The sequence below is a fragment of the Natronobeatus ordinarius genome, assembly GCF_024362485.1.
Classification (GTDB): domain Archaea; phylum Halobacteriota; class Halobacteria; order Halobacteriales; family Natrialbaceae; genus Natronobeatus; species Natronobeatus ordinarius.
In genome coordinates this window covers 2,669,647-2,780,533 of sequence record NZ_CP101456.1, presented here as the reverse complement: position 1 = coordinate 2,780,533, position 110,887 = coordinate 2,669,647, and the positions used below count along the sequence as shown (strand labels likewise).

Below are 110,887 nucleotides of genomic sequence, written 5' to 3'. Positions count from 1 at the left end.
GTTCACCCGTGGGTCGGTGCACATCATCATCGGCGCACCGTACCGGCGGACGGACTGGCAGGCATTCGACTCCGAGGGTCATCCGACGACGCTTCCCGTCATCGACGTCGAGTTACCCGACACGGACGATTTCTTCGACTTCACACAGGCAGACATCGACGAGGAACTCCGACGGGACCGACGATGATTCGAGCACGCACGGTGAACTCCGCATGACCAGAGTAGTCGCACAGGGAACGTTCGACATCATCCACCCGGGCCACGTCCACTATCTGTCGGAAGCGGCTGCGATGGGTGACGAGTTGTACGTCATCGTCGCCCGAAAGCGAAACGTCGACCACAAAGCGCCACCGATCTGTTCGGCCCGGCAGCGCCGCGACGTCGTCGGCGCGCTCGAGGTCGTCGACGAGGCGATCCTCGGCCACGAAGCGGACATCTTCGTCCCGATCGAGGAACTCGAGCCGGACGTGATCGTCCTCGGGCACGACCAACACCACGACCGGGAGGCGATCGCGGCCGAACTCGAGCGTCGCGGCCTCGACTGTGAGATTCGCTCCGCCAGCGGTCGGGAACCCCGCTACGAAGACGAACTCCTCTCGACGCGGCTGATCGTCGATCGCATTCTCGAGCAACGAGGGTGACGAACGCGCCGACCCAGTGGGGGTCGTGTTCCTCGTCCGTGGCTCTCCCACGACTACAGCCGTGGCCTTTTCCAGTAGCTGTGGTGGCGTTCTCGCAGTAACTGTGTGCCGTTCGGTGAAGACAGGCAGTCGAGACGGTCGATTCCAGCGCGCCAGCCGTTCTCAGTCGGGCCGACGAACCCGAACCGAGCCGTCGCTCGTGACGCCGACGATGAGATCCTCGTCGACCTGCCGGCCGCTCACGGCGTCTCCGGCGGCGTCGCTGATGATCTTCATCAGATCCGGGGCAGTGTGATCGACTTTCACCCCTTCCTCGTCACAGGCGTCGTACACCTGCTGTGGGACGTCGTAGAGGTCCGTCTCCGCCGGGATCTGAATCCGAACCGGTGCACGAAGCGCCTCCGCGAACGCCACCGTCTCGCGCGCCTTCTCGAGATTGTCGCGAGCGCTGCCCTCGATCGAGGAGACGTTCGCCCGCGACGTGCCGAGGGCTTCGGCGATCGCCGCCTGCGAGACGCCCTGCTGTCGAAGTGCGAGCACCTGTGCCTGTCGACGGGTGAGGACGCTCGTGTCCGGATTGAACCCGATCTCATCGAGGGTTTCCTCGACGCCGTCGATCACGGCGACCGCCTCCACCGGCCTGCCAAACGCGAATCCATGGGTAGACGTACGTGACGGTAAACCCATAGCTTCCACGGTCTGTCCTGCGTCCGGGCTACAGTGGTGGAGACGAACAGGAGTCGCGTACGTTCCCTCGAGCAGAGGAGAGAGTGACTGATCGTCACGACCGGTCGAGTGCTCGCAGAATCCCACACGAACGGCGACCCGCGTTCTCAGCCTCGAGCGGGCTACTGATAGAAGTATCCGGCCGAAGCAATGACGTCGCTGCCGTCGTCGTTTTCGATCTTCTCGAGGGCGTCGACGAAGTCCGTCTGGCAGACGTGATCGCGGTCGTCGCGGATGGCGAACATCCCCGCCTCGGTGGTGAGGCTCTCGATCTCCGCCCCGCTGTAGCCGACGGTGTCGTCGGCTAGCGCGTCGAAGTCGACGTCGTCGTCGACGTTCATGCCCCGGGTATGGATCTGGAAGATCTTCTCGCGGCCCTCGCGGTCGGGTTCGGGAACCTCGATGAGCCGGTCGAACCGGCCGGGTCTGAGGATTGCCGAATCGAGCATGTCGAAACGGTTGGTCGCCGCGATGATGCGGATTTCGCCGCGCTCCTCGAAGCCGTCCATCTCGCTGAGCAGTTGCATCATCGTCCGCTGGACCTCGGCGTCGCCGGAGGTCTTCGACTCCGTCCGCCTCGAGGCGATGGCGTCGATCTCGTCGATGAAGATGATGGCGGGTTCGCGTTCGCGTGCCAGTTCGAAGAGGTCACGGACGAGCCGCGAGCCTTCGCCGATGAACTTGCGGACGAGCTCCGAGCCGGCCATCTTGATGAAGGTGGCGTCGGTCTGGTTGGCGACGGCCTTCGCGAGCATCGTCTTGCCCGTTCCCGGCGGCCCGTAGAGCAGGACGCCTGCCGGCGGCTCGATGCCGACCTCCTCGAACAGCTCGGGCTGGGCGAGCGGCTGTTCGACGGCCTCACGGACCTCGCGGATCTGTTCGTCGATGCCGCCGATATCTTCGTACCCGACGTCCGGACTCTCGTCGATCTCCATCGCCTGCGCACGGGCGTCCATCTCGGCGCTGAGGATCAGCTGTACGCCGAAGGAGTCGTTGACGGCGACGCGGTCGCCGGCCTCGAGTTCGTCCTCCAGCCGGGGTGGCAGTTCGGTCACCACCTCCTGGTTGTTCCCGTGCTGTTTGATGATCGCCTCGCCGTCGAAGCGGTCCTCGACGGTCGCGACGTACAATGAGGAGCTTTTCAGCGTCTCGTTCTCGCGTTCGATTCGGTCGGCTTTCTCTCGGAGCTTCTGTCGGCGCCGTTCGGCGTCATCGAGCTGGTTCGAGAGCGTCTCGTTGACGTCGACGAGGTCCTGTAAGTGGGCGCGAAGCACCTCGAGCCGCTCGTCGTCCGGCATATCCGGATCGATTTCGCGGCTGGGTCTATCTGGGAGAGACGGGCTTCGAGACATCCTGATGTACGCGGATAAGTCGTGGACGGTAAATGTGCCTTTGGGTCGCGGTGTGATTTCGTCGCACCGGTCACCGCGGCCAGACGCGCTGTTCGCGGTCGAGCCCGCTATCGCGCCCTCGACTCGCGCACTACTCGCCTCAGGTGACTCGATCTCAGGCCGGTGACGCCTGCTCCGACGTCGGCGTCGGCGTGACGGCGCGCTCGAGCACCGCGTGGCTGCGCAGCAGGAGCAGCCCGAAGCCGACCTTCGCGGTCAGGTCGAGGGCCATGAACGCCGCGGTTTCCCAGTACAGCGGGAGGATGCCGAAGGTACCTTCGGTCCCGAGGATCCAGACCACGGGGTACAGCAGCCACAGCGCGATGAGCAGGTTCCGGAGCCTGCCGAACAGCGACCGCACCTCCGGGGACTGGGTCTGCGCCCGCTCGGAGAGGGTCCCGACGAGGACGTACAGCAACGCGAGCAGGAAGCCGGTGCTGATGCCCCACCACGCGATGCGGGTGGCGGGGGTCGCCGCGAACGCCGCGATGGTGCCAGTTCCGATCATGAGCACGTCGAGGCCGATCAGGGTCCCGATCGTGTTTCGGTCGGCTCCGGCCAGTAGCGCGAGGTCGAGCAGCAACAGCGGCGTGGTGAAGATCCAGTCGGCGTAGCGCGCCCAGTAGATCGTGAGCGCTTCGTCGCCGACCGTGACTTCGGTGACGCCGAATCCCGTCGCCATCGCGAAGTACATCGTCGCCGCGATAGTGGTGATGAAGATCGTGATGATGTAGAACTGCTGCATCTTCGGATCGCGGATGCCGCGTCCGCGGCCGACGAAATACAGCGTACCGAGGGTCATCCCGATCGTGCCGATCCACAGCCAAAGCGACTCCGGTCCTACGAGTTCGGACATAGCTGGAGGTAGAAAGCGACTAATATATCACCACAAGCCCTAACGGAATAATACACCCGTTCGTGTATCTCTGGCATTCTGACAGCGAGTTGAAAACCGTAGCGTATATTGGGATGGTCCGTGTCCGGAAGCCTGAACCGACAGCCGGCTGTGCCGACTCGGCAGGCTGGCTGTACCCGGTCTCCGTCCCCCACTCGACTATGCCCTCGACTGACCCGGACGATCCGATCGCAGACGCCTTGCTCGGCGACTCAACCTACGAACGACTGCGAGTACAGCGCTACGCACTAATCAAGCGGCGGATCCCCGAGAAGCTTCGCTGGCAGAGCGGTTTACTGTTGGCGCTCGCACTCGTCGTTCCGATCACGGCTACCTATCCGGCGTCGGTTCAGGCGGCTTTCCCCGGCAACGATCCGCTGTGGTCGTCCCCGCTCGTGCTCTGGCTCGGCGTTTACGCCGGCGTGATCCAACTCGCGACCGCAACGACTCTCGCCGCGGTCGCCGTCGTCCGCCGTCGCGGCGAATTCACGTACTCGGAGTCGCAAATCCGGACCCTCCTGAACGTCGAGGACGTCGCCTCCATGTTCGGGCTGGTGACCGGCGGCTTCGCTATCGTCCTCACTGTGGTCTTCTTCCTGTTCGGTCACATGGGAACCGAAACCGTGGAGGGGATCGTCGCCGCTGCGCCGCAAAATCCGTACGAACAGACTGCCGTTTCCGTCCCCGTGATCGCCGTCGGCGGTGCGGCCGCGATCAGCGCCGGGCTGGTCTACCTGGCCGGTCGGGCGCTCGCCCTCGAGTCGCCCTGACCGGGTGCTCGTCGTTCTCACGTAGGGTCGCGTGCTGAGGGCTCTCCAGTCCGCTCTCGGGCGACTACCTGAGAGTCCAGGAGGCGTCCAGCTCGGGTGTCAGCGCCAGCCGGAACGTCTCGGGGTCAGCCGACGCCGGAACGCGGAAGTGAAACTCTCCACGCTCGCTGTCGCCGGGCTCGAGTTCGTCGGCGTCGTAGGCGTCGTCGCCCCCGTCGGTTTCGGGATCGAACGTCTGGCCCGCTGCCACCAGCGTCACGCCGCGGATCGTCGGGTCAAGCACTGTCGTCGAGCCGACGTTCTCGGCCCGGAACGCGACGAAGACGGACGTCTCGTCCCCGTCGTCTTCCTCCCGAACGGACTGGACTTCGACGGCGAACCGCACCTCGTCCGTGCCGATCGTCACGACCTCGCCCATCGGCAACTCCTCGAGATCGAACTCCAGCCGGCGCGCCTCGGCGAGATCCACGGCCCACTCGGCGGCCACCGGCTCCCTGGCGCCCCACTCGGCGGTCAGTCGCACCTCCGCGTCCGTGTCCGCCGTCGGTACTTCGAAGACGGCGTACTGGACCGTCGACTCGCCGGGCTCGAGTTCCCGGAACGGCTCGTACTCGTCGGTGAGCGCCGTCCGCACGTGGCTGTGGCTGCTCCCGCCGGCGTGGAGTTCGATCGTCGAGGGGACGTCGACGGCCGAGTCGCCGACGTTCTCGGCCTCGAGCGCGACGGTGACGTAGTCGGCGTCTTCCGACGGCGTCTCGGTCGCGAGGAGCCCCTGCTCGGGCCGGTCCGTGACGAGCAGCGGCCGAACGGCCGGATCGATCGGCCGAAAGGCGAGTTCCTGGCTGCCGTCCTCGGTGTAAAACAGCACTGCCTCCCCCAGCTCCAGCGTCTCCTGGTCCAGTTCCGCGGGGGGCTGTTCGTCGGCTGACTCGTCCGCGTGGTCCTCCGTATCGTCGCCGTCGTCGGCGTCACTGCCTGCGTCGTCGGCGTCGGTCGCCGTACAGCCGGCGAGTGCGCTCACTGTCCCGATACCTGTCGTTACGAGATACTGTCGTCGATGCACAGCAGTGGCTCGAAGTCAGTGGTTGATAACACTTTCTTCTGATCGTTTTACTCAGGGTCAAAAACACACTCGAGAGCGATCTGTATCGTTCGTCCGGCTGTCAGTAGCCGTCGGCTGGCGCCAGCCGTTCGAAGCGTGTGTGGCTTACTCGAGTAACGCCTCGAACTCCGCGAGTCGCTCGTCGTACGTCGCGAGCGCCCGTTCGACCGGCCCCGACGCGCTCATGTCGACGCCCGTGATCCGGAGCAGGTCCAGCGGGTACTCGCGGGAGCCCCGACGGAGGAACTCGAGGTAGTCCTCGGCGGCCGGCTCGCCGTCTTCCAGCACGTGGTCGACGATGGCGAGCGCGGCGGAGATGCCGGTGGCGTACTGGTAGACGTAGAAGGCCCGGTAGAAGTGGGGAATGCGCATCCACTCGCGGGCGATCCGGTCGTCGACGACGGCGGGTTCGTAGTAGCGGTCTTTCAGGTCGCGGTAGCACTCGTCGAGCCGGTCGGCCGTCAGCGGCTCGCCCGTCTCCTCGAGTTCGTGGGCGCGGTGTTCGAACTCGGCGAACAGCGTCTGTCGGTACAGCGTCGAGCGAACCCGCTCTAAGAACTCGTTGAGGACGTGCATTTTGAACTCGGGGTCCTCGACGGTCTCGAGGAGGTGGTTCGTCAGCAGCGCCTCGTTGACCGTGCTCGCGACCTCGGCGACGAAGATCTCGTAGCCCGAGTAGACGAACGGCTGTTCCTCCTTGGTGAACTCCGAGTGCAGTGAGTGGCCGAGCTCGTGTGCCAGCGTGTACATCGAGGAGATGTCGTCCTGGTAGTTCATCAGGATGAACGGCTGGGTGTCGTACGTCCCGCTCGAGTACGCGCCCGATCGCTTGCCGGCGTTCTCGTAGACGTCGACCCAGCGCGAGTCGAGCCCCTCGGCGACGCGGGTCTGGTAAGCCTCCCCGAGCGGGGCGACCGCGTCGACGATGTACTCACAGGCGTCGTCGTACTCGACGTCAGGTCCCTCGCCACCAGTCAGGGGCATGTAGAGGTCCCACATCTGCAGCTCGTCGACCGCGAGCGCCTCGCGCTTGAGTTCGGCGTGGCGGTGGAGTTTCTCGAGGTTGTCGTTCACCGTTTCGACGAGGGTGTCGTACACCTCGACCGGGACGTTCGGGCCGTCGAGGGCGGCCTGGCGGGCGGTGTCGTAGTCACGCGCCCGTGCCAGTTTGACGTCGGCTTTGACGCTGTTCTTGTAGGTCGTAGCCACGGTGTTGCGGACCGACTCCCACTCGTCGAAGTAGGCCTCGTAGACGCGCTGTCTGAACGCTCGGTCGGGGTCTTTGAGCAGGTTGACGAAGTTGCTCTGGGTGATCTCGACGCGCTCTCCCTCGGGATCTTCGACCGACGGGAACCCCATATCGGCGTTCGAGAGCATGTTGTACACCTCTCCCGTCGCGCCCGTCACCTCGCCCAGATCGGCGAGCAGCGCCTCGACCTCCGCGGATCGGGTGTGCGGTTTCATCCGCAACACGTCGTCGACGTAGTGGTCGTACGTCTCGAGGTCGGGTTCGGCCTCGACCAGCTGCTCGAACTCATCGCGGGTCAGCTCCTGGAGTTCGGGTTCGACGAACGACGCCGCAGACTGGGCGTCGGCGTAGAGCGACTGTGCGCGGGCGAACATCGCCTGGTACTCCTGGTTCGTCGTGTCCTCGTCGCTTCGCATCCGGGCGTAGGCGGCGACCGTCGAAACCTCCCGCATCACCGCGTCGCGGAGCTCGAGGATCTCGAGCAGCGTCTCGGCGTCTGCGGTTGTCTGGCCCTCGTAGGCCGACAGCTCCTCGACTCGTTCGGCGACGGCCTCGGAGGCGGCCTCCCAGTCCTCATCGGTTGCGTAGACGCTCTCGAGGTCCCACGTGTACTCCTCGTCGACCTCGGAACGGTCGGGTACGGAACTCATGGGACCTGTTTCGAATCGCAACTGCTAAAGGATGACGAAGAACGCCGCTTCGGACCGCTCGAGTCGTCCATCGACGGCTACAATCGGTACTCGCTACTGGTCTGGCTTCATCCAGACGTGCTCGGCCACCCGCTGTGAATCGCCCGCGTCACCCCGACGAACGGAACCAGTCCACGTACTCTTCGGGCGTCGTCTCGGGGACGACGTCTTCCGGCAGATGACGCCACTCGAGGTGGTCCGTACCCGGTTCGGCGTCGGTCTCGAACCCCGGTGCTGCCGGCTCCCGTCGGCGATCTTCGCGTGGTGGCGGACCGTGCGCGTAGACGCCGTCGGGATGGTCGACCGTCCACACGTGCATCATGCAGGGCGTCTCACACGGGAGCAACACGTTGCCCCGACGGTAATCACCCTCGTAGACCTGCCGGTAGTACCACCACGCGACCCGCCCCGGCAGCCCGACGTGGGCGTGCCACGGCGAACAGCGCTCTGCGTCCGGTTCGTCAGTGCCGTACACCGACGGCGGCACGTCCATGGGCTCGCCGAACTCGGTCGCGACGAACATCACGCCGATCGGCTGCCACCACTCGTTGTCGACGAGGACGGACTCGGGCCGCGCCGGATCGAGCGTCCCCTCGTCGTCGATGAACTCGGGGCTGAGCCAGTGGGAGTAGCCCTCGGCCTCCGGCGAGCGCAACACGTCGAAGTAGGGGAGAAAGCCCTGGTCGAGCAGCGCCCCGACGGTCGGATACTGCGTCTCGAGCGTCTCCCGGGCCGCCGCCTGGAGTCGTTCCGTCTCCGGGCGGTCGTCCGCACAGCCGTCCATGCTCGCGTCCGGACAGTGGACCATACTCGGCTCGAGCGTCGCGTCGGGACAGCGCCTGGGCAGCCACCGCTCGCGTTCGTGCTCGTCCGTGGTCGCGCGTGAACTTCCCACGAACGGCAGAGCGAGTGAGCCACCCGACGCTCGCAACAGGGTTCGACGGGTGAGCTTCGAACCCGAATTCGTACCACTCATGTCGTGACTGGGCACATCGAACGAGGTTGTAAACCATGTTGGCGATCTGGGCGACCATCACGTGTGCTGGTCCGTTAGGCAGCGCAAACCGACTGGAATATGTCGTAGAGCTGTCACTCTTACTCACGGCCCTCCACGGTTGGCCCCGGTTCCAGCGGTGCGTGTCAGATTAGATATCATGTCTTCGATCTGCCCACTCGAGCGTAGTCCAGTGGTGCCGGTACATGGTACGGCGATCCGGCTATCACTCTCAGTTCGTCCCCCATGAACGGTGACTTTCACTGGACGTGCATTCGCAGTCCTCCGTTACGATGAGCTACTAGGTCACGCCACCCCGAAGGTACGATCCGTTCATCAGTCCTATAATTGATCTCTCAATATTAGTTGAATAATGATAGACTATTGGTTGATGCTATCCAAGTATGTGGTATGTGTACCCGATTCCGGTGCGATCGATGGAGGCCCGTCGTCCAGACCGGGGCGGGGTGGAGCCGACCGGTGCACCGGCAGTCGAACGTACACGAGGTGTCGAGATCGGGTTTCACCACCTTGCGGGTTTCGAACGGGACGAAAGCGAGCAGTCAACGTCCAGTGATACAATGACGGTCATCGTAGAGATCACGGTGCCGTCGGACGCGTTCATGTTCGGAACGGTGTTCGACGACGTTCCCGACGCGGTGGTCGAACTCGAACCTGTCGTTCCAATTCAGAGCGAGCGCGAGCGAAAGATGCTGCTCGTGTGGGTTTCAGCTGGCGATCCCGGCGCGGTCGAAACCTCATTGCTCGAGGCCGCCGATACGGAGGCTGTCGACAGGCTCACGACGACCGATGGAAAGACGCTGTTCGAGGTACAGTGGAGCGACGACATCAACGGAATCGTTCAGCCGCTGTTCAGGACGGGGGGACGGCTCCTCAAGGCGACCGGCACGGCGGACGCGTGGGAGTTTCACCTCCTCTTTAGCTCCCACGAATCGCTCTCGGAGTTCAACATGGCCGTTACGGACAACGACATCCCTGTCACCTTACAGAAGTTACACAACTCGGGGTTCCAGCGGGACGACGTCCGACCGGTGGACGACGAAATCACGCTCTCTGACAACCATCGAGAGACGCTCCTCATGGCCTATCGGAACGGCTACTACGAAGTACCGCGGTCGCATCCGCTCGACCAACTGGCGGAGAAAGAAAACGTGAGCGATAGCGCGCTTTCGAAACGACTTCGCCGAGCGACAGCGAGTCTCATCGAACACACGTTACTCGCTGACGGGGTCGAACTCAGGGCCGAGTGATCCGAAGATAGTGAACGCCGTTCGACAGCAGCGTCAACGGTGATCGTCGTCGAATCGATGACGAGATCTATCGGACGAACATCGTATCTCTTCCGAATGGTCCTTTCGTTCAACCGCACTATCGACCGAGAACGACCCGAACGGGGGCCGGTGGCCACTTGTTCGTGCTCGATGATAGGTAGTCGTTCGTAGCTGTCCGTTCGTATTCGAACGTTCGAGGGGGAACATCTGCGGGCGCTCTGAGGAATCCCCGGGGTTCAGTATCGAAGCCCTGTGTGCGATATCCACGTTCACCATCGTCTATGGGGGATTACATCCAGTACTGCCGTTCGTTCTATCGGGCCCACGGAGGGGATGTTCACAAGAACAAAAATCGTGAAACGAACCGAGTGGGGATGGATTGCCGTCCACCACAGTGACCGCACTAATCGTCGATGACGTTGGTCCCTGACGACGACGTCGACTCGGGCACCGAGCGTCGACGCACACACGAACAACTACCGAACACACAACGATAATACATGACGAACGAAATGCACGAACCGATGGGCGACTCGCGACGAAACTTCATGAAGAAAGGAGCGCTCGCTGCGACAGCGCTCGCAGTCGGAGCCGGTGCGACGGCCACCACCGGGTCCGTAGCGGCCCAGGAGGAAGAGGAAGAAGGCGAGGTCGTGATTCACGGTGGCGATTACTACCCAGGCGAAGAGTTCCTCGTTCTCGCTGAACTCGAAACGGGGTCCAAAGACGATCTACTCGAACACCTCGACGAAGACGAAGAGGAGTTTGATGATCACGGCGACTGGGACGTGTACCCGATCCGCATCGAGGTCGGTGGACCTGGCGGCCGACTGGGCTACATCATGGTCGAGAACGACGAAGTCGAAGCCGAACCCGGTGATACGGGAACGATGGGTGAGACCGCTTCCTTCAGAAGCTCCGAACTGAACCTGATGGAACTGGACGTCACCCTCGAAGCTGTCGACGAAGAGGAAGACGACGAAGAGGTCGACGACGAAGAGGTCGATGACGAAGAGGTCGATGAGGAGGAGGAGGTCGAGGATGAGCCAGAGGACGAAGAGGAAGAGGAGAACGACGACGGTTTCTAACTGTCTGAGGAGATCCCTCTGATTTCTCTTCGTTGCCTCGAGCAGGTCGCTTGCTGACAACGGCGTTTATAGACAGTCGGTGCGGACCAGCGGGCGGTCGCTCGAGTACTCCCGACACCCGGTCTCGAGCCGGCTGCCCCGTGCTGTCTTACTCCTCGAGGGCTCCGCGTCGGATCCGTGCTTCGGCCGCCTCGAGCGCCGTCTCGGGGTCGAACGCCTCGACGATCGCCTCGAGTTCGGCTTCGTCGGCGTCGGCGAGGTCGCGGGCGTGGGCCGTGACGTTCGGTACCGCACGGACGATATTGTCGACGATCGGGACGTCCGCGACTCGCGGCGAGCGCGAGAGCGGGTTGAGGTCGATCACGATCTCGGTCTTCCCCATCGCCGCCAGTGCCTCAGCCCGGTCGCCGTCCTCGAGCGGGACCATGACGACGTCGGCCGCGTAGATGCCGTCTTCGTCGACCCTGGCACGGGCGTGCTCGAGGTTCGGGAGGCGGGCATCGGCTTCGATCCCTTTCACCTGTTCGGCACCGTGGGCGAAGAGGTGGTCGGCGATCGCCTCGATGCGCTCGGGCGTCCGATTGAACAGGTTCACCTCGAGGTCGGCGTCGACGACGTCGGCGAGTTCGACGATCTCTTCGGGGACGAGCGCGGCGACGTTGCCGTTGACCGAGCAGACGGGGTGGTCGGCGAGTAAGAACGTCGCGGCGGCGGCGCGTTCGGCCTCGTCGGCGCTCGGGATCGTCTCCTCGCCCAGCAGATAATCGAAGGCGCTCCCGCGACCCTCGGCGTGCATTCCCTGGAGATGGGTGATGCCCTTCTTCACGCCCTCCTCGATCCGGTGTCGGGTCACGAGGTCGGTGTAGCGGGGGTGATCCTCGGGAATTTCCTCTTCGTGGTCGACCTCCGGCGGGGCGCTGTCGTACTCGCTCACGGCCGAACCCTGGTGATCGGCGATAAAAAACGGACCGAATCGACTCCGCCCACGCCGCTCACTGCAGCGTCGCGCCGGCCGGGTGCGTCGCACACACCGACGGCTCGTAGCCTGCGTCGGTGAGACCGGTGCCGAGCGCGAAGACCGTGTCGCCGAGCATCGCCATCGACGCCTGGCCGCCGACAGCGGCCACGTCCTCGATCGCCTCGTGCGTCCGTGACGTCAACAACTCCGCTTCGCGGGCAAAGCGCCTCGAGGCGTAGACGAACGAGGGGAGCGTCGGCTCCGCGACGATTCGCGAGAGCGCTTCCCTCCCCGCCCGCGTGAGCTGGTCGGTGTCGCCCGAGAGCACGTCGGCGGTCGAGAGTCCGCCGAAAGAGACGTACTCGACGCGAGCACGCGCCGGAATCGAGTCCAGTTCGTTGTGTGCCGGCGCGCCGGGCTCGAGCCGGATCGGGATGCCGCCGTGGGCCTGGGCGACGACGTCACCCAGTCCGGTCCCCGCCTGGACCTCCGCCCCGTGGGCGATCGTCACCAGTTCGTTCGTCGAGAGCCGCCGGTCGAAGACGCGGTTCGCCGCGAGCGCCGTCCCCAGCGCCATCGCGCCGGAGACACCGAAACCCGCCCCCAGCGGGAGGTCCGACTCGGCCTCGACTCGAGCACCCACCTCGAGCGTCTCGAGCACCGTCGTCACGGGATCGACGTCGATCGGCTCGCCCTCGAGGCGGAGTTCACCTCGTTCGGCCGGCCGAACCGTCACGGTCACCCCGTCGGTGAGCGTGAGTCCGGCCCCCCGGGAGCCGGCTTTCGTCGGGTCGTCGTCCGGATGCGCGCTGAAAAAACCGGTGATGTGCCCGGGAACGAACGCCGTCGCCTCGTCAGCCATTACTGGGCGTCGTTTCGTCCCCGACGATATAACGTTGAAGATTCGCCTGCCAACCTCTTTTACCGGGGTCCTCCCTCACCCGCTGCGCTCGTTCGGTCGAACCCCGGCAAAACCCGCTGATACTATCAGAATTCGGTACGTTCTGACTGCGAATTAGAACCGCTCTGCGGTTCTAATGATGCGAAAGAGCCGCCGGAGCGGGCTGAAACCTCGAGACGGCGGTGACCCGTTCGCTTCTCTCACGGATGCTTGCACGTTGGGGAAAAGGAAGTTCGCAGATTTGCCTCCTGGCTCGAGTGGCGTCAGCCGACCATCTCCGACAAAAACGAATCCGCTTACCGGTACGACCCCCAACCTGCCTCGAGTTCTCCGCTCGCGGTGACCCACTCCGACTGCGGCCCCGTGGCCTCGACGGCCACGCGATCCTCGTACCAGTTCCCGTTCCAGCCGCCGGTCCACCAGCTGTTCTCGCCGCGGAACGTCACCGACGCCGAGACCGCCGTGGCCGGGTCGGCCTCGTACTCGAGGCCGGCCAGGCTCGCGTACTCGTAACACCGTTCTGCCCCGCTCTCGCACGTCGTCTCGGTCACGTCGTATCGCGGCTCGAGCAACGGCTCGGCCCCGACCGGGTCGCGCGTGTCGACCTCGGCGTCGCTCTCGAGCCAGAGGGTGAGTTCGACGGACTCGTGGTCGCGGACGAACATCTCGGGGTCGTCAGGATCGTACTCGTCGGCGTCGATCTCTTCCGTCCAGCCTACGTCGCCCTCCTCGACGAACCGATAGTACTCGGGTTCGACGACGAACTCCTCGACGGCCACCTCGAGCATCGGGCCGTGTTCAGTCTCGACGATCCGGCTCGAGACCTCCTCGGGCCGCAGGGCGTGTGCCCCGTCGTCGATCTCCACGGCGACGATCGACTCTCCCTCGAGGGCGGGGGCCGGAACCAGGATCGTCGCGTTCGTCAGCGTGCCGTTCGTCGTCACGCGGACGTCGTACTCGTACTCGCTCGCGTAGCTGTCCTGGGAGAAGTACTCCCCGAGGAGGAACAGGCCACCGGCTAAAACGGCGACGGCGAGCACGACGATCAGCAGCCCGACTCCAATAGTGCGTCTTCGTATCATGGTTGCTTCCGGCCTCTCGCGGCACCGACGGGGAACGCACCTCCGTCTCGCTGGCTCCCAGGGTTCCCGCCTACGGCGACAACCGCTGGCGATCTCTCGGGAAGAGAACAGCCTCGCGGATGTTCTCGAGCTCGAGGATCGTCATCACGAGCCGCTCGCCACCGAGGCCGAAGCCGGCGTGGGGCGGCATGCCGTACTTGAACATCTTCGTGTAGTACTCGAACTCCTCGGGGTCGAGCCCCTGCTGTTCGAAGCCTTCCTCGAGCTTCTCGTAGCGGTGTTCACGCTGCCCGCCCGAAACCAGTTCCATGCGCGGGTGCATCAGGTCGAAGCCGGTCGAGAGCTGCTCGTCGTCGTCGTGATCTTTGATGTAGAATGGCTTGATCTCGCTCGGCCAGTCGGTGATGAAGTAGTGGCTGCCGACGTCCTCGCCGAGGGCCTTCTCGCCCTCGGTCGGGAGGTCGTCGCCCCAGACGAGCTGTTCGTCGAGCTTGCCCGTGGCGTTGATGCGCTCGATGGCCTCCTCGTAGGTGAGCCGGGGGAAGTCGCCCTCGGGCACCTCGAAGTCGTCCGCGAGGCCCAGCGTCTCGAGCTGGTCGGCGCAGTTCTCGGCGACGCCCTCGTAGGCGGCCGTGACGACCGCCTCGGCGACGTCCATCGCGTCGGTCGCGTCGCAGTAGGTGCCCTCGAAGTCGATCGAGGTCGCCTCGTTCAGGTGGCGGGGCGTGTTGTGCTCTTCGGCGCGGAAGATCGGGCCGATCTCGAAGACTCGTTCGAGGTTGGAGCCGGCGATCAGCTGCTTGAACAGCTGCGGGCTCTGGTTCATGAACGCCTCGCGGCCGAAGTAGGTGATGGGGAACAGCTCGGTGCCGCCCTCGGTCCCCGTGGCGACGATCTTCGGGGTCGTGATCTCGGTGCACTCGAGCTCGCGGAACTGCTCGCGGGCGGCCCGGAGGATCTCGGCACGGATCTCGAAGATGGCCTGTACCTCCGGCTTACGCAGGTCGAGCGTGCGGTTGTCGAGCCGCGTCGAGATGTCGGCGTCGACCTTCCCGGAGGGGTCCAGCGGCAGTTCGGGGTCGGCGGGTGCGACGACCTCGACCGACTCGGGCGTGACCTCGACGCCCGTCGGCGCGCGGGGTTCCTCCTCGACTGCGCCGGTGACGCTGACGACGCTCTCGCGGGAGGCGCCGAGTCCCGTCTCGACGAGGTCGTCGTCCATCTCTTCTTTCTCGAACTTGACCTGGATCTGCCCGGTCGTGTCGCGGAGAATCAGGAACGCGATGCCACCGAGGTCACGGACCTCGTGGACCCAGCCGGCGACGGTTACCTCGTCGCCTGGCTCGGCGTCTGCCGTGTAGGTTCTATCCTGCATACCACCCGATTGTCGGAGCCGGGACTTAAGCGCAATCGTTCTGTGTCACTCCCTCGAGCGACCGGGATCGGCCTCACTCGTCGTCGGTCGCCTCGAGTCGCCCATCAACGTCGTCCCTGAACGCGACCGTTCGTCGTCGAAGCGCCCCGAGTTCGTCGTCGTCGACGAGCCCAACCAGCTCCCGGAGCGGATTTTCATCGTCCCCGGGGAGTAGCCGATCGATGACGTCGCTTACGTCCTCGTCCGCTCGCCGCTCGCGCTCGAGTCGACGGTACGTCTCCTCACTGACGCTGATCGTTTTCTTTCCCATCCGTTTCGACTCGTGCTTGAGCGGCCGTCCTCAAAAGCGAATCTGCCCAGTCACCTCACCGGTCGAATTTTATCGCCTCGAGCGCAAGCTGCGAGCATGGACGACCTCGAGCGACTCGCCGAGGAGATCAGGGAGGCCGACACGGTCGTCGCGCTGACCGGCGCGGGCATCTCCGCGCCCTCGGGGGTGCCTACCTTCCGCGGCGACGACGGCGTCTGGGACCGCTTCGAGGAGGGCCAGTTCACCTACGGCCGGTTCCAGCGCGACCCGGCCGGCTTCTGGACGGACCGGCTCGAGCTCTACGAGACGATGTTCGGCGACGGCTACGAGCCAAACGCCGCCCACGAGACGCTCGCCGAACTCGCCTGTGACGGCCACCTCGACGCCATCGCCACGCAGAACACCGACGGGCTGCACGCGCAGGCGTTCGAGACGGTTACCGACAGCGATGTCGACGACAAGGACGACTCGAGCGCCGATCTGCTCGAGCTGCACGGCAACGCCCACCGGGTACGCTGCGTGGACTGTGGTCGCCGACAGTCGAACGAGCCGATCCTCGAGCGTGTGCGCGAGGGGGAGCTCCCGCCGCGGTGTGCGTGTGGTGGCGTCTACAAACCCGACGTGGTGCTCTTCGGTGAACGGCTCTCGGCTGCGACGCTCCAGCGCTCACGGCAACTGGCCCGCGAGAGCGACGTCTTCCTCGCGATCGGTTCCTCGCTGGTCGTCGAGCCGGCCGCCTCGCTCCCCCGACAGGCGGCCCGGACGGGCGGCTCGCTCGCGATCGTCAACCTCGAGGCGACGCCGTGTGACGGGGACGCGACCGCGGTGTTTCGCGACGACGTGACGGAAGCCCTCCCTCGACTCCGGGACGCGGTGACGGCACGCGAGTGAGTGCAACGGGGCGATCACCACCGGTCGAACACACTCGAGAGCAAGCTTCGCTCGGAGTGGCGCTTCGCGATCACGACGGGTGGGGCGGCACGCCGACTGACCGTTTCAGCGACCGTGCCGACGACCTGGCGTCGGAACCGCCGCTCTCGCGTCGCACCGAGGACGACCAGGTCGTGGTCGTCGGCTGCAGTCACGATCGAGTCGGCGACGTCGTCGCTCTCTCGGACCGCGCCGTCGACGGGGACGTCCGGAAGCCGCTTCGAAGCCGACTCGACGTGGTCGCGGGCTGCCATCCGTTCGGTCTCGTCCCCATCAGGATCGACGTACGAGACCACCGTTGCCGTCGCGTCGTTCGCGGCTGCGACGGCCGCCACGAGCTCCGTCGCCGGTCGGACGTGGGGGCCACCGACGGTCGAGAGCAGGACCGAGTCCACGCCGTCCGCAGTGGTTCCGACGCGTTCGACGAAGACGTCACAGGGCGCCCGTCTGATGACCGGGTCGACCGTCGTTCCGAGGACGATGTCAGAGGGGCGGGGCCGTTCCTGCCAGCCGAGAAAGAGCTCGTCGGCCTCGACGTCCTCGACGGCCGTGAGGATCGCCCCCGCGACGTCGGTCCCGATCAGCAGCCGGTCCTCGACCGGTACCGACGCGTTCTCTGCCACCCGCACCGCCCGCTCGAGCACGTCGTGGTGTCCTCCGGCGAACTCCGCTTTGATGCGTTCGTCGTGAAAGAGTCGAAATGGCGAGGTCGCCGTCTTGTGGACGACGGTCACGACCAGCAGCGATCCGTCGTTCGCCCTCGCGAGGTCGATCGCCGTCCGCAGCAACTGCTCGACGCTCTCGAGGTCCGCGACTGCGACGACGAGCGTGTACTCCCGATTCGAACGTGAATCGGAACCGTCCCGTTGAGCGGCCGCCATTGGGTACGACTACCAGCCGTACCACCCTAAGAATAACTCACACACTCCGAACGGTTTGATCGGACACCCCTCAGAACGGTTCGATCGACCCCTCCAACTGGTGTCGGGAACGGGCGCTCGAGGCGCGATCCCGAACGGGTTGTCTCGATCAGGCGTCGTTGGCCGCCTCGACCGTCTCCCGGATCGCGTCGACGCCCTCGTCGTAGGCGAGGTTCCCGACGACGATCACGTCAGAACAGCTGGCCATCGTGTACGCCGAGTCGTAGTCGTGGATGCCACCGCCGTAAAACAGCGTCGCATCCTCGAGCGCGCCGCTCGCGGCCGAGACGAGTTCGGGATCGCCGAAGGTGCCCGAGTACTCGACGTACACGATATCCTGGCCGAACATCCGTTCGGCGACGACCGCATAGGAGGCGACGTCCTCGGCCGAGAGGTCACAGTCGGCCTGGGTGTACGTCGCGACGTCGGCTTCGCCGTTTAACACGATGTAGGCCTCGGTCGTCGTCCGCTCCCAGTCGAGTTCGCCCTCGATCCGGATCCATTCCTTGTGCGCGCCCGTGATCCAGAACGGCGAGCCGGCGTTGAACACCGTCGGAACGAGGTAGCCGTCGAGGGCGTCGTCGTCGACGACGACGTCCGGGCTCGAGGGTTCCTGATAGAGCGGCACGTCGTGGTCGGCACACGCTTCGATGACGGCGCTCATGTTCTCCTCGGTCATGCCGGTCGTCCCGCCGACTTCGATCGCGTCGGTGCCGGTCGCACAGAGGTCGTCGTAGGTGACCCCATCGGGGAGTTTCTTGTCGGGATCGAGTTTGAGGATGTGGTTCCAGTCGTCCCAGGGCCCAGTCATACCGCCCCGTTTCCCGGTCGCTATCAAAAACCCTGCGAAACGGCCCGTCGACCCGCCAGCGCGGACGCTCGGGCTCGAGCGTCCCGAGGGCGACGGGTGCCGGGCTCCGGAGGCTCGAGTTCACAGCATCCAACACTCGACCCGTGCATTGATTCCGCCGGACGACCAAGGGTGAGCTATGTCAGCGAAGGCCACGTTCGACTTCGAGGGAACCGTCGCGGTGATCACCGGCGCCAGCGGCGCACTCGGCAGCGCCGCAGTCGAAGTCTTCCGCGAGGCGGGTGCGACCGTCTGTGCCGTCGACGTGGTCGCCCCCGACGAGGACGACGCGTTGCTCGAGCCCGACGAGGCACACTTCTACGAGGCGGACCTGACCGACGAGGACGACGTCGAGGCGCTGTTCGACCGGCTCGTCGACGATCACGGCGGGGTCGATCACCTGCTCAACGTCGCGGGCAGCTGGCGCGGCGGCGACGACGTCGCCGAGACCGACCTCGAGGAGTTCGAGTTTCTCCTCGAGGTGAACCTGAAGACGGCGTTTCTCGCCTCGAAACACGCCCTGCCTCACCTGCGCGAGCGCGAGGGATCGATCGTGAGCGTGAGCGCGCGCTCGTCGCTCGAGGGCGGCGAGGGCGACGGTCCCTACCGGATCACGAAGGCTGGAATCCGACTCCTGACCGAGACGCTGGCGGCCGAGAACGAGGGGGTGGTGCGGGCGAACTGCGTGATGCCGAGCGTGATCGACACGCCGATGAATCGCGAGATGATGCCCGACGCCGACCACGACTCGTGGGTCGAGCCGCGAGAGATCGCCACCACGATGGCCGTCCTCTGTAGCGACGCCACGAGCGTCACGAGCGGTGCCGCGGTGCCGGTCTACGGTGAGGCGTGATAGGGAACGGTGTAACTCTTTACCGCCGATCGCCAGCGGTGGGTCGGCGATCGGCGGCACGTAACCCAATGGTCCTCTGAGGACCGGGGTTCGCTCGAGGTGTCTGGACGTCTCGGGCGTCGTGGCCTCTTACAGCAAATCCAGGTGCGTCCAACTGGCGGGCCTAGCCGTGACGGACGCGTATCGTGACAGAGTGTGGCACAATTTGAGTGGTGCGAAAGCCAATATTTTTATAGTACCTCGAACGTGATTTCATGACATGGTACCAATCAGCAGGAGAAGAGTACTCGCTGGTGTGGGTGTCGCAGGCGGAATGTCGCTTGCCGGCTGCCTCGGCGAGGACGATCCGGTCGCAGCGGGCGACGATGACGGCGACGACGACGACGACGACACCGCACCTGACGCACCAGGGACCGACCCTGACGAGCGAGACGTCATGCACGGTATCTTGCAGCCGGAGACCGGCGACCTGGGCGAACTGGGGACGCCGATCGCGGACGCTGCCGAGCTGCCGGCGATTCAGCTCGCGAACGAGGGGAGTTCGGTGACGGTCGACGTCATGCGTGAAGACACTCAGACCGAGTCCGAAGCAGGGATCTCCCGCGCGGAGGACCTCGTCGCTGCCGGCTACCCGTCGTTCACCGGCGCGGCGGCGTCCGACGTCACGATCCCGGTCGCAGAGAGCGTGGCGATCCCCAACCAGGTCCCGATGATTTCGCCGGCGAGCACCGCGCCGGGAATTACCGACCTCGACGGCGACTACGTGCTGCGGACCGCACCGAGTGACGCGCTCCAGGGCGCCGTGATGGCCGAACTCGCCTACGAGGACCAGGGGTTCGAGACGGCAGCGGCTCTCCACACCAACGACGCGTACGGACAGGCACTCGCTGCCGAGTTCAGCGCTGGATTCGAGGACCTCGGCGGCGAGATCCTCGAGGAGGTTCCATTCGAGCCCGAACAGGCGTCGTACACCTCGGAGCTCGAACAGGTGCTCGCTGACGATCCGGACCTGCTCATGATCGTCGCGTTCCCGGTCAGCGGCATCCAGATCTTCCGTGACTTCTACGGGGGCTTCGACGAGCTCCCGATCATGGTCACCGACGGCCTCATCGAAGACGGGCTCCCGGACGACGTCGACAACCCGATGGACAACGTGGTCGGGACGTCGCCGGCCGCCGGCGGTCCCGAAGCCGACGCCTTCGCCGAGCTGTACGAGGACGAGTACGGCACCAGCCCGGGCGTGTTCAACGCCCAGGCCTACGACGCCAGCGCCGTCCAGATCCTGGCGAACCTCCGTGGTGGCGAGAACGACGGGGAGACCGTCAGTGCGCACATTCGCGCGGTCACCGACCCCGGCGGCGATGTCGTCGGCCCGTCGAACTTCGCTGACGCCGTCGAGCTCGCTGCAGACGGCGAGGAGATCGAGTACCAGGGCGCCTCGAGTCCCGTCGTCTTCGACGAGAACGGCGACATGACCTCCGTCGCCTACGACATCCACGACTTCGGTGACTACGAGATCACGGTCACCGACACCCTCGAGTTCGGAGACTAACGCGAACCCGCGGCGGTCGGATCCCTTTCAGTATTTTTCGCCGATCAATAACTCCGCTACGGACTGCTGTCGTCAGTTTCGGCGCACTCGAGAACCGTCCCCGAGCGCGCCCTCGGTACCGCCAGCCGTCTGAAACGGGGTTCACATCGCTCACAGTGCGTCCAGAACTGGCACAGCGATCCAGAGTGGCTACGGCGGCGGAGGCGGCTCGCCTGTCTCGACGGTCACAGCCCGCTCACAAAAAGCAGAGCCACGCGTTTCAGCGTGCCGCGATTAGCCGCCGAGGAAGTCGCGTCTGACCTGCTCGTCGGCGAGTAGCGCCTGTCCGTCGTCCTCGTAGCGGTTTCGTCCCTGGACCAGCACGTAGCCACGGTCACAGCGACGGAGCGCCTCCTTGGCGTTCTGTTCGACCATCAGGATCGCGGTCCCACTCTCGTTGATCACGTCGACGCGGTCGAACATCTCGTCGACGAGGTCCGGGGCCAGCCCCGCCGAGGGCTCGTCGAGCAACAGCAGGTCGGGCTCGAGCATCAGTGCCCGGCCCATCGCGACCATCTGTTGCTGGCCGCCGCTCATGCTACCGGCTTTCTGGTCCTGGCGCTCTTCGAGGATCGGGAACTTGTCGAAGACCGCCTCGAGGGACTCCTGGGGAACCTCGTCGAGAATGTACGCGCCCATCTCGAGGTTCTCGCGGACGGTCAGCGAGCCGAAGACGTTGTCGTTCTGGGGGACGTAGCCGATGCCGTGGGTGATGATCTCCTCGGGGCGGAGCCCGCTGATCTCTGCGCCCTGGAACTCGACGCGACCGCCCATGTAGGTCGTCAGCCCGAAGACCGACTTCATCACGGTCGACTTGCCGGCGCCGTTCGGGCCGACGATGGTGACGTACTCGCCCTCATCGACGGTCAGATCGACGTCGTACAGCACCTGGAAGTCGCCGTAGCCGGCGTCGAGAGCGTCGACGGCTAACATCAGATCTCACCTCCGAGGTAGGCCTCGATGACGCGTTCGTCCGCCTGAATCTCTTCCGGCGTGCCCTCCGAGAGCACTGCCCCCTGGTGCATGACGATCACGTGTTCGCAGTGTTCCATGATGACGTCCATGTCGTGTTCGACCAGCAGGAAGGTGTAGCCCTCCTCGCGCAGGTCGTGAATTCGATCGATCAGTTTCTTCTCGAGCGACGGGTTCACGCCGGCCATCGGCTCGTCGAGCAACAGCATCTCCGGCTCGGTCAACAGCGCCCGGGCCATCTCGAGGAGTTTCCGCTGTCCACCCGAGAGCGTCCCGGCCTCCTCGTGAGCGAGGTGGTCGATCTCGAACAGCTCGAGGGTCTGCCAGACGCGCTCTAAGAGTTCGCGCTCCTCTTCGATGACGGCTTTGCGGGCGACGGGAGCCACCGACCGCCACAGCGATTCGCCCTGCTGGCCCTCGAACGCCAGCAACATGTTCTCGAGGACGGTCATCTCGCTGAGCTCGCGGGCGATCTGGAACGTCCGAACGAGGCCCCGGTTGGCGACCTTGTTCGGTTTCAGCCCCGTGATCTCCTCGCCTTCGAAGACGACGCGTCCCGAGTCCGGGGTGTGCACCCCGGTGATCAGGTTGAACGTCGTCGACTTGCCGGCGCCGTTCGGGCCGATCAGTCCCGTGATCGTTTCGCGTTCGACGGCGAAGCTCGCGCCGTCGACGGCGACGACGCCACCGAACGTCTTCTTCAGGTCGTCGATCCGAAGCGGGACGTCCGAAGCGGCGTCGGCGGACCGGTTGATGGCGCTCGAGTCGGCGTCACTCATCGGACTCACCTCCATCGGCGCGCCGGGGTGTCGTGACGCCGGCGTTCGGTGAGCGTTCCCGGCGCAGGTCGATCGGCGACGCCGGCTCGTTGCGGTGGCCCAGCAGTCCGTCGGGCCGGTAAATCATCAGGACGATCAGGATGATCCCGAACAGGATGAACCGGAGGTTCGGCAGTTCACCGACGATGTAGCCAAGTAACGGGAGCGGATCGAGACTGCCGAGACTCACGACGCCGTCGTACACCGTGTCGGCTCTGGGCAGGTCGACGTTCTGGCGGACGATCCGCTGGACGTACGGCGGTCCCTCCAAGAGGAGGCCGACGAAGACGATCGCGCCGATGACGCTGCCGGTGTTCGAGCCGGAGCCACCGATGATCAGCGCGATGAAGATGTAGAAGGTGACGATCGGCAAGAACGCGTTGGGGTCGACGTAGCCGTTGCGTCCCTGCCAGAAGATTCCCGCAAGCCCCATGATCGCACAGCCGAGGACGAACACCTTGATCTTCACCACGTCAGTGTCCTTTCCGAGCGACTTCGCGGCGAGTTCGTCCTCCCGGATCGCCTTGAGCAGTCGCCCGAACGGCGAGTTTCCGGTCCGTACCAGGAGCCAGAACACCAGGACGACCAACAGGAGCATCGTCAGGGTGTACAGCCAGTTTTCGACCATCGTTCGTTCGAGGCCGAGCGCGTTCGTGATCGTGAGCAGCTGGTAGCCAAAGAGGTTCGTTCCCTGCTCGATGTCCCCGCCCCGGTAGAGAATCCAGCTCGGAACGACGGTGTCGAGTCGCGCGAAGTTGATCCCGGCGCCGCCGCCAGTGCCGAGCTCGCGGCCGAGGACCGTGAACTCCCGGAGCGCTCCGGAGGTGATCAGCAGCCGGATCACCTCGGCGAACGCGAGCGTGACGATCGCGAAGTAGTCGGCACGGATCCGCAGGGCCGGCAACACGACGATCAGGCCGACCAGTCCGGCCGCGATCATCCCGAGGACGACGCCGACCGGGACGGGGAGCCCGAGTCCCGGCGTGCCGGTGACGCCCGGGTCGACGTCCGCGGTGGCGATCGCCATCGTATACGCGCCGACGGCCATGAAGCCTGCGACCCCGATGTTGAACAGCCCGGTGTACCCCCAGTGGAGGTTGAGTGCGAGGACCAGCAGCGCGTACGCTGCGGCGTAGAACGTGACGGTCCGAAGCGTTCTCGTAATGCCGCCGAAGTTCAGGCCGGTCACGAGGCCGAGCCCGCCGATCAGGGCGTACACGCCGAGCAACGCTGCGACGATGAGCAGCAGGTCGGACTGCCAGCGGGGGAGCGCTGCGAACCGATCGCCGAGCGTCCCGTCGACGCCCGAACCTCCGCCGTCGTTCTCCGGTGGATCGTCACTCATGCCGTTTCGACACCTCCGAACAAGCCGTTCGGCTTGAAGATGAGAATCATGATCATCAACAGGAACGCCGCCACGCGGGTGAGGTCGCCGCTGATCCAGACGAGCATCAGATTGTCCGCCAGCCCGATGATCAGCCCGCCGGTGATCGCGCCGTAGATCGAGCCGATGCCGCCGAGGATGACCGCGGCGAAGATCAAGAGCAGGAGGAACCAGCCGGTGTTGAAGTTCAGCGTCTCCTGCTCTAGGACGATCAGGTAGCCGGCCATGCCGGTCAGTCCGGCGCCGATCACCCAGGTCGCCAGGATGACCCGCTCGGTCGGAATGCCGGTGACCAGCGCCAGGTCACGGTTGTCGGCCATCGCGCGCATGGCCTTCCCGAGTTTCGTGCGCTGGAGGAGCAGGTGGAGTCCGACCATGAGACCGACCGCCGACAGCACCAGGACGAGCTGGTGGACGGCGATCGAGTCGGTCCAGAACAGAAGCGAGTGCTCGAGCGTCGGCGAACTCCGCACCACGCCCCGCGTTCGCTCGCCGTAGAAGAAGACGATGACGTAGCGCAACGCGAGCGCGACCCCGACGCTCGCGATCAACAGCGGAATGCCGCCGGCGGTTCGCATCCGCCGGTAGACGAGCCGGTCGATCGCCAGCGCCACGGCGATCGTCCCCACCGCCGCCACGATCAGCCCGCCGATGATCGCCAGCGGCTCGGCGTAAAAGTGCAGCCCGAGCTCCCGGGCCGAGGTGGCGCGGTCGGCGTTCAACAGGAGCTTCGAGCCCAGTCCGGCCGTACCGATGCCGCCGACGAGCCACGCGGCGGTCCAGCCGGTGAACGCGCCGGTCGTGACGAGATCGCCGTGTGAGAAGTTCGCGAACCGAAGGATGCTGTAGGTCATCGACAGGCCGACGGCAGCGAGGCCGATGACCAGCCCGTCGACCAGGCCTCGCCACAGGAACGTCGAGAACGTCGAGAACGCGAGGTCGCCGACGATCAGCCGCCTGATGAGGTCGAGGACCATCACCACGGCCCCAGCCACCAAGAGCAACCCGAATCGCTCTCCCCAGGTCAAATTCGATAGAGTTCCGCGTATGTTTTCGTGTACCATCCTGGTGAGGCATCCGTAGTTGAGCGTAAAATAGTTCACGCTATGTGTTAGAGCAGGCCAGGATACTGTGCTACACAGATGACCGTCGGTCGTGAACGGTCCAGCCGAGGTGCAAAAGCGGGGGCCGGCGCTGGTTGGACGGACGGTGTGGTCGGCCAGATTCGGCGGACTAAGTGGGCGCAGGCGGCTCGTTCGCGGTCACGGAGAGCTCGAGAAAGGTCTTTTGCCGTGGCTTGCGTTATCGCGAAGCATGGTTGACAGACGGCGATACGGGTTCGAGGGAACCGAACCGACGATCCACGAGGACGCACACGTCAGCCGCGAGGCGACGCTCGTCGGCGACGTGACGGTCGAGGCCGACGCGAGCGTCTGGCCGGGTTCCGTCCTGCGTGGCGACGTCGGCCCCGTCCGGATCGGGCGATCGGCCCACGTCGGGGACAACGCGACGTTGCACGTCTCGACGCTCGGCGAGCGCGTGATGTGCGGCCACGGGGCCGTCCTCAACGACGCGGTCGTCGGCGACGGGACGCTGATCGGGTTCAACGCGACGCTCAACGACGGCGCCTCCGTCGGCGAGCGATGTATCGTCGCCGCGGGGACGGTCCTTCCCGAGGGCTTCCAGGTAGCCCCGGAGTCGTTCGTCAGGGGCGTTCCCGCCGAAGCCGTCCCCCTCGAGGAGACGACCGTCGACCCCGAGGAGATCCTCGAGGAGTACTCCTCTGGTGAGTACACGAACCTGGCCGAGCGCCACGGCGAACTGTTCGACTGACGTCGGGAACGCAGCTTCAGCGTTCGATCTCGACCGGCTGTGTCAGCCGGAGTCACAAGGGTTGTGATGGTGGGCCACGAACGACCACCGATGACTGTGACGCGTACGGTCGAACTCGAGGGCCACATCATCGACTCGGGGACGATGGGTCGGTGTTTCGGAATCGTGATGGACCTCGGAGGCGAGTTCGAGGTCGAGGAGTTCGAAGTCGGCCGCCACAAACACGACGAGAGCTACTGCCGGATGCAAGTGCGCGCCGAGACCGAGGAGACGCTCCGGGAGATCGTTCACGAGCTGAACCAGAACGGCGCGACGGTGACCGATCCGCGCGACGCCACGCTCGAGCCCGCGCCGGACGACCAGGTCGTTCCCGTCGGCTTCTACTCGACGACGAATCACCCGACCGTCGTCCGTGTCGACGGCGAGTGGCTCGACGTCGAGGACGTCGAGATGGACTGTGCGCTCGTCGTCGATCGCTCGGGTGAGCGCCCGCGCGTGCACACGAAGGTGCTCAATGCGGTCGCGGAGGGCGATCTGGTCGTCACCGGTGACACCGGCATCCGGGTCGAGCCGCCCGAACGCCCGCGAAACGGCGGCGGGGCGTTCGGCTTCATGCAGGGTGGCGTCTCGAGCGAACGCCCGTCGGCGTCGCTGATCAAAGAAATCGCCGACGAGATGCACGACGTCCGTGAGAACGACGGGACCGTCCTCGTGGTCTGTGGCCCCGCGATCGTTCACGCCGGCGGGCGAAACTCCCTCGCCAGACTCGTCCGCGAGGGCTACGTCGACGCGATCAGCGCCGGCAACGGCTTCGCAGTTCACGACCTAGAACGAGACCTGTACGGCACCTCGCTGGGCGTCGACACGGAGACGCTCGAGCACCCGCGGAAGGGGCACAAACACCACATCTACACGATCAGCGAGATCGTCCGCGCCGGCGGTATCGAAGCCGCCGTCGAGGACGGCGTCGTCCGGGGTGGCGTGATGTACGAGTGTGTCGAGAACGACGTTCCGTACGTCCTCGCGGGCTCGATCCGCGACGACGGGCCGCTGCCCGATACGATCACGGACGCCATCGAGGCCCAGGACGCCATCCGTGAGCAGGCCCAGGAGGCCGACCTCGTGCTCATGCTCTCGACGTTGTTGCACTCGGTGGCCGTCGGCAACTGTCTCCCGTCGACGACGAAGACCGTCTGCGTCGACATCAACCCCGCGACCGTCACCCAGCTGCTCGACCGTGGCAGCGCCCAGGCCATCGGTATGGTCACCGATATCGGCGCGTTCCTCCCGATGCTCGCCGACGAATTACTCGAAAACGGTGCGCTCGAGGCCGAACGGGCCGACGGGGCGCACGGAACCGACTGACCACCCGATCGGCTCGGTACGCCGCCGATTTGACTGTTGTTACCCGACGTAATTTTCCGCTACCCAGACTGGTGAGGGCGTGCTATTTTATATCTATCTGTCTAACCATAGACATCGCGCCGACGTCAGGCGGGTCCGAACACATGAGTTTACAACAGGAACACATCGACGCCGGCAAGGAGATCCAGCGGCGGACCGGGAAGACGTTCTACCTCGCGACGCGGTTTCTCCCCCGCCGCGTCCGGCACGCGACCCACGTGCTGTACGCCTTCTTCCGGATCGCCGACGAGGTCGTCGACGACGCCGCCGGCGTCTCACCGGACGAGCAGGCCGCCCAGCTCGAGGCGCTCCGTGCCCAGGCGCTCGGCGAGGTCGAACCCGACGACCCCGTCCTGATCGCTTTCGGCGAACTCCGCGAACGCTACGACATCGCCGACGAGGAAGTCGAGAAGTTCATCGATGCGATGAAGACGGACATCCATACGAGCCGGTACGAAACCTACGCGGAACTCGAGAGCTACATGCGTGGCTCGGCTGCCGCCGTCGGTGTGATGATGACGGCGATCATGGAGCCCGACGATCCCGAGACGGCGCTGCCACACGCGATCAAACTCGGTGAGGCGTTCCAGCTGACGAACTTCCTCCGTGACGTCCGCGAGGACGTCCTCGAGCGCGACCGGATCTACCTCCCCCAGGAGACGCTGCGCGCTCACGCCGTCCCGGCCGAACAGGTCGAGGGCCTCGAGATGAGCGACTCGTTCGCGACGGCGATGGCCGAGGAGCTCAGGCGGACCGAAGCCCTCTACCGCGAGGGCGTCGCCGGCATCCGGTATCTCCCCGAGGACTGCCAGCTTCCGGTGTTGCTCGCGGCCGTCCTCTACGCCGAACACCACCGGCTGATCCGGGCCCAAGGGTACGACGTGCTCACCGAGGAACCGTCGCTGTCGACGGCCCGGAAGCTGTGGTGTGTCGCGCGCACCCGCTGGCACTGGCACTGGAACCGCGACCCCGAGGCGGTGTTCCAGCGGGTCTCGGCCGTCCCGACCGCCGAACCCGGACGGACGGGTCTCGAGCCGGGAGACCGCGTCCCGACGCGATAGGAGCTGTCGCCCCGAAGCGACCAGCGTCGGTCGTTCGGGCAACCGTACAGGTCCGTCTCCACGAGACTCACCCGAACGCAATCGGCACCAACACTTTTCATGCCGTTCGTGGTGGAGAGCGTCCACACGTGACCGACCAGAATCGCGAACCCAGGACCGTCGAACTCTGGATGCGCTCGTTCGCACCCACGACCGCAGGGCCGAACCACGAGCGCGCGCTCGAGTGGCTCGACGAGCTCGAGAGCCACGACTCGATCGTCTCGGTGTCGGTTCGCGTCTGGGGAGCAGCGTTCGAGCGGACGGCTCACCGAAGACGCGTCCCGGAACTCGAGCGGATCGAGCGAACGCTCGCCGCGTTCGAGCGGTGGGCAGCGCGGACTGGCCGCGACCTCGAGCCGTTCTTCCGAACCAGGCGGGTCGACGCTACGTTCACCGACGACTCGTTCGTCGTGTGTCGACTGCCGACGCTCGCGCTGGCCGAGTACCGCGGCGACGACCTCGTCCACGTCGCCCCGTCGTACGACGGCGACCGACCGATCGACGTTCTCGACCGGCTCGAAGCGCTCGATCGCGGCGATGCGGTCGAGCCGGTGCTCGCGTACGACGGGTCTCGTTCTGGAGAGTCAGACCGTGGATCGACCGACGACGACGAGCGTCGCTGGCTCGAGTCCTCGTTGTAGTCTTGCGAGCCGACGCGGATGGGTCGGGCGTCTCGACGACTGGCTCCGTGGAAACCAATATGGTTATCGGTGACATAGAGCAGTGCATGGCCAGCAAGTCGACCACGCGAAAGCGGTCACGGTGTCTGAACTGTGGATTCGAAGCGCCCGACGGCGACGAGGAGTGGATCCAGATCGAGGTTCCGAAGCTCGGCCGGATGACGCAGTGTCCCAACTGCGACAGCACGAACGTCATTACGGGCCAGTCCATCGCGTGATACCGACGGTTGTCGTCTCTCACCGGTGATCGCTGTCTCGGTGGGGCGATCACCGGCACACAGTTACAGCCGTCGTTGTGAGCCGGTGCATCCGGTAGGCCCACACTCGCTGCGTGTTCGTCCGTAGCGTACCGAGTACGGAGACAGACACTTACGCCTCTCGGCCCTACACACCGCTATGAGCCAGGAGGGAGACGAACTGCCAGCGACCGAGGCGGAGTGGCGAGAACGACTCTCCGAGGAGGAGTATCGGATCCTTCGCGAGGCGGGCACCGAGCCGCCGTTCAGCGGCGAGTACGTCGATCACGAGGACGACGGCACCTACACCTGTGCGGGCTGTGGAGCGACGCTGTTCGACGCCGGGACGAAGTTCGAGTCCGGCTGTGGCTGGCCGAGTTTCTACGACACCGATGACGACCGCATCGAGACGCGCACCGACACGAGCCACGGCATGGTCCGTACCGAGGTGCTGTGTGGGAACTGCGGCGGCCACCTCGGCCACGTCTTCGAGGACGGCCCGGAGCCGACCGGCCTTCGCTACTGCATCAACTCGGTCGCCCTCGAGTTCGAGGACGAGTAGCCGACGACTCGAACGGGAGCGTTAGGTCACTCGAGCGGGTGGCTTCTCCCATGACCAGAGACGAGCACGCGGGGCTTCGGATCGTGTGCGTCGCCGGGCCGAGCGACGCCGGCAAGACGACGCTGATCGAACGGCTCGTACCGCGACTCGCCGACCGCGGCCGGGTCGGGACGGTCAAATCGATCCACCACGAGATCGAGGTCGACACCCCCGGGAAGGACACCCATCGCCACCGGGAAGCGGGCGCGGACGCGGTCGTCGGCGTCACGCCCGAGCTGACGTTCGAGATCGCGAGTGCGGGAAAACGGGAGCCGCCGTCCGATCCCGACGTGGGCTGGCTGTTCGACGTCGACGCGCGCACGGACCCCGAGTTGCGCGCGCTCGAGGCAGCGCTCGCCCGTTTCCGTCGCCGGGGGTACAACGTCGTCCTCGTCGAAGGGTTCACGCAGGCGCCGCTGCCGACGATCGTCGTCGGCGAGCGGTCGTCGATCGGCGGCGAGGTGATCGCCACCGGAGACGACGACCTCGAGGAACTGCTCGAGGCAGTCTGGGCGCTCGAGCCGGTCGGTCGGGACGGCGACCCGAAACCGGATCCGTAAGCGCCAACTGCCGATTCAGTGCGAAGAGCGCGTTCGGCCGGCCGATGTTAACCAAAATCGGGCCCACAGACTCTTCTAAGGAACTATAATTAGTTACAAATACCAGGGCCGACGAGAGGCACACATGGGAAGCGCTCGCCACGGAAACAGTAGCCGGCGCGGACGCCGTGCGTTCCTCGCCGCCGGTGGCACGGCAGTCGCGGGGCTGGCCGGACTCGCCGGCTGTCTCGGGAGCGGGGACGAGCGCGTACGGATCCTCTCAGCAGGGAGCCTCGCGGTCGTCTTAGAGGAGGTCGTCGGACCGGCGTTCGAGGCCGAGACGGGGATCGACTACCAGGGCGAGTACTACGGCGCGAACGCCGTGATGCGGATGGTCGAGAGCGGCTCGAGCCACCCCGACGTGGTGGTCAGCGCGGACGCGACGCTGCTTCGCGAGCGTCTCTACCCCGACCACGCGGCGTGGGACGTCGAGTTCGCCGCCAACGAGGTCGGGATCGCTTACGAACCCGAGACGGCGCTCGGACGCCGACTCGAGGACGGCGAGCCGTGGTACGAGGTGGTCGCCGACGCCGACGAGGGGGAGGTCGCGATCAGCGATCCCGACCTCGACCCACTCGGCTACCGGGCCGTCCACCTCTTCGAACTCGCCGAACGCCGCTACGGCCTCGACGGGTTTCGAGAGCGACTGCTCGAGCGAGCCTACCACGAACCCGACGAGCCACAGCTACTGGCGGGAATCGAGACGGGCAACCGCGCCTGTGCGATTTCCTACCGGAACATGGCCGTCGATCACGGCGTGGCGTTTCTCGAGCTGTCCGACGCGTACAACTTCTCGAACCCCGAGTACGCCGACGAGTACGCGCGCGCATCGTACACGACGGACGAGGGCTACACGGCCCACGGAACGCCCGTCGTCTACAACGCGACGGTCCGGACGGACGCCGACGAGCCCGACGCGGGCGAGGCGTTCCTCGCGTTCTTGCTCGAGCGGCCGGCCCTGCTGGCCGACAACGGGCTCCGGGCGGATGAGCCGTTCCCCCGGTCGCACGACTCGGTGCCGCCGGGGATCCTGCCGTGAGCGACCCTACTCGAGCCCCGGAGACCACCGGTCAGGACGCTGACGCCCGTTCCGTGAGCCAGTCCAGCGGCTCGGCGGCGGTCGGCTCGGGGTTTCTCGCGGGAAGTCGCGAACTCGTCGTCCCGGCGGCCCTCGGCGGGCTCTTGCTGCTGTACTTCGTCGTCCCCGTCGTCTTCTTCGCGGCCCGCGTCGGCGCCATCGACGTCCGCTCGGCGCTTTCGGAGCCGGCGACCCAGGAGGCGATCAGGAACTCGCTGCTCACGGCCCCCGTCTCGACGGCCATCGCGACGGTCTTCGGCGTGCCCCTGGCCTACGTCCTCTCACGTGGGACGTTCCGGGGGAAACGCCTCGTCGAGATCGCCGTCCTGTTGCCGCTCGTCCTCCCGCCGATCGTCGGCGGGGCGGTGTTGCTGACGTTCGTCGGCCGATACACGCCGGTCGGCGCGCTCGCGACCGCGGCCGGACTGCCGCTAACCGACAGTCTGGTCGGCGTGATCCTCGCCCAGACGTTCGTCGCGGCACCCTTCCTCGTCGTCACCGCTCGCGCCGGCTTCGACGCCGTCGACAGCCGACTCGAGGAGGCCGCCCGGACGATGGGCTACGGCCCGCTCGAGACGTTCTGGCACGTATCGTTTCCGCTGGCGCGAACCGCCGTCGCGGCAGGAGTCGTATTGACGTTCGTGCGGGCGATCGGTGAGTTCGGCGCGACGATGATGGTCGCGTACAATCCGCGGACGATGCCGACGCGACTGTGGGTCTCGTTCGTCGCCCACGGCGTCGACGGAATCGTCCCCATCGCGCTCGCGTTGCTGGTGATCACGGTGGTGGTCGTCGTGCTCGTTCAGGTACTCGTGCGCCGTCGACCCTGAGACGGACTGCTGTCTGTCAGTCCTGGCGCAACCGCAGTACAGGCGCCGTCGCGCCGGTCGATCGGGACCGAAATCCGCGTGAGTCGACGCCGGAAAAGTGGGTGAGCGAGGATTCGAACCCCGGGCCTGCTGAGCGACGGCGGTCGTCGGACCACGTGGGCGTGCCGCGCGGACTCACGCCCTGGCTACCCCCCAACGGTTCAGCTGTTCTTCCAGGCTGAACTACACACCCACCCCGAAAGAGTCGGACGACGGGCAAAAACGCATCGGGCGTTTTCGGGGAGTTGGCCGGGACGCGAGCAGGAGTCTGGAGCCGGAAACGGCGTTCACGAGCGCCAGTACGCCGGGGTCAACAGGACGAGCACGGGGATGATCTCGATTCGACCGACCCACATCATCACGATCATCACGGCTCGAGAACTGGTCGAGAAGACGAGGTAGTTCTCGTACGGTCCCGCCCGCTCGAAGGCCGGGCCGATGTTGAGAAAGATCGACGCGGCCGCACCGAGCGCCTCGAACTCCGTCACCGGGTCGCCAGCGCGGACGGCGTCCGCGACGAGGTAGATCGTGAGCAAGAAGAAGATGACGATGGCGAGCAGGACGTACGAGAAGACGTCGCGGATCGTGTCCTCCTCGACGACCTCGCCGCTGAGCCGGATCGGTCTGACTGCACGGGGATGAACCGCCGTAAAGAGGTTGCGCTTGAACGCCTTGAGGACGATCAGCCAGCGCAGCGACTTGATCGAACAGGTCGTACTCCCCGCCATCCCGCCGACGAACATCGCCAGAAAGAGCATGTGTGTCGCCGCGGGCGTCCAGAGACCGAAGTCCGTCGAGGCGTACCCCGTCGTCGTCATGATCGAGGCGACGTTGAACACCGCGTGTCGAACCGTCGGCTCGAGTCGACCGTCGTAGTGGCCGTCGACGAGGAGGACGGCGGCGACGACCAGGGTGAAGGTGGCGGTGACGCCGAGGTAGAAGCGAAACTCCTCGTTCCGGAACGGCCGGGTGTACTCGCCGTTCGTGACGTAGTAGAGCAGGACGAAGTTTGTCGCCCCGAGGAGCATGAAGGGAACGACTGCCCACTGTACGAGCGGAGAGAACGCACCGACGCTGTCGGGTTCGGGCGAGAAGCCGGCGGTGGCGACGCTGGTCAGCGCGTGTGAGAACGCGTTGAACAGATCCATATTCGGCGCGAATCCCAGCAGGTGGAGGGCGTAGAAGGTCGCCGTGGCGAGTAACGTCAGTCCGACGTACAGCCCCCAGATGAGCCGGGCGGTGTCGGCCATGTGTGGGCGCAGTTTGCGGACGTTCTTCGTCTGTGTCTCGGTTTCCATCAGCTGCGCACCACCCACGAGCAGGTTCGAGAGCAACGCGAGCGCGACGATCAGGATGCCGAGTCCGCCGAGCCACTGGATGAGCTGTCGCCACAGCAGGATCGAACGCGGATTTTCGTCGAATCCAGTTCCGTCCATGACGGTCGCACCCGTCGTCGTGACGCCGCTCATACTCTCGAAGAGGGCGTTGACGGGATGGGCGAGACTGCCTGCGCTCCCCAGGACGAACGGGATGGCGCCGACAGCCGCAACCCCGAACCAGGTCAGCGCGACCATCAGGAACCCTTCACGCTGGCCGATGTCGCGGTCCTGGCTCAGCCGCTCGAGGCCGAACCCCACTGCGATCGTGACGACGATGGCGACGACGAACGGGACGGGGTCGTCACCGTCGTGGAGTGCCAGCACGAGTGGGAGCGCGAGGGGGACGGCGAGCCACCGAAGGACCGTGCCGGTGAGACTACAACTCGAGCGCCAGTCGACGCGAACAGTCATCGGGTGACTCCACGTGAGCGGGCGGAGAAAATAATGGATTCGAAACGGTTGTCAGGGCTGATTGTAGCCGTGACCGACGTAGAGGGCGAGGAGGTTCGCGACGAGCAGCCCGAGAAACGCGAGCGTAACGTTCAGGCCGTTGAGCCCACCTGCGAGCAGCGGAACGTGGAGGAACGGGAGGGCGATGGCGGCCCAGAAGGACACGAACTGCACCGGGCCCTTGAGCGAGCGGGCGAATCGGCGGAGTCGTGCCCCGGACTGGTGGTCCGTCTCGGGGCTGGACGGGGAGAGCGAATCGTTCTGGAGCGGGGTGTGGTCTTGCATGATGGCAGTTCACCTCCTGATTGATCCTGACTTTCACTCCGCTCAGCATATAGGTGGCCGAATGTTACCGTCATTTTGACCCGTTTCATCGCCCCTAGGCAGTTCGTTCCAACGGTTCGAAACGGCCTCAGAATCGTTTAGACGTTTCACATCTACTTCTCGAGGCGTTTCGAAGGATTTGACCAGTCGCGATAATTCCTGGGCGACAGAATGAGATATTTACTCCCTCGAGGCCGAACGGATGCGACTCCCAACCGAGCGGAATCGACTTGTACCATCGCCAACCTCGTTCAGCCATGAGCGAGCGAACTGCGACCGTCAGGCGGGAGACGGCGGAGACGACGATCGACCTCGACCTCTCGATCGACGGAACCGGCGAGGCCGACGTCGAAACGGGAATTGGCTTTTTCGATCACATGCTGACGGCGTTCGCCAGCCACGGCCTGTTCGACCTCGAGGTCCGCTGTGACGGCGACCTCGAGATCGACGACCACCACACGATCGAGGACGTAGCGATCGTCCTCGGCTCGGCGTTCGACGAGGCGCTCGGCGATCGCTCGGGAATCGTCCGCTACGCGGATCGGCGGGTGCCGCTCGACGAGGCCGTCGCCTCGGTCGTCGTCGACGTCAGTGGTCGTCCCCGGTTTTACTTCGACGGCCGGTTCTCACAGGCTCACGTCGGCGAGTTCACGAGCGACATGGCCCGACACTTCGCCGAATCGTTCGCGCTCAACGCCGGGCTGACGCTCCACCTCGAGGTGACCGGCGAGAACGCCCACCACGAGATCGAGGCGCTGTTCAAAGCGTTGACGCGAGCGCTCGACGACGCGACGCGAATGGACGAGCGTCGCGAGGGAGCGCCGAGCACGAAGGGGACGCTTTCAGAGTAGCCAAGTCCCATAGTAACCGTTGAAACGAGTACTACAGTACGGCGACTCGTCGACTCCGGCGCGGATCACCCGTCGACTCCAGCACAGATCAGAGCCGGTGGCGCTCGTTCTCAGTCACCTGCTCCACTGTCGCCGGCTTCGTCCGCGACCGCCGGGCATTATATACCTGTCACCGTATGTCCGACAACCGATGTTCGACGAGATCATGGAGAAGTTCGAGGGGTCGCCGAGTCAGCAGGCCGTCATCCGACTCCTGCTCGAGCGAGGCTTTTCGGTCAACGACGACGGCCGGGTCGTTTCGGGCGGGATCGAGATCCCAAACACCGGGATCGCCCGCGAGATCGACGTCGACCGACGGGTCGTCGACTCGACGACGGACGTCATCCTCGAGGACCCCGAACTCAGGCGTATCTTCCAGAACATCTCCCAGGTGCCGAGCCTGATGGACCTCGCGCCGGTGCTCGAGCTGACGGTGCTCACGATCACGCCCGTCGACGCCGAACGGAAGGGGATCGTCGCGGGCGTGACCGGGACGTTAGCCGACAACGGCGTCTCGATCCGCCAGACGATCAGCGAGGACCCGGAGTTCACGGACGAACCCCGCCTCTACCTCGTGACCGACCAGGACCTGCCCGGCGAGGTGATCACCCAGCTCCGGGACCTCGAGTTCGTTCGCAAGATCGAACTCCAGTGACGACTCACGCCCGTTCGGCGTCGCTCGCGTTGTCCCCAGCGTCGGCCCGGCCACCGCCGGTTCCGTCGTCGGAGCCGACCGCACCACGGTCGTCATCCCTGTCGGCGTCACTCGCGTCGAGGTCGTGTGCGAGCGCGTAGACGAGCCGCTCGAGCTCCTGTCGTCTCGTGCTCGAGGCGAGGCGGTCCTTGATGAACGCGAGCGGTCCGCCGAAGGTGTACTCGGAGCGCACCGAGATCCGCGTTCGATCCGTCCCGTCGGCGACGTTCTCGAGCGTGACCCACGTCGTCATCGATTCGAACGGTCCGACGGCTCCCTGTTCGTAGGCGTAGCCGCCCTCGAGTTCGGTGAACGCGAGTTCGCCCTCGAGGTCGTTCGGCGCGGCGACGGTGAGGACGTCGACCGGACCGGACTCCTCGACCGAGACGACGTCGTACGTGCCGACGTACTCGACGATCGCCGTCGGGGTGAGCTTCTCCTCGACTTCCTCGCGCGGCGCGTCGAGGACGAACTCGAGTTCGACCAGTTTCATCGGGCGGGGCTACGAAGTCCGTGCCTAACTGTATTCCGTCTAGCCGGTCGGCTTCGAACGCCCCGTCCGGTCGCTCGAGCGAGAGGTTTCGGTCAACGACGAGGGCCGAGTCGTCTCGGACGGCATCGAGATTCCGGACACTGACGTCGCCCGCGAGATCGGACTGCAGTAGCGACCTACGGCGACGTCCGTTCACCTGGCGATCTCTGACGTCGTCCTCCATCCAGCCGACGGTCCTCCACGATGGCCACCGACGGCGTGCGCCCGGACCGACAGTGACGGGCGACGGACGAGGAACGCAACCACTATTCGCCGGGCGGGACGAGCAGGTTGCGTGTCATGTCGTTCGACGATCCACAGTATCGCCCCGGCCCCATCGCGCTCCTCCGGTCGTCTCCCGGCGTGGTCCGCTACACGGTCGGCGCCGCCGTGAGCGTCGCCGTCACGCTCGTCGTCCTCCTGTACGGGTATCGGGTCCTGTTCTCCCTCGCGAGCGTCGCGTTCGGCGTCGACGTGGTCCTGGGGTCGGTCTTCAGCTACGGCGTCGGGCTAACCGCCCTCGCCGCGTACGGCGTCTTCGCACTGATCGCGGGCTACGCCGTTCGTCTGCCGTTCGAGGCCGCGATCGCCCACTCGATCGGTCGGACGCTCCGCGGCGAGCCACCTTCGCCGAGGGAAACGGCGTCGGCCGTCCTCGAGCGGCGATGGCTGCTGGCACGGTGGGCCGTCTACCGGGCGCTGGCGACCGGCGTCACCGCGAAGTTCTTCGGTAGAGTCGCCGGGGCGATCCGACGCCGGATCGGGGACGAGGTGTGCGAGACGGCGAGCTGGCGGGCGACCGTCGGCTACGTCACACCGGCGATCGCGCTCGAGACGCCGGCCGACGTCGACGAGGCGTTCGAGGCGGCGTGTGAACGGGCCTCCTCGAGGCGCCCAGGCGAGGGGCCGCCGTACTTCCTGTTGGGTGCGGTGGCGACGACGCTACTGACACTCGGGACGTGGACCGGGCTGGTCGTCCTCTCCACCCGGTACGACAGCGCGTTGGTCCTCACGGCGGCGCTGTACTCGCTGCTCGCCTGCCTCGTGCTCGGGTTCACGGTCGCCGGCGTCTGTCAACTGGCTGTCCGAACCAGGGACTTCGTCGAATCGGACGGTTCGTAGGGGGGACTCGCGGCTCGCTCGTCCGGCCGGGAATCGACTCAAGTCGAGAGCGGACGCCCCGGGGGCCAGCGGTTCGTTCGGGTGCGCTCCGTCTCAGCTCCTCGAATGCGCTCCTCATGCGTTTCGGTTCGGTCGGAACAGGTGGTAGGCTCTCAGGTCGTTCGCTCGCTTCGTGGCGACCGTCTCGTAGCCGAATCGCTCGTACAGCACCCGGTTCGACTCGTCGGCGGTGACCAGGTAACAGCCGGACGCCCCGACGTCACACTCGACCAGCTCGTGGACGGCCTCGAGCAGCGCCCGGCCAACGCCCTCACCCTGGGCGTCCGGGTCGACGCCGATCGCCTCGAGCGTGTAGGACGCCGGCGGGAGCACGTCCGGCGGGGACACCGTCTGCCCGACGTGGTAGCTCCCGCGCCAGTCGAGTCGCCGACACAGCCGGCTAACCGTCACCGGGTGAGAGGCCAGCAGCCGCAGGATCCGCAGGCGAGAGGTCGTAAACCCCGGCCGATCGACGACCGCGACGCCGACGACCCGGTCGTTTACCGTCGCGACGAAGACGGGCTGGCTGGCCTCGAGGTGTGCGTGCAGTCGGATCTCGACGACCCGCTCGAGTGCGTCCTCGATCCGCCCGGTACAACGGTCGAACGTCGCCACGGTGAACGCCTCGGTCGCGAACGCCGCGGCGAGTACGCGCGCCGCCGCGGGCAGGTTCTCCTCCTCGAGCGGGACGATCGTGACGGGCGAGGTGGGTTCCTCGAGGCCGACCGCGACGGTGGAGACGCGGCGGACGCGATCGAGGACGGGGGTGAGCGGGAAGAGGACGTCGAGGCGCATCGGACTGAAACCACTAGCGCGTCGCGAGCGGATAACCGTACTGCTCGAGTGAGTGCGGCTCGACGGGACCGATGGGCTCTTTTCGGCGGCCGGAGTAGCGCCGGGCATGGTCGACAGGCGTGGCCGGGGTGCGTCGTCGTGAGCCGGACGTACCGAACCGTCGGCGAACCCGCGACCGCGAGCTTCGTCGTCCAGGGTTCGGAGTTCATCGGCCACGTCCGTCCCGTCGAGTCCGTCGAGGCGGCCGAGGCGTTCGTCGACGCCGTCACGGGCGAGTACGCCGACGCGACCCACAACGTCCCCGCCTACCGCGTTCGAGCCGACGCCGACGGCGACTTCCTCCGGGAGTACTCGAGCGACGAGGGCGAACCCTCCGGCTCGGCGGGCAAGCCCGCGCTGAACGTCCTGGCCCAGCGCGACCTCGAGAACGTCGCCGTCGTCGTCACGCGCTACTACGGCGGGACGAACCTCGGCGTCGGGGGGCTGGTCCGGGCGTACTCACGGGCCGTCAAGGAGGCCGTCGACGAGGCTGGCGTGGTCGAGGAGCGACCCCACGAGCGAATCTCGATCGAACTCACGTACGACGATTCGGGAACCGTTCGGGGAATCCTCGAGAGCGAAGGCTACCAGTTCGACGCCGAGTACGGCGAACGCGTGCACTTCGACGTCCGGGTGCCGATCGCGGAGGCGGCCGCGTTCAGAGACCGGCTCCGCAGCGCGACGAGCGGGCGAGTCGACCTCGAGTGAGTGCGTCGTCACTCGAGGCACTGACCGAGTGCACCACGAGCGCCAGTCTCGTGCTCGACGTGTTGAGTCGACGGACGCGGATACCGAGAGTCTGATCGCAGCCGGACAGCTCAGGCGTCACCCGGGGCCGTCGCCGTCGATTCGACGCCAGTCCCGCGGATCGATCTGGAACGGTTGTCGTGAGTGAGGACGACGAGCATGACGAGCCCGACGACTCGGAGCGGGAAGGTGATCGAGAAGAGCAACAGCGCCGAGGGGATGCCGAGCAGGGCGAGCACAGCCTCGGCCAGCAGCAGGGGGATCTCCGGCACCATCAGCAGGATCGAGGCGATCGAGTAGAGCGCGCGTCGCACCTGGCTGACACTCGAGAACTGGTAGCCGATGATCGTCACGCCGAGCGCGTAGACGCCGAGGAACATCCCGACGACCGGGATCGCGACCTCGGTGAGGACGAAGCCGACGTCGGCAAAGTCGGCCCACCCCATCACCCGCCAGCCCTCGTCACCTCGGCGCAGGAACATGATCCCGGGCGAGAAGACGAACGCGAACGGAACGAGTACCTTGTTCAACGAGAGCAGGAAGGCGATAATCGCGGTTTTCATCTCCTCGGCTTTCGCCACGCCGGCGCCGGCGAACGCGGCCACGGCAACCGGCGGCGTCACGTCCGCCATCAGGCCGAAGTAGAGGATGAACAGGTGGCCGGCGAGGATCGCGATGCCGGTCTGCTCGATCGGGGCGCCGAGCATCGCGACCAGGATGATGTACATCGCGGTCGTCGGCATCCCCATCCCGAAGATGATCGACGCGATGCCGGTCAGCACGAGGAGCGTCAGCATCGACCCGCCGCTGACGGCGTCGATCAGCGCGGCGAGGTTCGGGCCCAGTCCCGTGACGCTGATGACGCCCGGCACGACGCCGGCCGCCGCGACGGCGATCACGACGGTCGTCGCGGTTCGCGCGCCCGAATCCATCGACTTCAGGACAAATGTCCCGAGCCGGTAGGCGACGTTGTCCGCCAGTCCCGGCCGACCGATCGCCCGCGCACTCTCGCGTGCGGCGTCCTCGACATCGTCCTCGAGCTCGAGCAGCGGCGCCTCGGCGCCGGGTCGGGCGAGCAGAAACGCGACGCTCACGAGGATGGCGATCGTCCCGAGATCGGCGGCGGCCGCCGTCGCCGCCTCGCCGAGTGTGAGCCCGTCGCCGGGCGTCCCCGTCCCGAGCAGGACTCCGATGGCGTCGAGGAGACCGCCGCCGACAGTCACGAACGCCCCGAGGTGGGCGAGGTAGAGTGCCGCGATCGACCCCAGCAAGGGGAGCCGCGTCTGCTCGTCGTAGGCCGCGACGACCGCGATCAGGGCGACGACCGAGACGATCGTGAACCAGCCGGCGCGGTTGATCGAGAAGCGTGCGACCACCAGGAAGTAGACCAGCAGGACGATCGGTATCAGGTAGAACCAGCCCGTGCGGAGCTTCGAGCGAACGTCGGGAAGTTCAGAGCGCGGGAGGCCGCCGATCCCGCCGCGGACGGCCTCGAAGTGCACCATTACCCACATTCCGAAGAAGAATGCGATCGCGGGGAGCGTCGCGGCGATGATCACGTCCGCGTAGGGCCAGCCCGTGAACTCGACGATCAGGAACGCCGCCGCCCCCATCACCGGCGGGAGCATCTGGCCTCCCGACGAGGAGGAGGATTCGACCGCGCCGGAGAACTCGGGCGAGTAGCCCGATCGCTTCATCAGCGGAATCGTGAACGCGCCCGTCGTGACGGTGTTGGCGATCGACGAACCACTGAGCATCCCCATGAACCCGCTCGAGACGACGCTCGCTTTCGCCGGGCCACCCTTCCGGGTGCCGGTCGCGGAGTACGCGAGGTCGATGAACCACTTGCCCGCGCCGCTCATCTCGAGGAACGCCCCGAAGAGGATGAAGATGTAGATGAAGCGGACGCTGACGCTGACGGGCGTCGAGAAGACGCCGGCTTCGACGTTGTACCAGAGGTTGAAGACGATGTTCGCCCAGGTGTCGGGCTGGATTGCCAGCGCGCCGATCGCCGAATCGCGCGGGATGAGATAGCCCCAGTACGCGTAGACGATGAACGAGCCGACCAGCGTCATCAACAGCAGCCCGAGGGTACGCCGGGTCGCCTCGAGGACGAGCAGGATGCCGAGGACGCCGAGGACGAACGCCCACGAGACGTCGCCCAGCGGGACACCGACGGCCTCGAACGCCGAGACGACCGGCGTGAGGATCGGGTACATCTCGTGGACTCCGATGGTGTCGTCGAACCGACGAAAGGCGATGTGTTGGATCTCCTCGAACTGCGTCACCGTGTAGTGCATCGGGAGCAGCGCGAGGCCGATCAGCGCCACGTCGACCGGCGCGACCCGGTTCATGTGCGGATCGAGCGCCGCCCAGCGGACCAATCCGGCGAGCCGGGCCACCGCCCGCGTCAGCGGGTGATCGTCCCCGAAGCGGGCGCGGACGGCGGGTTCGACCCGGGCGAGCCGACGGACGACGAAGCCGTCCCCGCGGCTCGTGGGGAACAACAGGAACGCCAGGACCAGTGCGAAGGTGACGTGGACCGTGTTGACCTGGAGTTGTTGCAGCGCGAAGAGCCGGAACTCCCCGAACAGCGGGAGCGTCGCCTCGAATATCGTCCCCCGCGCGGCGATCCACAGCTGGAACGCCGAGAACGTGATCCCCACGACCGCCACCACGACCAGCGCCACGCCGCGGAGCGACCGACGGCGGGTGACCTCGGAGATAATTTCGTCGCGTTCTTCCTCCGAGAGTTCGGCCCGGTCGGTTACTCGTCTCCCTCGCTCGTTCACGTCGTCGCTCACGGTCGTCGACTCACCCCGTTGTCGACGTCGCTGGCGAGTCCGTCTGTCGTGTCGAGAACGCTCATATCGTGTGCGAAACGGTCGGCACTCAAGAACCGATCGAATGCGATCGAAATCGTGACGCGATCGTCGGCGATCGCTACCAGATCGTACCTGGTCTCGCCGACGACGAGTTCGTGACCCGCGATCGTCCTGGGAGCGACGGACAGCTGCTCGTAGCGGTCGTCACGGTGAACGACGAAGCCCTCGTCGGTCCGTTCGACGTCGTCTGTCGGCAACCCGGCACCGAACGAGGAAAATTCCATCCGCACCATCCTGAGCGCGTCGTCGTCGACCTCGTAGACGTCCCGAACCGGGGTCTTCTCGACGCTGTGGGTGTACGCCAGCACGACGGTTTCGCCGTCGTCGACCGGCTGCTCGAGCAGTCGGTCCCCGGAGTCCGCGTCGGCGACGACGAGGGTCCGATCGGACGAACGGGCGACGGCTACCGCCCCGGCTCCGAGCGGGAGCGAAGCGAGCGCGGCGACGATGGTCCGTCGCCGGAGCCGTGTGGTGTTCGGCGGCGTGCCGTCGTGGTGGTCGGTCACGGTGCTAGCTTATCGATAGGGTGAACGACTCAGCCGAAGTACGCTGCTGCGCCCGGGTGCAGGTCGATCGGCATCCCGTCCTGGGCGGAGTCGGCCGAGATTGCCTCGGACTCGATCGTGAGGTCGCCGGTGTTCTCGAAGATCGCCTCGGTCACTTCCTCGACGATCCCTTCGTCGACGCCCTCGTGGGTCGCGATCATCGCCTGGACCGACACCGTCTCGACGTCGTCGTCGACGCCCTCGTAGGTACCGCCCGCGACGGTGTCGTCGGCCAGCCACTCGGCGTCGGCTTTGATCTGTTCTCGAAGGTCGCCCGAGACTTCGACCAGGGAGATATCCTCCGTCGTCGCGAGCTCCTCGACCGCGCCGACGGGCGCGCCGCCGACGATGAACGAGGCGTCGATGTCACCGTCGCGGATCTGGTCGGTCGCCGTCGCGAAGTCGGTGTTCTCCTCGTCGAAGTCCTCGATCCCCGCCGACTCGAGGATCTGGAGGGCGTTGACCTGCGTGCCGCTGCCGAGGTCGCCCGTGTTGACCGTCGCGCCCTCAAGGTCCTCGACCGTCTCGATGCCCGAATCCGCCTGCGTGATGATGTGGATCGTCTCCGGGTACAGCGTCGCGACGCCCCGGAGGTTCTCGACCGACGCATCCTCGAACTCCTCGATGCCGGTTCCGTTGTACGCGAAGTACGCGATGTCGTTCTGGATCAGGGCGAAGTCGGCCTCCTCGCGCTCGAGCGAGCCGACGTTCGCGACGCTCGCCCCGGTCGACTGGACCTGCAGGCCGTGGGGTGAGTTCGCCTCGACGATCGACTTGAACTCACCCGACAGCGGGAAGTACGTCCCGCCGGTGCCGCCGGCGTGCCAGACGATCACTTCGCCGCCCTCGTCCGGTTCGGCGTCTTCGAACTCGTCTTCGGTGAGCTCGTCGTCGTCGCCGTTCTCGTCGCCGTTGCCACTGTCATCGTCCTCGGCGTCTTCACCGATACAGCCCGCGATCGTTGCCAGTCCAGCAGCTCCTGTCGCCGCGATGAAGCGGCGGCGCTTGATGTGTTGCACCATGCACCCACTACTGCGTTCGACGTAGTAATATCTGCTCATCTGTACTGTTCACTGCAAGAGATCCTTTCGCATTCTATTCCCGGCCCGTCGTCCATCGGGTACGACCGACGGTGCCGAGACCCACCAGCTCACGCAGGTCGCTGGCGGCGTCACCGGTCTCGCGGGCCTGGGCGTGGTGAACGATATCGGATGGGAGTTGCCAGTCACGGGGCTGAACGTCTCGTGCTCAGTTCGAACCGGGGGCAGACCTGTTGCCGGACACGCCGGCTGCGTCAGTCGAAGTACGTCTCTGCACCGGGATGCAGGTCGATCGGCATCCCGTCCTGGGCGGTGTCGGCCGAGATCGCCTCGGATTCGATCGTGAGGTCGCCGGTGTTCTCGAAGATCGCCTCGGTGATCTCCTCGACGATTCCCTCGTCGACGCCCTCGTGGGTCGCGATCATCGCCTGAACCGACACCGTCTCGACGTCGTCGTCGACGCCCTCGTAGGTGCCACCTTCGACGGTGTCGTCGGCCAGCCACTCGGCGTCGGCTTTGATCTGTTCTCGCAGGTCGCCGGCGACCTCGACCAGGGCGATGTCCTCGGTCGTCGCGAGCTCCTCGACCGCGCCGACGGGCGCGCCGCCGACGATGAACGAGGCGTCGATGTCGCCGTCGCGGATCTGGTCGGTCGCTGTCGCGAAGTCGGTGTTCTCCTCGTCGAAGTCGTCGATCCCCGCCGACTCGAGGATCTGGAGGGCGTTGACCTGCGTGCCGCTGCCGAGGTCGCCCGTGTTGATCGTCGCGCCCTCGAGGTCCTCGATGGTCTCGATACCAGAGTCCGCCTGCGTGATGACGTGGATCGTCTCGGGGTACAGCGTCGCGACGCCCTGGAGGTTCTCGACCGCCGCGTCCTCGAACTCCTCGATGCCGGTCCCGTTGTACGCGAAGTACGCGATGTCGTTCTGGATCAGGGCGAAGTCGGCCTCCTCGCGCTCGAGCGAGCCGACGTTCGCGACGCTCGCCCCGGTCGACTGGACCTGTAAGCCGTGTGGTGTGTTCGCCTCGACGATCGACTTGAACTCACCCGACAGCGGGAAGTACGTCCCGCCGGTACCGCCGGCGTGCCAGACGATCACCTCGCCGTCCTCGTCCGGTTCGGCGTCTTCGAACTCGTCTTCGGTAATCTCGTCGTCGTCGCCGGTATCGTCACCGTTGTCCTCGCCATCGTCGTCGCCGTTGACCTGGTCACCATCGTCGTCGCCGCCGCCGTCGTCGTCGGTCGCTTCTTCGCCGACACACCCTGCAATTGTCGCGATGCCAACAACTCCGGCCGCCGTGATAATCCTGCGGCGCTTGATGTTTCGTTCCATAACCTCGACATCCGGTTCGTCGTAATAACATTTAATTAGACGTCGACTTCACCGTGGAAGGATTGTCTTACACGCTATTTTACCGCGCAATCGTATACTTCGGCCGCTGGTGACTGTCTTCGGTATCGGCCGACGGTTCGATTCCGGCTCCTACGAATCGAAACACCTAACCCGCGAGCGTGGGTGACGCCGGTCATGCAGACGATCGCCACGTCCGACTACCACGACATCGTCCAGGTGGCAGACCCACAGCTCTCCCCCGACGGCGACCGCGTCGCGTTCGTCCGGAAAGTCCCCGACGACGACGAATCCTACGAGGCGACGGTGTACGTCGTCCCCTTCGGTGGGGACGAGCCGAAACAGTTCACCGTCAGCGAAGGCGTCGACAGCGAACCGCGGTGGAGCCCCGACGGCTCACACCTCGCGTTCGTGAGCACCCGCGGCGCGGACGACGACCGGCCACAGCTGTGGCTCCTCCCGACCGACGGCGGCGAGGCCCGACAGGTCACGCAGGTCGCTGGCGGCGTCTCCGGCCTCGAGTGGAGTCCCGACGGCTCTCGCATCGTCTTCACTCAGCGGGCGACCGCCGAGGATCGCGAAGAAGAACGCGACCTCGCCGTCTCGCCCGACTACGAGCCCGACGAACCCGACCCGCGGGTGATCGACCGGCTGATCTATCGCGCCCACCAGCGGTACGTCGACGGCCGGCGCAGCCACGTCTACGTCCTCGACGTCGAAGCCGCCCTCGAGGGCGACGCAGCGGGGGGGGACGGACTCGAGCGACTCACCGACGGCGACGACGACTCCGTCGCGCCGGCGTGGGGCGACGACGAAACGGTCTACTACGCCGCGAAAGCCGTCGAGGACGAGGTGCACCCGGACGACTCGATCCGGTACGAGCTCTACGCACACGACCTCGAGTCGGGCGACGCCGAGGCGTTCGCGGAGACGACCGGCTGGGTGGCCGGACTCGAGGCGACCGAAGACGGTCGCGTGGCCTACACCTGGACGCCCGAAGAGCGGTTCACGCTCCGGCAGACGGAGCTTCGCGTCCACGACCGGGAGACTGGCGAGGAGACGACGCCGACGGAGCCCCTGGACCGGACGATCGCTGCGGCCGTCGGCTTCGAGTGGGGCCCCGACGAGGAGGTGCTCTACTTCGCCACCCCCGACACGGGCTCGGTCGCGGTCTGGTCGGTGCCGGGCGACGCGAGTGCGGAGCCACAGCCGGTGTACGGCGACGGCGTCACCGTCGAGGGCTTCTCGGTCGGCGAGAACGCCGTCGCCTACGTCCAGAGCGAGTGGGACCACCCCGGCGACGTCTTCGTCTCGACGCGTGGCGGGAACGAGGCGACGCGGCTGACGCAGGTCAACCGTGAGTACCTGACCGACCGTGCGGTCTCCCAGCCCGAGGCGCTGTGGTTCGAGAGCGACGGCGAGGAGATCCAGGGCTGGGTGCTGACGCCGCCAGACTTCGATCCCGACGAGCAGTATCCGCTCGTCGTCGAGATCCACGGCGGCCCGCACGTCCAGTGGACCACGAGCGGGACGATGTGGCACGAGTTCCAGACGCTCGCCGCCTCCGACTACGTCGTCTTCTGGTCCAACCCGCGGGGATCGACCGGCTACGGCGAGGACCACGCCGCGGCGATCGAACGCGACTGGGGCGACGTGACCCTGACCGACGTGCTCGCCGGCGTCGACTGCGTCTGTGAACGCGAGTACGTCGACGCGGACGAACAGTACGTCACCGGCGGGAGCTTCGGCGGCTTCATGACCGCCTGGACGGTCGGCCAGACCGATCGCTTCCGCGCCGCCGTCTCCCAGCGCGGCGTCTACGATCTCACGAGCTTCTACGGCTCGACCGACGCGTTCAAACTGGTCGAGGGGGACTTCGGGACCCTGCCGTGGGAGGAACCCGAGTTCCTCTGGGAACGCTCACCCGTCGCCCACGTCCCGGACGTTACGACCCCGACGCTCGTGCTCCACTCCGATCAGGATTATCGCACCCCGGCGAACACCGCCGAACTGTTCTACCTCGGCCTCAAGAAGTACGGCGTCGACACCCGCCTCGTGCGCTACCCGCGCGAGGGCCACGAACTCTCCCGCTCCGGGGAGCCGGCTCACGTCGTCGACCGACTCGAGCGCATCGTCCGCTGGTTCGACGGCTACTCCGAGTACCGCGACGTCCCGCCCGCACTCGAGCGCGATTCGAACGAGGGGCTCTCGGCGGGCGAAGACGAGGACGAGGACGAAGACGAAGACGAGTAATCGGTCGGTCCGACTCGAGTGGTGCCGACTCGAGCCGGCTACTGGGAGGGGAGTGTGGTCCAGTTCGAGTCGCTCAGTCCCACGTGACGATGAACGTGAGGACCACCAGGATCGCCGTCAGGCCGAGGAACCGGCTCCAGGTGAGTTCGGTGATCCCCACCAGGTCCGAGAGGTACAGGACGATGAACGCGAACGTCGCCGACAGGGCGACGTTGAGCACGAACAGCACCTTCGGGTCGCCCTTGGAAGAACGCATCCCCGCTTTGAGATCGCTGCTCATGTTCGGTAGGCTCTCACCGAGATGGCTTACTCCCTTCGAAACCCATAACATTGACAACATGTGGCAAGGCTTTGGTTCACAGGGGATGTACGTCGATCATGCGGTTTCGACCCCGCAACCGGGATGGAACGCCGATCGACCCCGTGCCGTTCCTCGTTGTCGCGTTGACGGCGTTCTTGATCACCCACGCCTGGGGACCGTTGTATCTCGGGGTACTCGGTGTCTCCCCTCTGGTGTCCCTGGTGGTACTTACCGCGTTACTGGCCGTGGTCGTCGCGGTCGCGTACCATCAGCTCGTCTGGACGGTCGACCCGGACCGCCCGTCGGTCGGGGTCGACCAACGGCTCTCGTACCTTCTGTACGCCGTCGCCATCGGTATCGCACTGATCGTGTTGCTCGCGATCCCGTTTCTGGTCTGATCGGCTCGAGCCCCGCAACCAGGTGTCCCCCATCGCCGATCACTCTCGGAGGACGGTCCGCTCGCCCGGCGCCGCCGGGAACCGGTTCGAGGCGTCGGTGACGGCCGCCGGATCGACGAAACACGCCTCGAGATCCGACTCGAGTTCGTCCCGGTCGAGGTCGGTGCCGATGAACACGAGTTCGGTCCGGCGGTCCCCGAACTCCTCGTCCCACGGGAGGTCTGGGTTGCTCTCCCGGTAGAGCCGGCGCTGAGCCGCCGGAAGCGTCGCGATCCACTCACCCTCGGCCTCCGCGTAGATCGACGGCCCGGCGCCGCTGACCTGGACCACGAGGTCGTCGGCGCCCGCGATCCAGCAGGGCCCCTTCAGTCGGATGACCGAGGAGGGAAGCTCGCGCAGGAACGACGCGAAGCAATCGGGATCGAGGGGACACTGACGGCGGACGGTCACGGAGCCGACGCCGTAGACGGTCTCGGGCGTCCGGTGGTCGTGGTGGAGGTGACAGCCGTCGTGGCTGTGGTCGCCGTGCTCGTGTGCGTGGCCGTCGCTCTGGTCGTGTGCGTGGTCGTGATCGTCTTCGTGCGTATGGCCGTGCTCGTGGGTCTCGAGTTCGTGTGCGCGCGCCTCCGCGAGCGCTCGCTGCCAGCCGGCGAGGTCGCCGAGTTCGTCCGGATCGAACGCCTCGACGCCGATCACGGCGTCGGGGTCGATCTCGGCGAAGGCCGTCCGATGAACCGTGGCGTCCGGCTGGAGGGCGGCGATCATCGCCTCGAGTCGCTCGAGATCTGCCGCCGGGACGAGGTCGGTCTTGTTGAGCAGGACGACGTTGGACACCTCGAGCTGTTCGACGAGCAGGTCCGAAAGCGGCCGGTCCTCGGCGTCTGGCGGCGTCTCGCGTTCCGGGTGTTCGCCCGCGAACGTCTCGGCGAGCACCCGGGCGTCGACGACGGTCACCAGCGCGTCGACCTCGTAGCGGGCCGACGCGTCGCCGACGGTGAACAGCTGGGCCACCGGCGCGGGCTCGCTGATGCCCGAGGATTCGACGACGAGGTGGTCGAAGTCGTACCGCTGGGCGAGCGCCCGCACCTCCGTTGCCAGGTCGTCCTGGAGCTCACAGCAGATGCAGCCGTTGCTCAACTCGGCGATCCCCTCCCGGGAGAGCGACGACGCGTTCTCGAGCAGCGACGCGTCGATATTGACGTCGCCCATGTCGTTGACCAGGACGGCGAGCCGCCGGTCGGCGTTCTCGAGGAGGTGGTTCACGAACGTCGTCTTTCCCGCACCGAGGTTGCCGCTAACGACCGTCACCGGCGTTCGCTCTCGCATGGAGGGGAGGAGGGACGCGCGGTTCATATACGGTCGGGTTCGGGGGTCGGTACGGTCGGGTTCGGGGGTCGGTACGGTCGGGTTCGGGGGTCGGTACGATCGGTACGGTCGGGTTCGGAAGTCGGACCCACCGATGCCCGTGTCGACACCCTTTAGTCGGGATATACGCTACGTCGGGCCATGACAGTCGCCGAACGGATCGCCGCCTACCTGGACGCGATCGAACGGTGGTTCGGGGAGCGATTCGGCGGGACGTGGGTCGACGAGTGGGCGAGGGGACTCTACCACGGCATGATCTCTCACCCGGCCTACGAGAAGATCGAGATCGAAGCCGAGGACACCGAAGACGCGTTCCTGATCGCCTGTTTCCCCGACGCGTTCGGCGTCCCGAGCCCGGTTTCGTACTACACCGCCGAACTCCTCCCGTACCTCCAGCAGGAGTTCGCCGCCTGGGAACGCCGAATGTGGGACCGCCAGTCGGTGTTCGAGGCGAAAGGCCGAATGCACCACCACATCTGACGATGGCCCGCAAATTCGTCTTCTTCGGCGGCAAGGGCGGCGTCGGCAAGACGACCGTCTCGAGTGCGTTCGGCCTCCGGTGTGCGCTCGACGGGGACCGGACGCTACTCGTCTCGACCGATCCGGCACACAGTACGGGTGACCTCTTCGATCAGGAGTTCGACGATACGCCCCGAGCCGTCGAGGGCTACGACCGGCTCGACGCGCTCGAGCTCGACCCCGAAGCGGAGGTCGAGCGACACCGCCTCCAGCTCAAGCGGGAGCTCGGTGCGCAGCTGTCGGCCACGATGGTCAACGAGGTCGACATCCAGCTCGAGATGGCTCACCGGACGCCTGGTGCCTACGAGGCGGCGCTGTTCGACCGGTTCATCGACGTCATGGGCGACGCTGACGAGTACGACCGCGTCGTGTTCGACACGTCACCGACCGGCGGCACCCTCCGGCTGCTCGCGTTGCCGGAGCTACTCGAGGGGTGGATCGAGCGACTGATCGCCAAACGGGAACAGAGCATCGACCTCTACGAGAAGGCGGCGATCGGCAGACAGACTCCCCGCCGGGTCAGGGAAGGCGACCCGATCCTCGCCCGGCTCGAGGACCGTCGGGAGAAGTTCTCGTTTGCCGGCGAGACGCTCCGGAACGACGCGGTGTTCACCCTCGTGATGAACCCCGATACGCTCTCGCTTCGGGAGACCGAGCGGGCGGTCGGCTCGCTCGAGGAGTACGGCCTGACCGTCGGCGGCGTGGTCGTGAACAAGGTGACGCCAGCACCCGAACCCCACGAGGAGGGGCGCGGAGCGCGGTACCTCCGTGACCGCTGTGAGAGCGAACGCGAGCGGATTCGGGAAGCGAACGACACACTCGAGGTTCCCGTTATCGCCGAAATCGAGTCACGTGTTCGCGATGTGAAAGGGGAGTTGCTCCGCGACGTCGCCGGGAAGCTTCGTACCGACGTCGTCGACGACACCGGTACGGGGCGGTCGGCGACTGGAGACTCGGACCAGTCGTGAACGTGACCCACACAATCTCACACATCAGGACACTCTCATTAAATATTGGTCACTGCCGAAAATTGATGTGTTGGGGGCTGAATAGCATGAATTAATGTGGAAGGTTTTAAGAGCTTTCTATGATATGGGTTAGCGTGTTGTGAGAGCATGCAAGTAATATGGTTCGTGGTGTTCGTGCTCGTAACGTTCACGGTCGGGTATGTTGGATACTCGAAATACCTGGCCAACCAGCTGGTCGAACTGGACGACGAGCGCGAGACGCCCGCACACAAATACGAAGACGGACAGGAGTACGTGCCATCGAAGAAACCGGTGTTGCTCGGACACCACTTCTCGAGCATTGCGGGGGGTGCGCCGATCGCCGGACCGCTAACGGCGGTCGCAGCGTTCGGCTGGCTGCCGGCGCTGCTGTGGGTCGCCATCGGGAACCCGATCTTCGGCGCCGTTCACGATTTCATGGCGCTCTCCTCGAGCGTCCGCCACGAGGGGAAGTCGATCGGATACATCATCGGCGAGTACGTCGGCCAGCGCGGGAAGAACATGCTGCTGTGGTTCGCCATCCTGCTGACCATCCTGGTGGTCGCGGCGTTCGTGTTCCTCATCGCAAGTGTGATGAACGCGTACCCGCCGGCGGCGACCGCGAGCATCGTATACATCGTGCTCGCGATCCTCTTTGGAATCTACCTTTACCAGTTCAATGGGCCGTTCCTCCCGGGTGCGGCGCTGTTCATCGCGGCCGTCTTCGGGGGGATCTTCGTCGGGATCGAGTTCCCGATCGCGATCGCCGAGGTGGAGGGGCTGCCCGACAACACGATCGTCCTGCTGGGCGACGGGGCGGCGTTGTCGTGGCTGCCGCTGGCCGACCAGTTTGGCGTCAACTTCGCTGCCTGGGCGGTTCTGACGATCATCTACACGTTCTTCGCGGCGACGCTGCCGGTCTGGCTCCTGTTGCAGCCCCGTGACTTCCTCACTTCGACGATCCTCTACGTCGGGATCGCCGGAATGCTGCTCGGCGTGATCGTCGGCACGGTCGTCGGCTTCACCAGCGTCGACGTCCCGGTCGCTGGCTTCGAAGACCCGATCACGATCGAGTCGCTGACTGCGGCGGTTCCCGCGTTCACCGGGTTCGTGAGCCCGGAACTCGGGCCGCTGCTTCCGTTCCTGTTCCTGACGATCGCGTGTGGGACGATCAGCGGCTTCCACTCGCTGGTCTCCTCGGGGACGACGGCCAAACAACTCGACAAGGAGAGCGACGCCCGGACGATCGGCTACGGCGCAATGCTCGGCGAGGGGCTACTGGCCGTGACGGCGATCATCGCGGTTTCGCTCGCGGCGGCGACCGTCACCGACGGGCTCGCGAACGCGATCGCGATCTTCCCGGCCGGCGGCGGGGCGCTCGTGACGGTGTTCGGCGTCTCTGCCGCGGTCGGATCGACGTTCATCGCCCTGCTGTTCTTGAGCTTCTTGCTCACCAGTACCGACACCGCGGTCCGCCTCGGGCGGTACATGATCGAGGAGCTGATCGGAACGCCCGAGACCACCTTCCAGGAGACGATGACCAACCGGTACATGAACGCGGCCGTCATTGCACTCGGTGGCTACATCCTCGTCGCCTCCGGGACCTGGGAGAGCATCTGGCCGCTGTTCGGCGGCGCCAACCAGTTGCTCGCGGTGCTCGCGTTGCTCGTCGCGACCGTCTGGCTGGCCAACTGGAGCGACACCAAACAGCTCCTGACTACCGGCGTCCCGCTGGTGTTCATGACCGTCGTGACCACGGTCGGACTGGTCTGGCTGGCTCTGCTCTCGAACACGCAGGCGATCATGGAGATCGGCGAACTGAACGCCGCGTCGGTCGCCCTCGCACTGCAGAGTCTGATCGCGCTCGTGCTCGTCGCACTGGCGCTCTCGCTGATCTACATGGGTGTGACGAACATCCGCGAATCGAGAGCCGGCGTCGGGGCCGACGCGGTCACCGATGGTGGCCAGCCGGAAGAAGAGAACTGATCACCGAGAGATCCACTCGAGGAACCGACCGACCCGTCCCGGCTCCGTTTTGACGATCGGTTCCCAGATTCTGAACGCCTGCTCGACGTCGGCGTTCTGACTCGCTACCGTCGTCTCCCGTTCGGGGACGACACAGAGCAGGTTGATCTCGTAGTGTCCGTAGTAGCCGTAGCGAAGCAGAGTTCGGTTCTCGTAGCTCGAGACGAACTCCCGGACCGACTCGGGGAGCTCCGCCGCGACCACGACGAAGGAGAAGTCCGTGCTGTAGTGATCTTCGTCGGCGTCGACCCACTCGTCGGCCAACCGCTCGCCGAGCGCCTCGAGTCGCTCGAAATCCTCGACCGTCGGCCGGTCGATCCGGGTGGCGAAGACGTGTTCTTCAGTCTCGTGGTGAGCGAACGACAGCTTCGGATGAACTGCGTGGCGTTCGTGGAGGACGTGCATCTGCCCGTACAGTTCGAATCGTCGCCCGTCGATCGTGCACCCACGCTCTAGGTCGTAGTGGTGCATGAGCCGCCTCGCGACGGCGTCTACGTACTCGTCGTCCCACACCGGCACGTCGTCGGGTCGGTCTGGTTGCGAATTTGCGTCTGTCATCGTCGTCCCCGCATTCTCGTGGTCCTCTCGTAGCGACGCGATCATCAATATACTGTCGACCGACCACCGACGCTCACACTCTCTCGTGGACCTCCGTGTTCACCGGCATCGATCCCGTGGGTGCACTTATCACGACGAACCACGTATCACAACCCAGTATGGGAACTTCGAGGGGCAAGGAAACCTGTGGTCGGTGTAGCTTCACCACCGTCGTCGACGCGGTGAACGACGACAGAACGGAGCCGGACGACGAACGGCCGCGTCACGATCCGTTCGAAGGGGGGTACATCGAGGTCGACGAGCGAGAGCTGCGCCTCGTCTCGGCACCGGCTGTCTACGCTGGCCGAATGAAAAACTGGCTCGACCGAACGGCCGACCGGCTAATCTACGGCCGGTGAGCGGCTCCGGCCGGTTCAGTCGACCGATCCGGCTTCGAGCGCGGCCCGCGCCTCCTCGAGCGTGAACTGCCCTTCGTAGAGCGCGCTGCCGACGACGACGGCCGCCGCGCCGGCCTCGCGCAGGGCGAGCACGTCCTCGAGCGTCGCAACCCCGCCGCTGGCGATAATCGGCACGTCGGTCGCCGCGACGAGTTCTTCGACCGGTTCCGTGCGAACGCCCTCGAGTCGACCCTCGACGTCGACGTTCGTAAAGAGGATCGCCGCAGCGCCGAGGCCCTCGTAGCGATCGGCGGCCTCGGCGGGAGCGATTCCCGCTCCTTCGGTCCAGCCTTCGACGACGACCTCGCCGTCTTTCGCGTCGAGGCTCACGACGACGCTCTCCGGATACGCCTCGCTGATCTCCGCGACGAGTTCCGGGTTCTCGACGGCCGCGGTGCCGAGGATGACCCGGTCGACGCCTCGCTCGAGCAGGCCGGTGGCGTCGTCGGCCGTTCGAATCCCACCGCCGAGCTGCGTGGGAACGTCGACCGCGTCGACCACGGCGTCGATGGCCTCGGCGTTGGCGCGCTCGCCCTCGAACGCGCCGTCGAGGTCGATCAGGTGGAGCGTCTCCGCGCCAGCGTCGATCCACCGTTCGGCCGCCTCGACCGGGTCGCCGTACCGTTTCTCGGTGCCGCGCTCGCCCTGGACCAGCTGGACGACCTCGCCGTCCTGGACGTCGACCGCCGGGATAACCTCGAACGATTCGTTCATGCTCGAGAGCGCGGCGCCGACTCGAGTAACGCCTTCGGTTTTCGGTCGCGGCGCGCGACGACGACCGACGCGACCGGCGTCGATCGGGGCGATACTGTTCGATTCCTGTGGGGAATCCTTACGTGTTCACGTGGTGGTTGCTGTTCCATGGCGGGTCGATTCGACGCACGTAGATTCCGGGGGCCGAATCGGTCGACCGCTCCCGTCCCCCCGTCGGCGTTCTGTCTGCAACCGTGTCGGTCCCGTGAGCCGACCGGTCGGTGACAGACCGGCCACGCCAGCGGGCGGCTCCGGATCCGGTCGATCTCGACTCGAGCACACGAGATGCACGCTGCGCCCCACTCCATCGCGTCGCTCGTCACGCTCCCTGCGATTCCAGCAGCGACGGCCGAAGCGGAGATTCCGCCGCTGACGGCGGAGATGCTCGTCGTCTTCGCGATCATCGCGATCGCCGTCGCCCTCTTCGTCGTCCAGCCGGTGCCTCTCGACGTCACCGCCCTCGGGGTCATCGTCGCGCTGGTCGTCCTCGAGCCCTGGACCACCATCTCGGCCGACGAGGGGATCGCCGGCTTCGCGAACCCGGCAACGATCACCGTGTTGATGATGTTCATCCTGAGTGAAGGAGTCAGACGAACGGGAGCGGTCCAGCTACTCGGTCAGAAGCTCGTCGAATTCGCCGGGACCGACGAGCGCCGCCAGCTCGGGTCGGTGATCGGCGTCTCCGGACTCTCGGCGGGGTTCGTCAACAACACCCCCGTGGTGGCGCTGATGATCCCGGTCGCGAACGAACTCGCCGCGCGGACCAATACGTCTCCCTCGCGGCTCCTGATCCCCATCTCCTACGCCTCGATGCTCGGCGGCATGCTGACGCTCATCGGCACCTCGACGAACCTGCTAGCGAGCGGCATCGTGGCCCAGGAGGCGTACCTCGGTCGGCCGTTCACGATGTTCGAATTCACCGCCCTCGGCGCGCTCGTCCTCGTCGTCGGCTCGCTCTACCTGCTGCTGTTCGCGCCGCGACTGCTCCCCGATCGGATCGAACCCAGCGAGGAACTCACCGACGAGTTCGAGCTGACCGCCTACCTCACCGAGGTCGTCGTCCCCGAGGGCTCCCCGCTCGTCGGCCTGACCGTCCGCGAGGCCCTCGCCGACCTCGAGGTCGATCTCGAGGCGGTAACGCTCGTGCGCGGCCCTGACGTCTTCGGAACCGCAATCGAGGAGAAAGAACTCGCGGCGGGCGACGTCCTCGTCGTCCGCACGGGTCGGCAGGCCGTCATCGACGTCGCCGACGTGGCGGGACTCGAGTTGCTCCCCCGGCTCGAGGTTGACGACGCCGTTCTCGAGACGGACGCGAACGGGGCCGAGCGGGCAGCCCCGCAGATCCTCGCCGAACTGATCGTCGCCCCCGACGGCGACCTGGTCGGGCGGACGCTCGCGAGCACGAACTTCCGCGAGCGCTACGACGCGACCGTGCTGGCGATGCGCCGCGGCCCTGAGATCGTCCACACGCGGATGGACCAGCGGATCCTCCGCGGGGGTGACACGCTACTCGTCCAGGCGAGCGAGGAGTCCCTCGAGCGACTCGAGCGCAACCGGGACGTGATCGTCGCCGGCGATTACACTCGACCCGTCTACCGCCGGTCGAAGCTCCCACTTGCGCTCGCCATCGTCGCCGGCGTCGTCCTGATCGCCGGGCTCGAGCGCTACCCGATCCTGCTCACCTCGATCGCGGGGGCGGTCCTGATGGTCGCGACGGGCGTGCTCGAGCCCGGCGAGGTGTACGGCGCGGTCGACTGGAGCGTCATCTTCCTGCTCGCGGGCCTGATTCCACTCGGACTGGCGATGGAGCGAACCGGGGCGGCGGCCCTTCTCGCCGGTGTGGCCGTCTCGGGAGCCGGCGGTTTCCACGTGATCGTCGTGCTCGCGCTGTTTTACCTGTTCACGGCGGTCCTCACCGAACTGCTGAGCAACAACGCGAGTGTGGTGTTGATGATCCCGGTAGCGTTCGACGCGGCGGTCAGACTCGGCGCGGAGCCGTACGCGTTTCTCCTCGCGGTCGTCTTCGCCGCGAGCACGCCGCTGCTCTCGCCGGTGGGCTACCAGACGAACCTCATGGTGTACGGCCCCGGCGGCTACGAGTTCACCGACTTCGCGCGCGTGGGAGCGCCGTTGCAACTTATTCTGACGGTCGTGACGACCCTCGGCATCGTCGCGATCTGGGGCGTTTGAGTCGATAGCGACACGTCGCTCGAATGACCTGTCATTTTACGTGAGTGGAGCGATACGTCGTGTTATGGGATATCACCTCGTCGATCCGGCCGACGTCGAGCCGTTCGACACGTCCGGCCGCGACTTTCGATCGATCGGACGTGCCATCGGGATGGAGACGCTCGGAATTAGCCACGTGGTCGCGGCACCGGGCGAACAGATCCCGCTACGCTATCACTATCACGAACGGCAGGAAGAGGCGTTCTACGTCGTCAGCGGCGTCTTGCACGTCGAAACTCCAGACGAGGAATACGTCGTCGACGAGGGATCGCTGTTCGTCGTCGAACCCGAAAGTCCACACCGGGCGTACAACCCAGAACGGGCGGATGCTCCCGTCGAGGTCCTCGCACTCGGCGCACCCGCGACCGACGACGTTCGACCGTACGAGCCCTGAACAACCGCCAGCACGGCTTCACTGGCACTGACCGGTTACACACGTGTCGGGTGGAGCGTGTGGGTGACGGTCGTCGTCACACACCTGCTCTCGCGACCTCGAGATCGGCTCCCGACTTCAGTCGACCCCGTCGGTCGGGTCGGTGATCGGCTCGCCGACCTCGAGGTCGTCACCCACAGCGAGGCGCTCGCCCCACGACGGTTCCGGCACCTTCGTGTTGACCGTCAGCCGAAAGTAGTGATCGAACTGTGCCCGATTCGCCCAGGACGGCAGCGTCGCCTCCCGGCGCTCGAGAAAGCGCTCCTGAAAGCCCGCGGTGGGCTCGCCGGTGTCCGGGTCGCGGGTCGGGACGACACAGCGCTGACAGGGGGTGGCGCCGTGGAACTCGACGTCGCCGATCCCGAACGGCACCACCCGGCCCGGCCGATCGTAGAGCCGGTCCTCCCAGAAGGCGGGGACGCCACCGATCTCGAGGTTCGCCCGGAACCGTCGGCGGGCGCCCTCGACATCGATTTCGCCCTCGAACCACGAGGCGACAGCCTCGAGCGTCGCCGTCGAGAGCACCGTCGGGCCCGACGCGTCGGTGTCGTCCGGAAAGCCGCCTTCGTCGTCTCGGACGAGCTCGACCGAGCGGCCGAAGTACGCCGAGAGCCAGTCGTCGAGGAGCGCTCGGTCGTCCTCGAGGTGGAACGTTCGTCGATCATCCCCGGCACCGCCGTCGCTGTGCTCGCCCCCGTGCTCCCAGAGGGTGACGGTCTCGCGCTCGAGGTCGAACGCCGATCGGAGCCGGTAGATCTGGGGCTCGCGTTTGCCGTTCACGAAACTTCCTCGCTCGTCGACGATCGCGTACCGTCGATCCCACTCGAGGCCGCCGTTGTCGACGACCGCGACCGACGGGATCGATGCCGCGTCGAGGGACTTGATCGGGTAGACGAGGATGCGCTCGAGGGTCGTCATCGAGTCGTCGATGGGATGGCGGTGCTGAAAGGCGTATCCCTCTCGATCGACACCCGGATTCGTCGCACTCGGTGTGACTGCTCAGCGACCGTACGACGATGGCCGCCCCTGCGTGATCGGCTCCAGAATATTCTGAAGTGCTGACAGCATTGAGGTGCGTATGAAATCCTTACACCTACCACCGTGGATGTTACAAATTGCCATACTGCAGGTAGACGATCGCTACGAGATAGCACACGAGAAGTAGAACCTCCAGGTTTATGCATCAGGGAGGTGGTGGTTCATGTATATGTCCGAAACCGGGACGGAGCCCCGTCCGCTGGGAACACGGCTTCCTGATCCGAAACGTGCGAGCAATGTCGTCTACAATCCGACACTCGAGGAGCTTCGCGAGTTCGCGGCTCACGACGAGACGACGACCGAGTACGGATCCCCGTCGTACGTCAGCGAGTTCCGCTCGCGCAGCTCCGATCGGACGAAGAACGCGATCGACGACGAGTTCACCGGCGAAGACTACGACCTGCTCGGCGACGCCATCGAACTCACCGGCGAGCGTGAGATGGTCTGCATCGATCGGCTCATGGGCCGCCATCCCGACGCGACCTTCTGCTGCCGGCTGTTCGTCCCGAAGGAGTTCTCACGGATCGCGCTCGCCTGGGCGAACCTGTTCGAGCCGACTGACGGTCGCGAACCCGACTTCTACACCGTCCAGATTCCCGACTACGACGAGGTAGCGATCCGCGTCGAGCCCGACGAGGGCTTCACGGCAGCGCTGGGAAGCGACTACACCGGCGAGGCGAAGAAGTCCTTCCTCCGGCTGTTCATGTATCGGACGAAAGCACTCGGCGGACTGGGGCTCCACGCCGGCAGCAAGCGCGTTCGCGTCCGTGACGCCGACGGCGACCTGCGCGACGTCGGACAGGTCTTCCTCGGCCTCTCGGCGACCGGCAAGTCGACGCTCACCTCCCACGGGCTCTGGCTGGACGAGCCCGAGGAAGCGGTCATGCTCCAGGACGACGTCTGTGCGCTGTTGCCCGACGGCTCCGTCGCCGGCAGCGAGGGCCGCGGACTGTACATCAAGACCATCGGCCTCGACGAGGACGAACAGCCCGGTCTCTACCACGCCGCAACCCACGAATCCGCGGTGCTCGAGAACGTCGCCGTGGACGACGACGGCACGGTCGACTTCGACGAACCCCGCTACGGGAAGAACTCCCGGGCGATCGTCCAGCGCTCGGAGCTGGCGAGCGCCGACGAGGAGATCGACTTAGACCGCGTCGATCAGGTCTACTTCATCACTCGCAATCCACTGATGCCGCCGGTCGCGAAACTCGACGAGGAGGAAGCCGCCGTCGCGTTCATGCTCGGTGAATCGATCGAGACCAGCGCGGGCGACCCCTCCCGCGCCGGCGAGTCGATCCGCGTCGTCGGCACGAACCCCTTCATCGTCGGCTCCGAGGGCGAGGAAGGGAACCATTTCCGCGACCTCATCGCCGACCTCGACGTCGACTGTTTCGTCATCAACACCGGCTACCTCGGCGACGAATCGAAAGACGTCGGCGTCACCGAGTCGGTGACGATTCTCACCGAGCTCGCCCGTGACACCGTCGAGTGGACCGACGACGAACGGACCGGACTGACAATTCCCGAAACCGTCCCGGGACTGGACATCGAGGAGTATTACGTTCCCGACCACGTCGACGACTACGAGGACGCCGCCGCGTCGCTGCGCGAAGAGCGACTCGAGTACCTCGAGGCGTTCGGGGACCTCGACCCCGATATCAAAGACGCGACCTACTGAGCCGACCCATCCCGGTTTTGCGTCGCCACCGATCCCCTCGCCGTCGACCGACCGGATCGGAACCCGTCGTGGGGCCCGGTGACGCAAGGACTATCCGGACGCGTTTCTAACTCCTTCACATGGACTTCCCGCCGAACACCGGTTACGACCAGGAAGAGGTCAACGAGTTCGTCGACGAGACCCTCGAGGAGCACGACGTCGTCCTGTTCATGAAAGGAACCGCGCTCATGCCCCAGTGTGGCTACTCCCGGCGCGCGCTCGGGCTCATCGGGCAGTACCGCGACGACGTCGAAACCGTCGACGTCCTCGAGTCGCTCGACGAGTACCGGGTCGCACTCGAGCGCCACAGCGGCTGGGAGACGATCCCCCAGACGTTCGTCGACGGCGAGTTCGTCGGCGGCTCTGACATTCTCGCCGAACTCGAGGAGCGAGGCGAACTCGAGGCGACGCTGTCGGTCGAGTGACGACCACGGGCCAAACGAGGGATTCATACTTCCGAACCGAGTAAGAACGCAACAGCAGGCCATATAAGTCACGCCCTCGTACTAGGGGGTAGAGAAGACCTCGTCGTACACCTTCCCACCATGTCAACAGAGGATTCCAGTTCCAGACACGTATATCGACTCCACTCGACGCTCGAACTTCCACTCGAGGAGCTTCGCGATCACATCGAGGAAGCGACCTATCCCGACGGCGTCGCCGACGTCGAGATCACCCGCCGGAACAACACGCTCATCCTCAAGGCCGTCGCCGAGGACGAGAGCATCAGCAAGTACACGCCGACGGCACAGCTGAAAGCCAGCGTCACCGAAAACCGGGTCTACGAGGAAGACCCCGACGAACGTCGTAGCTCGTTCCGCTGGGACGAGGAGGAAGAAGAGCCCGAGTCCGAACTCGTCGAGTTCGCCGCGTTCAAAGGCGACCGCGAGACCGTCCTCCAGAACTCCTTGCTCCAGTACGAGATGTTCCTCGTCCTGTGTGAGATCGCCGAAGAGGCCGAGAAGGGGACGCTGACGGCAATCTCCGAACGAGACGGCCAACTCGAGGCCACCAGAATCGTCGACGGCGAACCCCGGCCAGCCGACGTCGAAGTCGTCGAAGGCCCACGAGAGCGAACGGGCTCGAAAGGCGGGGTCAACTGGCGCGACAACAAGTTCATTAGCGACTGATACGGTCTGTTGTGATTCGGTCCCAGTGATCGCTCGAACGGGGAAGCGATTGCCGGTAACACGGGACAACGATCCGTATGAGCGTATTGAACAGTTCTATGGTTGTGACGTCGCTAGCCCGTTACCTGTACTCGAGACCCGTCTCTCACATCCGGCACGAAAGATCAGCACGTCCGTGAGTGCAACGGTGTCGCCAGTGGTGGCTGGGGATTTCGCTGGCGCCGTGGAGGCGTGCGTGCAACAGCCGCTGGAACGAGGGGCGTCTGGGTCCAGTGAACGAACGACTGCGCCATCCTCGTGAGATCACGACACGTCGGGGATTTCGACAACGAAACTGGCGAGGGGACGCCTGCTGAGTGCAGACGAGTGTATCACTGGGCGCTCGACTCACGCATTGAGAGTGCTCGCCTCTTCTTTCGACCGTGTGACAGATACTTACAAATAGGGAACGGTTCGATTTCTTAACCAATCAGATGACACGGAACGATGAGCCGAACCGACAGCGTAGACGGACGATGCTCGCCACGGCCTCCGCCGGGATCGGCGCACTGATTGCGGGGTGTGCGTTCCTAGAGAGCGACGAGACCAGCGATGAGAACAGCACCGATAACCGGTCGGATTCGGCGAAGGCGACGATCTCGGTCTCCGATCAGATAGCCCACGACCGGTTGCGACTCGACGCCGTCGAGACGGCGGTTGACGCGCACCTGGAAATCGTCGACGAGGAGGGAAATTCCCTGGCGGCGACTATCTGGCTCGACGCCGGCGGGGAGTTAGCCGACTACGGCATCGAGTACACCGAACCGCTCGAACAGCCACAGACGGTGACGGTTCGGCTCGTCGACGGCGATGATGGCGGCGTGATCGAGTCCGCTTCCGCTTCGGTGTTGCTCGACCTCGTGAACCTGACGCGCGGCGAGGTCCAGTTCGTCGAGGCGGAGCCGGATCTCGGCTTCAATTACCCCTATTTCGCGTACGTACCGGACGAGCTCGAGTCAAGCGGGCCAGTGTACGTCGAACCGAACAACACCGGCATACCTTCTGACGATTTCGACGTCCACCGATCTCGAGCCGAGGACCGAATCGATTCGGACTCCTGGCGCCGAGAGGTTCCAGAACGACTCGGCGTCCCGTATCTGGTCCCCATCTTTCCCCGTCCTCGGCGCGATCCGGTGAGCTGGCGACACTACGTTCACGCACTCGACGCGGAAACGATGCAAATCGACGACGGACCGCTCGAACGGGTGGACCTTCAGTTGCTCGCGATGGTCGATCACTACCGGGCGTCATTGGAAGCGTCGATCGGGTACGACGCCACGCCGGAGTTCCACCTGAACGGATTCTCTGCCTCGGGCAACTTCGTCAACCGATTCGCGGCGCTCCACCCTGAGCGGGTCCGGGCCGTCACAGCTGGCGGGGTCAACGGCACACTGATCCTCCCGCTCGAACGCGACGGCGGCCACGACCTCCCGTATCCGATCGGGGTTGCAGACGTGGGAGACCTGACCGGCGACGAGTTCGACGAGGCGACCTGGTCGTCGGTTCCGCAGTTCATCTACATGGGCAGCGCAGACGAGAACGACACAATTCCGTACGACGACGCGTGGAACGACACCCTGCGATCGATCGCGCTCGACGTCTACGGCGAGGACATGCAAGACGATCGGATGCCGTACTGCGAATCCGTCTACGACGACGCCGGGGCGAACGCCCAGATACACGTCTATCAGGACGTCGGTCACACGGTCCCTAACGCAGTGAAACGGGACATCTACGAGTTCCACCGCCAGCACCTCGACCCCGACGCGGCCTTCGAGCCGATCGAGGTCCGTGACGCGCCCGACCTCGACGTCTCCTTCGCGTCGAACCCACGCGACGGTGATACGTCCATCACGATCCAGATTACCGTCCCGGAGGACTACCTGCTGGACGGAAAGTTCTCGGACGGCTCGGTCGCGCCGATGCTGGATACGGGCACGGAGATCGACTGGCGCGACCGTATCTCGCTATCGGGGGATAGACACATGAGGCCGGACGATATGCCCGTCGACGAGGTTCGGACGTTCGAAACCGAGCGACCGCTCGAGAGCGGCGAACAGGTCACTGTCGGCTTGATGGACGGCTCAATCGTCGCGTCAGAAACAGTCACCGTCGAGTGACGGTGACTCGCAGGCCGACTGCTTCCATAGCCTTCTCCAACGGCTCCCTGTGGGACGCCGTCGTCGTCCCTCCGCCCCTCGAGGATTCACGTTAGTGTCGACGTCAACGCTCTCGCTCCGGAGACGTCGGTAACCGAAATTGGATCGACACCGAACCCGCCGGTCGGTAACCCACCGCAGACCGTGACCGAAACGACACCCTTAAACCGAACACACTCGTGGTTCAAATTGCGGGACCGTGGGGTAGTGGTATCCTCTGCGGATGGGGTCCGTAGGACTCGAGTTCGACTCTCGGCGGTCCCACTTTTCGTTTCCCAAGTATTCAACAGCGAACATCTCACCCACCTGAGAGTCCCGTCTACGGCAGTTGGGGGGTTACTGTCGGCTGAAAGTCACCCAAGCCGCCGACTCGAGGACGAGTTCCCTCTCCCACCCAGAATCGGCGCTCCACACGGCGCTTCGAGAGGAGTTCTGCCGAGTGCCCGATTGCTCGAGTCAGGAGGGATCGCCGCCGACGATCACCTCGTACTCGGCGACGATCGATTTGGCGAGTTCACGCCCCGTGTGCTTCTCTACGAGGTGATCCTCGAGGCATCGCTTGGGGCTCACGACGCTGTGACAGAGCGGACACTGTACCGGGGGGCGTGAGACCATGGCTAACGGTGTTCGTACCGGCCCAAAAGAGTATGCCTTGCACCTGACGCCGCGTTTTCTTGTCGATCACGCGTCCTCTTACTCGAGGATCCGAAGTGACGCATCGTTACACGAACATCTATCACCGCGTCCGATCGGTCTAATCGTGCCATCCGGCCAGACGCGGGCGGCGACGATGGTTCCGCAGTTGTCACACGTTGCGGCCACTTTGGTGAGGTCGTCCTCGCTCGCCATGGGGACACGACACATTGTTACATGCCACTTTTTCACATAAAACTATCATCCATCACGGAACCGTGGTACTCGATCCAGGCGATCGGTTCGTCGTGGGATCGCCCGCCGCCGAACGGACGACGTTCTAGTAACCGTTGAACGTCATTACACACCCGGTCACAGCCGAGCGGGCAGCCTCGGCCTCGTTGTCGAGGCTGACCGCCAACGGTCGTGACCGGGTGTAAATCGTTTCACCGAGTACTATATGTCGACGGCCTCTCGAGTACTCCCCAATGACGGTCGTCCTCGCTGGCATCGGCGCCGACAGCACCAACCTCGGCGCACTCGCACCGCTGTACGACAACGGGACGTTCGAGTACGTTCCAATCCCGGAAAAGACGGACGAGACCCGGGAAACCGAGACGCTCGGCTCGTGGCGACTCCGATACAGCGACGCCGTCCCGGCGGACCTGACGACACGGATCACTCCCCAGCCCGTTCGGGACGGGAAGACGGTCGTCGCCGGAGCGGACCTCGAGTCCTGGCCACTCCACCACGACCCGAACTTCGAGGCGCTGACCTACGGTGAACACCGCACGAGCGGCTACGTCTCCCGCCTCCGGGCGCTCGAGCCGGGCGACGTGGTCGGCTTCTACGCGGGACTGCGCCGCCCGCGCGGCGAGCGAGCCCACCGGTACCTGATCGGCTACTTCACGGTGAACGAGGTGGCAGTGATCGGACCGGAGACGCCCGCGTCCGAGCGCGAACGGTTGCTCGAGCGCCACGCCGAGAACGCCCACGCGAAGCGCGCTCGAGACAGTGAGCTCTACCTCGAGGGAAAGACGGTGGTCATCGTCGACGGCTGCGAGCCCGGCGGGCTGTTCGACCGCGACCCGATTCGGCTCAGCGACTACTACGTGAAGGAGGGCAATGAGCGGGCTCAGTACTACCTGAGAGAGGAAATCGCGACGGCGTGGGAGGTTCGCGAGGGTGGCGAGAACATGATGTACAAACCGGCGTACCGATGTGCGCTTTCGGGCACCGAGTTCGTCGACGAGATCGGCATCCCCGGCGAGCGGGCGGCCGACGAAGCGTAACGGGGGGTGAGCGCTGGTGACTCGAGGACGAACGCCAGCACCGAACCGCCTGTAGCGCGGCGGAAAGCCGAGCGATTCACTACGGTGGAGCGACTGGGTCGGCTCGACGATATGAATCGTTCGGACGTTCCCTGGATGCAGTATCTCGTACAGTCGGTCGTCGTCTTCGGTGCAGTGCTGGCGTTTCAGTACCTGTTTCGTGGAACGACGACGATGGTCGTCGCGCTCGTGGTCGCCATCGGATTCTTCGCGATGTCGGTCGTCGTCGATCAGTACACCGATCAGTAACCGTCAGCCCCGCCCGACTGCGTCGCAGTACGGTTCAAGCTCGGGGTGAATCGGTGCCAGTCGTGATCGTGGTTGCACTCACAGCGATAGCAGGGATCGCGTTGCTGGACGTCGAGGAGTCGAACCCAATACACTGGTAACCGACACGGTCGCCCCCGAGTGTGATCGCGACGACGCGGGGATCGTCGGTACGTACGACGGTGGAGCAGCCACCCTGTTCTTTCCGGCTCGGACGAACGACGTCGATACCGAGAGCCAGGACCGCTCGAGTCCCGTCGCAGTCGGTGAATTCGAGCGTCAAGACGGCCAATACGCTTTTCTAAATGGCCTGATTATCCATGACGTGGCGGGAGAAGACCCGAACTGTCTGTCGGTGTGGTCCACAGAACCGATCACCGTTGCCCGCCGAATCACTGTAACTGGCCACACTGCAGTGACCCAGGGGCCACGTCAATAGCCACCATTCCCCTGTTTCCTTTCGACGTCGAACCCTGAGCGAGTCCGCCGACTGCCTCTCGTGCCGGCGGTCGTAACTGGGTGCCGGTGATCGTCACGCCGTACAGACGATCGTCGAAAGGGGCTCTGGACCGACAGTCGAGAGATCGGAATCGACTGTTCAGTCGTGGGTCGATGACTCCTCGCGGAGTTCGCGAAGGATGTCGCGGCCGGGTGCGATCAGCTCGTCGAGGTACGCCGCGAGCGTACTCTTCGCGTCGGCGGGGTGAAGTTCGCCCGACTCGAGGTCCGTTGCGAGGGCCTCGTACTCCTCGTAGGTGAGGTCGCCGCCGTACTTCTCGGGTCGCTCGACGAGCACCTCCGAAAAGCGCGGGAAGACGTGGTACTCGAACAGCTCGAGGACGGGGTTCTCGAGGTCGCCTTCTGGGTCGCGCGTCGGCGGACAGAAGGCCGAGTTGACCTTCTCTTCGATCTCCTCGGTGGAGTCTTCCATCGAGATGGTGACGCCCGCGCTCGAGGACATCTTCCCCTCCCCGGTCGTGAGGTCGGCGACGATCGGCGTGTGCAGGCAGGGGCGGGCCTCGTAGCCCAGGCCGGGAAGCTCCTCGCGGTGGAGCATGTGGACCTTTCGCTGGTCCATCCCGCCGACGGCCAGGTCGAGGTCGAGGTACTCGATGTCGAGCGCCTGCATCAGCGGGTAGACGACGTGGCTGACCTTCGCCGTCTCGCCGCCCTGGAGTTCGGCCATCGCCCGCTGGGCGCGGTTGAGCGTCGTCGAGAGCTCGAGCTCGTGTAAGTCGAGGGCGTACTCCTCCTCGAGCTGGTACGTAGAGCCGTAGACGAACTCCGTGCGCTCCTCGTCGAGGCCGTAGGCGAGAAACTGTGCGCGCATCCGTTCGGCCGTCTCGCGAATCTCCTCGAAAGTACCTTTCCCGTTGAGGTAGGCGTGGACGTCGGCGAGTAAGATGACCACGTCCATGCCTGCCTCCTGGCAGTCGATGAGCTTGTTCGCGGTGAGCAGGTGGCCGATGTGGAGGACGCCGGAGGGTTCGTAGCCGACGTAGACTCGCTTTCCTTCGGGATCGGCGGCGAGTTCGCGCACCTCCTCCTCCGTGACCACCTCTTCTGCGTTCCGCGTGAGCAACTCGTAGGCGTCCATGTCCGAACGGAACCGGAGGAGGGATTTATGACTTCTTGAACGGCGCTACCACGTCCGTCGCGAGCGCACGTCACCAGGGTTTCAGCGCCCCGCCGATCGAGTCGCGAGCCGTCCCGGCGAGGTAGCCCGTCGCGGCGCCGACGCCAGCCCCAACCGCACCCGTCGCCGGGCCGCCGAGACCGCCGATCCGGCCGCCCAGTTTCGCCCCGCGGGCCGCACCGCGGGAGGCGTGTTTCGATCGCAGACACGGTGGCTCGAGTCGTGGCATGTCTCAGCCGACGGTCACGATCGTCATACCTGTTTGGATCTCACCGACCACTCTCGGTTGGCCTGAGGTGCTCGCAGTCGCCGGCGGAAATTTCCTCGAGGCCGTCGGCCGTCTCGACGACGAGCGCGCCGGTCGCCGTGACGTCGACGGCGTCGCCTTCGAGGACGTCCTCGGGTAACTCGAGGCGGACGCGCTGGCCGAGCGTGAGCGCGAGGTCGCGCCAGTCGTCGATCACGCCCTCGAGGTCGCGCTGGGCGTGGAACTGCTCGAGCAGTCGCTGGACGAACACCCGACGGTCGAACGCACCGGCCTGCTCGCGGATGCTCGTCGCTCCCGCCGGGAGCGTCTCGGCGTCGATGTCGGCGTTGACGCCGATGCCGACGACGAGCCACTCCACGCGATCGGTCTCGGCTTCCATCTCGGTCAGGATGCCCGCGAGCTTCTCGTAGCCGCCTTCGTCGTCGACGGGCACGACGACGTCGTTTGGCCACTTGATCCGTGCGTCGACGCCGGCTTCGCGTGCTGCGTTCGCCGTCGCGACGGCCGCAGCGAACGTAAACAGCGGTGCGCGAGCCGGCGGGACGTCCGGTCGGTAGACGACGCTCGCCCAGACGCCGCCCGCGGGGGACGACCACTCACGCTCGAGGCGACCCCGGCCGCCGGTCTGCTCGCCGGCGAGGACGACCACGTCCGTCTCGCCGTCGGTCGCGAGTTCGCGCGCGCGATCGTTCGTGCTCCCGATCGATTCGTGGTACTCGATCGAGAACGGAGCCTCGAGGCCGTACTCGATCGCCGGGCCGTTGTATTCGGCCACGCCGACGAGTTCGTAGCCCCTGGGCCCGCTCTCGACCTCGAAGCCGGCTTCGCGGAGTTCCTCGACGTGCTTCCAGACGGCCGCCCGCGAGACCCCGTTGGACTCGGCGAGTTCGGGACCGGGGACGGGGCCGTCGGCGATGGCCTCGAGGATCGATCGACGCGTCTCGTTCATGGACTCGAGAGGAACCGCGACGGGCTTGAATGGAACGGCTTGGCGGCGGGGACGTCGGTCGGTTCGACGGGATGGCGTGTGTCGGTGAGATGGATTGTGGCCCTGCGTGATCGGCGCAACCGCGCGGCAGCTCGCCCGGAACTGACTCGCGGCGTCCCGTCTCGTCCCCACCGGGTGCACTCAGCCGTACATTCGGTCGTCGACGTCGTCGGTTTCGTACGCGTCGTTACTGCGTCGAGAGAGTCCCGGCGTCAGGCCACCGGTGAGGATCACGGCGACGACGATCAGCGCCGACGAGAGGACCACGTAGTCAGAACTGGGGTCGTAGCCCGCCAGTCGGGCACTGGTCGAGACGACGACGATGATGATCGAGAAGACGATCGTCGCGAGGACCACCATCACGGCGATGGCGATGGCGCTCCCGACAAGCGCCGAGAGGAGCCGTCTGATGGGGCGCATAGTCGCGCTTCACAGCCCGCTCACGTAGTGGTTACGCTCGAGGAGCTTAGATGACTTCCTCGAACTCGTTGTGGCCGTGGATGTCGACGCCCTCTCCGGTGATCTCACAGAGGAAGACGCCGTTGCCCGAACCCGTGTCGCGCTCGGCGGCGGACTTGATGCCGCGGGCGGCGATGGTCATCGCCTCCTCGTTGGACAGGTCGTCTTCGTAGGCCTGCTCTAAGTGGCCGTAGGCGAGTTGCATCCCGGAGCCGGTGACGGTGTAGTCGTCTCCCATCACGCCGCCGGCGGGGTCGATGCTGTAGACGTGGCTGCCCTCGTCGTCGACACCGCCGAGGATGGGATGGATGGCGAAGAAGGGGCCGCCGCGGGCGAAGTTGCCCGCGAGCGTCGAGAGCGCCTCCATACTCATGTCCTCGCCGCGGCGAGCCTCGTAGAGGTTGACCTCGGCGCGCAGGCTCGAGATGAACGACTGGGCGCCGCCGACGCTGCCGACCATCGTGAGCGCCGCGGTGGGGTGGATCTGTTCGACCTTCTGGACGTTCTTGTTCGAGACGAACCGGCCGCCGAGGCTGGCGCGCATGTCCGTCGCGATGACGACGCCGTCGGCCGTGGTGATGCCGATGGTCGTCGTTCCGGTCTTGTTCACGGTGTCGAGTTCGGCCTGTGAGAGCTCGTTCTTGGGGAGTGAGCCGATCTCGGGCTCGTAGGGGTTTGGCTCGTTCGACAGCTGGTCGACCGTCCGCGAGAACTCGGAGTCGTGCATGGGCGTTCGCATTGCTCGATACTAACGGCCGGCACAATATAAAAGAGCGGCGTTGACCACCGCCGATTGCGCGATCGGTCGGTGGCGGCGTGGCTCTCGAGCGGCTGGAAGCGACGAACCGGCGTCAGAACGGTTACTCGGCGGCCTGTGCGTTTTCGTACGCCTCCCCCACACGCACGAGGAGGCGGTGGATCGGCAGGGTGACGCCCGCCTGGCGGGCGACGATCGCGACCGGCATCGCGAGGATGCCGAGCACGATACAGAGCTGGTACAGGGCGAACAGTGTCGCGTGATGCACGCGGGATTTCATCGGAGTTCAGTCGGGGGGAGTCCGTGCCCATATATAAGAATTGCTGAACGGGAGAATACATAACGATCTTCTATACCAGATCAGGTCGGCGCAGTCTTGCGATTCAACTACGGTTGTGATCGGCGCAACTGGAGGTTCGCTCGAGTCGAAATACGGTAATTATGATGGAACCAGACTGGATCGTTTCTCATAACTTATGCCCATCATCGACCTCAGGTGCGCGCGGACACGGCCGGGAGTGAGCCCTGCGCGACGTGGGATCTACCAGCACGGCTGGTCGACCGTTCATCGCCCTGCCGTTCGAGTGATGGACGGGTGACCGCCGAACCACAAAGCACGAAACCCCCCGGACCGATCATCAGGTATGAGCAACTATCTCGTCGCGATGGAAGCCGCGTGGCTGGTTCGTGACGTCGAGCAGATCGACGACGCGATTGGCGTCGCCGTCAGCGAAGCCGGAAAGCGACTCAACAGTCAGGGACTGAAGTACGTCGAGGTCGAAGTCGGCGCGACGGGCTGTCCTGCCTGCGGGGAGCCGTTCGACTCGGCGTTCATCGCCGCCGACACCGCGCTCGTCGGACTCGCCCTCGAGATGAAGGTGTACAACGCCGACGGCGAGGAACACGCCTCCCGGATCGCCAAGAGCGAAGTCGGCGGCGCGCTGCGTGACGTGCCGCTCTCGGTCGTCGAGGTGTTCGAACTCCCCGACGAGGACTGAGGCGGCGTCCGGGCACACCCAAACGGTTTTCTATAACCTGCGGTTATTGTACCGCATGGAACTCCCGACGCCCGAGGACCTCAAACAGCGCCGGACCGATCTGGGGCTGACCCAGAGCGAACTCGCCGACCGTGCGGACGTCTCCCAGCCGCTGATCGCCCGGATCGAAGGCGGCGACGTCGACCCGCGGCTCTCGACGCTCCGACGGATCGTCAACGCCCTCGAGGACGCCGAGGGCGACGTCATCCGCGCCGCAGACCTGATGAACGAAGCGGTCGTCAGCGTCGCGCCCGAAGATCCGGTCAGTGAAGCCGCTCGACTGATGGACGAGGAGGCCTACTCGCAGCTGGCGGTCATCCAGGATGGTACGCCAGTCGGCTCGATCAGCCAGAGCGACCTCGCTCACCTCGACGCCAACGCGCGGGACGAGCCGGTCGAAGAACACATGGCCGAGAGTTTCCCAACGGTCTCGAAGGACGCCACCCTCGACGAGATCTCCAACCTGCTCGACCACTACAAGGCAGTCATGATCACCGAGGCCGGCGAAACCGTCGGCATCCTCACGGAGGCCGACCTCGCCGCGCGCCTCTCCTGAGTGCGCCGCTGTGCCGGATCGTCCGCTCGAGCGGCTCCCAGAGACGTGGATCTGCGGGGAGGTCCGCGGCCGTGAACACCATCCCTTCGATCTGGACGAAGTCGACGGCGACGAGCGCCGGGACGTCGCCGTCGAGTTCGACGAGGAACATCCGGTACGTCTCGTCCGTGCCGACCGCCGTCGCTCGCGGCTGCGCTGCCGTCGGGGACGCGTCGACGGTCACCGTGAACTCGAGTCGACCGGCGGGCGAGACCGCCCGCGACCGACATCGTGGGCACCGTCCAGGGTGGACGTCCGTACCGAGGTGGGCGTATTCGTGGCCACACTCGTAGCAACGAACGTTGGTGGGTACCGGATTGCTCATCGACGACTCACTGGCGTTCTTCGTTCGCCCGCGCCTCGAGTAGTTCCTGATAGCGGTTGCGGATCGTCACCTCGCTCACGTCTGCGACCGCCGAAATCTCCGCCTGCGGAATCGACTCGTTGGTGAGCTGTGCCGCGGCGTAGAGCGCGGCCGCCGCGAGCCCGACGGGGTGTTTCCCGCTGTGAACGCCGGCGCGTTTGCCCGCCTCGAGCAGCTCTCGCGCCAGCCGCTCGGCTTCGTCGCTGACCGCGAGCCCGGAGGCGTACCGCGCCACGTACTCGACCGGATCTGGCGGCTCCATCGGGAGCTCGAGTTCTCTCACGAGGTAGCGGTAGGTCCGGGTCACCTCGAGGCGGTCGACTCGGCTCACCGTCGCCAGTTCGTCGACCGATCGCGGGACGCCGGTCTGTCGGACCGCGGCGTACAGCGCGGCCGTCGCCATCCCCTCGATCGAGCGACCCGGCAGGAGCTCTTCCTCGATGGCTCGCCGGTAGAGGACGCTCGCCGTTTCCCGCGTCGACGACGGGATGCCGAGCGCCGAGGCCATCCGGTCGATCTCCCCGAGAGCGTGTTTCAGGTTCCGATCGCTCGAGTCGCGGGTCCGGAACCGCCGGTCCCACGTCCGTAAGCGATTCATCTGCTGGCGCTTTCGCGCCGACAGCTGCCCGCCCGAGGCGTCGCGGTCGCGCCAGTCGATGCGCGTCGAGAGTCCGCGGTCGTGCATCAAGTTCGTCGTCGGGGCGCCGACGCGCGTTTTCGATTCGCGCTCGCTGGCGTCGAACGCGCGCCACTCGGGGCCGTAGTCGATGTTCGTCTCGTCGGCGACCAGTCCGCACTCCGCACAGACGAGTTCGCCGCCGTTCGAGGACGATACGAGCCGTCCACCGCACTCGGGACAGGTCTCGGTGTCGTCCACACGCGGTCGGTCGTCCGGCTCTCCATCGGGCGGTGGTCGCTCGGGTTCCGTCGAGTCCATCGTGTACTGAGTGACCAGTACGCAACGGAGGGTAATTACTTTGATGTACAGAACCGGGGTATCGAAACCGAATTAGGTTTCGTGACGGCGGTCGGCGCTCGATGGTGCTCTGGAGTGATCAATTTTATAACCAGTCGACCTGTACCTCCGGTGTGCCCGAATCCAGCGTGGCCGCCCACGAGCGGCTCGGTCGACTCCTCGCGCCCGATCGCACCGTCGTAGCCGTCTTCGCGATTTCGTTCGGCGTCCTCCTGCTCCGGTTGCTCTTGCTGTTTCCGCCGTTTCTCGGCGACCCGATGGCCCTCTACGAACCGCTGCTGGCCCCTTTCTTCGTGACGATCGAGTTCGCGACGGGGCTGGTTGGAATCTCGAGTCGGCTCGGCGACGGGGTCGCGTTCGGCCTGTTGATCGCGTACTTCTACCTGCTATCGGTGATCTTCGTCCGAACGATCGAGTTCGCGCTCACACGGCTGCAGGCGACCGACTGAGGCCCCTGCCGCCATCTGTTCTCCGAAGCTCAGTCGTGACCCGACACCCGGACCGGCTCGTACGGCTCTTCGAGGTACTCGAGATCAGAACTCGACAGCGAGAGCTCGAGCGCCTCGACCGCCTGCTCTAAGTGTTCGACGCTCGTCGTGCCGACGATGGGCGCGTCGACGGCGTCCTGGTGGAGCAGCCAGGCGAGGGCGAGCTGGGCCATCGTCACGCCGTGGTCCGCGGCGAGTTGCTCGACGCGTTCGTTGATCTCCCGGCCGCCGCCCTCGCGGTAGGGGTGTTCGTACATGCGCTCTTCTGTCGAACCCCGCGTCGTGGCGTCGATCTCCGCGTGCGGGCGCGTGAGGTAGCCCCGGGCCAGCGGCGACCAGGGGATCACGCCGATGCCCTCTTTTTCACACAGCGGGAGCATCTCCCGTTCTTCCTCGCGGTAGACGAGGTTGTAGTGGTTCTGCATCGAGACGAACCGCTCGAGGCCGAGCAACTCGCTCGTGTAGAGCGACTCGGCGAACTGGTGAGCCCACATCGACGACGCACCGATGTAGCGAACCTTCTCTCGCCGAACCGCGTCGTCGAGCGCCGACAGCGTCTCTGCGATCGGCGTGTCGTAATCCCAGCGGTGGATCTGGTAGAGGTCGATCGTCTCCATCCCCAGCCGCTCGAGGGAGGCCTCGAGTTCCTGTTCGATCGCCTTCCGGGAGAGCCCGCCCGAGTTCGGGTCGCCTTCGTCCATCTGGAAGTAACACTTGGTGGCGACGACGGCCTCCTCGCGCCGGCCCTCGAGGGCGGATCCGAGTACGCGTTCTGACTCACCGCTCGAATACATGTTCGCCGTATCGAAGAAGTTGATCCCGAGGTCGATCGCCCGTTCGATGACCTCGTGGCTCTCCTCCTCGTCTAAGACCCACTCGCGCCAGTCGCTCGAGCCGAAGCTCATACAGCCCAGACAGAGCCGGCTGACCTCGAGTCCCGTGTTGCCAAGTGTCGTGTACTCCATGCCGGGCCTACGCCCAGGCGACAAAAAAGCCTAGGTGAGTCGGCCATCGAGGCGCCCGCCCCGCCACACGGCTCGCGATCGGTTCCGCCGGACGGATTACCCCCCAAGCGCCGCGGGTCGGATCGTCTCACCGTGGCGGCGACGGTTGACCAGGTAGACGATCGAGATCGCCCAGAGCGCGACGAGGTAGCCGTACACTCCGTCCCCGGCCGGGTTCACAGATCCCCGGTTCACCGCCTCGAGATAGACGAGCGCGTACGCGGCGAGCGGGACGCCGACGTACACCCACACCCGTGGGAGCCAGCCCGCGTCGGCCTCTCGCGGGGCGGTCGCGTCCATGAAGAGCGCGACGACGGCGACGATCGAGTACAGGACCAGCCCGATCGCCGCCAGTGCGGTGAGGAGGAGCCAGCCGGCGTGGGCCGGAACCGACCACACCTCGAAGACAACCAGCGTGTATCCGAGCACGACCGGCGCCGCAATCGCGTAGAGGGCGACGTGTTTCCACCAGTTCGAGCCGGTTCCATCCCACCCGTCGTCCCCGGACGCGTCGACCGTCCGTCGGTCCCGGTCGAGGCGCGTCGTCACCACGTCGGCGATCAGCGCACAGACCGTGGTCACGAGGACGGTGACGCCGACGCCGAACGCGAGGGCGATCGGCGTGAGGGCGACGGCGAGGACGGCCATCCTCGAGGAGAGTGACCCCAGCGAGGCGACCGTGGTGGCGACGTAGACGAGTACCGGCGCGATCGAGGCCGCGAGGCCGGTCCAGATGCCAGCGCGACGCGTCTCGGTCGCTCGGTCGCTGTACCGGTAGCCGACGAGCAAGCCGGCAAGGAGCAGTGGCAACCCCTCGACCGAACCGCCGAAGACCACGGCGTCGTCGGCCACCGGGTCCCAGGAGAGGACGACGGTGAACGGGACCGACGCGAGCCCGACGAGGATCGCGAACCGCAGCGAGTCGTCGGCCAGCCCATCACGGAGGGTCTGCAACGGGTCCATACCGTCACGTACCGTCCCGGATATCGTCAAACTATCGACCTTTCCGTCCGGCTGTGACGGTCGCGTCACCCCGCCGCCCGTTCTAGTCGACGGGCGTCAGACGACCCCCCGCACGAGCGAGCCGAGCACCGGAAGCCCGAGCGCTGTGGCGACGACCAGGTAACTGACCGGCGTCATCTCGAGGGCAGGCCCCACCGCCGGTCCGAGCGAGGCGACGAAGACGACGAGGACGACGACGCCGAACCCGACGCCGCCCAGCACCGCCCGTGGAAGGCTCCTCGAGACGACGCCGACGAGCGCGCCGCCGAGGACGAGGCCCAGCCAGTGGAGCCAGGCGGCCGCCAGGCCGACGATCACGATCACCAGAAGCGCTGCCGCGTGCGCGCGAGGCTCCGTTCGGACTCGCTCGAGCGGCGCCCGCCCGCTCGTGGCCGACTCGGTCTCCGCCGGTTTGGCTGATCCGGGGTCCGGCGATTCGGCCGTCACGACGACCCCTCCTCGAAGGTAATCGCGACCTCACCAGCGGGCTCGAGCGCCATCGGTTTGTACTCGCCGTCGGCCCACCGGGTGAACTGGTCGTCGTAGTGCGGCGAAAAGTAGTCGCCAGAGTTGCCACCGGGGAGGATCCCCCACGCCTCGCCGCCCGGCTCGACGACCTGTTTCCAGCTCGCCCCGACGGCCGACTCGAACCGGTAGTTGTCCACCGTCGCCGCCGAGCCGTCGGTCGGCCGCTCCTCGTAGTTCAGAAACGGTGCTTCGGAGCCAAACGGGTGTTCGACGGCGCCGGTCGTGTTCCAGTCGCCGTACCGGTCCCAGCCTTCGGCATCGAGTTCCGACACCGTCTCCCGGAGCGCGTCGACCATCGTCTCCGCACGCGAGGCCTCCGTGAAGAACTCGCGCTCTTCGGGGAGGCGCGCGAGCACCCAGTCGTTCGGGTAGTACGACGCGTCGAGCCCCGCGTCCGCGAACGTCGGCTCGAAGGTCGCCCGGCGATAGTGGTGGAGCCAGCGAGCGAACAGCAGCGCCCCCCGTGAGTCGCGGTGCATCCGGCCGTCCCACGCCTCGAGCGTCTCGGCGGCGTCGCCGAGTTCGTCGGCCGCGTCGGCCTCGGAGACCGCCTCGAGCAGGTCGGGGACGAACGCCGCCGCCCGGCCGTCGTGGACGTCGCGCTGAAGGTCGCGGTGGACGCCGGGGTCGATCGGCTCGCCAGACTCGGCGTACGCCTCGAGGAACTCGTCGATGCGCGCGCCGCGGTAGGGGGTCGCGTAGTCGACCCCGATGTAGTGGGCGGGCTCGTCGGCGACGCGCTGGTTGGCCGTCGCGAGGAGGTCGGGATCGATCGCGTGGGGTTGCTCCTCGAACGGGACGAACCCCTCCCAGGAGGACTCGCCGTATGGGGTGAACCCTTCCCACTCGCCCTCACCCGTGGAGCCGTCGAAGAGCCGGTGTCCGGAGACGGGCTCGCCGTCGACCGTCCGGATCGGGAGCTTCCCGGTGACGTAGTAACACGTCCGCCCGTCGGCGTCGGCGTAGACGAGGTTCTGCGTGGGGAGGTCGAAGTACTCGGTCGCCTCGAGGACGTCCTCGAGCCCCTCGCTTCTGGCGTAGGCGTAGATCGCTTCGGTCGTGCGCGTGGCCGTCAGGCCGGTCCAGGAGACGCCGACCGTCCGCCCCTCGCGCTCGAGCACCGGCCCGTGGACGGTCTTCGAGACGAGCAGCGACCGGTCCTCGGCGCCGGCGACGGGCAGTTCCCGCCGTTCGGTCTCGAGTTCGCGCCACTCGCCACGATAGCGGTAGCGCTCGCGATCCTCGCTGAACTCGTAGGTGTAACAGTCGAGGACGTCCGCACCGACGTTGGTGAACCCCCACGCCCCGTGCTCGTTCGCGCCGATGAGGACGAACGGCACGCCGGGGAAGGTGACCCCCCGAACCGACGTCTCGGGCGTCTGGACGTGCTGTTCGTACCACAGCGGCGGCGTCATCAGGGGGAGGTGGGGATCGTTCGCCACGATCGGTCGGCCACTCGAGGTGTGCTCGCCCGAGACGACCCAGCTGTTCGAGCCGACGCCGGGCGGCGACTCGAATCGCGAGAGCCACTCGAGGAGCGCCGGACCGATCGCTGCTCGCTCCGTCCGGTCGCCGGTCGGCTCGTCGTCGCTCGAGCCGGCTGGACTCCCACCGAGTTCGTCACTCGAGTCGGCGGGGGACCCCACGTTTCCGTCGTTCGACTCCGCGCCCCCGCTGAGCCCACCGATCGTCCCCAGCCGATCGGACTCGCGCAGGATCGGGACGTCATGATCCATCCGTTCGGGGTAGAGCGCCGCGGCGAGGTCCTCGCCCAGCCGATCGGCGACGAGTGCCTCGCGAAGCTCGTCGAAGTTCCCCGTCAGCGTCCAGGCGATCTGTTTCTCCATCAGCATCGTATCCACGGGCGTCCACGGCTCTGGCTCGTACTCGAGCAACTGGAACTCGAGCGGGAGCTGTTCGGTCTCGATCGCGGCGTTCACCCCGTCGGCGTAGGCTTCGATCAGGGAGCCCGCCGGCGTCTCGCGCACGCCGTCCCAGGTGGCCTCGGCCGCCCCGACGAAGTCCATCGAGAGGTGGAACTCGTCGTCCTCGAGCGTCGCCTCGCCGACGATCTCCGAGAGCCGACCCCGCATCACCCGCCGCCCGAGGTCGAGCTGGAAGGTCCGGTCGAAGCCGTGGCAGTAGCCGACGGCGAAGTACGCCGCCGCCTCGTCGTTGGCCTCGACGTGTGGGACACCCTCGTCGTCGATCCGGACCGTCGCCTCGCCGTACGGGCTCGCGACCCGTTCGGAGCGCTCCCGGCCGGCGGCCTCCCAGACGTCCCCCGACAGCGGCGCGAACGACTCGAGGAGGCCGCGGGCACCAGATAGTGAGAGCCCGCCGATCCCCGCCGCCAGCGAGCCAACGATAACGGCGCGCCTCGTGCGCTCTGTGACCATGACTCGACACATGGGGAACCGGTCAGTAATCGTTGTCGGCCACCGGCCACGCAATCGTGGTCGAGTTCGTCTCCTACGATCGATCCTCGAGCACGTCCTCGAGTCCGAGCCGCTCGAGCGTCTCCGCGGTCGGCCGACCGTCCGAGTCCCAGCCGCGCACCTCGTAGTACCGATCGAGCATCGCCTCGAACGCCTCTCGGTCCACCGCACGGCCGTCGTTCGGCCCGCCCTCGAGCGGTTTCGTGAGGACCTCGGGGAGGTCGTCGTCGGCCCGCGAGAAGCCCTCGCGCACGTTGAACAGCCGGACGAGCGTCCAGATCCGCTCCCCGGCGCGCTCGAGGTCGGCGGGGTCGTACTCCCGCCCGACCGCCGAGAGCCACGCCGCGCCGAGGTCGACGAGCGCGTCGCCGAAGAAGTCGTCGGCGATCAGACTCCAGAGGATCGCCCGGCGGTTTTGCTCCTCGACGACCGCCGCGACGCGCTCGTCGACCGTCCAGGCGTCGCCGGTGACCGCCTCGACCTCGACCGGCCGGGCGCGACGGTGGCAGGCGCCGCGGTCGCTCGTCGCGTACGCGAGCGCCATCGCGGCCGCCCCCCGCGGATCGTACGCCGGCAACGCCATCCCCTTCACCGACGGGATCAGCTCGGCCCCACCGTACTCGGTGGCCGCCGCGGCGACGCCCTCTGCGAGCGCGTCCCCGACCGGGGTCTCACGGGTCGCGATTTCTTCGAGGAGTTCGCGGGCGGCCGTCTCGTCCCCGAACGAGCGGTCGCGCTCGAGGAGTCCCTCCTCGCTCGCCCGGATCGCCCAGGCGACGGCGTTGCCACTCGAGATGACGTCCATCGCGAGGCGGTCACAGAGCGAGCCGAGCGTGGCGACGGCGTCGAAGTCGTCGATGCCGAGGCCGGCGCCCAGGACGGTGGGCGTCGCCCCCCGTGGCACGCTCTCGCCGTCGTCGCTCTCGACGCGGAAGCCGCCCGGGACCGGATCGTCCGCGCGTTCGCGCTCGCGGGCGGCGTCCTTCGCGGCCTCGATCCCCACGTCCGCCGCTCCCTCGAAGCGACCTTCCTGCCAGCCCCGGGTCGGGAGGACGCCGACCTCGTTGGCGACGTCGACCGTCTCGAGCGTCTCGCTCGCGGCGTGCCAGCGGCCGGTGTCGTCGTCGGCGAACGCCGCCTCGTACCGCTCGCGGAGTTCGCACAGCCGGTCGGTCGGCTCGGGCGGCCCGTCGCGGGCGACGATCGCTTTCAGCCGCTTTGCGCCCATGACGGCACCGGCGCCGCCCCGTCCCGCGTGGTGCTCGCCGCCGTCCGTGGCGATGGTGGCGTAGGCGACCCGATTCTCGCCGGCGGGACCGATACACGCCACGGCGGCGTCCGGGAATCGGTCGTCGGTCTCGCGGGCGTCGAGCCCCCAGCAGTCGTCGGCCGCCTCGAGCGTGACGTCGCCGTCGGCGACCGAGAGGAAGACGGGTCGCGCTGCGCGCCCGGTGACGAGGAGGCCGACGTGCTCGCCGAGCGAGCCTGCGAGTCGTCCCGCCATCGTGCCGCCGGCGTAGGAGTCGAGAAACGTCCCCGTGAGCGGCGACTTCGTCACGACGACGGCGCGCTGTTCGCCGGGGAGGAAGCCGGTGAGCGGGCCGACGAGCACGAGCAGGACGTTCGCCTCGTCGAACGGGTCGGTTCCGGGCTCGAGTTCGTCGTACAGATATCGGGCGCCGAGGCCCTTCCCACCGACGTACGTCCGGAGCCACGGCTCGGGCACCCGTTCGCTCCGCACGGTCTCCGCCGTGAGGTCGACGCGGAGGATCGAGTCGCGCTGTGCCACGTCCGGGTACGTCACGCCCGAGCGACCGTAAGCGTTTCTCGACCCTGCTCACAGCGACTCGGGATCGAGCCGATCGACGACCCCTCGGAGCGCGACGACGGCGACGACCCCGACGAGACAGTAGGCGAGAAGGGAGAGCCACGTCGTCGGCGCCGGATTGCCGACGGCGAGCTTCGCGATCGTGTTCGCCGGGTGTTCCGGCAACAGCAACGCCAGGACGAGCGCGCCGATGACGCCCCCGGAGTAGAGCAGTTGTGCCTGCCGGCGGTCGGGCGCAGTCAGCGCCACGAGCAGGCCGAAGGCGACGACGAACGCGGCGAACGCAGCGACCAGGATCACGAGCGCGAGGACGTTGGCGACGGCGATCCCGTTGAGCACCAACAGGGCGAGCCACGCGACCGCCTGCACCGGCGCGATTCCCGCCGTCGCGACCAGCTTCGAGGCTACCACGTCCGCGAACGATGGCGGCGCGACCCGGAGCAACTCGAGGGTACCCCGCTGGCGTTCCTCGATCAACGAGTCGACGGCGATCGAGCCGCTGATGAACACCGGCAAGAAGAGCAACAGCGGGAGCAACACGGTGTAGGTGAACCCGAAGTACGGACTCGCCTCGACTGCGGGTGGGAGGGGCAGTGGCTGGCGCTCGAGGTGTTCGGCGTTTCGCTCGCGCTCTGTCAGTTCGACGTGCTCGAGGGTTTCCTGAAGCTGGACGACGAGCAGGGTGGTCTCGATCCCTTCGTCCGGGGCGATGACGCTGACGAGGAGCCGCCCGTCGTCGTCTCGATTCGCGTCGACGACCGCGCCGACCGAGCCGTCGTCGAACGCCTCGTAGGCCGCGTCGCGGTCGTACTGCGTTCCGCTCAGCCCCTCGCGCTCGTTTACGGCGGCGACCAGCGGGTCCGGATCGTCGCCCGTGATCGCGACCTGGGCCTCGTAGCCATCGACGCTCCCGGGATCGTACATCGAGACGAACCCGACCAGCAGGAACGACGAGAACGCCGCGACGAACAGCTGGATGGCCAGCGCGAGGACGATCGTCTTCTCAGAGCGCAGCGAGCGCAGTTCCCGGCGGACGATCGACCAGCGCGGGCCGAGGGACGAGCCGTCCTCGCTCGGCGTCGGCGGATTCGGCCCCCGTCGGCCACCGCTCGAGTCGTCCGTTCGGCCTCGAGGGGCGTCGACGTCACGTGACAAGGAGGATCACCCCGATGTTGTAGCCGGCGTGGACGATCGTCGCCGCGGCGAGCGCGAGCGCGTAGACGGTGCGTCCGCGGGTCGCACCGACCGCCGTGATGACTGCCGTGACGACGTGCAACCCCAGGGGTGCGAGAAAGAGCCCGGCGAAGACGAGCGGATCGGTCGTCACGAGGTGGGCGAACGTCTCCGGCCCGAAGGCGGCGACGGCGACCTCGAACTCCTCCAGTCCGACGAACTGGACGACCTGAGTCGCCTTCTCGGCGACGAAGAACGCACTCCCCGAGAGGACCCCGAGGCCGACGGCGACGGTCACGGTCGATTCGAACCGGGCGCGGGCGAAGCCGGCATAGACGTGGAGGCTCTTCGCGAGTTCTTCGACCGCCGCGGCGAAGACGAAGATCAGGGCGAACGCGAGGACTGGTGGGGCGGCGAACAGGAGTGCAACGGCGAGCAACTGGGCGACGAAGACGAAGGGGATAGTGAGCATCGTGAACAGGGGGACGGTCCGCGTACTCGAGAGTCGGCTCGCGATCGTGTCGATCACCTTCGTCGGAATCGGCTTCTGGGCGAACATGTCCTCCTCGCGGTAGCTGCCGACGCCGAACAGGAAGAGCACGACGGCGGTGAGGTACGACGGGCCCGTCGAGAAGAGATACGTCCCGAGCCCGACGGAATCGCCTTGGAGATCCATCACGACGAGCGTGAGCGGCGAGATCAACGCGATCGGCGTAACGTCGGTGAAGATCGCCGGCACGAACGTGTAGGTCGTCAGGAAGACGCTGATCGCCACCGTCACGAACGTCAGTTCCTTGAACGACCGGGCGAACATCGCGCCGGTAAACGTCGCCGCGAGAAAGAGCAGCGCGATCGGGAGCGCCGCCGCCACCGAGACGATTCCGCCGCCGATAGTGACTGCGATCCCGACCACGATCGCGACGAGCGCGAGCAGGTACGGCAGGGTCTTGCCCGCGACGATCTCGTAGCGCGAAACGGGGGCGACCAACAACAGTTCCCCCCGGCGCTTGATGCGTTCGTCCATTATCGTGCTCCCGTAGGCCTGGGCGACGAAGTTCATCGGCACGACGAACAAGAATGCGAGCACGAGCGACTGGAAGGGAAACGGCGGCGAGATCGTCCCCGGCGCGTCGCCATCCGCGGCCACCTCGGCGCTCGCGTTCGGCGCGCGGTCTCCGTCGGCTGCGTCGTCCCGACCATCACCGTCGACCTCGCCGCCCCCGTCCCCACTCGCTCCGTCGTCGGCCTCGGTTGCATCGTCGTCGGCTGCGTCCTCGTCCTCGTCGTCAGCGCCTGCAGTCCCCTCGTCCTCCGCCGCCTCGAGCGCGTCCGCGAGCGACCGACCCTCGTACTCGATCACCACTACGACCGGCTGGGCGGCCGTCTCGTTGGGTTCCTGGCGCATCAGCCGTTCGTTGTACGCCGCGACCGCCTCGCGAAACGCCTCCGCGGCCGGTGCCCCGTTGTCGCCGACCGGTTCGACCTCGTCGTCGCGGATCACGAGGTCGACAGACGCGTTGTCGACGTCCGGGAGCGCAACCGCCCTGAACGCGTCGCTCTCGAGGACGACGTCGTGGTACGGGCTCTCCTCGTCGACGCCGACGACGTAGAGGTCGTCCTCGAGGTTCAGGCCGGCGTCGGCGACCGACGGGCCGACGACGCCGACGACGAGCACGAGCGTGATCACGACGAACACCGTCGTCCGATCGACGGTGCCCGCGCTTCGGGTGACCTCCCAGCGGGCGATCCGACCGGTCCGCTCGAGGACGCCGTGAAGCTGACTTCCGGCCGTTCCGGAGTTGCCAGCGGTGTCGGCGTCGCTTCCGCAGGACCGATCGGCCTCGTCCGTTCGTCCTTCCGCGGTCATGACGTCGCCGAATCGGCCGTTCCGTCGTCGTCGGCGACCTCGAGGAAGATCTCCTCGAGGCTCGGCGTGTGGGTCTGGATGTCCGTGACCTCCCCGCCTTCGTGCTCGACGGTCTCTCTGAGGCGTTCCACGGCGTCCATGTCGGAGACGATGTGGCGGAAGTCGCCGTTCTCGCGGACGCCGCCACCGGCGTCGACGGTCGCGTAGACGTGGTACTCCGTCCCGCCGTGTTCCTCGCGGATCTCCTCGATGGTGCCGCGGGCGACGATCCGTCCCTCGGTCATGATGACGACGCGGTCGCAGACGCTCTCGACGTGAAAGAGGTTGTGCGCGCTGAAGACGATCGTCTTGCCTTCCTCGGCGAGTTCGCGGGTAAACTCGACGACGTAGTTCGTCGTCAGCGGGTCGAGCCCCGAGGCGGGCTCGTCGAAGATGAGTACGTCTGGGTCGTTCACCAGCGCGCGGGCGATAGCGACCTTGCGTTTCATCCCCTTCGACATGTTGCCGATCCGGCGATCGCGATGCTCCAGCTCGAGGCGGTCGAGCGCGGTCTCGATGCGCTCGCTGGCGACGTCGCGAGAGACGGCGTAGAGGTCGGCGAAAAAGTGGAGGTACGACCGGGCGGTCATCTCCTCGTAGAGCGGGGACTCCTCCGGGAGAAATCCGAGCCGGCGTTGCATCTCCGGGTCGCCTGCGGGGTAGCCCGCGACCGTCGCCGTCCCCTCGGTGGGTTCGATCAGCCCGGCGAGCGTCTTCAGCGTGGTCGTCTTGCCGGCCCCGTTCGGGCCGACGACGCCGAAGACCTCGCCGCGGTCGACGGCGAACGAACTCCCCTCGACGGCGACGAATCCTCCGTACTCTTTGCGGAGGTTCTCGACTTCGATCATCGGTCGGTTCGACCGAAGGCGTCAGGTCAGTAAAATATAGCGACTCGAGAGTCTCACCGAGACTGATAGGCGACTGAGTGAACCGGAACCGAATCCTGTCAGTCGAACAGCCCGGTCGAGAGGTAGCGCTCGCCGCTGTCCCAGAAGACGGTCACCACGAGCGGACAGTCGTCCGTCCGACTTCCGCCGTCGGTCTCCGTCGGCGTCCCGAACTGCCCCTCGAAGGCGTCGGGGAGCTCCGGACACTCGAGGCTCGGATCGGCGATCTCGCGGGCGACCCGCCGGGAGACGAGGCTGGTCGCGCCGCTGGACTGGCCCACCAGGATCCCCTCCTCGCGAGCGAGGCGGCGACACTCGGCCTCCGCGTCCTCGAGTCTGACGGTCTCGACGCGGTCGATCAGGTCGACGTCGAGGTTGTCGCTGACGAAGCCGGGCCCCATGCCCTGGAAGTCGTCGTGGCCGGGCTCACCGGTCGAGAGCACGGGGTTGCGCTCCGGCTCGACGGCGACGATCTCGACGTCGGGGAACGCCTCGCGCAGCCGGCGGCCGACCCCCGAGAGCGTCCCGCCGGTGCCGACGCCGGCGACGAAGACGTCGACCTCACGGTCGCCCACCTGCTCGAGGATCTCCGAGCCGGTGGTCCGGTAGTGTGCGTCGGGGTTTGCAGGGTTCTCGAACTGTCCTAGCTGGACTGCGCCCTCGGCTTCGAGCTCGTCCGCCCGCTCGCGCGCGTCAGTCATATCGCCGTCGACGAGCTCGAGGTCGGCTCCGTAGGCGGCCATGATCTGGCGCCGTTCTTTCGACTTCGAAGCGGGCATGACGATCGTGAGGTCGTATCCCCGGGCCGCACAGACGAGCGCGAGCCCGATCCCGGTGTTGCCGCTCGTCGGCTCGACGATCCGGTCGCCCGGCTCGAGCGTTCCGTCGCGTTCTGCCGCCCGGACCATCGCCAGCGCCGGTCGATCCTTGGCCGATCCGCCCGGGTTGAACGACTCGATCTTGGCGGCGATCGTCGCTCCATCGGGTGACGCCACCTGAACCAGCGGTGAACCGATGGTGTCCAGGATGCTAGCCTTCATTCGGCGGCTCTAGGCGATGGAGACGTAAACCCGTACTGGACCCCGGCAGGACGTGCCGACACGAGGTCGCGTCGACGATTGTTCGTCCGTGTGACTATATTCAACTACAGTTTTTAGAATAATAGGTGGTTAATGGTTGTGGTCTTCTACCATTAGTTTAGGTGATTCATATGAATAACTCCATAATTAACCAAAACCTTTTTTACTGAATTGTTGTGAAGTTAACTCATGGCAGGATCCGGGCAGTTCGGTTCGGTGGGGTACAGCAAAGACGTCGATGCGAGCGATGTCGCCGATCGTATCGGCCTCACTGAAGCGGAGATCGAATGGCGAAAGGAGTTCATCGACTTCACCGACGAGGACGTCGAGCGCCTGCGCCGATATGAAGAAACGTTCAATCTTCGTGGTGACGACGTCGCGGAGTTGTTCTACGAAAACCTCGAGAAACACGGTCAGACGCTCGAGATCATGGACCGATCGCCACGAAGCGTCGAGCAGCTCAAGTGGTCCCAGAAGATGTACCTGGTGACGCTCGCGACCGGGGAGTACGACCAGGCGTACTTCGAGAACCGCGCCCGGATCGGGAAGCTCCACGACATGCTCGAGATGCCGATGAAACACTACGTCGGCCAGTACGGCGTCTACTACAACCTGATCCTCCCGATCATCGCAGAGCAGATCCATGAGGACATCTCGGCGTCGATTCGCGCGGCGATCGACCGCCAGGAGGAACTCCGGGACGACGACGGCGGTGGCCGCCTGTCGGGACTGCTCGGCCGCGGAAGCGACGGTGACGACGAGGCGTTCGAGGAGGCGATCGAAGAACTCGAGGACGAACTGTCCGAACGGATCGACGAGCGGATCGCCGAACTGCACTCGATTCTCAAGATCATCAACCTCGACATGCAGGTGGCGATCGACACGTACATCGACTCCTACTCGGACGTCGAAGAAATGCTGGATCACCAACAGCACGTCACGAAGCAGGTCTCCCACGCGATGCAGGACATCACGAACGCCGGGCAACAGGTCGCCGGTGGCGTCGAAGACATCGCCCACTCCGTCGGCGAGCAGTCACAGCAGACCACACAGGCTGCAGCGAGCATGCAAGACGTCAGCGTCGCGATCGAGCAGCTGGCGACGACCACGGACGCGGTTGCGGGTCGCGACGACGAGTTGCTCGGGCGCGTCGAGACCGGCGAATCGCTGTGCGAGCAGGCGATCGAGTCGATGGAACACGTTCGCGAGGACAGCCAACGGGCCCACGACGACGTCGCCGAACTGATCGAGGCCGTCGACGAGATCTGGCACCTCGTCGAAACGATCGAGGAAGCCGCAGAGGAGACGAAGACGCTCGCGGTAAACGCGAACCTGGAGGCCAAACGATCGGATCGAGACGAGGGGTTCAACGTCGTCGCCAGCGAGTTCAAGGAGCTCTCCGACGAGATCAAAACCCAGACGAAAGAGGTCGATGCACGGGTCGAGGGCGTTCGCACGCAGACGGACGAGACGCTCGACGCACTCGAAGCGGATCGAGAGCGCGTGGACGACAACATCCGCGAAGCAATCGAGCTGAAAGACGCCCTCGGCGAGATCCGCGAGAGTGTCGAAGGCTTCTCCATGGAGGTTCAGGAACTCTCCTCGCTCGTCGAGGAGCAGGCCGCAAACACCGAAGAGATGGCGGTAGTGATCGACACGATCGACGACGAAGCCCAGTCGATCAGCGACGAACTGGAAGCCGTCACCGCCGCCATCGAAGAGCAGTTCTCGAAAGTCGAGACGGTCGAGTCCGTCGTCACCGAACTGGCCAGGAAGGGCGACGAACGTGACACCCGGTACACGGCTCGGTCGGCGTAGTTCTCGTCCACACTGATCGGCGTAGTTCTCGTCCACACTGATCGGCGTAGTTCTCGTCCACACTGATCGGCGTAGTTCTCGTCCACACTGATCGGCGTACTGGTGTCGCGAGCGGGGCGGTTAAGCCCTCCCCGACACAATTCGGAGGCATGAGTCTCGAGACCATGCGTCCGACGCCGACGTGGGACGCCGCGTCGTACGAGGATACCGTCGACACTCTGGCCGCCCACCGCGACGAACTCACGTACAAGATCTGGGGTGGTGACTGGTGCAAGGACTGTCGTGCACTGTTGCCCGACTTCGGGGCCGCCCTCGAGGCGGCCGCAGTTCCGGACGAGCGGATCGAGGAGTTCGCCCTCGACCAGGACAAGCAGGGACCCGAGGTCGAAGCGTACGACGTCGAGTACATTCCGACCATCGTCGTCGAGCGTGACGACGGCGAGGAGGTGGCCCGGTTCGTCGAGAGCGAGTCCCTCCCGCCGGCCGTCTACCTGGCCGACCGGATCGACGCCGAACTCGAGTGATAGGCACCGCTGCCCGTCAGTTTCGGCCCATCTACCGCACGGTCGTGGTTGCGCCGGGACACCCGTACAGCAATCCGTACGGGTCCGGCCCCGCAGGCACTTAACTCGTGAATCGAGACGCCAGAAGAACTACCCGTCCGACTACCCGACAGTCGGGATGCCTGGCACGCGAACGACCGGCGGACGCCCCGTCGTCCCTGGTCGACGGCCGCTCCGGTACGCGGTCGTTTCTCGGTCACTGGGCCGGCGTTCACCGACCCCTCCGGGGTTGGCGGAACGCTTCGGCCGACCACCGACACGTCGCTCGAGAGCGACCGCCACGTTCAGTGGTCGGTCCCGGTATAGTAACCGTTGAAAGTCAGTGCAACCGGTTGTAACGAGTACTATAGCACGCTGGTGTCCAGATCGGAGCGGCGGTAGCGCCAGTATAACAATGCCGACCTGACGGTGTCGTGAACGTATGCGTCAGCGCTCCGACACCGTCTCGAGACGACACCCATTCGCCGGCGGTCGACCGTCCGTGGACCTCACCAGCATCGGGAGGCGATTCCCACGTCCGCTCGTGAAAGCCGCCGGTTCGGCGTACGTCGCCGCCTCGAGTGCGCTGGGTCGCAACCGGTTCGTCTACGAGTACGACGGCCGGGAGTTTCGGTACGAGTACGCCGACTTCTACTCGTTCGCCTACCTGTACAACTGCATCGTCGACGGCCGGATGCGCCACGAGGGACTCTCGCTCGACCTGCTCGACCTCGAGCCGTCGTTCGACGCGATCGTCGACGTGGGCGCACACTTCGGGGTGTACACCGTCGCACTCGGGGTGTTAAACCCCGAGACGCCGGTGTACGCGTTCGAGCCGAGCGAGCAGAACGCGGCGGTGCTGCGGGCCAATATGGAAGCGAACGGGATCGACGGGACCGTCGTCGAACGCGCCGTGAGCGACGGTGACGGCGAGATCGAGTTCTTCGAGCATCCGAGCGCACACAACGCCCACACGACGGCTCGTCCAGCCGACGCCCGCGAGTTTTCGACCACGCGGACGGAGTCGATCGCCCTCTCACAGCTGTTCGCTGCAGAAGCGATCGACGACGCCTTTCTCAAGATCGACGCGGAAGGCGAGGAGGGCAAGATCGTCGAGGACCTGCTTTCGAACGCGTCGAACGGCCGGCTCAGCGGAATCCTGGAAGTCCACCCGGAGCGAATGCACACGCCCGTCGACGACCTGTTCGACGCGCTCGACGCGAACGGATTCGAGTACGCGATGGTCAAGGCGAAAGCGAAGACCCCCGGCTACTACTTCTCGAACTTCGAACCCGTCGAGGACGTCCTCGAGGCGAACGGGTGTGAGCGGAGGGTGATCGAACAGCGCCCGTAACCGACCGTTCACTCTGCCGTACGGTGTCTCCATCGGTACGGTGTATCGATCGTGATCTTCGGTATCCGGTGAATAACTAATCAGGCATCCGGTCGTCTCTCACCCATGAGGATCGGCTTTTTCAATCCGTCGGCCGGGACGCGTCACGCCGGGGGCATCGCTGTCTACATCCAGCAGCTGGCGGTCGAACTCTCGCGGTCGAACGACGTCTACCTCTACACGCGAGGTGGCGACCTCTCGGAGCTGCTGGTCCAGTCTGACGTGACGGTGGTCGAGACGCCCTCGTTCAACGAGCGCCTCCTCAGTGCGGTCCACCACTGGACGCCGTTCTCGAGTGAGGACTGGGCGACCGCGGCGATGGCAGTCTGGGGGCTGCGAAACGGCCTCTTCGAGCACGTCGACGAGCACGTCGACCTCTTGTTGACGTTCACGTGGATCGACGACCTGGTCGCGTCGAATCTCGTCGACGTGCCGACGGTCTACGGCTTTCACAGCCTCACCGGCGCCGGCGTGTTCGGGCGGGTGCGTCACCACCTCTCGGACGCCGAGTGGACCATCGCGAACGCCGACGACACGGCTCGCCGCGTCCACGAGGTGTTCGGCTACGAGGTCGACGAGGTGATCTATCCGGGCGTCGATCCCGAACAGTTCCGGCCGGACGTCGAGCCCGCGTTTTCGAGCGACGTCCCCGTCGTCCTCTACGTCGGCCGCCTGTTCGAACAGAAGGGGATCTACGACCTGCTCGAGGCGTTCGCCCGTCTCGACGAACCGGCCGCGTTACACGTCGTCGGCTACGGAGAGACTGCTCGCGTCCGACGGCGATGTCGCGAACTCGGGATTGCCGACGCGGTCACGCTCCACGGGGAGCGCCCGCACCTCGAGTTGCCGGGTTACTACGTCGCTGCCGACGTCTTCTGTCTGCCGTCACACGCCGAGAGCTTCGGGATGGTGAACGTCGAGGCGATGGCGTGTGCCACGCCCGTCGTGACGAGCGACCTCGAGGGAATCCGTGCATACCTGACGGACGAAGCGCACGGACTCCTGGTGCAGCCCGGCGATACGGTCGAACTCGCCCACGCCCTCGAGACGCTCGTCGGTTCGCCCGACCGCAGGCGGACGTTCGGCGAGCAGGCACGGGAGGCCGCCCGGCAGTTCACCTGGGAGCACCAGGCACGGCGACTCGAGGCGTTCTGTGCGGACGTCCTCGACGTTTCGCCCGACGATCGGGAGCAGGAACGGTCGGCATCCGAACTCGACGACGTGCCGGACGCACGTCAGCCAGCCGAAACGGTTCGGTAGCAACCGGTCGTCGTCGAACGCGTCGCGTCCGTCGAACCCGTTCTGCGTGCCGTGATCGCAACTCGAGGAGGGTCACCTGACACGGGGGCGAGACAGTCGGTTCGCCTGGCTCGAGGGTGGGACAGCCGGCTCACCCGACTCGAGGACGAGACGGTCGGTTCTCGGCGTCGTTCGAGTCGGTGTTTCCGGGATTCAGCGCTGGAGCTGACTCACCACGGGACGTCGTCGTACCAGTCGCGGGGGTCGGCATCCTCGTCGGGGTAGAAGCTCCACGTCGGCGTGTGCGCGCCGTTGATCGTCGCGTCGACGCCGTCGTCGACCTCGATGTCCGCGAGGAAGCTGTCGTACGCCCACTGATGTTCCTCGCCGTCCTCGAGGACACCCGCGGCGTAGCGGCCGTTCTCACTGACCCACATCTTCTCGCCGCCGCCGACCGGCTGAATCGGGCCGTCGTGAACCTGCCAGAAGTACGCGCCCTCGCCGTCGAACGTCATCGTGTGCTCGCCCTCGAACGACGATCCTCCGTCGTACCACGGAACGTCGTCGTACCAGTCGCGGGGGTCGGCCCCCTCGTCGGGATAGTAACTCCACGTCGGGGTGTGTGCGCCGTTGATGGTCGCGTCGACGTCGTCCTCAACTTCGATGTCCGCGAGAAAGCTGTCGTACGCCCAGCGGTGTTCCTCGCCGTCCTCGAGGACGCCCGCGGCGTAGCGGCCGTTCTCACTGACCCACATCTTCTCGCCGCCGCCAACCGGTTCGATCGGACCGTCGTGGACCTGCCAGAAGTACGCGCCCTCGCCGTCGAACGTCATCGTGTGCTCGCGTTCGGGTTCCTGCTCGGACGCCTCCTCGTCATCGTCGTCGCCGTACCACGGGACGTCGTCGTACCAGTCGCGGGGGTCGGCGTCCTCGTCGGGGTAGAGGTCCCACGACGGCGTGTGCGCGTCGTTGATGGTGGCATCGACGCCGTCGTCGACCTCGATGTCGGCAAGGAAGCTGTCGTACGCCCAGCGGTGTTCTTCGCCGTCCTCGAGGACGCCCGCGGCGTAGCGGCCGTTCTCACTGACCCACATCTTCTCGCCGCCGCCGACCGGCTCGATCGGGCCGTCGTGAACCTGCCAGAAGTACGCGCCGGGTTCGCCGTCGAACCGCATCGTGTGCTCGAGCGATCGCCGCGGGGGAGCCCCGCCGCTGGACCCCCCACCGCTGGCGGCCTCCTCGGCGCTGGTCGGACAGCCCTCAGGGACGAAGTCCCGTGGGTTGTTGCCGTTGCCAGAGTGGAAGCGCACCTCACCCTCGCTCCCGCGAGTGCCGCCGTTGAACGTGTTGTCCCACTGCGTGTTGCGAACGTGGATCGTCCCACCGCCGTGGCCGGCTGAGTGGACGAACGAGTAGTGGCGCCCGCCCATCGCGAAGTGGCAGTCTTCGACTTCGACGGGACCTGGGTTCCAGAGCCAGACGCCGCGGCCGTCGTGGTTGGGCTGATCTCGCGAGCGGGGGTTGCCGTCGTTGACGGCGACGCAGTTTTTGAGCGAGCCTCGCGCGAGGCGGTAGTGGGCGACCCACGAGTTCTTCGAGTAGCAGTTCTCGAAGTGGACCTCGCCGCTCCCGCGCGAGGATGAGCAGTAGAAGGAGTTGTCGCCCATCCCCTCGATGTAGGTGCGCTTGATCTCGACGGTGCCTTCGTGCTCGCCGCCGAGGAAGACACCCAGCCCGGAGCGATGGCCCGAGACGGTGCCGTCGCCGATGTAGATGTTCTCCATCACGGACGTTCCGTTGGGGTCCGACTCGGAGATGCCGAAGAAAGCGCCGCCGTCGGCTGCGCCGCGGAAGCCGACGTTGCGGATCGTCCAGTTGGTGTTGCCTCTCGAGTTGATCGAACACTGCGCGCCGTCGGCTGATACGTCGATGATCTTGTTCTCGAAAACCTCGTTGTCGCCGACGAAGATCGTCTCGTGGCGACCGGCGGAGATCTTGATGACCTCGTAGTCCTCGCTGGCTGCGGCCGTCCCAGCCATGGCGCTCGCCGCGATCCCAGCCGCCGCCGTTCCAGCCAGTTTCAGGTACGACCGACGGTGCAGTACGCCGTCGTTACCGCCGACGCTCGACGAGCGTCCGTCGGATCTTTCCGTCTCTCCACTGTCCGCTACCGAAGGTTCGCGTGCCATACAGTCCGAGTAGCGATACGACAGCCGCATATACGTTGGCCTTAACCAGAGTGTCTGTTTTTATGGAGAATGATTTCCACTGGCCAATATTCGTCAGTACGGATTGTACGTCGGGTCGCGAAATTTTACACGTTAGGTAATCGAAGAAGAGAGACTCATGTTATCTGTCCGATACAATCCGGCTCCGGGGCCGACGTCGTTCCCTACCCGTCGACGAGGTCCCGCGAGGCGTTCCCGACGACGAGCACCACGCTCGAGATCGTTGCCGCTGCGGCGATCACGGGATTCAACAGCCCGACGACCGCGATCGGGAGCACGATCGCGTTGTAGCTGAGCGCCAGTCCGACGTTCCACCGCAGGCGCCGCCGGGCCGCGCTCGAGAGATCGAACGCCGTCGCGACCGACTCGAGGTCGTCGGCAACGATGGCGACGTCGGCGGCGTCGGAGGCCAGCGCGGTTCCGCTGCCCAGGGAGATTCCCAGGTCGGCCGTCGCCAGCGCTGGCGCGTCGTTCGTCCCGTCGCCGACCATCGCGACGCACCCCTCGGCCCGGAGTCGGCGGATCGTCTCCGTCTTTCCCTCGGGCGGGACGCCCGCGAAGACGTGCTCGACCGCCGGGTGACGGTCGAAGAACGTGGTCGCCGCCTCGTCGTCGCCGGTGAGGACGACGACGTCGATTCCCCGCTCGCGCAATCCATCGAGGGTTTCCTCCCAGCCGGCTCGCGGCTCGTCGCCGACGACGATGACGCCCTCGGCCTCACCGTCGCGACCGACGACGACCGGCAGCCGGCCGAAGCCGCGGGCGTCCGCCACCTGCACCGCGATCGAGTCGTCGACCGCCCACCCCCGTGCCGCGAAGAGATCGGGGTGGCCGACGAGCACCGACCGGCCGTCGACGGTCCCCTCGATGCCGGTCGCGTGGCTCTCGACGTCGACGATTCGACGACCGTCGTCCGTCCCCTCGCTCATGCCGCCGTCGGTCCGTGTAGCTCGATCCATCGCCCCGTCCGGGCTAAACGCCGTCGCGATCGCCGCCGCCGCGGGGTGGCTCGCCCGCCGCTCGAGCCGTCCCGCGGCCTCGAGCAGCTCGTCGGGCGCGTCGGCCTCGAGGACGTCCATCCGTCCCGTCGTGAGGGTGCCCGTCTTGTCGAAGACGACGACGTCGATCCCGCGCAGGCGCTCGAAGACGGTCTCGTCGAAGACGACGATCCCACGCTCACTCGCCTCCTGGATGCTCGTCGCGACCGACAGCGGCGTGGCCAGCCCGACCACCCATGGCGAGGCGACGAGCAGCGTGGTCAGCGCGGCGAGCAGCGCACCGACGCCACCAGCTCCGACTGCGAGCGCGCCGAGGCCGACGAGTAGCGCGAGGCCGACGACGGCCGGGACGAGCCGCGCCGCCACCCGGTCGGCGCGCCGCCTGACGCCGTGGTCGGCGCTCTGGAGGCTCCACACGAGCGTCGTGAGCCGGTCGATGCTGCTGGTCGCCGCCGGACCGACCGCGAGGACGGCCGGGCCGTTCGTCACGACCGAGCCGCCGATCAGCTCCTCGCCGGCCCGCTTGCCGATCGGCAGGGTCTCCCCGGTCACGACCGCCTCGTCGACCGTACACGTCCCCTCGAGCAGCCGGCCGTCGATCGGCACCCGTTCGCCCGTCCGGACGAGCACCCGGTCGCCAGGTTCGACGGCCTCGACGGGAACGACAGCGGTCGAGCCGTCCGCGTCGACCACCCGGGCCTCCTCGACCTGCGAGATCGTGAGCTCGGTGAGCTGGTCCATCGCCCGCCGCTTGACCGCCGCCTCGTAGTAGACCGCCGTCATCACGACGACGACGATCGCGATCGTCAGGTCGAAGTAGAGGTCCGTCCGCCGGAGGGCAATCGCCAGCAGGCTGTAGCCGTAAGCGGCCACCGCAGTGACGGCGACGAGCAGATCCGTGTTCGGCCGACGCAGCTTCAGGCTGACGTACGCCCCGCGCAGCAGCGGCATGCCGGTGAACCAGAGCACGAAGCCGGTCAGGGTGAAGATCACGAGGAAGAACATGAACGCCGCCCGGCTCGTGAGTGCGCTGTGGAGAACCTCGAGGATGGCCTCGTCGTAGAAGAACCAGAGGTGCGTCGGGTAGAGGACGGCCACGTACTGCAGCAGGACGAACGTGCCGAAGACGACGCCCGCAACGTACCGCCCCTCGAGCATGTCCCACGCCCGCCGGCTGCGCAGTCCCGTCATCTCCCGGGCGCGAATCGTGGGCCCCTCGTCCTCGTCGGCTCCCGATACCTCCTCGCGCAGGTACGCCGTGTAGCCGGTCCGACTCAGCGCGTCCCGGAGCTCCGGCTTCGAGAGTCGTTCGGGGTCGTAGTCGACCCGCACCGTCTCTGTGACGTAACTCGCCTCGGCGTCGACGACTCCCTCGCGGGCCGCCGCGAGTGACTCGAGGTACGTCTCGCAGGTCGCACAGTGCATCCCGTCGACCCGGAGGAACGTACGCTCGATCCCTTCCGGCCCCGGCTCCTCGCCGGCGTTCGTCCCCGGCTCGTTCGCCCTGGGAACCGATCCGTCCGGCTCCTCGAGCGTCCGGTGGACGTCGCGACAGCCGACACAGCAGAACGCCACGCCGTCGTCGACGACGGCCGCATCGGCCGTCGGCCGTCCGCACAGGTCACACGCGCCGGCCCGAGAGCCGTCAGCGGTCACGGCGACCACCGTTCGCCGCCTGGGATCCCGGTCGCTCGAGGAGCCCGGTGGACGAACTGTCCACGCACATGGATTTCGGTACGCCGACCACTGACAAAAACCGTCCGCTGGGGCGGCGAGCGGGGTCGCCGGGCGATCACCACCGTCTATAACCCCCTCGTTCGAACTCCCGGCATGCTCTGCGAGCGCGTCCGCCCTATCGCCCGATCGTACTTCGACGAGCGCGTCCTCCCCGCACACGACTGGCACCACGTCGAACGCGTCGAGGTGTTGGCCGACCGGCTGACCGCCGAGCGATCCAATATCGACGAGACGGTCCTCGGCGCCGCCGTCTTGCTCCACGACGTCGGTCGCCCCGCCGAAGACGCCGGCGAGATCGACGACCACGCCGCGTGGGGTGCTCGGGAAGCCCGCCGAATCCTCGACGACCTCGAGGTCGACGTCGACGCGGAGACGATCGACGCCGTCTATCACTGCATCCGGGCTCACCGGTACTCGAACGACGTCGAACCCGAGACGCCCGAGGCGAAAGTGCTCTCGGACGCCGACAACCTCGACGCGCTCGGCGCGATCGGCGTCGCCCGGACGTTCGCCCACGGCGGCGAGCTGGGGACGCCGATCCACGACCCCAACTTGCCCGCCGACGCGGACGACTCCGCCGCGGGATGCACGAGCGCGAACCACCTGCAAAAGAAGATCCTGCGGCTCCGCGACCGGATGTACACCGAGGAAGGACGCGCCCTGGCCGAAGAGCGCCACGCGTTCGTCCAGACGTTCGTCGAGCGGCTCGAGGCGGAGGTCGCCGGTGAACGGTAGCTGACGTCGCTACCCGATCAGTCAGCCAGCCGACGGTGGCGCTGGACGATCACGCCGCCGAGGAGCGCCACGGCGAGGACGCCGAACAGCGGTCGAAGGGGATCGAGGTAGGTCATCAGCGCCGACGAACTGAACAGCGCGAGCAACAGCGCGTTGCAGGTCGGACACCCGACAGCTAAAAACCCGCCGACTGCGCCGGCGTACGCGCAGGCGTCGCCGTCACACTCCGGCAGGGTCGACCGCTGGATCACGTAGGCGGCCGCGAGAACGGACGTCAGCGTCAGGAACGCGTAGTCGGTCGGCGTCCGCGGGACCATCCGGACGTACAGCGGGTTTGGAACGAGCCCCGTGACGATCCCGAACAGCACGAAGACGCCCGTACCGACGGCCGTTCCCCGGAGGACCGCCCCTCGAGTGAGTTCCATCGGTCGTGTGTAATTCCTGCACGACTATATGCGTATGGATGTTGCGTTACGTAGTCGACAGCGCGTTTCGTGGTCGACATGTGTCGGTACCTCGAGCCGTCGGCGCCGAGCGCGATCGGAAACGGTTATTGCTGCTCGCTGTCAGGTCGAGCACACCATGGACGACCAACGACGCGTCGCGGCGTTCGTCGAAGCGCACGACCTCGAGTGTGACCCCGAGTACCGGCTGCTCGACCTCGTCTCGGAGGTCGGCGAACTCGCCAAGGAAGTGAACGGATCGACCGGCTACGGATCGACGCCCGAGGACCTCGAGGTGGCGACCGACGAGGTCGGCGACGTCTACTTCACGCTGCTCGCGGCCGCCGACGCCCTCGATATCGACGTCGGTGAAGCGCTGGAGGTCGCCCTCGAGAAGTATCGGGGACGACTCGAGACGGCCGAGACGCCGGGCTCGGGCGAGTGATCGAGGGGGCGTGAGTCGACGGTCCGGTTCGGACACTCGAGCGCTCCGGTTGGGGGTGTCGAAACGCCGGTGGAGGGCAGTCAGAAACCGGGAACCGGGCAGCCGACGAGTCGGGCAGCACGCTGGCGAGAAATAGCTGACTCAGCCGGTGAGCCCGGTGAACGGCCAGTCGCCGCTCTCTGCGTCCTCGTCACTGATGCTCGGGGCGCTGACGAGGACGAACGCGCTCTCTGCATCGCCGTTTTTGATCTGGCGCGTCGACTCCGGCGAGATCCAGACCGCGTCGCCGGTCTCCATCTCGACGTCGTCGTCGTCGATGACGACCGTCGCCGCTCCCTCGATGAGGACGTAGACCTCCTCGTGATCGTTGTCGGTGTGGTCGTGGGGCATGCTGTTCCAGCCAGGGTCACAGCGGGCGATGGTCACCCCGACCTGTTCGGTCTCGAGTGGCTCCCCCAGAAAGTGCATCGCGTTGGAGACCTGCTCGACCTCCTCGTAGTTGACCTTCGTGTACGACATTCTAGTCGTCCTTCGCTCGGGAAATAGTAAAACTAGGTGCTCGTTCTCGTCTCGGGAGTGGACTCGGCGGGAAGTGGACCTGTCGGGATCGGCTCGGCTCAGCCGTCCTGGGAGATCGGATCGAACTCGTCGACGGGCGTCACCGAGTAGTCGACCGTCAACACGTCTTTGGTCGCCCGGACCTTGCCGACGAACGTCGAGATGTCCTCGAGGGCTCCCTCGAGGACGAACAGCTCCATGCAGTAGTGGTCGCCGACGTGGCTGTGGAAGTTCGAGGCGACGAGCTCCTCGTGTTCGTGGCGCAGGTGCATCATCCGCTGTTCGACGGTGGTAGTCTCGTAGTCGAACAGCACGGTGACGATTCCCATGAGGTCGCGCTCCTCGAGGCGGGTGTCCTCGAACTCGCCGAGCAGGTTTCGCGAGGCTTCGCGAACGACCTCGCTTCGCCCGGTGTAACCGTGTTCCTCGGCGAACTGGTCGAGTCGTTCGAGGAGTTCGTCGGGCATCGAGACGCTGACAACTGCCATGTAATAACTCAGCCCTGGTCCGCTATTAAGGCTTATCATCGGGCACCGATTTCGAGCTTGTCGCGGTCACTCGAGCAGTCACTCGAAGTGTGCTACAAGGGCAGACTCGAGGCCGTGACGGTACCGCTGGGTCGGTCCCGACGGGACGGGCTCTTGCGTCGCACGAAACACAACGAGTCACCGCTCGTCCTCGCGCGGGCCTCACGGGCGCACGGCTCCGCACGTCGCCGTGCGCACGACTCGGCCACGCGCTCGAGGGTGAGCCACCACTCCACCCCGGCGGCGCGGGCCGAACGGGTGTGCCGCCGCTTCCTACGACCGAAGTGGAGACGGGTTGGACGGAGGGTGGGCGAACGGCGGATGACCAGGGTGACGACGGAGGGGGTGGGCAAACGGCTGACGAGGCGGGGTGAACGCGATCGGAAGACGGAGTTCGTCGCCCGGTCACATGAGGTAGAACAGCGGGAAGAGGATGACCCAGACGATGTCGACGAAGTGCCAGTAGAGGCCGAAGAACTCCACGGGGCGGTGGTCCTCGAGGTAGGCGTCGATCGAGACGACGCGGTAGAGGAGGAAGAGGCCGATGCACATCCCCAGGATGACGTGCAGGGCGTGGAGCCCCGTCGTCACGTAGTACAGCGAGTACTGGAGGCCGGTGAACCAGTATTCGCCCTCGGCGAACTTCTCGGAGTACTCCCAGGCCTTGACGCCGAGGAAGATCAGTCCGAGTGTGAGCGTCGCTCCCAGGCTCAGCAGCAGGCCGCGTTTGTTCCGTCGCTCGGCCATCACGAGCGCCATGACGACGGTGAAACTCGAGGTGAGCAGGACGTACGTGTTGAGCAGGCCCGGCCAGGCGGCGGGCGGCACGGGATCCCACTCCCCCCAGCCGACGTGCAGGCGCATGAAAATGTACGCGCCGATGACCGCGCCGAAGACGACGACGTCGGAGGCGAGGAAGATCCAGACGCCGAGTTTCGACGACTCGATGTCCTCGAACGGCCAGCGCTCGGCGATCGCCATCTCCGGGGCGTGGAACTCCTCGACGCCGAACTTGAAGAGCGCGACGGCGAGGACCGCGAGCCCGAGGACCGTCAGGGATGGGTAGAGGACTCCGACGGCGCTCATCGGGACCTCGGGGTCCTGGAACGACTCGAACAGCGGCGTGAGTCCCCCGAGCCCGAGGAAGAAGACGAAGAAGCCGGCCGCGATACACACCGGCCAGATGCTGGCGTGGTCCATGTGGACGTCGTCGCCGAACGCCCCGTGAGCCGGACCGGGGATTGTCGCCTCGCTGGTCCCACCGTCGGCCTCGGACGCGCCACCGGAGCCGCCGTCGGTCGCCGTCGGCGTGTCGTCGACGAACTCGAGGCGGCCGCTCGCGTACGTCGGACGCTTCTCGAAGCTCTCGAGCGGCGGGGGTGACGGAACGGCCCACTCGGCGGTCCGGGAGAACTCCCAGGGGTTGTCGGGCGCGTCGGGGCCGTACAGCAGGCTGTGGGCGAGCGTGACGAACACGAGCAGGAACGAGAGGCCGAAGACGAACGCGCCGACGGTCGCGAGCTGGTGGTAGAGGGTGAGTCCCTCGGCGAAGTGAAAGACCCGCCGGGGGGTCTCCCAGGCGAGGAACATCGGGAAGTAGAGCAGGTTGAAGCCGACGAAGTGGGCGGCGAAGCTGAGTTTGCCCAGCGTCTCGGAGTACATCTTCCCGCTGATCTTCGGCCACCAGTAGAACAGCCCGGCGACGAGCGCGGTGACGCCCGAGACCATCACGTAGTGGAAGTGGGCGACGACCCAGTAGGTGCCGCGGAACTCGTAGTCGAGGACGATGGCCCCGAGGAAGACGCCAGTGATGCCGCCGATGATAAAGAGCACGAGCGCACCCAGCGCGTAGAGAAACGGCGTGGTGAACTGCACGCGGCCTTTGACCATCGTGTAGATCAACGCGAAGACCATCAGGTCGAAGGGAAGCGAGATCCCGATGGTCGTGGCCATCATCAGCGTCTTGATCTCGAGGTTGATGGTCGTCAGGAACATGTGGTGCATCCAGACGAGAAACGACTGGACGGCCACAAGGATCATCGAGACGATGACCCACTTGCGGCCGACGATCCGCCGGCCGCTGAACGTCTGGAACGTCTCGAACATGATCCCGAGCGAGGGGAAAAAGACGATGTACACCTCGGGATGGCCGAAAAACCAGAACAGGTGCGCCCACAGCAGACTCGAGCCCTGGTCGGTCGCGAAGTACTGCGTCAGGAGCACCCGGTCGGCACCCAGCATGAGCAACGCGGCGAGCAGCGCCGCGAACGCGAACAGCATCATCCAGACGGTGAGCAGGATCGACCACGTGAACAGCGGCATGCTCCACAGGCCCATCCCCTCCGCGCGGTAGCGGTGGATCGTCGTCAGGAAGTTCACCGTCCCGATCGTCACCGACCCGACGAAGAGCATCAGTGCGAAGACGACGCTGTTCGCGCCCGTCGTCATCTCCATCGCGCCGTGATAGGTGGGGACGTTCAACGGCGCGTACATCGTCCAGCCGCCGGCGAACGAGCCGCCCTGGAAGAAGGAGACGCCGAACAGCACGACTGCGCCGAGGTACATCCAGTAACTCAGTGCGTTCAGCCGCGGAAAGGCGAGGTCGTTCGCCCCGATCTGCAGCGGGACGATATAGTTGCCAAACGCCAGTCCGAGCGGGGAGATGAACAGAAAGACCATGAGCAGGCCGTGGGCGGTCACGTACTCGGTGTACTGCCAGTGGTCGAGGAGTCCCGGCCCGGATGTCCACAGCTGGAGGCGAAACAGGAGCGCGAGGACGCCACCGACGACGAGCACGGCCAGCGCCGTCACGAAGTACAACACCCCGACGTCCTTGTGGTTCGTCGTGACCAGCCAGTACTTGATCGACCGCCGTGAGGGCATTTCCGCCATCAGTCGTCGTCCTCTCGAGCGGTTGGTTCGGGCCACTCGAGTCCGTCGCCATCGATGCACTGCCGGTCGCGAACCACGTGCGACCGACGAGCGACCCTGCCGGTCGTGGTGCGAACGAACTGGAACGGAGGCGCTGGCGATCTGGGAGGTCGACGTGCGGCAATGGGACTCGAGGAGTGCATACGTGACCCCCCGAACCACCGTCCGGTCATTGTAGGTTGGGGTTGCCCGTGCAAGGTCGAGTGTCTCCTGCGGAGACGAACTCGTCGCGCGACCACGAAGGCGAGTGGCCCGACCTAGTCGGAGGCAACATTCACCGCTTTGTCGACCGAGTTCGATCGTCGTTCGGGGGGAACACGGCCGCTGTCGCGGCCGCAAATTCGACGTGTCTCAACTCGAGTCAAGTTTTGCCCCCGTCTCTGCTGAAGTTCGAAATTTGCCGCACAGAGGCCCTGAAACCCGCAAACTTTTGAATGTGCAGTTACAACGCACCTCTATGAACAGCGAATCAACTCGGAGAAAGTTTCTGGTCGGGAGTGTCGCGGTCGGCGCCGTCACCCTGGCCGGCTGCACCGGCGGGGAGGAAAACGGCGACGGGCCGGAGGACACCGAGCCAACGACCGACGACGAATCTGAGGAAGGGGGAGAGCCGGACCACGAGGCCGCCTACGAGGTCTGGGCGCTCGATCAGGGGACGGACGTGGCGTACATCTACCAGCCCCGCGGCGACGGGTTCGAGGAAGTCGACGCGTTCGACATCGGCGAAGACGTCGGCGAGTTCGGGCTCGTGCCGCACATGCTCCACTTCTCGCCGGACGGTGCGTACGTCGCGATCGCTTGCACGGCCGGCGCGCGAACGCTCGTCTACGACGCCGACGAGCGCGAGCTGGTCGCGGACCTCGACACCGGTGCGAGCACGCACTTCGCCGGCTTCACGCCGGACGGCGAGTCCATCCTGGTGGACGTCATCGGCGAGGGGGCCATCGTGCGGGTTGACGCCGACCTCGAGGCCGGCGAGTTCGAGATCGCCGACGAGATCGACGTCCTCGGCGCCGACGTCGTCCAGGAGCGCCTCGAGGAGTTCGAACCGTACGAGAACGGCGACGGCGAGGAGATTCTCTCGCCAATTTGCCACTGGCACGCGAGCGGTCGGTCGTTCCACTCGCTCGGGCCATCCGTCGACAACGGCGGTATTGTCGCCGTCGACTACGAGGCGTTCGAACTCGTCGACGCGGTCAGCCTCGAGCAGACCCGGACGAACTGTGGCACCCTGACCTCACCCGACGAGGAGAAGCTGTTCGTCACGGCCGGCGCACCCTCGAACCACGAGGCGACCGGCGGCGTCGGCGAGTGGTATGTCTACGACACCGAGACGCTCGAGCCGTACGACCCCGAGACCGAAGCACTTCTCGAGGGCGAGTACACGTACGAGGACGTCGCCCGCCCGACCGACGGCTACGACGCCCATGGCTTCTGGTTCACCGAGGACGGCGAGGAGCTGTGGGTCCTGAATCGCGAGACCGACGACGGCCTCGTCATCGACCCCGAGACGCACGAGGTGATCGACGAGATCGACGACTACGGCCCGTCGCCGGACATCATGTGGGGCTCCCCGGACGACGAGTACATGTTCGCCACCTTGCGCGGACCGAATCCGCTCTCGGGGGACGCCCACGCGGCCACCGGCGAGACGCCCGGCTTCTCGGTGCTGAGCGTCGAGGATCGCGAGGTCGTCGAGGTAATCGAACCCGACGAGGGCAACGAGAACAGCGACTTCCACGGGATCGGCGTTCGCGAACGGTAACGGTGCTCGAGCGCGACGGCTCGTATCTGACGGCGTCAGAACTGGTTCCGTCCGAGACCGCCGTCGACGCGAGTGGACTCGAGGACGTGGTCGGCGAGGCCGAGCAACAGGAGTCCGGCGGGCGGGCCGAAGGCGGCGACCAGCAGTAGCGACAGGCGCCCGACCCCGCCGGGGGCCGACAGCCCGAGGTCGGCCAGGATTGCGCCGAAGCCGATCGACTCGGAAATCGTGAACAGTTCGACGAGCGCCAGGACGCCGACGGTCGTGATCGCGACCCCGAGCGCCCGGTAGACGGTTGCCATTCGCTGTCCACTCGTCCGACGAGCGTCGTCCATACCGGCCGTTCGCTCCGCGATTACTTGAGCGTACGGACGACGACCGTCCGGGATGGCAGGTCGGTGCTTGCGATCACTGACTCGAGTCGACGCGCGCTGTGGCGGCCTCGAGGTGTCGTCGTTCGATCAGGACCTCGTCGGCCCGGTCGTTCGCCTCCTCGGGGCCGTACTCGGTCGCGACCTCGCGGATGGCCGTCATCGACGCGTCGCGGACGACTGCTTCTAAGTCCGCGCCGGTGTACCCCTCGAGGTCGGCCGCGAGTGCGGCGAGGTCGACGTCGTCGGCCAGCGGCTTGCCCCGGGTGTGGACCTCGAGGATCTTCTCGCGGGCGTCGACGTCGGGTTCGGGAACGAGCACGTGGGTGTCGAGTCGACCGGGTCGGAGGAGTGCGGGATCGATGAACTCCTTGCGGTTGGTCGCCGCGAGGACGACGAGGTTCGGGTTCTCACTCATCCCGTCGAGTTCGGTCAACAGCTGTGAGACGACGCGTTCGGTCACCTCGTGGCTCTCCCCGCGGGTGGCGGCGATGGCGTCGAGCTCGTCGAAGAAGACGATCGATGGAGCGGCCTGGCGGGCTCGTTCGAACACCTTGCGGATCGCCCGTTCGGACTCGCCGACGTAGCGGTCGATGATCTCCGGCCCGTCGACGCGAACGAAGTTGACGTCGGTCTCTCCCGCGAGTGCTCGCGCGAGCAGCGTCTTCCCCGTCCCTGGCGGGCCGTAGAGCAGGACGCCCGACGGCGGCTCCGTGTTCGTCTCCTCGAACAGCCGATCGTAGGTCAGGGGCCACTCGACGGACTCACGGAGCGTCTGTTTTGCGTCCTCGAGGCCGCCGACCCGCGAGAAGTCGACGTCGGGCGATTCGGCGACGTACTCGCGCATCGCGGAGGGCTCGACGGAGGCGAGTGCCGTATCGAAGTCGGTTTTCGTCACCTCCGGGTCCCGGTTCCACGCGGCCCGTTCGTCCTCGTCGGCCGGTCGGCGGCGAATCGCGGCCATCGCGGCCTCGCTGGCGACGGCGTCGAGGTCCGCGCCGACGAAGCCGTGGGTGCGGGACGCGAGCTTCTCGACCGAGACGTCGTCGGACAGCGGCATGCCGCGGGTGTGGACCTCGAGGATCTCTTTTCGGCCCTTCTCGTCGGGGACGCCGATCTGGATCTCGCGGTCGAACCGGCCGCCACGACGGAGCGCGGGGTCGAGGGTGTCAACGCGGTTCGTCGCGCCGATGACGATCACTTCGCCGCGGCCGTCGAGGCCGTCCATCAGCGTCAGCAGCTGGCCGACGACGCGACTCTCGGCGTCACCGTCGTCGTCACGGGCGGCCGCGATGGAGTCGATCTCGTCGAAAAAGAGGATCGACGGCGCGTTCTCCTCGGCCTCACCGAACTTCTCTCTGAGCCGTTCCTCGCTCTCGCCTTTGTACTTCGACATGATCTCTGGACCCGAAATCGAGACGAAGTGGGCGTCGACCTCGTTCGCGACGGCACGGGCGATCAGCGTCTTGCCCGTCCCCGGCGGTCCGTAGAGCAGGACGCCAGACGGCGGGTCGATCCCCAGCCGCTGGAACAGTTCGGGTTCGGAAAGCGGGAGTTCGATCATCTCCCGGACCAGCTCGAGTTCCTCGTCCAGGCCGCCGATGTCCTCGTAAGTGACGCCCGAGGGCGTCGATGGGGCCTCTGCCTCCCTCGACTCGGCGGCCGCAGCGGACCGACTCGAGGACGCCGATCGCTCGCTCCAGGGGCGGTCGACGACCGCGACGTCGGTCGCGTTCGTGATCTGGACGTCGCCGGTTGGCTTCGTTTCGACGACCTTGAACGGCTCGGCGGCGACGCCTTCGATTCGGACCTGTTCGCCGGCCCGAACCGGTCGCGTGCGAAGCTTTCCGTTCGCGACTCGCTGTGCCAGCCGGACCTCCGCTTCGGTCAGCGACGGCGGTGGCGACAGTGTTACGGAGGTCGCCTCCGGGATGGCGGATTTGTCCCTCGGTCGAACGGTGACGGTGTCACCGACGTGAACGCCGGCGTTCGCACGGGTGTCCGCGTCGATCTGGACGACGCTCTCGGAAACGGTCGGATCGGCCGGCCACATCTTGGCGACGGTCGTCTCCTCGCCCTCGATGACGACGGTGTCGCCACTGAGGACCCCCAGCTGTCGTCGGGCCAGTTCGGGAATTCGTGCGACGCCACGGCCGGCATCGCGTTTTTCCGCGGCGCGGACCGACAGCGTGACGCCACCAGTATCCGACTCGCTCATGGCCGTCAGTATCGTCCCCGCGGCCTTGAGGATTCCCCTGTCCGGTACGACCTCGGCGGATCACCAGCGGGTACTGATCGAAACTCCTGAAAAACGGCTTTGGAGAGCGGCACGAATCGGTTATCGTGATGGTGGTCCAGACCCAGCGTGACGACGGTACCTGGTACGAGTGTGAAACCTGTGGGCTTCTGTTCGACGATCGGACGGACGCGGAGAAACACGAACAGCAGTGTGACGACGACGACCCGACCTACATTCAGTGATCGCCGAGTCGCTCGCGGTGGTCGACCGCGAGTTCGGCGGCTTGCTCGAGCGTGTGCGTCTCCTCCCAGCGGACGCGTTCGCCGTCGCCGTAGGCCAGGGCGCTCTTGAGTTCGTCTCGCAGCACGCCCGACTCGACGGCGAGGACGGTTCCGTCGGCGTCGCCGAGTTCGTAGACGCCGGGTCGATCCGGCGCGCTCGCGACCGTCGTCCGGTCGAGGTCGCGCCAGCCCTTCTGCAGCGGCATCAGGCGTCCCCCACGAGTTCGTAGGCGTGTTCGCTCAGTTCGTCCTCCGCGAAGACGAAGACGCGGCCGTCGACCACCTCGAGGTCGGCCTCGACGAGCACCGAGTAGCCCTCCGTCGTGACCGAAACGCCCGGGAACAGCTCTTCCTCGTCGTCGGCCTCGAGCACGACGCGGCCGACGCCGGTCGACTCGAGGATCTCGTCGTGGGTGTTGCGGTCGTTGACGTAGGTCATCACGCCCTCGACGCCGTCGGGATCGGTGACGAGGACGTGGACCTCTTTCCCGGGCGGCGTTTTGATCGATCCCTCGACGGCCTCGGGGACGCCGTGGTAGAAGGCTTCCCGGCCGTCGAGATACCGGACGACGACGCCACCGTCGACGAGTTCGACCGGGAGCGTACTCGGTGCAACGGTAGAACGGGCGCTCATAGACCGTGATTGAACGCGAATCGGGAAAAACGGACCGTTCGACCGCTGCGGAGTTCGGGTCGATTCGCTTACGTTCCGGGAACCGGTGCCATCGTCACGCCGAAGAACGCGGCGAGCGTGAGGCCACCGATCACGACCACGAGCAGCGGCCACGTGAACGTGGTCTGGCGCAGCAGCGAGCCCGCGTCCTCGAGCATCGCCGACGTCGGCGGCAGGTCGCTCGAGCGAAGGATCGCCAGCTCGAGGCCGAACAGGGTCACCGTCGCCGCGGCCGACATCATACAGAACGGGCAGATTTCGCCGATCGGGAACAGCTGGAGCCAGACGAAGTACGACGAGGCGAGCACACCTGAGGCTGTGATCGGCGTCAGGATCTTCACGATCAGCGGGTGGCGGGTGTCGAGCCACCAGACTGCGAGCCCGATCGTCGTGAGGTAGTAAAACGCCCCGAGCGTCGCGAGCGGGACGCCGAAGACGTAGGCGTAACTACTCGTGACGACCTCGAGACTCCCCGACACCTCGGCTCCGGCCGGGATCTGGGGGATCGCCCAGAAGTGAATCCCGCTCAGGAACGTGCTGACCACCCAGCCGAACACGGCGACGGCCGTGAACAGGCCGAACAGCGTCGATACCCGTGGCGAGTAACGCCAGCCGTACTCGGAGACGTTCGTCGATGCGTTCGACGACTTCGTTTGTGTTGCCATGGATCGACGTTCGAGTCGAGGGTACAAATATATTGTGCAAAGTTCCCAAAGCCATGCAAACGGTGGCTCCGGTCCTTGCCCCTCCTTTGTGGCGGAAAGCCCAGCCTTGAGTCGCAAGGTGCCAACCTGGGGAATAGCCGCACTTGGGCGGTGTTGTGGGTATAAGACACTATAATTCGGGCCCGGCTGCGCTCTCGGCCATAACGGCACCGACCGCCAGCGGTAAATAGGCCGACTGAGCAACTGTGGGTATGGACGGCCGGGCAGTCGCCCCCGCAGCCGGAACGGTGCTCAACGCGCTCGCCACCGGCACCGGATCGGCGTTCGCCATCGATCTCGAGACGACCGCCACCGTCTCGCTCACGAGCGACGGCGTCGTCTCCGGCGAAATCGCCGAGGAGCCCGACGCCGACGCCTCACTGATCGAACGCTGTGTCGACCTCACTCTCGAGCGCTACGCCCCCGAGGCGGGGCTCGAGCGAGCCGACGTCGGGGCACACGTCCGGACCGAGACCGAGGTGCCGATGGCATCCGGATTGAAGAGTTCGAGCGCCGCGGCCAACGCCACGGTGCTCGCGACGCTCGACGCCCTCGAGATCGCCGACGCGGTCGACCGGCTCGACGCCTGTCGACTCGGCGTGGCGGCGGCCCGCGACGCCGGCGTGACGGTGACGGGCGCGTTCGACGACGCCAGCGCGAGCATGCTCGGCGGCGTGACGGTGACCGACAACACGGCCGACGAGTTGCTCGCCCACGAGCCCGTCGACTGGCACGCACTGGTCTACACGCCGCCCGAGCGAGCCTACTCCGCCGACACCGACGTGAGCGCCTGTGAGCGAATCGCCCCGATGGCCGACCTCGTCGCCGAACTCGCCCTCGACGGGCGATACGGCGAGGCGATGACCGTCAACGGCTTCGCCTTCTGTGGTGCCCTCGAGTTCCCGACGGGACCGCTACTCGAGGCCCTGCCCGACGTCGCGGGCGTCTCGCTGTCGGGCACCGGCCCGAGCTACGTCGCCGTCGGCGACCGGGAGGCGCTCGAGACGGTTCGAGGGCGATGGGGAGAGCGAGACGGAACGACGCGACTACTCCGAACACGAACTGACGGGACACGACCGACATGACAGGAAATTCAGCGGAGACGAAAGACGAACTGCTAGATCGAGACGCGACGGAGACCGACCTCGACGAGCTCCGCGAGGAGATCCAGGAGATCGACCGCGACATCGTCGAGTTGATCGCCCGGCGGACGTACGTCGCCGACTCGATCGCCCAGGTCAAAGAAGCCGAAGGACTGCCGACGACCGACGAGAAGCAAGAAGAGCGCGTGATGGACCGGGCGGGCGAGAACGCCGAACAGTTCGACGTGGACTCGAACCTCGTGAAGGCGATCTTTCGGCTGCTCATCGAGTTGAACAAGGTTGAGCAAAGGAGTACTAGATAGCACTAAGCGAGTTTTTGAGAGCGTCTACTGCTCGATCCGCGTTCAGAAATCTTACGATTGCTGTTGAGTTGGTTCATGTCGAATGGTTTGAGCAGTAGGCCGATCACCAGAACCAGCGGACACTACACGTGCAAATACATCACTTGTCTGACTGCGCGTATCGGTCGTACAGCCACCACGGAACATCAAGTACCATAGCCAGTGCGACTACTACTCCGAGTCCAACCAGTAACCCATCCGTGAGTCGAATTGCGAGGAAGACTGCAATACCGCTCACAGCAACTCTTGCCATTCGATTCAGGTTCCAATGGAAAAGGGTGGACCGAAGCGCGGACATACTGTTTGATTAGGTAGACTGAATTATAATCATTCTGCAAACCAAGGAGTGCCAACCAGTACACGCACGCTCTATACTGATCACGGCAGATACGTCAGTCCAGTCCGAGACTCAGTTTCAACGCCCCGTCCACCGCCTCCATCGTCTCCCCGTCGAGGCTTCCAAGCACCGAGTGAATCCGTTTTTCGATGGAAACGACACGAATTTGATCGAGGCGAATCGAGGAATCTTTCTCGAACGGCGACTCCGCTGCTTCAACGAGAACCTCGAACGGATAGCCCCGATATGTCCCCGTCGCAGGTGCAACGATAGTCGTACTAGCATTGTTATTCCCAACATCGTTCTGGACGACTACCGCAGGGCGAGTTTTCTTCATCTCGTGCCCTTCCGCTGGATCAAGCCGAACGATAACAACGTCGCCGCGACGAATTTCCACGTCCTCACTCATTTATCCAGCCCGTCCCACGCCTCGTCCGATGCTCCGTCCCACTCTTCTGCAAACTCTTCCGCACTCTCAGATGCCTCACGGTACGCAGCAGCCAGTTCATCTTCGTTGGGATGGTCAGATTCTACCTCAACAACGGCGACGGTCACACGCTTGTTCGCGTACTCCGTTCCGAGATAGATTCGACCTCGGTCATCGGTTTCGTTAGTTCGTAGGTCCCGAGCATCTACTTTCGTCATGTTACCGACTTGGACCTATTGCTGAATAAGTGTTGCCCACTATTACCCACGAGAGATATTTTCTGTGATTCGTACCATGGATTTCATCTACCTGAACAAGGTTCATCAGCGCGAGAACCGGTAACAAGCAACACTACCATTGTGCACTGTTGTCTCTTCTCTCGATGGCGTCAACGTTTGAGCGCCGAAACACCTACAGTAACACGCTGGTAATACTAGCGTATGTCTGAAGCGACCACGAACAATGGCGACGACGAGATCCTCACGGTGAACTTCAAACTCACACGGTCGTTTCTCGACGAAATCGAAGACACGTGGCAAGGACGGGGATTCAACAGTCGGAGCGAATTCATCCGGTATACCTTGCGTGACGCCGTCGAACATCCCACGTTCGACCGTGACGAACTCGTCGCACTTCTCCAAGCGGAGGAGGATGTCCGTGAACAACGGACGATGAGCGCCGAGGAAGCACGCGAACGATTTGGCACCGACGACACGAATGAGTGACAACGGGTAGACGTGGGAACTCGCAACGAAAGCGCAGGACGACCTCGATGCGCTCACTCCGAACGCGCAGCAACGAATTATCGACAAACTTGACGAAATCGTCAATTCTCCGTGGCGCGACCCACCAGACTACGGTGAACCGCTCCAGAACAGTCCACGCCGTAAGGTGCGTATTGGTGAATTCCGTCTTGCGGTCACTTTCCATCGAGACGAGTACCGAATGGTCGTTGCTCGAATCAAACGGCGCGGCGGCGCGTATACAGCTGACGACGACTGAGCAGAGCACGGGAAACCCCCACGGCGTCGTCCGACGGGCCAGGACGGAGAGTCGCGCATCGGTCGACCGTCGGTTCTCGCCGCCCATAGGGCGAATACGCCACGAGTTCGGATAAACGGTCCCACCGGGTCGTACCTGTCATCGAGAAAATCGGCCGAAATCGAACGCGAACGGATAAACCAGGTCGAGACTCGAGCCCCGGTCGGCCGAAACGCCCGTCAGCGGCTGGGGCTCACTCGAGGACGATCAGCGTATCGCCCATGTCGACGCTATCGCCTTCCTCGACGGCGATCTGGGTGACTTCGCCGCCGCGGGAGGCGACGATGTCGTTTTCCATCTTCATCGCCTCGAGGACGACCAGCACGTCGCCCGCGGCGACTTCCTCGCCTTCTTCGACCTCGACGGAGAGGATCGTTCCCTGCATCTCGGCGTCGACGACCTCGCCGTCGCCCTCGATGGCGACGTCGCCTCCGGCGTCGCCGGTGGCGGCGTCGGGTCGACTGGCCATCGCGCCGCTCCCGTTCGAGGCAGTCGGCAGCGCCGGCGCGCCGCGTTCCTCGAGTTCGACCTCGAAGCGCTTGCCGTTGACTTCGACGGTGAACTCGCGCTCGACGACCTCCTCGTCGTCGTCGGCGGCGTCGGTCGCCCCGGTTCCCCACTGCTCCTGGGCCTGCTCGATGCGCGAGCGGTCGAGTTCCTCGTCCAGATACTTCGTGTCGTGCTCGCCGGCGACGAACGTCTCGTCGGTGAGCATCAGCCGGTGGAACGGGATGATCGTCTCGATGCCCTCGATGTCGTACTCGCGCAGCGCGCGAATCGAGCGGGCGATGCACTCGTCGCGGTCCCCACCCCAGACGATCAGCTTCGCGATCATCGAGTCGTAGTCGGTGACGAGTTCGTCGCCCTGGCGCAGGGCGTCGTCGACGCGGACGCCCACCCCACCCGGCGGATCGTACGTCTCGAGTGTGCCGCCCGTGGCGGGCGCGAAGTCGTTGGCGGCGTTCTCGGCGTTGATCCGGAACTCCATCGCGTGGCCGTCGATCTCGACG

Annotated in this window: 111 protein-coding genes, 2 tRNA genes and 2 pseudogenes (2 of these 115 running past the window's edge); 52 read left to right on the top strand and 63 right to left on the bottom strand. The window is 65.9% G+C overall.

The genetic code is table 11. The features are described from left to right. Together NMQ09_RS14210 and NMQ09_RS14205 are read left to right on the top strand one after the other, a co-directional pair. A protein-coding gene (locus tag NMQ09_RS14210) for a Mov34/MPN/PAD-1 family protein (protein ID WP_255191237.1) crosses the window boundary here: on the top strand, positions 1-187 show its 3' portion. Its footprint begins 320 nt before the window's first position; 187 of the gene's 507 nt are visible here — the last part of the coding sequence; its start codon lies off the left edge, out of view; its stop codon occupies positions 185-187. 25 nt (positions 188-212) lie between these two features. Further along, positions 213-641, top strand: coding sequence for an FAD synthase family protein (locus NMQ09_RS14205; protein ID WP_255191236.1), 429 nt, complete (start codon positions 213-215; stop codon positions 639-641). A gap of 162 nt (positions 642-803) precedes the next feature. On the opposite strand, the gene NMQ09_RS14200 is transcribed toward NMQ09_RS14205, so the two are convergent. From NMQ09_RS14200 to NMQ09_RS14190, 3 genes are all read right to left on the bottom strand, one after another. Further along, on the bottom strand, positions 804-1,262 hold the full coding sequence (locus tag NMQ09_RS14200) for a Tfx family DNA-binding protein (protein WP_255194599.1): 459 nt from the start codon (positions 1,260-1,262) through the stop codon (positions 804-806). Positions 1,263-1,489: 227 nt separating this feature from the next. Continuing rightward, the gene (gene pan2, locus NMQ09_RS14195) at positions 1,490-2,719 is read right to left on the bottom strand and encodes a proteasome-activating nucleotidase Pan2 (RefSeq protein WP_255191235.1); all 1,230 of its coding nucleotides are present in this window, start codon (positions 2,717-2,719) and stop codon (positions 1,490-1,492) included. A gap of 154 nt (positions 2,720-2,873) precedes the next feature. Beyond that, positions 2,874-3,614, bottom strand: a complete 741-nt coding sequence (locus NMQ09_RS14190) for a bacteriorhodopsin (RefSeq protein ID WP_255191234.1) — start codon at positions 3,612-3,614, stop codon at positions 2,874-2,876. Positions 3,615-3,814: 200 nt separating this feature from the next. Here NMQ09_RS14190 and NMQ09_RS14185 point away from each other — a divergent pair, with 200 nt between their 5' ends. Then, the gene (locus tag NMQ09_RS14185) at positions 3,815-4,423 is read left to right on the top strand and encodes a hypothetical protein (protein WP_255191233.1); all 609 of its coding nucleotides are present in this window, start codon (positions 3,815-3,817) and stop codon (positions 4,421-4,423) included. Between the two features lie 64 nt (positions 4,424-4,487). Here the strand turns inward: NMQ09_RS14185 and NMQ09_RS14180 are convergent, their stop codons facing one another. The 3 genes from NMQ09_RS14180 to NMQ09_RS14170 all read right to left on the bottom strand — a co-directional run bounded on the left by NMQ09_RS14180 (position 4,488) and on the right by NMQ09_RS14170 (position 8,439). Continuing rightward, complete coding sequence (locus NMQ09_RS14180) at positions 4,488-5,486, bottom strand: hypothetical protein (RefSeq protein ID WP_255191232.1); 999 nt, start codon at positions 5,484-5,486, stop codon at positions 4,488-4,490. 144 nt (positions 5,487-5,630) lie between these two features. Next, positions 5,631-7,424, bottom strand: a complete 1,794-nt coding sequence (gene pepF, locus NMQ09_RS14175) for an oligoendopeptidase F (protein ID WP_255191231.1) — start codon at positions 7,422-7,424, stop codon at positions 5,631-5,633. Between the two features lie 148 nt (positions 7,425-7,572). Then, positions 7,573-8,439: a hypothetical protein gene (locus tag NMQ09_RS14170; RefSeq protein ID WP_255191230.1), complete on the bottom strand. Its 867-nt coding sequence runs from the start codon at positions 8,437-8,439 to the stop codon at positions 7,573-7,575. Between the two features lie 599 nt (positions 8,440-9,038). Between NMQ09_RS14170 and NMQ09_RS14165 the strand changes: the two genes are divergently transcribed. Together NMQ09_RS14165 and NMQ09_RS14160 are read left to right on the top strand one after the other, a co-directional pair. Beyond that, positions 9,039-9,728, top strand: a complete 690-nt coding sequence (locus NMQ09_RS14165) for a helix-turn-helix domain-containing protein (RefSeq protein ID WP_255191229.1) — start codon at positions 9,039-9,041, stop codon at positions 9,726-9,728. Between the two features lie 521 nt (positions 9,729-10,249). Then, on the top strand, positions 10,250-10,837 hold the full coding sequence (locus NMQ09_RS14160; RefSeq protein WP_255191228.1) for a calcium-binding protein: 588 nt from the start codon (positions 10,250-10,252) through the stop codon (positions 10,835-10,837). Between the two features lie 148 nt (positions 10,838-10,985). Here the strand turns inward: NMQ09_RS14160 and NMQ09_RS14155 are convergent, their stop codons facing one another. From NMQ09_RS14155 to NMQ09_RS14135, 5 genes are all read right to left on the bottom strand, one after another. Beyond that, a complete protein-coding gene (locus NMQ09_RS14155; protein ID WP_255191227.1) occupies positions 10,986-11,771 on the bottom strand; it encodes a 4-phosphopantoate--beta-alanine ligase in 786 nt (261 codons plus the stop codon). Between the two features lie 58 nt (positions 11,772-11,829). After that, positions 11,830-12,657 carry a pantoate kinase gene (locus NMQ09_RS14150; RefSeq protein ID WP_255191226.1) on the bottom strand — a complete coding sequence of 276 codons (828 nt, stop codon included), beginning with the start codon at positions 12,655-12,657 and terminating at the stop codon, positions 11,830-11,832. Positions 12,658-12,992: 335 nt separating this feature from the next. Continuing rightward, the gene (locus tag NMQ09_RS14145) at positions 12,993-13,778 is read right to left on the bottom strand and encodes a hypothetical protein (protein WP_255191225.1); all 786 of its coding nucleotides are present in this window, start codon (positions 13,776-13,778) and stop codon (positions 12,993-12,995) included. 70 nt (positions 13,779-13,848) lie between these two features. Then, positions 13,849-15,153 carry an aspartate--tRNA(Asn) ligase gene (aspS, locus tag NMQ09_RS14140; RefSeq protein ID WP_255191224.1) on the bottom strand — a complete coding sequence of 435 codons (1,305 nt, stop codon included), beginning with the start codon at positions 15,151-15,153 and terminating at the stop codon, positions 13,849-13,851. 73 nt (positions 15,154-15,226) lie between these two features. Then, positions 15,227-15,463, bottom strand: coding sequence for an antitoxin VapB family protein (locus NMQ09_RS14135; protein ID WP_255191223.1), 237 nt, complete (start codon positions 15,461-15,463; stop codon positions 15,227-15,229). Between the two features lie 96 nt (positions 15,464-15,559). Between NMQ09_RS14135 and NMQ09_RS14130 the strand changes: the two genes are divergently transcribed. After that, the gene (locus NMQ09_RS14130) at positions 15,560-16,354 is read left to right on the top strand and encodes an SIR2 family NAD-dependent protein deacylase (protein WP_255191222.1); all 795 of its coding nucleotides are present in this window, start codon (positions 15,560-15,562) and stop codon (positions 16,352-16,354) included. Between the two features lie 14 nt (positions 16,355-16,368). Here the strand turns inward: NMQ09_RS14130 and NMQ09_RS14125 are convergent, their stop codons facing one another. Continuing rightward, positions 16,369-17,274 (bottom strand): universal stress protein, encoded by a 906-nt coding sequence (locus tag NMQ09_RS14125; protein ID WP_255191221.1) that lies wholly within the window; start codon positions 17,272-17,274, stop codon positions 16,369-16,371. Between the two features lie 148 nt (positions 17,275-17,422). Next, complete coding sequence (locus tag NMQ09_RS14120; protein ID WP_255191220.1) at positions 17,423-18,124, bottom strand: phosphoglycerol geranylgeranyltransferase; 702 nt, start codon at positions 18,122-18,124, stop codon at positions 17,423-17,425. Positions 18,125-18,302: 178 nt separating this feature from the next. Between NMQ09_RS14120 and NMQ09_RS14115 the strand changes: the two genes are divergently transcribed. Beyond that, positions 18,303-19,016: an SDR family oxidoreductase gene (locus NMQ09_RS14115; RefSeq protein ID WP_255191219.1), complete on the top strand. Its 714-nt coding sequence runs from the start codon at positions 18,303-18,305 to the stop codon at positions 19,014-19,016. 313 nt (positions 19,017-19,329) lie between these two features. Next, positions 19,330-20,568: an ABC transporter substrate-binding protein gene (locus tag NMQ09_RS14110; RefSeq protein WP_425607241.1), complete on the top strand. Its 1,239-nt coding sequence runs from the start codon at positions 19,330-19,332 to the stop codon at positions 20,566-20,568. Positions 20,569-20,841: 273 nt separating this feature from the next. On the opposite strand, the gene NMQ09_RS14105 is transcribed toward NMQ09_RS14110, so the two are convergent. The 4 genes from NMQ09_RS14105 to NMQ09_RS14090 are packed head-to-tail and all read right to left on the bottom strand — an operon-like array spanning position 20,842 to position 24,758. After that, positions 20,842-21,540, bottom strand: coding sequence for an ABC transporter ATP-binding protein (locus NMQ09_RS14105; protein ID WP_255191217.1), 699 nt, complete (start codon positions 21,538-21,540; stop codon positions 20,842-20,844). Beyond that, positions 21,540-22,358 carry an ABC transporter ATP-binding protein gene (locus NMQ09_RS14100; protein ID WP_255191216.1) on the bottom strand — a complete coding sequence of 273 codons (819 nt, stop codon included), beginning with the start codon at positions 22,356-22,358 and terminating at the stop codon, positions 21,540-21,542. Before NMQ09_RS14100 ends, NMQ09_RS14105 begins: the two co-directional genes overlap by 1 nt. After that, a complete protein-coding gene (locus tag NMQ09_RS14095) occupies positions 22,351-23,742 on the bottom strand; it encodes a branched-chain amino acid ABC transporter permease (protein ID WP_255191215.1) in 1,392 nt (463 codons plus the stop codon). Before NMQ09_RS14095 ends, NMQ09_RS14100 begins: the two co-directional genes overlap by 8 nt. Further along, positions 23,739-24,758 (bottom strand): branched-chain amino acid ABC transporter permease, encoded by a 1,020-nt coding sequence (locus NMQ09_RS14090; protein WP_425607240.1) that lies wholly within the window; start codon positions 24,756-24,758, stop codon positions 23,739-23,741. Before NMQ09_RS14090 ends, NMQ09_RS14095 begins: the two co-directional genes overlap by 4 nt. A gap of 337 nt (positions 24,759-25,095) precedes the next feature. Between NMQ09_RS14090 and NMQ09_RS14085 the strand changes: the two genes are divergently transcribed. The 9 genes from NMQ09_RS14085 (at position 25,096) to NMQ09_RS14045 (ending at position 32,142) form a co-directional block, all read left to right on the top strand. Continuing rightward, on the top strand, positions 25,096-25,614 hold the full coding sequence (locus NMQ09_RS14085; protein WP_255191213.1) for a gamma carbonic anhydrase family protein: 519 nt from the start codon (positions 25,096-25,098) through the stop codon (positions 25,612-25,614). A gap of 90 nt (positions 25,615-25,704) precedes the next feature. Continuing rightward, entirely contained in the window at positions 25,705-26,979 is a 1,275-nt protein-coding gene (locus NMQ09_RS14080; protein ID WP_255191212.1) for an ornithine cyclodeaminase, nickel-pincer nucleotide-dependent, read from the top strand. A gap of 143 nt (positions 26,980-27,122) precedes the next feature. Continuing rightward, a complete protein-coding gene (locus tag NMQ09_RS14075) occupies positions 27,123-28,079 on the top strand; it encodes a phytoene/squalene synthase family protein (protein ID WP_255191211.1) in 957 nt (318 codons plus the stop codon). Between the two features lie 128 nt (positions 28,080-28,207). After that, positions 28,208-28,759, top strand: a complete 552-nt coding sequence (locus NMQ09_RS14070; RefSeq protein ID WP_255191210.1) for an HTH domain-containing protein — start codon at positions 28,208-28,210, stop codon at positions 28,757-28,759. Between the two features lie 86 nt (positions 28,760-28,845). Further along, the gene (locus NMQ09_RS14065; RefSeq protein ID WP_255191209.1) at positions 28,846-29,016 is read left to right on the top strand and encodes an anaerobic ribonucleoside-triphosphate reductase; all 171 of its coding nucleotides are present in this window, start codon (positions 28,846-28,848) and stop codon (positions 29,014-29,016) included. A 178-nt stretch (positions 29,017-29,194) separates the two neighbouring features. After that, a complete protein-coding gene (gene msrB, locus NMQ09_RS14060) occupies positions 29,195-29,596 on the top strand; it encodes a peptide-methionine (R)-S-oxide reductase MsrB (RefSeq protein WP_255191208.1) in 402 nt (133 codons plus the stop codon). A gap of 50 nt (positions 29,597-29,646) precedes the next feature. Further along, positions 29,647-30,195, top strand: a complete 549-nt coding sequence (mobB, locus tag NMQ09_RS14055; RefSeq protein WP_255191207.1) for a molybdopterin-guanine dinucleotide biosynthesis protein B — start codon at positions 29,647-29,649, stop codon at positions 30,193-30,195. A 124-nt stretch (positions 30,196-30,319) separates the two neighbouring features. Further along, positions 30,320-31,273, top strand: a complete 954-nt coding sequence (locus NMQ09_RS14050; RefSeq protein WP_255191206.1) for an extracellular solute-binding protein — start codon at positions 30,320-30,322, stop codon at positions 31,271-31,273. Between the two features lie 53 nt (positions 31,274-31,326). Beyond that, positions 31,327-32,142, top strand: a complete 816-nt coding sequence (locus tag NMQ09_RS14045) for an ABC transporter permease (protein WP_255194598.1) — start codon at positions 31,327-31,329, stop codon at positions 32,140-32,142. 98 nt (positions 32,143-32,240) lie between these two features. Here NMQ09_RS14045 and NMQ09_RS14040 read toward each other — a convergent pair. From NMQ09_RS14040 to NMQ09_RS14030, 3 genes are all read right to left on the bottom strand, one after another. Next, positions 32,241-32,374: transfer RNA gene (locus tag NMQ09_RS14040), tRNA-OTHER, on the bottom strand. 94 nt (positions 32,375-32,468) lie between these two features. Next, the gene (locus tag NMQ09_RS14035; RefSeq protein WP_255191205.1) at positions 32,469-33,971 is read right to left on the bottom strand and encodes a TrkH family potassium uptake protein; all 1,503 of its coding nucleotides are present in this window, start codon (positions 33,969-33,971) and stop codon (positions 32,469-32,471) included. Positions 33,972-34,022: 51 nt separating this feature from the next. Further along, entirely contained in the window at positions 34,023-34,295 is a 273-nt protein-coding gene (locus NMQ09_RS14030) for a DUF8028 family protein (protein ID WP_255191204.1), read from the bottom strand. A gap of 296 nt (positions 34,296-34,591) precedes the next feature. Here NMQ09_RS14030 and hisB point away from each other — a divergent pair, with 296 nt between their 5' ends. Next, a complete protein-coding gene (gene hisB / locus NMQ09_RS14025) occupies positions 34,592-35,185 on the top strand; it encodes an imidazoleglycerol-phosphate dehydratase HisB (protein ID WP_255191203.1) in 594 nt (197 codons plus the stop codon). A gap of 190 nt (positions 35,186-35,375) precedes the next feature. Then, entirely contained in the window at positions 35,376-35,879 is a 504-nt protein-coding gene (trpY, locus tag NMQ09_RS14020; protein ID WP_255191202.1) for a TrpY family transcription regulator, read from the top strand. 4 nt (positions 35,880-35,883) lie between these two features. Here trpY and NMQ09_RS14015 read toward each other — a convergent pair whose 3' ends face one another. Next, entirely contained in the window at positions 35,884-36,411 is a 528-nt protein-coding gene (locus NMQ09_RS14015) for a hypothetical protein (RefSeq protein WP_255191201.1), read from the bottom strand. 73 nt (positions 36,412-36,484) lie between these two features. Between NMQ09_RS14015 and NMQ09_RS14010 the strand changes: the two are divergent. Next, positions 36,485-36,577: pseudogene (locus tag NMQ09_RS14010) on the top strand (amino acid-binding protein); the annotation flags it as partial. A 173-nt stretch (positions 36,578-36,750) separates the two neighbouring features. Next, positions 36,751-37,572, top strand: coding sequence for a hypothetical protein (locus NMQ09_RS14005; RefSeq protein ID WP_255191200.1), 822 nt, complete (start codon positions 36,751-36,753; stop codon positions 37,570-37,572). 114 nt (positions 37,573-37,686) lie between these two features. Here the strand turns inward: NMQ09_RS14005 and NMQ09_RS14000 are convergent, their stop codons facing one another. Next, positions 37,687-38,406, bottom strand: a complete 720-nt coding sequence (locus NMQ09_RS14000; RefSeq protein WP_255191199.1) for a GNAT family N-acetyltransferase — start codon at positions 38,404-38,406, stop codon at positions 37,687-37,689. Positions 38,407-38,544: 138 nt separating this feature from the next. Between NMQ09_RS14000 and NMQ09_RS13995 the strand changes: the two genes are divergently transcribed. Then, positions 38,545-39,153, top strand: coding sequence for an IMPACT family protein (locus NMQ09_RS13995; protein ID WP_255191198.1), 609 nt, complete (start codon positions 38,545-38,547; stop codon positions 39,151-39,153). 110 nt (positions 39,154-39,263) lie between these two features. Here NMQ09_RS13995 and NMQ09_RS13990 read toward each other — a convergent pair whose 3' ends face one another. The 4 genes from NMQ09_RS13990 to NMQ09_RS13975 form a co-directional block, all read right to left on the bottom strand. Continuing rightward, positions 39,264-41,996 carry a TRAP transporter permease gene (locus tag NMQ09_RS13990; protein ID WP_255191197.1) on the bottom strand — a complete coding sequence of 911 codons (2,733 nt, stop codon included), beginning with the start codon at positions 41,994-41,996 and terminating at the stop codon, positions 39,264-39,266. Beyond that, positions 41,993-42,583 (bottom strand): DUF1850 domain-containing protein, encoded by a 591-nt coding sequence (locus NMQ09_RS13985; protein WP_255191196.1) that lies wholly within the window; start codon positions 42,581-42,583, stop codon positions 41,993-41,995. Before NMQ09_RS13985 ends, NMQ09_RS13990 begins: the two co-directional genes overlap by 4 nt. Positions 42,584-42,612: 29 nt before the next feature. Beyond that, positions 42,613-43,644: a TAXI family TRAP transporter solute-binding subunit gene (locus NMQ09_RS13980; RefSeq protein WP_255191195.1), complete on the bottom strand. Its 1,032-nt coding sequence runs from the start codon at positions 43,642-43,644 to the stop codon at positions 42,613-42,615. Positions 43,645-43,916: 272 nt separating this feature from the next. Next, positions 43,917-44,996, bottom strand: a complete 1,080-nt coding sequence (locus NMQ09_RS13975; RefSeq protein ID WP_255191194.1) for a TAXI family TRAP transporter solute-binding subunit — start codon at positions 44,994-44,996, stop codon at positions 43,917-43,919. Between the two features lie 195 nt (positions 44,997-45,191). On the opposite strand from NMQ09_RS13975, the gene NMQ09_RS13970 reads away from it, so the two are divergent. Then, entirely contained in the window at positions 45,192-47,267 is a 2,076-nt protein-coding gene (locus tag NMQ09_RS13970; protein ID WP_255191193.1) for a S9 family peptidase, read from the top strand. A 73-nt stretch (positions 47,268-47,340) separates the two neighbouring features. Here NMQ09_RS13970 and NMQ09_RS13965 read toward each other — a convergent pair whose 3' ends face one another. Next, positions 47,341-47,547, bottom strand: coding sequence for a DUF8107 family protein (locus NMQ09_RS13965; protein ID WP_255191192.1), 207 nt, complete (start codon positions 47,545-47,547; stop codon positions 47,341-47,343). Between the two features lie 98 nt (positions 47,548-47,645). Between NMQ09_RS13965 and NMQ09_RS13960 the strand changes: the two genes are divergently transcribed. Then, positions 47,646-47,966: a hypothetical protein gene (locus NMQ09_RS13960; RefSeq protein ID WP_255191191.1), complete on the top strand. Its 321-nt coding sequence runs from the start codon at positions 47,646-47,648 to the stop codon at positions 47,964-47,966. Positions 47,967-48,005: 39 nt separating this feature from the next. Here NMQ09_RS13960 and NMQ09_RS13955 read toward each other — a convergent pair whose 3' ends face one another. Further along, entirely contained in the window at positions 48,006-49,292 is a 1,287-nt protein-coding gene (locus NMQ09_RS13955) for a CobW family GTP-binding protein (protein WP_255191190.1), read from the bottom strand. Positions 49,293-49,472: 180 nt separating this feature from the next. Here NMQ09_RS13955 and NMQ09_RS13950 point away from each other — a divergent pair, with 180 nt between their 5' ends. The 3 genes from NMQ09_RS13950 to NMQ09_RS13940 all read left to right on the top strand — a co-directional run bounded on the left by NMQ09_RS13950 (position 49,473) and on the right by NMQ09_RS13940 (position 52,822). Beyond that, positions 49,473-49,811 (top strand): DUF7990 family protein, encoded by a 339-nt coding sequence (locus NMQ09_RS13950; protein WP_255191189.1) that lies wholly within the window; start codon positions 49,473-49,475, stop codon positions 49,809-49,811. A gap of 2 nt (positions 49,812-49,813) precedes the next feature. Then, positions 49,814-50,818: an ArsA family ATPase gene (locus NMQ09_RS13945; protein ID WP_255191188.1), complete on the top strand. Its 1,005-nt coding sequence runs from the start codon at positions 49,814-49,816 to the stop codon at positions 50,816-50,818. Positions 50,819-50,965: 147 nt separating this feature from the next. Next, positions 50,966-52,822 carry a carbon starvation CstA family protein gene (locus tag NMQ09_RS13940; protein WP_255191187.1) on the top strand — a complete coding sequence of 619 codons (1,857 nt, stop codon included), beginning with the start codon at positions 50,966-50,968 and terminating at the stop codon, positions 52,820-52,822. Here the strand turns inward: NMQ09_RS13940 and NMQ09_RS13935 are convergent, their stop codons facing one another. After that, a complete protein-coding gene (locus NMQ09_RS13935; protein WP_255191186.1) occupies positions 52,823-53,419 on the bottom strand; it encodes a DUF8052 family protein in 597 nt (198 codons plus the stop codon). A gap of 158 nt (positions 53,420-53,577) precedes the next feature. On the opposite strand from NMQ09_RS13935, the gene NMQ09_RS13930 reads away from it, so the two are divergent. Then, positions 53,578-53,817 carry a DUF8007 family protein gene (locus NMQ09_RS13930; protein WP_255191185.1) on the top strand — a complete coding sequence of 80 codons (240 nt, stop codon included), beginning with the start codon at positions 53,578-53,580 and terminating at the stop codon, positions 53,815-53,817. Positions 53,818-53,832: 15 nt separating this feature from the next. On the opposite strand, the gene hisA is transcribed toward NMQ09_RS13930, so the two are convergent. Beyond that, positions 53,833-54,570: a 1-(5-phosphoribosyl)-5-[(5-phosphoribosylamino)methylideneamino]imidazole-4-carboxamide isomerase gene (hisA, locus tag NMQ09_RS13925; protein ID WP_255191184.1), complete on the bottom strand. Its 738-nt coding sequence runs from the start codon at positions 54,568-54,570 to the stop codon at positions 53,833-53,835. Positions 54,571-54,969: 399 nt separating this feature from the next. Here hisA and NMQ09_RS13920 point away from each other — a divergent pair, with 399 nt between their 5' ends. Beyond that, positions 54,970-56,799, top strand: coding sequence for an SLC13 family permease (locus NMQ09_RS13920; RefSeq protein ID WP_345781300.1), 1,830 nt, complete (start codon positions 54,970-54,972; stop codon positions 56,797-56,799). 64 nt (positions 56,800-56,863) lie between these two features. Beyond that, positions 56,864-57,232: a cupin domain-containing protein gene (locus NMQ09_RS13915; RefSeq protein ID WP_255191183.1), complete on the top strand. Its 369-nt coding sequence runs from the start codon at positions 56,864-56,866 to the stop codon at positions 57,230-57,232. Positions 57,233-57,349: 117 nt separating this feature from the next. Here NMQ09_RS13915 and NMQ09_RS13910 read toward each other — a convergent pair whose 3' ends face one another. After that, positions 57,350-58,189: an MOSC domain-containing protein gene (locus NMQ09_RS13910; RefSeq protein WP_255191182.1), complete on the bottom strand. Its 840-nt coding sequence runs from the start codon at positions 58,187-58,189 to the stop codon at positions 57,350-57,352. A 289-nt stretch (positions 58,190-58,478) separates the two neighbouring features. Between NMQ09_RS13910 and NMQ09_RS13905 the strand changes: the two genes are divergently transcribed. From NMQ09_RS13905 to NMQ09_RS13885, 5 genes are all read left to right on the top strand, one after another. Continuing rightward, positions 58,479-59,990 carry a phosphoenolpyruvate carboxykinase (ATP) gene (locus tag NMQ09_RS13905; RefSeq protein WP_255191181.1) on the top strand — a complete coding sequence of 504 codons (1,512 nt, stop codon included), beginning with the start codon at positions 58,479-58,481 and terminating at the stop codon, positions 59,988-59,990. Positions 59,991-60,109: 119 nt separating this feature from the next. Beyond that, a complete protein-coding gene (locus NMQ09_RS13900; protein ID WP_255191180.1) occupies positions 60,110-60,454 on the top strand; it encodes a glutaredoxin family protein in 345 nt (114 codons plus the stop codon). A 120-nt stretch (positions 60,455-60,574) separates the two neighbouring features. Continuing rightward, the gene (locus NMQ09_RS13895) at positions 60,575-61,159 is read left to right on the top strand and encodes a DUF7110 family protein (RefSeq protein WP_255191179.1); all 585 of its coding nucleotides are present in this window, start codon (positions 60,575-60,577) and stop codon (positions 61,157-61,159) included. 473 nt (positions 61,160-61,632) lie between these two features. Continuing rightward, positions 61,633-63,318, top strand: a complete 1,686-nt coding sequence (locus NMQ09_RS13890; RefSeq protein ID WP_255191178.1) for a PKD domain-containing protein — start codon at positions 61,633-61,635, stop codon at positions 63,316-63,318. Between the two features lie 232 nt (positions 63,319-63,550). Then, positions 63,551-63,621: transfer RNA gene (locus NMQ09_RS13885), tRNA-Pro, on the top strand. Positions 63,622-63,813: 192 nt separating this feature from the next. On the opposite strand, the gene NMQ09_RS13880 is transcribed toward NMQ09_RS13885, so the two are convergent. Further along, the gene (locus NMQ09_RS13880; protein ID WP_255191177.1) at positions 63,814-63,972 is read right to left on the bottom strand and encodes a hypothetical protein; all 159 of its coding nucleotides are present in this window, start codon (positions 63,970-63,972) and stop codon (positions 63,814-63,816) included. Positions 63,973-64,478: 506 nt separating this feature from the next. Here NMQ09_RS13880 and NMQ09_RS13875 point away from each other — a divergent pair. Then, the gene (locus tag NMQ09_RS13875; protein WP_255191176.1) at positions 64,479-65,282 is read left to right on the top strand and encodes an Nmad3 family putative nucleotide modification protein; all 804 of its coding nucleotides are present in this window, start codon (positions 64,479-64,481) and stop codon (positions 65,280-65,282) included. 135 nt (positions 65,283-65,417) lie between these two features. Continuing rightward, positions 65,418-65,570, top strand: coding sequence for a hypothetical protein (locus NMQ09_RS13870; RefSeq protein ID WP_255191175.1), 153 nt, complete (start codon positions 65,418-65,420; stop codon positions 65,568-65,570). Positions 65,571-66,186: 616 nt separating this feature from the next. On the opposite strand, the gene NMQ09_RS13865 is transcribed toward NMQ09_RS13870, so the two are convergent. The 6 genes from NMQ09_RS13865 to NMQ09_RS13840 form a co-directional block, all read right to left on the bottom strand. Next, positions 66,187-67,185: a tyrosine--tRNA ligase gene (locus tag NMQ09_RS13865; protein WP_255191174.1), complete on the bottom strand. Its 999-nt coding sequence runs from the start codon at positions 67,183-67,185 to the stop codon at positions 66,187-66,189. 70 nt (positions 67,186-67,255) lie between these two features. Beyond that, positions 67,256-67,453, bottom strand: coding sequence for a hypothetical protein (locus tag NMQ09_RS13860; protein WP_255191173.1), 198 nt, complete (start codon positions 67,451-67,453; stop codon positions 67,256-67,258). 40 nt (positions 67,454-67,493) lie between these two features. Further along, positions 67,494-68,441: a biotin--[acetyl-CoA-carboxylase] ligase gene (locus tag NMQ09_RS13855; protein WP_255191172.1), complete on the bottom strand. Its 948-nt coding sequence runs from the start codon at positions 68,439-68,441 to the stop codon at positions 67,494-67,496. A 180-nt stretch (positions 68,442-68,621) separates the two neighbouring features. Beyond that, the gene (locus NMQ09_RS13850; protein ID WP_255191171.1) at positions 68,622-68,900 is read right to left on the bottom strand and encodes a hypothetical protein; all 279 of its coding nucleotides are present in this window, start codon (positions 68,898-68,900) and stop codon (positions 68,622-68,624) included. A 46-nt stretch (positions 68,901-68,946) separates the two neighbouring features. Then, positions 68,947-69,678, bottom strand: a complete 732-nt coding sequence (gene psmB, locus NMQ09_RS13845; RefSeq protein ID WP_255191170.1) for an archaeal proteasome endopeptidase complex subunit beta — start codon at positions 69,676-69,678, stop codon at positions 68,947-68,949. Between the two features lie 121 nt (positions 69,679-69,799). Then, positions 69,800-69,976 (bottom strand): hypothetical protein, encoded by a 177-nt coding sequence (locus NMQ09_RS13840; protein WP_255191169.1) that lies wholly within the window; start codon positions 69,974-69,976, stop codon positions 69,800-69,802. 364 nt (positions 69,977-70,340) lie between these two features. On the opposite strand from NMQ09_RS13840, the gene NMQ09_RS13835 reads away from it, so the two are divergent. Together NMQ09_RS13835 and NMQ09_RS13830 are read left to right on the top strand one after the other, a co-directional pair. Then, positions 70,341-70,694 carry a DUF555 domain-containing protein gene (locus NMQ09_RS13835; RefSeq protein ID WP_255191168.1) on the top strand — a complete coding sequence of 118 codons (354 nt, stop codon included), beginning with the start codon at positions 70,341-70,343 and terminating at the stop codon, positions 70,692-70,694. A 55-nt stretch (positions 70,695-70,749) separates the two neighbouring features. Then, entirely contained in the window at positions 70,750-71,289 is a 540-nt protein-coding gene (locus NMQ09_RS13830) for a CBS domain-containing protein (RefSeq protein WP_255191167.1), read from the top strand. Here the strand turns inward: NMQ09_RS13830 and NMQ09_RS13825 are convergent. Further along, a complete protein-coding gene (locus NMQ09_RS13825) occupies positions 71,255-71,512 on the bottom strand; it encodes a hypothetical protein (RefSeq protein ID WP_255191166.1) in 258 nt (85 codons plus the stop codon). The two genes, NMQ09_RS13830 and NMQ09_RS13825, sit on opposite strands and share 35 nt — an antisense overlap. Positions 71,513-71,660: 148 nt before the next feature. Next, entirely contained in the window at positions 71,661-72,629 is a 969-nt protein-coding gene (locus NMQ09_RS13820; RefSeq protein ID WP_255191165.1) for a transcription initiation factor IIB, read from the bottom strand. 152 nt (positions 72,630-72,781) lie between these two features. On the opposite strand from NMQ09_RS13820, the gene NMQ09_RS13815 reads away from it, so the two are divergent. Then, positions 72,782-73,117 carry a hypothetical protein gene (locus NMQ09_RS13815; protein ID WP_255191164.1) on the top strand — a complete coding sequence of 112 codons (336 nt, stop codon included), beginning with the start codon at positions 72,782-72,784 and terminating at the stop codon, positions 73,115-73,117. A gap of 29 nt (positions 73,118-73,146) precedes the next feature. On the opposite strand, the gene NMQ09_RS13810 is transcribed toward NMQ09_RS13815, so the two are convergent. The 9 genes from NMQ09_RS13810 to NMQ09_RS13770 form a co-directional block, all read right to left on the bottom strand. After that, a complete protein-coding gene (locus tag NMQ09_RS13810; RefSeq protein ID WP_255191163.1) occupies positions 73,147-74,121 on the bottom strand; it encodes an aldo/keto reductase in 975 nt (324 codons plus the stop codon). Positions 74,122-74,217: 96 nt separating this feature from the next. Next, a complete protein-coding gene (locus tag NMQ09_RS13805) occupies positions 74,218-75,123 on the bottom strand; it encodes a DUF5518 domain-containing protein (protein ID WP_255191162.1) in 906 nt (301 codons plus the stop codon). A gap of 96 nt (positions 75,124-75,219) precedes the next feature. After that, positions 75,220-75,609, bottom strand: coding sequence for a hypothetical protein (locus NMQ09_RS13800; protein WP_255191161.1), 390 nt, complete (start codon positions 75,607-75,609; stop codon positions 75,220-75,222). After that, on the bottom strand, positions 75,606-78,089 hold the full coding sequence (locus NMQ09_RS13795; protein ID WP_255191160.1) for a penicillin acylase family protein: 2,484 nt from the start codon (positions 78,087-78,089) through the stop codon (positions 75,606-75,608). Before NMQ09_RS13795 ends, NMQ09_RS13800 begins: the two co-directional genes overlap by 4 nt. Positions 78,090-78,162: 73 nt before the next feature. Next, complete coding sequence (locus tag NMQ09_RS13790) at positions 78,163-79,917, bottom strand: aldehyde ferredoxin oxidoreductase family protein (RefSeq protein ID WP_255191159.1); 1,755 nt, start codon at positions 79,915-79,917, stop codon at positions 78,163-78,165. A gap of 48 nt (positions 79,918-79,965) precedes the next feature. Then, entirely contained in the window at positions 79,966-81,111 is a 1,146-nt protein-coding gene (locus tag NMQ09_RS13785; RefSeq protein WP_255191158.1) for an ABC transporter permease, read from the bottom strand. Continuing rightward, a complete protein-coding gene (locus NMQ09_RS13780; RefSeq protein WP_255191157.1) occupies positions 81,101-82,996 on the bottom strand; it encodes an ABC transporter permease family protein in 1,896 nt (631 codons plus the stop codon). The genes NMQ09_RS13785 and NMQ09_RS13780 overlap by 11 nt, the downstream gene beginning before the upstream one ends. Next, entirely contained in the window at positions 82,993-83,883 is an 891-nt protein-coding gene (locus NMQ09_RS13775; RefSeq protein WP_255191156.1) for an ABC transporter ATP-binding protein, read from the bottom strand. The genes NMQ09_RS13780 and NMQ09_RS13775 overlap by 4 nt, the downstream gene beginning before the upstream one ends. A gap of 98 nt (positions 83,884-83,981) precedes the next feature. Further along, positions 83,982-84,962 carry a PLP-dependent cysteine synthase family protein gene (locus NMQ09_RS13770; RefSeq protein WP_255191155.1) on the bottom strand — a complete coding sequence of 327 codons (981 nt, stop codon included), beginning with the start codon at positions 84,960-84,962 and terminating at the stop codon, positions 83,982-83,984. 228 nt (positions 84,963-85,190) lie between these two features. Between NMQ09_RS13770 and NMQ09_RS13765 the strand changes: the two genes are divergently transcribed. The 4 genes from NMQ09_RS13765 (at position 85,191) to NMQ09_RS13750 (ending at position 90,014) form a co-directional block, all read left to right on the top strand. After that, positions 85,191-86,819, top strand: coding sequence for a globin-coupled sensor protein (locus NMQ09_RS13765; protein WP_255191154.1), 1,629 nt, complete (start codon positions 85,191-85,193; stop codon positions 86,817-86,819). A gap of 149 nt (positions 86,820-86,968) precedes the next feature. After that, positions 86,969-87,343 carry a TlpA family protein disulfide reductase gene (locus tag NMQ09_RS13760; protein WP_255191153.1) on the top strand — a complete coding sequence of 125 codons (375 nt, stop codon included), beginning with the start codon at positions 86,969-86,971 and terminating at the stop codon, positions 87,341-87,343. A gap of 460 nt (positions 87,344-87,803) precedes the next feature. Then, positions 87,804-88,715, top strand: coding sequence for an FkbM family methyltransferase (locus tag NMQ09_RS13755; RefSeq protein WP_255191152.1), 912 nt, complete (start codon positions 87,804-87,806; stop codon positions 88,713-88,715). Between the two features lie 105 nt (positions 88,716-88,820). Continuing rightward, positions 88,821-90,014 carry a glycosyltransferase family 4 protein gene (locus NMQ09_RS13750; RefSeq protein ID WP_255191151.1) on the top strand — a complete coding sequence of 398 codons (1,194 nt, stop codon included), beginning with the start codon at positions 88,821-88,823 and terminating at the stop codon, positions 90,012-90,014. 209 nt (positions 90,015-90,223) lie between these two features. On the opposite strand, the gene NMQ09_RS13745 is transcribed toward NMQ09_RS13750, so the two are convergent. Next, positions 90,224-92,182 carry a hypothetical protein gene (locus NMQ09_RS13745; RefSeq protein ID WP_255191150.1) on the bottom strand — a complete coding sequence of 653 codons (1,959 nt, stop codon included), beginning with the start codon at positions 92,180-92,182 and terminating at the stop codon, positions 90,224-90,226. Positions 92,183-92,385: 203 nt separating this feature from the next. Continuing rightward, positions 92,386-94,875 carry a heavy metal translocating P-type ATPase gene (locus NMQ09_RS13740; RefSeq protein ID WP_255191149.1) on the bottom strand — a complete coding sequence of 830 codons (2,490 nt, stop codon included), beginning with the start codon at positions 94,873-94,875 and terminating at the stop codon, positions 92,386-92,388. 174 nt (positions 94,876-95,049) lie between these two features. Here NMQ09_RS13740 and NMQ09_RS13735 point away from each other — a divergent pair, with 174 nt between their 5' ends. After that, positions 95,050-95,691: an HD domain-containing protein gene (locus NMQ09_RS13735; RefSeq protein WP_255191148.1), complete on the top strand. Its 642-nt coding sequence runs from the start codon at positions 95,050-95,052 to the stop codon at positions 95,689-95,691. Positions 95,692-95,708: 17 nt separating this feature from the next. Here the strand turns inward: NMQ09_RS13735 and NMQ09_RS13730 are convergent, their stop codons facing one another. Further along, the gene (locus tag NMQ09_RS13730; protein WP_255191147.1) at positions 95,709-96,116 is read right to left on the bottom strand and encodes a hypothetical protein; all 408 of its coding nucleotides are present in this window, start codon (positions 96,114-96,116) and stop codon (positions 95,709-95,711) included. Positions 96,117-96,273: 157 nt separating this feature from the next. Between NMQ09_RS13730 and NMQ09_RS13725 the strand changes: the two genes are divergently transcribed. After that, positions 96,274-96,579, top strand: coding sequence for a MazG-like family protein (locus tag NMQ09_RS13725; protein ID WP_255191146.1), 306 nt, complete (start codon positions 96,274-96,276; stop codon positions 96,577-96,579). A 141-nt stretch (positions 96,580-96,720) separates the two neighbouring features. Here NMQ09_RS13725 and NMQ09_RS13720 read toward each other — a convergent pair whose 3' ends face one another. The 3 genes from NMQ09_RS13720 to NMQ09_RS13710 all read right to left on the bottom strand — a co-directional run bounded on the left by NMQ09_RS13720 (position 96,721) and on the right by NMQ09_RS13710 (position 100,556). Then, positions 96,721-97,098 carry a cupin domain-containing protein gene (locus NMQ09_RS13720; RefSeq protein ID WP_255191145.1) on the bottom strand — a complete coding sequence of 126 codons (378 nt, stop codon included), beginning with the start codon at positions 97,096-97,098 and terminating at the stop codon, positions 96,721-96,723. A gap of 98 nt (positions 97,099-97,196) precedes the next feature. Beyond that, positions 97,197-97,625, bottom strand: a complete 429-nt coding sequence (gene nikR / locus NMQ09_RS13715; RefSeq protein ID WP_255191144.1) for a nickel-responsive transcriptional regulator NikR — start codon at positions 97,623-97,625, stop codon at positions 97,197-97,199. Positions 97,626-98,069: 444 nt separating this feature from the next. Then, positions 98,070-100,556, bottom strand: coding sequence for a cbb3-type cytochrome c oxidase subunit I (locus NMQ09_RS13710; RefSeq protein ID WP_255191143.1), 2,487 nt, complete (start codon positions 100,554-100,556; stop codon positions 98,070-98,072). Positions 100,557-101,052: 496 nt separating this feature from the next. On the opposite strand from NMQ09_RS13710, the gene NMQ09_RS13705 reads away from it, so the two are divergent. Beyond that, the gene (locus tag NMQ09_RS13705; RefSeq protein WP_255191142.1) at positions 101,053-102,360 is read left to right on the top strand and encodes a YncE family protein; all 1,308 of its coding nucleotides are present in this window, start codon (positions 101,053-101,055) and stop codon (positions 102,358-102,360) included. Between the two features lie 35 nt (positions 102,361-102,395). Here NMQ09_RS13705 and NMQ09_RS13700 read toward each other — a convergent pair whose 3' ends face one another. Both NMQ09_RS13700 and NMQ09_RS13695 read right to left on the bottom strand, forming a co-directional pair. After that, entirely contained in the window at positions 102,396-102,695 is a 300-nt protein-coding gene (locus tag NMQ09_RS13700; RefSeq protein WP_255191141.1) for a hypothetical protein, read from the bottom strand. A gap of 73 nt (positions 102,696-102,768) precedes the next feature. Then, entirely contained in the window at positions 102,769-104,949 is a 2,181-nt protein-coding gene (locus tag NMQ09_RS13695; protein ID WP_255191140.1) for a CDC48 family AAA ATPase, read from the bottom strand. 128 nt (positions 104,950-105,077) lie between these two features. On the opposite strand from NMQ09_RS13695, the gene NMQ09_RS13690 reads away from it, so the two are divergent. Then, on the top strand, positions 105,078-105,212 hold the full coding sequence (locus tag NMQ09_RS13690; RefSeq protein WP_255191139.1) for a DUF7128 family protein: 135 nt from the start codon (positions 105,078-105,080) through the stop codon (positions 105,210-105,212). On the opposite strand, the gene NMQ09_RS13685 is transcribed toward NMQ09_RS13690, so the two are convergent. The 3 genes from NMQ09_RS13685 to NMQ09_RS13675 form a co-directional block, all read right to left on the bottom strand. Continuing rightward, complete coding sequence (locus NMQ09_RS13685) at positions 105,206-105,457, bottom strand: DUF7508 domain-containing protein (RefSeq protein ID WP_255191138.1); 252 nt, start codon at positions 105,455-105,457, stop codon at positions 105,206-105,208. The two genes, NMQ09_RS13690 and NMQ09_RS13685, sit on opposite strands and share 7 nt — an antisense overlap. Further along, entirely contained in the window at positions 105,457-105,885 is a 429-nt protein-coding gene (locus NMQ09_RS13680) for a DUF5796 family protein (protein ID WP_255191137.1), read from the bottom strand. The genes NMQ09_RS13685 and NMQ09_RS13680 overlap by 1 nt, the downstream gene beginning before the upstream one ends. A gap of 68 nt (positions 105,886-105,953) precedes the next feature. After that, entirely contained in the window at positions 105,954-106,589 is a 636-nt protein-coding gene (locus NMQ09_RS13675; RefSeq protein WP_255191136.1) for a vitamin K epoxide reductase family protein, read from the bottom strand. A 251-nt stretch (positions 106,590-106,840) separates the two neighbouring features. Between NMQ09_RS13675 and NMQ09_RS13670 the strand changes: the two genes are divergently transcribed. Together NMQ09_RS13670 and NMQ09_RS13665 are read left to right on the top strand one after the other, a co-directional pair. Continuing rightward, positions 106,841-107,713, top strand: a complete 873-nt coding sequence (locus NMQ09_RS13670; protein ID WP_255191135.1) for a shikimate kinase — start codon at positions 106,841-106,843, stop codon at positions 107,711-107,713. Continuing rightward, positions 107,710-108,033, top strand: coding sequence for a chorismate mutase (locus tag NMQ09_RS13665; protein ID WP_255191134.1), 324 nt, complete (start codon positions 107,710-107,712; stop codon positions 108,031-108,033). Before NMQ09_RS13670 ends, NMQ09_RS13665 begins: the two co-directional genes overlap by 4 nt. Positions 108,034-108,464: 431 nt before the next feature. Here NMQ09_RS13665 and NMQ09_RS13660 read toward each other — a convergent pair whose 3' ends face one another. Together NMQ09_RS13660 and NMQ09_RS13655 are read right to left on the bottom strand one after the other, a co-directional pair. Beyond that, on the bottom strand, positions 108,465-108,818 hold the full coding sequence (locus NMQ09_RS13660; protein ID WP_255191133.1) for a type II toxin-antitoxin system PemK/MazF family toxin: 354 nt from the start codon (positions 108,816-108,818) through the stop codon (positions 108,465-108,467). Next, on the bottom strand, positions 108,815-109,054 hold the full coding sequence (locus tag NMQ09_RS13655; protein ID WP_255191132.1) for a hypothetical protein: 240 nt from the start codon (positions 109,052-109,054) through the stop codon (positions 108,815-108,817). Before NMQ09_RS13655 ends, NMQ09_RS13660 begins: the two co-directional genes overlap by 4 nt. 222 nt (positions 109,055-109,276) lie before the next feature. On the opposite strand from NMQ09_RS13655, the gene NMQ09_RS13650 reads away from it, so the two are divergent. Then, positions 109,277-109,561, top strand: a complete 285-nt coding sequence (locus NMQ09_RS13650) for a ribbon-helix-helix domain-containing protein (RefSeq protein WP_255191131.1) — start codon at positions 109,277-109,279, stop codon at positions 109,559-109,561. Then, positions 109,554-109,838, top strand: a pseudogene (locus tag NMQ09_RS13645) (type II toxin-antitoxin system RelE family toxin). The gene NMQ09_RS13650 and the pseudogene NMQ09_RS13645 overlap by 8 nt, the downstream one beginning before the upstream one ends. 232 nt (positions 109,839-110,070) lie before the next feature. On the opposite strand, the gene NMQ09_RS13640 reads toward NMQ09_RS13645, so the two are convergent. Continuing rightward, positions 110,071-110,887, bottom strand: partial view of an acetyl-CoA carboxylase biotin carboxylase subunit gene (locus NMQ09_RS13640; protein WP_255191130.1) — the end only. 980 nt of this gene lie beyond the right edge of the window; 817 of the gene's 1,797 nt are visible here — the last part of the coding sequence; its start codon lies off the right edge, out of view — the gene reads right to left on this strand; the stop codon is at positions 110,071-110,073.

What these genes read in the sequence shown, in the direction of transcription:
- NMQ09_RS14205 (WP_255191236.1), top strand. Translation starts at nt 213, where the DNA reads ATGACCAGAGTAGTCGCACAGGGAACGTTCGACATCATCCACCCGGGC.
- pan2 (WP_255191235.1), bottom strand. Translation starts at nt 2,719, where the DNA reads ATGTCTCGAAGCCCGTCTCTCCCAGATAGACCCAGCCGCGAAATCGAT.
- NMQ09_RS14190 (WP_255191234.1), bottom strand. Translation starts at nt 3,614, where the DNA reads ATGTCCGAACTCGTAGGACCGGAGTCGCTTTGGCTGTGGATCGGCACG.
- NMQ09_RS14185 (WP_255191233.1), top strand. Translation starts at nt 3,815, where the DNA reads ATGCCCTCGACTGACCCGGACGATCCGATCGCAGACGCCTTGCTCGGC.
- pepF (WP_255191231.1), bottom strand. Translation starts at nt 7,424, where the DNA reads ATGAGTTCCGTACCCGACCGTTCCGAGGTCGACGAGGAGTACACGTGG.
- NMQ09_RS14170 (WP_255191230.1), bottom strand. Translation starts at nt 8,439, where the DNA reads ATGAGTGGTACGAATTCGGGTTCGAAGCTCACCCGTCGAACCCTGTTG.
- NMQ09_RS14165 (WP_255191229.1), top strand. Translation starts at nt 9,039, where the DNA reads ATGACGGTCATCGTAGAGATCACGGTGCCGTCGGACGCGTTCATGTTC.
- NMQ09_RS14160 (WP_255191228.1), top strand. Translation starts at nt 10,250, where the DNA reads ATGACGAACGAAATGCACGAACCGATGGGCGACTCGCGACGAAACTTC.
- NMQ09_RS14150 (WP_255191226.1), bottom strand. Translation starts at nt 12,657, where the DNA reads ATGGCTGACGAGGCGACGGCGTTCGTTCCCGGGCACATCACCGGTTTT.
- NMQ09_RS14145 (WP_255191225.1), bottom strand. Translation starts at nt 13,778, where the DNA reads ATGATACGAAGACGCACTATTGGAGTCGGGCTGCTGATCGTCGTGCTC.
- aspS (WP_255191224.1), bottom strand. Translation starts at nt 15,153, where the DNA reads ATGCAGGATAGAACCTACACGGCAGACGCCGAGCCAGGCGACGAGGTA.
- NMQ09_RS14135 (WP_255191223.1), bottom strand. Translation starts at nt 15,463, where the DNA reads ATGGGAAAGAAAACGATCAGCGTCAGTGAGGAGACGTACCGTCGACTC.
- NMQ09_RS14130 (WP_255191222.1), top strand. Translation starts at nt 15,560, where the DNA reads ATGGACGACCTCGAGCGACTCGCCGAGGAGATCAGGGAGGCCGACACG.
- NMQ09_RS14125 (WP_255191221.1), bottom strand. Translation starts at nt 17,274, where the DNA reads ATGGCGGCCGCTCAACGGGACGGTTCCGATTCACGTTCGAATCGGGAG.
- NMQ09_RS14120 (WP_255191220.1), bottom strand. Translation starts at nt 18,124, where the DNA reads ATGACTGGGCCCTGGGACGACTGGAACCACATCCTCAAACTCGATCCC.
- NMQ09_RS14115 (WP_255191219.1), top strand. Translation starts at nt 18,303, where the DNA reads ATGTCAGCGAAGGCCACGTTCGACTTCGAGGGAACCGTCGCGGTGATC.
- NMQ09_RS14110 (WP_425607241.1), top strand. Translation starts at nt 19,330, where the DNA reads ATGTCGCTTGCCGGCTGCCTCGGCGAGGACGATCCGGTCGCAGCGGGC.
- NMQ09_RS14105 (WP_255191217.1), bottom strand. Translation starts at nt 21,540, where the DNA reads ATGTTAGCCGTCGACGCTCTCGACGCCGGCTACGGCGACTTCCAGGTG.
- NMQ09_RS14100 (WP_255191216.1), bottom strand. Translation starts at nt 22,358, where the DNA reads ATGAGTGACGCCGACTCGAGCGCCATCAACCGGTCCGCCGACGCCGCT.
- NMQ09_RS14095 (WP_255191215.1), bottom strand. Translation starts at nt 23,742, where the DNA reads ATGAGTGACGATCCACCGGAGAACGACGGCGGAGGTTCGGGCGTCGAC.
- NMQ09_RS14090 (WP_425607240.1), bottom strand. Translation starts at nt 24,758, where the DNA reads ATGGTCCTCGACCTCATCAGGCGGCTGATCGTCGGCGACCTCGCGTTC.
- NMQ09_RS14085 (WP_255191213.1), top strand. Translation starts at nt 25,096, where the DNA reads ATGGTTGACAGACGGCGATACGGGTTCGAGGGAACCGAACCGACGATC.
- NMQ09_RS14080 (WP_255191212.1), top strand. Translation starts at nt 25,705, where the DNA reads ATGACTGTGACGCGTACGGTCGAACTCGAGGGCCACATCATCGACTCG.
- NMQ09_RS14075 (WP_255191211.1), top strand. Translation starts at nt 27,123, where the DNA reads ATGAGTTTACAACAGGAACACATCGACGCCGGCAAGGAGATCCAGCGG.
- NMQ09_RS14065 (WP_255191209.1), top strand. Translation starts at nt 28,846, where the DNA reads ATGGCCAGCAAGTCGACCACGCGAAAGCGGTCACGGTGTCTGAACTGT.
- msrB (WP_255191208.1), top strand. Translation starts at nt 29,195, where the DNA reads ATGAGCCAGGAGGGAGACGAACTGCCAGCGACCGAGGCGGAGTGGCGA.
- mobB (WP_255191207.1), top strand. Translation starts at nt 29,647, where the DNA reads ATGACCAGAGACGAGCACGCGGGGCTTCGGATCGTGTGCGTCGCCGGG.
- NMQ09_RS14050 (WP_255191206.1), top strand. Translation starts at nt 30,320, where the DNA reads ATGGGAAGCGCTCGCCACGGAAACAGTAGCCGGCGCGGACGCCGTGCG.
- NMQ09_RS14035 (WP_255191205.1), bottom strand. Translation starts at nt 33,971, where the DNA reads ATGACTGTTCGCGTCGACTGGCGCTCGAGTTGTAGTCTCACCGGCACG.
- NMQ09_RS14030 (WP_255191204.1), bottom strand. Translation starts at nt 34,295, where the DNA reads ATGCAAGACCACACCCCGCTCCAGAACGATTCGCTCTCCCCGTCCAGC.
- hisB (WP_255191203.1), top strand. Translation starts at nt 34,592, where the DNA reads ATGAGCGAGCGAACTGCGACCGTCAGGCGGGAGACGGCGGAGACGACG.
- trpY (WP_255191202.1), top strand. Translation starts at nt 35,376, where the DNA reads ATGTTCGACGAGATCATGGAGAAGTTCGAGGGGTCGCCGAGTCAGCAG.
- NMQ09_RS14015 (WP_255191201.1), bottom strand. Translation starts at nt 36,411, where the DNA reads ATGAAACTGGTCGAACTCGAGTTCGTCCTCGACGCGCCGCGCGAGGAA.
- NMQ09_RS14005 (WP_255191200.1), top strand. Translation starts at nt 36,751, where the DNA reads ATGTCGTTCGACGATCCACAGTATCGCCCCGGCCCCATCGCGCTCCTC.
- NMQ09_RS14000 (WP_255191199.1), bottom strand. Translation starts at nt 38,406, where the DNA reads ATGCGCCTCGACGTCCTCTTCCCGCTCACCCCCGTCCTCGATCGCGTC.
- NMQ09_RS13980 (WP_255191195.1), bottom strand. Translation starts at nt 43,644, where the DNA reads ATGGTGCAACACATCAAGCGCCGCCGCTTCATCGCGGCGACAGGAGCT.
- NMQ09_RS13975 (WP_255191194.1), bottom strand. Translation starts at nt 44,996, where the DNA reads ATGGAACGAAACATCAAGCGCCGCAGGATTATCACGGCGGCCGGAGTT.
- NMQ09_RS13970 (WP_255191193.1), top strand. Translation starts at nt 45,192, where the DNA reads ATGCAGACGATCGCCACGTCCGACTACCACGACATCGTCCAGGTGGCA.
- NMQ09_RS13965 (WP_255191192.1), bottom strand. Translation starts at nt 47,547, where the DNA reads ATGAGCAGCGATCTCAAAGCGGGGATGCGTTCTTCCAAGGGCGACCCG.
- NMQ09_RS13960 (WP_255191191.1), top strand. Translation starts at nt 47,646, where the DNA reads ATGCGGTTTCGACCCCGCAACCGGGATGGAACGCCGATCGACCCCGTG.
- NMQ09_RS13955 (WP_255191190.1), bottom strand. Translation starts at nt 49,292, where the DNA reads ATGCGAGAGCGAACGCCGGTGACGGTCGTTAGCGGCAACCTCGGTGCG.
- NMQ09_RS13950 (WP_255191189.1), top strand. Translation starts at nt 49,473, where the DNA reads ATGACAGTCGCCGAACGGATCGCCGCCTACCTGGACGCGATCGAACGG.
- NMQ09_RS13945 (WP_255191188.1), top strand. Translation starts at nt 49,814, where the DNA reads ATGGCCCGCAAATTCGTCTTCTTCGGCGGCAAGGGCGGCGTCGGCAAG.
- NMQ09_RS13940 (WP_255191187.1), top strand. Translation starts at nt 50,966, where the DNA reads ATGCAAGTAATATGGTTCGTGGTGTTCGTGCTCGTAACGTTCACGGTC.
- NMQ09_RS13935 (WP_255191186.1), bottom strand. Translation starts at nt 53,419, where the DNA reads ATGACAGACGCAAATTCGCAACCAGACCGACCCGACGACGTGCCGGTG.
- NMQ09_RS13930 (WP_255191185.1), top strand. Translation starts at nt 53,578, where the DNA reads ATGGGAACTTCGAGGGGCAAGGAAACCTGTGGTCGGTGTAGCTTCACC.
- hisA (WP_255191184.1), bottom strand. Translation starts at nt 54,570, where the DNA reads ATGAACGAATCGTTCGAGGTTATCCCGGCGGTCGACGTCCAGGACGGC.
- NMQ09_RS13915 (WP_255191183.1), top strand. Translation starts at nt 56,864, where the DNA reads ATGGGATATCACCTCGTCGATCCGGCCGACGTCGAGCCGTTCGACACG.
- NMQ09_RS13910 (WP_255191182.1), bottom strand. Translation starts at nt 58,189, where the DNA reads ATGACGACCCTCGAGCGCATCCTCGTCTACCCGATCAAGTCCCTCGAC.
- NMQ09_RS13905 (WP_255191181.1), top strand. Translation starts at nt 58,479, where the DNA reads ATGTCCGAAACCGGGACGGAGCCCCGTCCGCTGGGAACACGGCTTCCT.
- NMQ09_RS13900 (WP_255191180.1), top strand. Translation starts at nt 60,110, where the DNA reads ATGGACTTCCCGCCGAACACCGGTTACGACCAGGAAGAGGTCAACGAG.
- NMQ09_RS13895 (WP_255191179.1), top strand. Translation starts at nt 60,575, where the DNA reads ATGTCAACAGAGGATTCCAGTTCCAGACACGTATATCGACTCCACTCG.
- NMQ09_RS13890 (WP_255191178.1), top strand. Translation starts at nt 61,633, where the DNA reads ATGACACGGAACGATGAGCCGAACCGACAGCGTAGACGGACGATGCTC.
- NMQ09_RS13880 (WP_255191177.1), bottom strand. Translation starts at nt 63,972, where the DNA reads ATGGTCTCACGCCCCCCGGTACAGTGTCCGCTCTGTCACAGCGTCGTG.
- NMQ09_RS13875 (WP_255191176.1), top strand. Translation starts at nt 64,479, where the DNA reads ATGACGGTCGTCCTCGCTGGCATCGGCGCCGACAGCACCAACCTCGGC.
- NMQ09_RS13870 (WP_255191175.1), top strand. Translation starts at nt 65,418, where the DNA reads ATGCAGTATCTCGTACAGTCGGTCGTCGTCTTCGGTGCAGTGCTGGCG.
- NMQ09_RS13865 (WP_255191174.1), bottom strand. Translation starts at nt 67,185, where the DNA reads ATGGACGCCTACGAGTTGCTCACGCGGAACGCAGAAGAGGTGGTCACG.
- NMQ09_RS13860 (WP_255191173.1), bottom strand. Translation starts at nt 67,453, where the DNA reads ATGCCACGACTCGAGCCACCGTGTCTGCGATCGAAACACGCCTCCCGC.
- NMQ09_RS13855 (WP_255191172.1), bottom strand. Translation starts at nt 68,441, where the DNA reads ATGAACGAGACGCGTCGATCGATCCTCGAGGCCATCGCCGACGGCCCC.
- NMQ09_RS13850 (WP_255191171.1), bottom strand. Translation starts at nt 68,900, where the DNA reads ATGCGCCCCATCAGACGGCTCCTCTCGGCGCTTGTCGGGAGCGCCATC.
- psmB (WP_255191170.1), bottom strand. Translation starts at nt 69,678, where the DNA reads ATGCGAACGCCCATGCACGACTCCGAGTTCTCGCGGACGGTCGACCAG.
- NMQ09_RS13840 (WP_255191169.1), bottom strand. Translation starts at nt 69,976, where the DNA reads ATGAAATCCCGCGTGCATCACGCGACACTGTTCGCCCTGTACCAGCTC.
- NMQ09_RS13835 (WP_255191168.1), top strand. Translation starts at nt 70,341, where the DNA reads ATGAGCAACTATCTCGTCGCGATGGAAGCCGCGTGGCTGGTTCGTGAC.
- NMQ09_RS13830 (WP_255191167.1), top strand. Translation starts at nt 70,750, where the DNA reads ATGGAACTCCCGACGCCCGAGGACCTCAAACAGCGCCGGACCGATCTG.
- NMQ09_RS13820 (WP_255191165.1), bottom strand. Translation starts at nt 72,629, where the DNA reads ATGGACTCGACGGAACCCGAGCGACCACCGCCCGATGGAGAGCCGGAC.
- NMQ09_RS13810 (WP_255191163.1), bottom strand. Translation starts at nt 74,121, where the DNA reads ATGGAGTACACGACACTTGGCAACACGGGACTCGAGGTCAGCCGGCTC.
- NMQ09_RS13805 (WP_255191162.1), bottom strand. Translation starts at nt 75,123, where the DNA reads ATGGACCCGTTGCAGACCCTCCGTGATGGGCTGGCCGACGACTCGCTG.
- NMQ09_RS13795 (WP_255191160.1), bottom strand. Translation starts at nt 78,089, where the DNA reads ATGGTCACAGAGCGCACGAGGCGCGCCGTTATCGTTGGCTCGCTGGCG.
- NMQ09_RS13780 (WP_255191157.1), bottom strand. Translation starts at nt 82,996, where the DNA reads ATGACCGCGGAAGGACGAACGGACGAGGCCGATCGGTCCTGCGGAAGC.
- NMQ09_RS13775 (WP_255191156.1), bottom strand. Translation starts at nt 83,883, where the DNA reads ATGATCGAAGTCGAGAACCTCCGCAAAGAGTACGGAGGATTCGTCGCC.
- NMQ09_RS13770 (WP_255191155.1), bottom strand. Translation starts at nt 84,962, where the DNA reads ATGAAGGCTAGCATCCTGGACACCATCGGTTCACCGCTGGTTCAGGTG.
- NMQ09_RS13765 (WP_255191154.1), top strand. Translation starts at nt 85,191, where the DNA reads ATGGCAGGATCCGGGCAGTTCGGTTCGGTGGGGTACAGCAAAGACGTC.
- NMQ09_RS13760 (WP_255191153.1), top strand. Translation starts at nt 86,969, where the DNA reads ATGAGTCTCGAGACCATGCGTCCGACGCCGACGTGGGACGCCGCGTCG.
- NMQ09_RS13755 (WP_255191152.1), top strand. Translation starts at nt 87,804, where the DNA reads ATGCGTCAGCGCTCCGACACCGTCTCGAGACGACACCCATTCGCCGGC.
- NMQ09_RS13750 (WP_255191151.1), top strand. Translation starts at nt 88,821, where the DNA reads ATGAGGATCGGCTTTTTCAATCCGTCGGCCGGGACGCGTCACGCCGGG.
- NMQ09_RS13745 (WP_255191150.1), bottom strand. Translation starts at nt 92,182, where the DNA reads ATGGCACGCGAACCTTCGGTAGCGGACAGTGGAGAGACGGAAAGATCC.
- NMQ09_RS13735 (WP_255191148.1), top strand. Translation starts at nt 95,050, where the DNA reads ATGCTCTGCGAGCGCGTCCGCCCTATCGCCCGATCGTACTTCGACGAG.
- NMQ09_RS13730 (WP_255191147.1), bottom strand. Translation starts at nt 96,116, where the DNA reads ATGGAACTCACTCGAGGGGCGGTCCTCCGGGGAACGGCCGTCGGTACG.
- NMQ09_RS13725 (WP_255191146.1), top strand. Translation starts at nt 96,274, where the DNA reads ATGGACGACCAACGACGCGTCGCGGCGTTCGTCGAAGCGCACGACCTC.
- NMQ09_RS13720 (WP_255191145.1), bottom strand. Translation starts at nt 97,098, where the DNA reads ATGTCGTACACGAAGGTCAACTACGAGGAGGTCGAGCAGGTCTCCAAC.
- nikR (WP_255191144.1), bottom strand. Translation starts at nt 97,625, where the DNA reads ATGGCAGTTGTCAGCGTCTCGATGCCCGACGAACTCCTCGAACGACTC.
- NMQ09_RS13710 (WP_255191143.1), bottom strand. Translation starts at nt 100,556, where the DNA reads ATGGCGGAAATGCCCTCACGGCGGTCGATCAAGTACTGGCTGGTCACG.
- NMQ09_RS13705 (WP_255191142.1), top strand. Translation starts at nt 101,053, where the DNA reads ATGAACAGCGAATCAACTCGGAGAAAGTTTCTGGTCGGGAGTGTCGCG.
- NMQ09_RS13700 (WP_255191141.1), bottom strand. Translation starts at nt 102,695, where the DNA reads ATGGACGACGCTCGTCGGACGAGTGGACAGCGAATGGCAACCGTCTAC.
- NMQ09_RS13695 (WP_255191140.1), bottom strand. Translation starts at nt 104,949, where the DNA reads ATGAGCGAGTCGGATACTGGTGGCGTCACGCTGTCGGTCCGCGCCGCG.
- NMQ09_RS13690 (WP_255191139.1), top strand. Translation starts at nt 105,078, where the DNA reads ATGGTGGTCCAGACCCAGCGTGACGACGGTACCTGGTACGAGTGTGAA.
- NMQ09_RS13685 (WP_255191138.1), bottom strand. Translation starts at nt 105,457, where the DNA reads ATGCCGCTGCAGAAGGGCTGGCGCGACCTCGACCGGACGACGGTCGCG.
- NMQ09_RS13680 (WP_255191137.1), bottom strand. Translation starts at nt 105,885, where the DNA reads ATGAGCGCCCGTTCTACCGTTGCACCGAGTACGCTCCCGGTCGAACTC.
- NMQ09_RS13675 (WP_255191136.1), bottom strand. Translation starts at nt 106,589, where the DNA reads ATGGCAACACAAACGAAGTCGTCGAACGCATCGACGAACGTCTCCGAG.
- NMQ09_RS13670 (WP_255191135.1), top strand. Translation starts at nt 106,841, where the DNA reads ATGGACGGCCGGGCAGTCGCCCCCGCAGCCGGAACGGTGCTCAACGCG.
- NMQ09_RS13665 (WP_255191134.1), top strand. Translation starts at nt 107,710, where the DNA reads ATGACAGGAAATTCAGCGGAGACGAAAGACGAACTGCTAGATCGAGAC.
- NMQ09_RS13660 (WP_255191133.1), bottom strand. Translation starts at nt 108,818, where the DNA reads ATGAGTGAGGACGTGGAAATTCGTCGCGGCGACGTTGTTATCGTTCGG.
- NMQ09_RS13655 (WP_255191132.1), bottom strand. Translation starts at nt 109,054, where the DNA reads ATGACGAAAGTAGATGCTCGGGACCTACGAACTAACGAAACCGATGAC.
- NMQ09_RS13650 (WP_255191131.1), top strand. Translation starts at nt 109,277, where the DNA reads ATGTCTGAAGCGACCACGAACAATGGCGACGACGAGATCCTCACGGTG.